This is a genomic window from Mesorhizobium sp. M0676, assembly GCF_040320535.1.
Classification (GTDB): domain Bacteria; phylum Pseudomonadota; class Alphaproteobacteria; order Rhizobiales; family Rhizobiaceae; genus Mesorhizobium.
On sequence record NZ_JAMYPU010000009.1, the window covers coordinates 1 to 111,848 of the forward strand.

Here is a 111,848-nt window from a genome sequence, read left to right on the forward strand (position 1 = left end):
TCGCCTCTCTGATCGCGACCATCTTTACTCAACCTTCCTTGGCGGCCCTGCGCCAAAATCTCCATGCCTTGCGATATCGCTGGCGTGAGCCACCACGAAAGCGCAAGTTTCAGTCCATGCCAAAGCTATCTTAGCGCCTATGCCCTTTGTGGGGAGGTCGGACCGCAGGTCCGGGTGGGGGTCGGTGCCGCACCCCACCCCGCTGCTTCGCAGCGACCCTCCCCACAAGGGGAGCATAAAACTTACGCCGCCAGCAACGACTTCAGCTTCACATCCGGCGACCCCAACGCCTCCGGCGCCGGCCTGGCCCGCTTGGCGATCAGCATCTCGGCCAGCCTGATGTCGCGCGCCACGGCATTGCCGCGACCGATGCCGCTGGCCGCGACCAACCTGCCATCCTCGGCCAGGTGGAACAGGATGAAGGCGCCGTCGTCGAGTTCGCGGCGCACGGTGCTTTTGCCCTCGTCGGAAAGTCCGGCGATCTGCAGGGAGAGGTCGTATTGATCCGACCAGAACCACGGCACCGCTGCATGCGCCTCGCCGGCGCCGAGCATGTTTTTGGCCGCAAGCGCGCCCTGTTCCTGGGCGTTGCGCCAGGCCTCCAGACGCACACGCCGACCGCCATAGACCGCGAGCGGAAACGAACAGCAATCGCCGGCGGCGAAGATGTCGGGGTCATTGGTGCGCAGCGCGGCATCGACGGCGATGCCGTTGTCGACGGTCAGGCCGGCTTCGGCGGCAAACCCGGTGACCGGCACGGCACCTATGCCGATGACGGCGAGATCGGCTGTTATCTCCTGCCCGTCGGCGAGCGTGATCCGCACCTCGGCGCCATCATCGGCGACGGTAGCAATGCCCTGGCCAGTGAGCATGGTCACGCCTTCGGCTTCATGCGCCCGATGGATGATTTCGGCGATCTCGGCTGGCACCCCGCGCATGAGGATGCGCGGCTGCGCCTCAATGACCGTGACGCTGGCCCCGAGCTTGCGCGCCGAAGCGGCGAGCTCCAGGCCGATAAAGCCACCACCAATGATGGCGATGCGGTTTGCCGGGCTGAGGTGGGCGCGAATGGCCAGCGCGTCGGCAAAGGTGCGGAGGTAGACGCAGCGCGACCCCAATCCCGGCATCGGCAGCTTGCGCGGTGTCGAGCCGGTCGCCAGCAGCAGCTTGTCGTAGGGCAGGGCCGAACCGTCCGACAGCCGCACCATATGCGCCGGGCGGTCGATCGCCACCGCTTGAACGGAATGGATATGCCGGATCGATTTCTCGGCCAGAATTTCGTCGCTGGCGATCGTCTTGATCTCGGCCGCGTCGCTCGTCATTGCGTCCTTGGACAGGGGCGGCCGCTCATACGGCAGATGGGGTTCGTCACCCACCAGCGTCACCGGCCCGTCATAGCCCAGTTCGCGCAGAGCAAGGGCTGCCCGCCCGCCGCACTCGCCGGCCCCAATGATGACCATTCCCGCCTGCATGGTCCTACCCGATCTGGATCAGCACTTTGCCGGCCTCGACCTTTACCGGATACGTGGCGAGATTGACGCAAACCGGCGCGCCGCGTGCCGCCCCCGTTTTGTAATTGAAGCGGCCATTGTGCTTGGGGCACTCGATGATGTCATCCATCACCAGCCCGTCGGCCAGATGCACCTTTTCGTGCGTGCACAGGCCATCGGTGGCGAAGTAGTCGTCATCGGGGCTGCGATAGATGGCGAAGGTGCGGCCGCCATGATCGAAGCGCATCACATCTTCTTCGTCGATGTCGCCGGCAGCACAGGCCTCGACCCAGTCGCTCATGTGTTCCTCCCAAAAGCAATTCCAGGAAAAGTGCGTTGCGGTTTTCCGTTCGGAGTTGCGTCAAAACAAAAGCTTAATCGCGCGATCATTCCGCCGCGGCGGCGACGGCGTCGTTGTGGAATTCCTCGCGATACGGCCGCGCCGTCGGCGGCAATTCGCGCTTGAGGAAATAGTCCTCGTTGCGCAGCTGGCGCAAAAAGGCCGGGATCATCTCGCGGTAGCCGGCCAGGATCGACGGCGTCGGCGCCGGCAGATCGTGCTTGATCAGCGCATGCAGTTTGGGCAGCGCATGATAGGGCACCATCGGGAACATGTGGTGTTCGACGTGATAGTTCATGTTCCAGTAGATGAAGCGGCTGACCGGGTTCATGTAGACGGTGCGGCTGTTCAGCCGGTGGTCGACGACATTTTCGGCGAGCCCGCCATGCTGCAGCAGGCCGACCATGACATGATGCCAGGCGCCGTAGAGCCGGGGCAGCCCGACCAGCATCAGCGGCAGCCATGAGCCGAAATACAGTGCGATCGCGATGGTGACGGCATAGATGGCCGTCCAGATTCGGGCGATGCGAATGGCTTTAGGCTGCTCCTGTTCGGGGATAAAAGTCTTTTCCGCCGCGCTGATATTGCCGGCGGCGTTGCGCAGCATGTCCGACATCGCCTTCCAGGCGTCGATCACGCCGACGAAAGCAAGCGCGACGCGCAACAGGTCCGGCGGGCGCATCACCGAGATTTCCGGGTCGCGGCCGACGATGATGGTGTCGGTGTGGTGGCGGGTGTGGCTCCAGCGCCAGGTCACCGGATTGCGCATGATCATGAAGCAGGCGATCTGGTAAACCGCGTCGTTCATCCACTGGGTGCGGAAGGCGGTGCCGTGGCCGCATTCGTGCCAGCGTGAATCGGTGGAGGAGCCGTAGAGCACGCCATAGACGAAGAAGAACGGCACGCACCACCAGCTGCCCCAGAACCAGGCGCCGCCGGCGGCGCTCAGGATCAGCGCGGCCAGCCAGATCGTGGTGTCGCGGATCGCCGGCCCATCGGAGCGCTGCATCAGCTCCTTCATCTGCTTGCGCGGAATATCGGTGTGATACCACTCGGCCGCCGACAGGCCGGTCTCGACGGCGAGCTTGGCGTCGCGGCCGATCAGGCTGTAGTCGCGCCGGGACGGTGGTGTGGATAGTGTCGCTTCCATAGGGGCTGGCTCCGTCGGCCACAGCATCCGTCAGGACGGATATGTCCATTACAGGGCGCTTGTGTCCGAGCGCAAAATAGCGCCATGCGGTGATAGTCTCAATATCACAAAGATAGTTTCTATCATTTTCCATCAGAACGATGTAAGCAGTTGCAGGCACTCATGCGGGACAGTCATGGCAAAACGGCCAACCATCACCGATCTGGCGCGCATCTCCGGCGTTAGCGTCGCCACTGTCGACAGGGTGCTGAACAACCGGCTGCCGGTGCGCGAGGAAACCGCGCGCCGCGTCTATGAGGCGGCGACCGGCATCGGTTACCACGCCGCCGGGCTGATCAAGCGGCGCATGCGCCAGGAATTGCCGGAATACCGCCTCGGCTTTCTGCTGCTGCGGGGCAATGATGTTTTTTACGGCGATTTCGCGAGGGAGCTAGAAATGGCGGTCTCGCAATCGCAGCGCTTCCGCGGCGTCGCCACCATCGATTTCGCCAGCTCGCTAGCCGCCGACGAGATCGCCGCCCAGATGCGCAAGCTGGCAGCGAAATCCAGAGCAATCGCCGTTGTCGGTCCGGACCATCCGACGCTGACGGCGGTCGTGGAGTCGCTGAAAGCGAGGGGGCAACCTGTCTTCTCGCTGCTGTCCGACTTTGCCGCTGGCATCCGTGAGGGATATGTCGGCCTCGACAATCGCAAGGTCGGTCGTACCGCGGCCTGGATGATCGCCAGGGCGGCAAAGAACCCCGGCAAGGTCGCCCTTTTCGTCGGCAGTCATCGCTTCCACGGCCATGAACTGCGCGAGATCGGATTTCGCTCCTTCTTCCGCGAACATGCGCCGGACTTCACGGTGATGGAAACGCTGGTCAATCTGGAAGCCAACCAGGTCACCCACGATGCGATGATCGATCTCCTGGTGCGGTATCCGGATCTTGCCGGCTGCTATGTCGCCGGCGGCGGCATGGAAGGCGCGGTCTCGGCGCTGCGCGCAGCGAAGCCCGCAAACATGCCGGTGGTCGTCTGCAACGAGATCAACGCCGAATCGCGCGCGGCACTCGCCGACAACATCCTGACAATGGTGATCTCGACGCCGCTCGCCGCCTTGTGCCGCGAGCTTGTCGACCTGATGGCGCATTCCATCGAGGCCGGCGCCGCCAACGCGCCGGGCCAGACCTTTCTGCCCTTCGACATCTATCTGCCGGAAAACATCTAACGCGTTGCCGCGCTGACCCGTTCGGCGTGGGCTCTCCGGCGATGATAGAATCTATCAATTCTGCCTTCAGACTCGGCCTGGGCCGCTGTCGGCCTTGATTCGACGTGAAATTGCGGCGCGGCGACCGAAAATCCGCTTTCCGACTTAGGAATCGCTCTTGACGTCTCGCGAAAAAATGGAATAAATATTTCATCAGATTGGTATTTTGGTTCTTTCGTTCCGGAACATCTGTTTCAAACTGGGAGCCTGGCGTTCCATCCCTTGGACAAAACGCCATACGGAACAGGAAGGCATCAGGGAGAGATTCCTCGGGCTATCGGGGATTCCGGGTAGATCGGTGCAGCCGGACACCAATGTGGAGGAGAAACACAATGAAGAAACTGATTTTGGGCGTCGCCTTTGCGGCGCTGATGAGTTCGTCCGCTTTTGCCGCCAAGGTCGGCGTGTCGATGGCCAAGTTCGACGACAACTTCCTCACCGTGCTGCGCAACGGCATGATCGAGCAGGCCAAGGGCATGAGCGGCGTGGAACTGCAGGTCGAGGACGCGCAGAACGACGTCGCCAAGCAGCTCGACCAGATCAAGAACTTCGCCGCCTCGGGCGTCGACGCCATCATCGTCAACCCGGTCGATACCTCGGCCACGCAGGCGATGTCGGACGCCGCCGCAGCCGCCAAGATCCCGTTGGTCTATGTCAACCGCCAGCCGGTCAATGTCGACACGCTGCCGGACAACCAGGCCTTCGTCGCGTCGAACGAGGCCGATTCCGGCACGCTCGAGACCAAGGAAGTCTGCCGCCTGTTCACCGAGGCCGGCAAGAAGGAAGCCAATGTCTATGTCATCATGGGCGAGCTTTCCAACCAGGCCGCCGTGCAGCGCACCAAGGACATCGAAGAGGTGATCGCCACGCCGGAGTGCAGCTTCATCAAGATCATCGACAAGCAGACTTCGAACTGGAACCGTGACGAAGCCCAGAACCTGATGACCAACTGGCTGTCGACCGGCAAGCCGTTCGACGGCGTCATCGCCAACAATGACGAAAGCGCCATCGGCGCCATCCAGGCGATGAAGGCCGCCAATATCGATATGAAGACGGTCGTCGTCGGTGGCGTCGACGCCACGCAGGACGCGCTTGCCGCCATGCAGGCGGGCGACCTCGATGCGACCGTGTTCCAGGATGCGGCCGGCCAGGGCGCCGGCGCGCTCGACGCGGCACTGAAGCTCGCCAAGGGCGAGAAGGTCGAGCACAAGGTCTACGTGCCCTTCCAGCTGGTTACGCCGGCCAACATCGACAAGTTCCTGAAGAAGAACTGAGCCGGCAACTCACGCGTAAGCAATTCCAGGAAAAAGTGTGAAGCGGTTTTCCGTCCGGAATTGCGACAAACAAACAAGAGAGCGGCGCAACCGCGCCGCTCCCGTTTCCCCCACCGCCCTGAGGGGCGGAAGGGCAAATGCGGCCTCACGGAGGACAAGGCATGTCACAGACATCTCATGGCGTCGGCGGGGTCAGCTATGACGCGAAGAGGCGGACATGGCCGGCCGAATTCAACGTCTTCCTGGCGCTGGTCATTCTGGTCGTCATCTTCGAAATGATCGGCCGCATCTTTCTTGGCGACAGCTTCCTGTTCAACACGCGCGACAACGTCGCCGGGATCTTCAATGAGGCCCGCCTGCAGATCATCATCCTGCAGGTGTCGATCGTCGGCATCATCGCCATCGGCGTCACGCAGGTGATCATTTGCGGCGGCATCGACTTGTCCTCGGGCTCGATCGTCGGCGCCACCGCCATGATCGCCATGAGTTTTGCCCAGGTGGCGACGGTCAACGGTAACCCCAACCCCAAGGCGATGTTCCTGGCGCAAGGCTGGACCGACCTGCCGGTCATCGTGCCGGTACTGGTCGCCATCGGCTGCGGTCTGCTCGCCGGTCTCGTCAACGGCTCCTTGATTGCATACACGCGCATTCCGCCGTTCATTGCCACGCTCGGCATGATGGTGACCGCGCGCGGCATTGCCAAATGGTGGTCCAAGGGTCAGCCGATCTCGTTTCCGACCGAAAGTTTCGCTGGTATCGGCAAGGGCCTGATGCCGGTCATCATCTTCCTGTCGCTGGCGGTGCTGTTCCAGCTGATCATGACCTACACACGCTACGGCAAGCACTGCTACGCCATCGGCTCCAACGAGGATGCCGCGCGCATGTCGGGCATCAAGATCGCCAACCACAAGATCCTCGTCTATGTCATTGCCGGCATCCTCGCCGCGCTGGCCGCCGTCGTGCTATCCTCCAAGAACCTGACGGCACAGTCCGGCATGGGCGTCATGTACGAGCTCGACGCCATCGCCATGGCGGTCATCGGCGGCGTCTCTTTGTCGGGCGGCCGCGGCTCGATCGTCGGCACCGTGATCGGCTCACTGATCTTCGGCGTCATCATTTCCGGCTTCACCTTCCTGCGCCTCGACGCCTACTATCAGGAGATGGTCAAGGGCGTGATCATCGTCGGCGCGGTCGTTCTCGACCAATGGCGCCAGCGCATGCGGGCATTGAGGGCTTGACCATGCCAGATATCTCCACGACAGACATCGTCCTGAAGACCGAAAACCTGACCAAACGCTATGGCGGCGTCCATGCGCTGGAAGGCGCGAATTTCGAGCTGCGCAAGGGCGAGCATGTCGCCATCATGGGCGACAATGGCGCCGGCAAATCCACCTTCGTGCGCCAGATCACCGCCGTCGAGCAGCGCACCAGCGGCCAGATCTGGTTCGACGGCAGGGAAGTGAATTTCGCCGGGCCGATCGAAGCGCGCACGGCGGGCATCGAGACCGTGTTCCAGAATCTGGCGCTGGCCGACGATCTCGACGTGCCGTCGAACCTGTTCCTCGGCCGCGAAAAGGTGCTGTTCAATCTCGGGCCGTTCTCGATCCTCGACCGCAAATACATGCGCAAGGCGACTGAGGCGGCGCTGATCCGCACGGCAGTGAAAATCCCCAACCTCTCCAACACCATCCGCCACATGTCGGGCGGCCAGCGCCAGTGCGTTGCCATCGCCAGGACGGCGACCTTCGCCTCCAAGCTGATCATCATGGACGAGCCGACGGCAGCCCTTGGCGTGCAGGAGACCGCGCAGGTCGAAAACATCATCCGCACGCTGAAGGACAATGGCGAACCGCTGATCCTGATCAGCCACAACATGCGCCAGGTGTTCGACCTGTGCGACCGTATCGTCGTCTTCCGGCGCGGCCGCATCGTCGCCAACCTGCGCAAGGAAAACACCGACGGCAACGACATCGTCTCCTACATCACCGGCGCCAAGACCGGGGAGGCGGAACTCGCGGCCTGAACAGGATGGTCATCCTGTTTTCTGGCGTGCTCGAAAATTATCTTGCCACCTTTCTCAAAAGGAAGGTGGAGACACAACTCTCTCGAACCCATCCCCCTAGAGGAAAACCCCATGACTGTTCGTTTCGCCCTCCTCGGTGCCGGCCGCATCGGCAAGGTCCATGCCCGCGCCGTCGGCTCCAACCCGCAGGCCAGACTGGTGGCCGTTGCCGACGCTTTTGAAAAGGCGGCGACCGAGTTGGCAACCGCCTATGGCGCCGAAGAGCGCACCATCGACGCGATCGAGAAGGCCAACGACATCGACGCCGTGGTCATCTGCACGCCGACCGACACCCATGCCGATCTGATCGAGCGTTTCGCCAAGGCCGGCAAGGCGATCTTCTGCGAGAAGCCGATCGACCTCGACGTCAAGCGTGTCGAGAAATGCCTGGCCGTGGTCGACAAGGCCAAGGCGACGCTGATGGTCGGTTTCAACCGCCGCTTCGATCCGCATTTCGCCGCCGTGCGCAAGGCGATCGACGACGGTGCCATCGGCACCGTCGAGATGGTCACCATCACCTCGCGCGATCCCGGTGCGCCGCCAATCGACTATATCAAGCGCTCCGGCGGCATCTTTCGCGACATGACCATCCACGACTTCGACATGGCGCGCTTCCTGCTCGGCGAAGAGGTGGTCGCGGTCAGCGCCCATGCCTCGGTTCTGGTCGACAAGAAGATCGGTGAGGCCGGCGATTTCGATTCGGTCAGCGTCATCCTCGAAACCGCGTCCGGCAAGCAGGCCGTCATCTCCAATTCGCGCCGCGCCACCTATGGCTACGACCAGCGCATCGAGGTGCATGGCTCCAAGGGCATGGTCGCCGCCGAAAACCAGCGGCCGGTGTCGATCGAGGTGGCCAATGAGAAGGGCTATACGCGCCCGCCGCTGCACGACTTCTTCATGACCCGCTATCTCGACGCCTACGCCATCGAGATTGCCGCTTTCATCACTGCTGCAACCTCGGGCAAGAAGGCATCGCCGAGCGGCGCCGACGGCCTCGTGGCGCTGAAGCTGGCCGATGCCGCGCTGAAGTCGGCGACATCAGGCAAGACCGTCCGCCTCGACAAGTAAGAACCGGAACCAGGGCACAGGAGCAGAGCGATGAGCACATCCGCCGATCGCAATTCGAACACGCGCGCCATCGTCACCGGCGGCGCGCAAGGCATCGGCTTTGCCGTCGCCGAAGCGCTGGCCGACGAGGGCTGCAAGGCGCTGGCGCTCATCGGCCGCTCGCAGGAGAAGGGCGACAAGGCGGTCGCCCACTTCAAGAAGGCCGGCGTCGATGCGATCTTCATCAGCGCCGACGTCTCGAAAGTGGCGGACTGCAAGCGCGCGGTGGCAACCGCGATCTCGCATTTCGGCACCATCAACGCGCTGGTCAACGCCGCCGCCACGTCCGCGCGTGGTTCACTTGTCGAAACTTCGGAAGAGGTGTTCGACGAGATTTTCCACACCAATGTGCGTGGTCCCTTCTTCCTGATGCAGGGCGTGGTGGCGCATCTGCTGGACAAGAAGGCGCCGGGCTCGATCGTCAACGTGCTCTCTATGTCGGCGCATTGCGGCCAGTCGTTCCTGGCGCCCTATTCATCGAGCAAGGGCGCGCTGGCGACACTGACCAAGAACGTCGCCAACGCCTATCGTTTCAACCGCGTCCGCTGCAACGCCGTGCTGCCGGGCTGGATGGACACCGAGGGCGAGGACATCGTGCAGAAGAAATGGCACGGCGCCTCCGACGACTGGCTGGCAAAGGCAGAGGCCGGCCAGCCCATGGGCCAACTGGTGAAGCCCGACCAACTGGCGCGGCTGATCAGCTACATGGCCAGCCCGCAATCCGGCGTCATGACCGGCTCGCTGGTCGACTATGACCAGAACGTCGCGGGGACCTCGCCGGAGTAGCTTCAAACCCTGTTGCAGCAACATCGCCATTCCCAGATAGTCATGATAGTCATGATAGTCACCAGGGATGCGATGCTAACGTCATCCAAAGGCACCAACTGGACGGTTGCCGGGGCAAAAGCCCGGCTCTCCGAGGTCATCGAGCGCGCGCAGTCCTCGCCGCAGACGATCACCAAGAACGGCAAACCAAGCGTGGTTGTCGTCTCGGCCGAGGAATGGCAGCGCAAGATCGCACGCAAGGGTACGCTTGCCGAGTTCCTGCTGGACTCGCCGCTGCGCGGCGCCGATCTCGAGCTTGAACGTCAGCGCGACGAACCGCGTGACCTGCCGCTGTGAGACTGCTGCTCGACACGAATGTCCTGTCCGAGGTGACGAGGCCAGCGCCTGACGCACGTGTCCTGGGCTGGCTGGACGAGCTTGATGAGGACCGCTCCTTCATCAGCGTAGTGTCGATCGCCGAGATCCGGCGCGGCGTCTCTCTGATGGATGAGGGCCGCAAACGCGAGGCGCTGGCCGAATGGCTCGCCCGGGACCTGCCCCAGCGCTTCGAACAGCGGGTTTTGCCGGTGAACGATGCGGTTGCCTTGGCCTGGGGCGACCTGATGGGTCTTGCGAAGCGCCGCGGTCGTGGTCTATCGTCGATGGACGGCCTGATCGCAGCCACTGCGATTGCGCACGAGCTCACCTTGGCAACGTGCAATACGAAAGATTTCGAAGGCTTTGGGCTTGAACTCTTCGATCCCTGGACCGCATGAGCCGCTCCGCGTTATACGTGTTGGCGATTGGCGAACCGCCGGCACTTCGTCATCCACGGGCGGAGCAAGGAGCGTGGCGACGCAGCGCAGACCCGAGGATCCACGCCGCGACTTCAGAGCGCTGCTACGGTCCAGAATTCTGCTCCGCCGCACTCCACGGCCCAGGTCACGGAATGGATCCCAGGGTCTCCGCGACGGAGCTTCGCTCCTGCTCCGCCCTGGGATGACGAAATCGCGAGGATTCGGCCCATCCCGAATTGTCTCCGCATACCCCACGTGACAAGCGCCTCGGCATCGACTATATGAGCCTCATGATCAACCTGACCGCCTCGTATTGGTACTTTAGCAGCTCGCTGGCGGCGGGAGGATTGCGCTCGATCTGAAGATTGCAGCAACAAGTCCGAACAGCCGCCAGACCTGGCGGCTTTTTTGTATCAGCCGGCAGGTCTCCTAAAAACAGGAGCAGAAAGCCGTGTTGACCACCACAGACGATCTTCGGGTCAAGGAAATCCGAGAATTGAGTACGCCGGACGAGGTGATGCGGGAGATCCCGCGCACGCTGACGGCAACGCGCACCGTGAGCGCATCACGCAACGCCACCCATGCCATCTTGAACGGCACCGACGACCGGCTGCTTGTCATCGTCGGCCCGTGTTCGATCCACGACCCGGTCGCGGCCGTTGACTATGCCAGCCGGCTAGTGGCGCTGCGCGAGACCCTGTCCGACCGGTTGGAGATCGTCATGCGGGTCTATTTCGAAAAGCCGCGCACGACTGTCGGCTGGAAGGGCCTTATCAACGATCCCGATCTCGACGGCAGCTTCAACATCGACAAGGGGCTGCGGATGGCGCGCAACGTGCTGTCGGCGGTCAACAATCTCGGCCTGCCCTCGGCCACCGAATTTCTCGACATGACGACGCCGCAATACATTGCCGACCTCGTCGCCTGGGGCGCCATCGGCGCGCGCACCACCGAGAGCCAGATCCACCGCGAACTGGCTTCCGGCCTGTCCTGCCCGGTCGGCTTCAAGAACGGCACCGACGGCAATCTCAGGATCGCCGCCGAGGCGGTGAAATCCGCCGCCCAGCCGCATCATTTCATGGCGGTGACCAAGGGCGGACGCAGCGGCATTGCGACTACTACCGGCAATGAGGACTGCCACGTCATCCTGCGCGGCGGCGTTCAGCCGAATTACGATGCGGCGAGCGTCGAGGCGGCCTCGGTCGAACTTGCCCGCATCGGCGTCGCCCCCCGTCTGATGATCGATGTCAGCCACGCCAACTCGAGCAAGAAGCCGGAGAACCAGCCGAAGGTGGCGGCCGATGTCGCCGGCCAGGTGGCAGCAGGGGACGAGCGTATCATCGGCGTCATGATCGAGAGCAATCTCGTCGCCGGCCGGCAGGACGTGGTATCAGGCAAGCCGCTCGTCTATGGCCAGAGCATCACAGATGGCTGCATCGATTGGGCGACCACAGAGACGGTGCTGCACGGCCTCGCCGGCGCCGTAGAATGGCGCCGCTCAGCCCGCCGCGCCATGATGGAGAACCGGTCGGGCGCCGCCTGATACGAGGCGATGCGCGGGAAGGACGCTGCGGCTCCCCTTGCACCTCGGCAACCGGTCTGCTAAATACTGAACCATATGGTTCAGTATACCGACTTGGATTCCTCGTTCGCCGCGCTCTCGGACGCCACCCGGCGTGGCGTTCTGGAGCAGCTCGGACGCGCAGACGCTTCGATCACCGAGCTTGCCGGAAAGTTCCACATGACCCTCACGGGCATGAAGAAGCACGTCGGCGTCCTGGAGCAGGCGGGGCTCGTCACCACGCAGAAGGTTGGCCGCGTGCGGACCTGCAAGCTCGGCCTGCGCGGACTGGAGGAAGAGGCGGCCTGGATCGAGCGGCACCGCCTGCTCTGGGACGCACGCTTCAACGAGTTGGACAAGGTTGTCGAGGAATTGAAACGGAAGGAGAAAGCCGATGCGCCAAAGAACCGAGAGTGAGCCCACGAACAGCCGCACCACGGTCGAACGGAAGTCCGAACGCGAGCTGGTCGTCACGCGAACAGTCAACGGTCCGGCGCGCATCGTCTTCGAGGCGTGGACCAAGCCCGAGCTGTTCAAGCAGTGGTGGGTGCCGAAGTCGATGGGCATGTTCCTGCGTTCATGTGAGATGGATGCTCGTACCGGAGGCACGTACCGCCTGGTGTTCGGCCACGACGCCTCCGACCTTCACGAATTCTTCGGCAGGTATATCGAAGTGACACCCCACTCACGCCTCGTCTGGACCAATGAGGAAGGTGGTGACGGTGGACCGGTCACCACGCTGACCTTCGAGGAAAAGGGTGGCAAGACGCTGCTGGTCATGCACGAACTCTATCCCTCGAAGGAGGCTCTCGACGCGGCCGGTACCGGGGCGGCGGATGCGATGGGCGAGACGTTCGAGCAATTGGACGAGCTTCTCGTCGTCTTGGGCGAGGGCGTGAGGCGGTCATGACGTCATCGGTCTCGCGGACGGGGTAGCTGCCGCCCTCGACGACGAAAAGACCGGGACAGTGATCCGCAAGCGCCGCGCCGAGGCGAAGAAACGCGGCGTCATCGCTTGATCGGGATCACGCTGCCCTCAACCCTTCCCATGCCGTAAACACCGAGACCGCAAACAGCAGCAGTCCGGCCGCCCGGCCCGCAAAAGCGGTCGCCCGCGGATTGGCCACCAGCAGATTGCGGCTGCGGCCGGCGGTGATGGCGAGCCCGCCATAGATGGCGGCCTGCGTCAGCATCGTCAGCAAGCCCATGACCGTCGCCTGCATCCAGATCGGGCCGTAATCCGGCTTCAGGAACTGCGGATAGACGGCAAATATGAAGAGATAGGCCTTCGGGTTGATCAGGCAGGTCACCAGTCCCTGGCGAAAGGCCTTCCAGGCCGTACGGCTGCCGGCGGGCCCGTCGTGGCCGACGGTGATGGAACTGCGCATCAGCGAGATGCCGATGAAGGCCATGTAGGCGGCGCCGGCTATCAGCAGCGGCTTGTACAGGATCGGTACGAAATGCATCAGCAGGCCGACGCCGATGGCGCCGTTCAGCGTGTGCACGATGCCGCCGACCATGATGCCGCCCGTGGCGGCGAGGCCCCGGTCGCGGCCGCCGGTGAGCGCATTGGCCAGCACGAACAGCATGTCCATGCCGGGCACGATGATGATGCCGGACAGCAGGATAAAGAACAGCCAGAGATTTTCCGCGTAGCTCATGTCAGTTGCTTGTCGCTTCCTGCTGGGGTGCCGTGGAGGAATTTGTTGATTTTCAACCCGATAGGCAGTCCAATAAATCATCCCAACTGACGGGGATGTGTCAGTAGCGTTCGTCAGGGAGAGGAAATGCGCAAGGCGTCGCGGCTGTTCGAGATCATCCAGATCCTGCGGCTGGCGCGGCAGCCGGTGACGGCAGCCATGATCGCCGGGCAGCTGGAAGTCACGATGCGTTCGATCTATCGCGACATCGCCGCACTGCAGGCAATGCGCGTGCCGATCGAAGGCGGGCGCGGTATCGGCTACATATTGCGTCCCGGCTTCGACCTGCCGCCGCTGATGTTTTCGATCGAGGAGATGGAAGCGATCGTCCTGTCGCTCGCCCTGCTGGAGCGCACGGGAGACAGCGAACTCAAGCAGGCGGCCAAGCGCGTCAGCGCCAAGATCGCCGGCGCCGTGCCGCCGCCGTTGCGCCAGGCGTTCGACGCCAACGCACTGCATGTCTGGGGGTTCGCAGCACCGGCAATCGGCACCATCGATCTGGCGCTTGTGCGCCGCGCCATCCGCGACGAGGAAAAGCTCGACCTGTCCTATCGCGACGAAATCGGCCGCGCCTCCGAGCGGCTGATCCGTCCGATCGCGCTGATCTACTATTCAGAAACCGCCAACATCGTCGCCTGGTGTGAACTGCGCCAGGCGATCCGCAATTTCCGCAGCGACCGCATCGCCGATTGCCGAGCGACCGGGCTGCGCTTCAAAGGCGAAGGCGATCGCCTGCGCCAGGTCTGGGTCAGTGGCTGGGAGGCGAACGCTGTCGCTGGCGGCTGAAGCGAGCGGGTTTACCGCACATCCACCCAGCGCTTTTCCTCGAACGACCTCGCCATCGCGTGCACGGTGCGCTCGATCTCCAGCCCTTCGGCAAATTCGATGACCCGTGCCGGCTTGCCGGCAAGCCGCGTCAGCAATTCGTGGCACTCGATGATCTTGAGGTCGTTGAAACCGAGCCCATGGCCCGGCGCCGGGAGGAAGGCGTCGTAAGGCTTGTGGTGCGGCGCCACCAATATGGTGCGGTAGCCCTGTTCGGTCGGGCGATCGGCGGTGACGTAGAGCTGGATTTCGTTCATCCGCTCCTGGTCGAACAGGATCGATCCTTTGGAGCCGAAAATCTGTATGGCGATGCGGCCCTTGCGGCCCCAGGCCGAGCGGTTGACCAGCAGCGTGCCGGCAATGCCGTTTTCCAGATGCATCAAAACGCTGGCGATGTCGTAGGTCTCCACCGCACGGCGGCCGCCGCCGGCCAGCTTGCGGTCGGCATAGGGCTTGGCCATGTCGCAGATGACTTTTGCGACGCGGCCGAACAGTGTCGAGACCAGCGACAGCGGATGCACGGCGAAATCGTCGAGCGCGCCATAGCCGGAAGCAGCCTCGTGCTTCCAGAAGAACAGCGCTTCCGGGTCGGCCATGAAGTCCTCGTCCATCTCGATGCGCAGATGGTTGACCTCGCCGATGATCTTTTCCTCGAGCAGCGCACCGATGTGGCGGATGGCCGGGCTCTGTATGTAGTTGTAGCCAAGGGCTGCGACCTTGCCGGATTTCCTGGCAGCGGCCGCCATCGCCGCTGCTTCGGCAAAGCTCGGCGCCATCGGCTTCTCGCACCACAGATGCTTGCCGGCTTCGAGGACGGCGATGGCCATCTCCGGATGGAACTGATTGGGCGTGGTCAGCGAGACGATATCGACCTCGGGGTCGTTGACGACGGCACGCCAGTCGCCCGACGCCTTGGCGAAGCCGAACTCGCCGGCCTTACGCTTGGCCAGCTCCTCGTTGACCTCGCCGAGATGGACCAGCTTCGGCTTGGCGACATCGGGAAAGACGGCGCCGACGGCGCTCCACGCAATGGCGTGGCATTTGCCCATGAAACCCGTGCCGATAAGACCAACGCCGACCATTTCTTTCTCCCAATACCTAAAGCGATCGATGGATGAATTAGTCCATTTCTTCTCCGAATGGAATGTCTGCCTCATTTTTTATGGCCTTCTTGCGCAGGCTCGCTATGATGGGGCAGAGAGGACGTCACTTGAGTTAAAGAGAGCATGATGTCGTCCGAAAACCGCTGCACACTTTTCGGCATCATGCTCTAGATGAGCTTGGACGGGGCGACGATGGACGAACGGGTACCTCGCGACTTCGAGACGCTGCGCGCCACGATCCTCGATCGCCGTGAAACCTTGCCCAAGCGCATCGCCCAGATCGCCGCCTATGCGCTCGACAATCCCGATGACATCGCCTTCGGCACCGCCGCCAGCATCGCCGCTTCGGCGGGCGTGCAGCCGTCCACCTTGATCCGCTTTGCCCAGCAACTAGGCTTTGACGGCTTCACCAGCCTGCAGCAGGTGTTTCGCGAGCGGCTGCGCGAGCGCAATTCCTCTTATGACGAACGCCTGCAGGCGCTGCGCGCCAAGGCCGATGCGGGTGCTGGACACCGAGCCATCTTCGACGGCTTCGTCGCCGCCGCCAGCACTTCGCTCAACGACATTTCGCGCTCGCTGGATGAGGCGCATCTGGAAGACGCGATCTCGCTGCTGGCCAAGGCCGAGACCATCTATGTCCTGGCCAAGCGCCGCTCCTACCCGGTGGCGAGCTACATTGCCTATGCCTTGGGCAAGCTGAAGATCCGCAACCAGCTGATCGAATCCGCCGCCGGCCTCAATGCCGAGATGGTCGCCTTCGCCACCCCGGCGGACGCCGTCATTGCCATCAGTTTCTCGCCCTATGCGCCGGCCACCATCGAGGAGGCCCGCACCATTTCCGAACAGGGCGTGCCGATCATCGCCATCACCGACAGTTCGTTTTCGCCACTAGCGCAGTTCGCCAAGGTCTGGTTCGAGGTTGCCGAGGCCGATTTTGCCGGCTTCCGCTCGCTGTCGGCCACCATGGCGCTGGCCATGGCGCTCACCGTCGGCGTCGGCGAGAAGCGGCGCAGCACGGGCAAGAAGCGTAAGGCCTAGGCCGGCGCCCGGCGCTCGAATTCGCGGAGGAATGCTCATTCCATATTGACTATGGATTGGAATTATTATTTCATATTCCCGGCGCCACGCTGCCGCTCGCGCGTGTCCCCCAACTACGTTGCTCAAGACAACAAGACCGACGGGAGGTTCAAATGAGCGAAGCCGTGGACGCCAAACAGGCGACGCTCGATGTCATCACCATCGGTCGCGCTTCCGTCGACCTTTACGGCCAGCAGATCGGCTCGCGGCTGGAGGACATCACCTCCTTCGCCAAATCGGTCGGCGGCTGCCCGGCCAACATCTCGGTTGGCACGGCGAGACTAGGCCTGCGCTCGGCGCTGCTCACCCGCGTCGGCGACGAGCAGATGGGCCGCTTCATCCGCGAGCAGCTCAGGCGCGAAGGCGTCAATGTCGATGGGCTCAAGGCCGACCAGGAACGGCTGACGGCCCTGGTGCTGCTTTCGGTCGAGAGCGAAGGCATCTCGCCAATGATCTTTTATCGCAGCGACTGCGCCGACATGGCGCTCGCCGAAGAAGATATCGATGAAGCCTTCATCGCCTCGGCCCGCTCGATCGTCGTCACCGGCACGCATTTTTCCCGACCCAACAGCGACGCCGCCCAGCGCAAGGCGATCCGCATCATCAAGGCCAGGGGCGGCAAGGTGGTGTTCGATATCGACTACCGCCCCAACCTCTGGGGACTCGCAGGCCATGCCGAGGGTTTTGAGCGCTATGTCAAATCCGACCGCGTCTCGGCCCAGCTGAAGACGGTGCTGCCCGATTGCGACCTCATCGTCGGCACCGAGGAAGAGATCATGATCGCCTCGGGCGCCGACGATTGCCTGAGCGCGCTGAAGACGATCCGCGCGCTGTCCAAGGCAACCATCGTACTGAAGCGCGGCGCCATGGGGTGCATCGTCTATGACGGGCCGATCAGCGACGATCTGGAAGACGGTATCGTCGGCAAGGGCTTTCCGATCGAGATCTATAATGTGCTGGGCGCCGGCGATGCCTTCATGTCCGGTTTCCTGCGCGGCTGGCTCGGTGGCGAAAACCTGGCAACGGCGGCGACCTGGGCCAATGCCTGCGGCGCCTTCGCCGTGTCGCGGCTGCTCTGCGCGCCGGAATATCCGACCTTCGAGGAATTGCAGTTCTTCCTCAAGAACGGCAGCAAGCACTTAGCGTTGCGCAAGGACGAGGCGATCAACCACATCCATTGGGCGACGACCCGCCGCCGCGATATCCCCTCGATGATGGCGCTCGCCTGCGACCACCGTGTGCAGCTTGAGGACGTCGCGGCAAAGACCGGCGCCGATCCGGCGCGCATCCGCGATTTCAAGGTGCTGGCGGTCAAGGCTGCGGCGAAAGTCGCCGCCGGCCGCGACGGCTATGGCATGCTGATCGACGAGAAGCATGGCCGCGAGGCGATGTTCGAATTCGCCCGCCACCCCTTTGCCTGGCTCGGCCGTCCCGTCGAACTGCCGGGCTCGCGGCCGCTGCGCTTCGAGTTCTCGCAGGACATCGGCTCGCAACTGGTGGAATGGCCGGTCGACCACTGCATCAAATGCCTGTGCTTCTATCACCCCGACGATCCGGCAGCGCTCAAGGAAGAGCAGCAGCAGAAGCTGCGCTCGCTGTTCGAAGCCGCGCGGAAGGTCGGCCGGGAGCTTCTGGTCGAGATCATCGCCGGCAAGCACGGCAAGCTCGACGAAACGACCATCCCGCGCGCCCTGGAAGAACTCTATGCGCTTGGCATCAAGCCGGACTGGTGGAAGCTCGAACCGCAGGCGTCGGCCGGCGCCTGGGCCAAGATCGAAGCGGTGATCCTGAAGCATGATCCCTGGTGTCGTGGCGTCGTGCTGCTGGGTCTCGAAGCGCCGCAGGACGAACTGGAAGCGGCCTTTGCCGCCACCGCCAAGGCGCCGATCGTCAAGGGCTTTGCCGTCGGCCGCACCATCTTCGTCCACGCCGCCGAACGATGGCTGGCAGGCAAGATGACGGATGACGAGGCTATCGCCGACATGGCCGCGCGCTTCGAACAGTTGACCGAAGGGTGGCTTGCCGCGCGTGGCCGTAAAGCAGCATAAAGGCGCGGCAAGAGGACTGCGGAGGAAAACACCATGAGCAAGACAATCCGCCTGACGATGGCGCAGGCGCTGACCCGCTTTCTGAGCAAGCAGATGACCGAGATCGACGGCAGAAGAGTGCCCATCTTCGGCGGTGTGTGGGCGATCTTCGGTCACGGCAATGTCGCCGGCATCGGCGAGGCGCTGTACCAGCTGCGCGACGAATTGCCGACCTTCCGCGCCCACAATGAGCAGGCGATGGCGCATGCGGCGATCGCCTATGGCAAGGCCAATTTCCGCCGCCGCTTCATGGCCGCGACCTCTTCGATCGGCCCCGGTGCGCTCAACATGGTGACGGCGGCGGCGCTCGCCCACGTAAACAGGTTGCCCGTCCTGTTTTTGCCGGGCGATGTCTTCGCCAACCGCATCCCCGATCCGGTGCTGCAGCAGGCCGAGGACTTTTCCGACGGCACCGCGACGGTCAATGACTGCTTCCGTCCGGTGTCGCGCTATTTCGACCGCATCACCCGTCCCGAGCAGATCATCCCGGCATTGGCGCGGACCATGCAGGTGCTGACCGATCCGGCGGAATGCGGCCCGGTGACGCTGTCGCTCTGCCAGGACGTGCAGGCCGAGGCCTATGACTATCCCGAGAGCTTTTTCGCCGAGCGCGTCTGGCACCAGCGCCGGCCGCGTCCGGACCGGCATGAATTGGCGGCGGCGGTCACCGCGCTGAAGGGTGCGAAAAAACCGCTGATCATCGCCGGCGGCGGCGTGCTGTATTCGCAGGGTTCGGATGAACTGGCGAAATTCGCCGAGAGCGCCGGCATTCCGGTCTGCGAAACGCAAGGCGGCAAATCCTCGCTGCCCGACACACATCCGCGCAACATGGCGGCGGTCGGCGTCACCGGCACGTCCGCGGCCAACCGGCTGGCGGAAGAAGCCGATGTCGTGCTCGCCATCGGCACCCGGCTGCAGGATTTCACCACCGGCTCATGGGCGCTGTTCAAGAATTCCGGCAAGACCATCATCGGACTCAACGTGCAGCTTTTCGATGCCGGCAAGCATCGTGCGCTGCCGCTGGTCGCCGATGCGGCCGAAGGGCTTGTCGAACTGGGTGCGGCGTTGGGGAGCTGGAAAGCACCGGCGACATGGACCGACAATGCGACCCAAGGCAAGAAGGCATGGCAGGCCGAAGCCTCCAAGGTGACGGCGTCGACCAACGCCGCCTTCCCTTCGGACGCGCAGGTGATCGGCGCCGTGCAGCGCGCGCTGGGGTCCGGCGTGACCTTGCTGAATGCGTCGGGCGGCCTGCCGGGCGAGCTGCACAAGCTCTGGCAGGCAGGCGCGCCCGGCTCGTACCATGGCGAATATGGTTTCTCGACCATGGGTTACGAGATTGCCGGCGGGCTCGGCGCCAAGATGGCCAAGCCCGATCAGGAGATAGTCGTCATGGTCGGCGACGGATCCTACCTGATGATGAATTCGGAGATCGCCACCTCGGTGATGCTCGGATTGAAGCTGATCATCGTGGTGCTCGACAACAGGGGTTATGGCTGCATCAACCGGCTGCAGATGGCCACCGGCGGCGCCAACTTCAACAACCTCCTGAAGGACGCGCGCCACGAGATCTTGCCCGACATCGACTTCGCCGCGCATGCGGCCAGCATGGGCGCTATTGCCGAGAAGGTGCCATCGATCACCGGCCTGGAGACCGCGCTGCAAAAGTCGAAAACCAACGACCGCACCACCGTGCTGGTCATCGACACCGACCCGCTGATTTCCACCGATGCCGGCGGCCATTGGTGGGATGTCGCGGTGCCGGAAGTCTCCGCACGGCCGCAGGTCAACGCAGCCCGCAAGGCCTATGACGAAAAGCGGCAGATGCAGACAATCGGCGATTGATGTACATGCACCCGCCCCCTACCTCCCCTTGTGGAGGTCGGACCGAAGGTCCGGTGGGGGTCTGGCGCCGCACCCCACCCTCCCCACAAGGGGGAGGGTGAACAAGAAACCGGAGCTAAAACTTGAAAGCCAAACTGGGCATGTCCCCCATTGCGTGGTGGAACGACGATCTTGCCGAACTCAGCGACGACGTCTCGCTGGAAGAGTGCCTGCGCCAGTCGCGCTCGGCAGGTTTCACCGGCATGGAAATGGGCCGGCGTTTTCCAAACGACCCCGAAATCATGCTGCCGATCCTGAAGCAGGCCGACGTGACGCTGTGCGGCGGCTGGTTCTCCGGCACCCTGGTTGATGAGGACATGGGCAAGAACAAGGATCGCATCCAGCCGATGATCGACCTGTTCAAGGCGGTGAATGCGCCTTGCATCGTCTATGGCGAGGTCGGCCGCTCGATCCAGGGCGATCGCTCCAGGCCTCTCGCCACCAAGCCGAAATTATCGAACGACGAGATGAGGGCCTATGCCAGGCGCCTCACCGAATTCGGCGAATGGTGCGCCGAGCAAGGCATGCCGCTGTCCTATCACCATCACATGGCGGCAGTGGTCGAGACTGAGCCGGAGCTCGATGCCTTCATGCGCCATTCCGGCGAAGGCATTCCGTTGCTGCTCGATGCAGGGCATCTCGCCTTTGCCGGCGGCGACGTGCTGCGCGCCATCGACAACCACCACAAGCGGATCAGCCATGTCCATGTGAAGGATGTGCGCATGGGCGTGATCGACGGGCTCGACCGCACGAAACAGTCCTTTCTCGACGCCGTGGCGCTCGGTGCCTTCACGGTGCCTGGCGACGGTTCGCTCGATTTCGGCGCCATCGTGCAGCGCTTCGCCGACCATGGCTATGAAGGCTGGTTCGTCGTCGAGGCCGAGCAGGACCCGAAGAAGAACCCGCCGCTCAAGATGGCGCAGGTCGGCCACAAGGAATTGATGCGGGTGATGACGGCGGCCGGCTACACGGTGGAAACGCAAGGCTTTCCTAATGCCTGAGGCGATCCGATGAAGGATTACGAGCACCCGTTCTTCCGGCCGCTGTGGCGGCGCGTTGCCGTCGTCGCCTTCTGCGTGATCTGGGCCGGAATAGAATTCGCCTCCGGCACCCCGTTCTGGGGCATCATTGCGCTCGGCTTTGCCGCCTACGCCGTCTGGCAGTTCTTCTATCTTTACAAGCCGGTGGAGGAGAGCAAGGCTGCGCCTGATCGACCGAAGACCGGCGAAGCGAAGGCGGACGCCGAACCGAAGGAATGAAGCGGCCGTGGCTCGGAAGGGCTTGCGGGTCGGACACTGGACACCTGGCGTATCGCCTACGTCGGTGATTGGCCGGAACGTCCCTCGCTTCGTCATCCTAGGGTCTTCGCGACGGAGCTTCGCTCCTGCTTCGCCCTAGGATGACGAAGTTGAGAGGCCGACCTCGAAGACTTGCGATAGGAGAGACAAAACATGTCGAAACTGCTCGTCAAAGCCGACAAGGGCCATGGCCGCGTCGCCCAAGTCACGCCCAACAGCGCCGGATGGACCTATGTCGGCTTCGACCTGCACCGCCTGAAGCCGGGCGAGACCGCATCCGGCAAGACGCAGGATCGCGAAGTCTGCCTGGTGTTCGTCACCGGCAAGGGCACGGCAAGGGCCGGCGGCCAGGAACTCGGCCTGCTCGGCGAGCGCATGTCGCCCTTCGAGGGCAAGCCGTGGTCGGTCTATATTCCGGAGGGTTCGGACTGGTCGGTCACCGCCGACACCGATCTCGAACTCGCGGTCTGCTCGGCGCCGGGCCTGGGCGGCGGCTTGCCCGTTCGCGTCATCGCACCCGACGACCTCGGCCAGGAGACTCGGGGCAAAGGCACCAACACGCGCTACGTCACCAACATATTGCCCGAGGGCAAGCCCGCCGACTCGCTGCTGGTGGTCGAGGTCATCACGCCCGGTGGCCACACATCGAGCTACCCGCCGCACAAGCACGATCAGGACAATCTGCCGGCCGAATCCTATCTTGAGGAAACCTATTACCACCGCCTCAACCCGCCGCAGGGCTTTGCCTTCCAGCGGGTCTACACCGACGCCGACAAGTCGGGCGCCCGCGAACTGGACGAGGCGATGGCGATCGAGGACGGCGATGTCGTGCTGGTGCCCAAGGGCTATCATCCGTGCGCGGCCTGTCACGGCTACGACCTCTATTACCTTAACGTCATGGCCGGGCCGAAGCGGACGTGGAAGTTCCACAACGCGCCCGAGCACGAATGGCTCATGAAGGCCTGATCGGCCTTCGCTTGCGCCGGAAGCTGTTGGTCCAGCAGCGAAAAATCGTCGGCTAACGATCCATGGGGTCGATTTGCCTTCGAAAACCCGCATAAGCTTCGTCAATCCGTCATGGAAATCACCTATGGCAGCGGGCTGACGAGGATTTTTTTCGATGCGCTACGCCATCTATTTCACCCCGAGGCAGGACGAACCGCTGGCGCGGCTCGCCGCCAACTGGCTGGGCCGCGACCCCTTTGGCGCCGCCACCAGGCCGGTCGAGGCGGTGGGCGAGCTGTCGGCGGCCGAAGTCGCCTTTCACACCGCATCGGCGCGGCGCTACGGCTTTCATGCGACGCTGAAAGCGCCCTTCCGGTTGGCCGCCAACGAAACCGAAAGCTCGCTGCGCGCGGCGCTGGACGCCTTTGCCGAAGCAACGCCGACGGTCACCATCCCGCGCCTGGTCGTCAGCCAGATCGATGGTTTCTTCGCTTTGGTGCCGGAAGGCCCGCTGCCGCCGCTCAACCGTTTCGCCGACGATGTCGTGCTTAGCTTCGACCGTTTTCGCGCGCCGCTCACCGAGGCCGAGATCGAGCGCCGCAGCCCGGATTCGCTGAAACCCGCCGAGTTCCGCAATCTCTGTCAGTGGGGCTACCCCTACGTGTTCGAGACCTTTCGCTTCCACATGACACTGTCCGGCCGGGCCGGGCCGCAGGAAAGCCAACGTCTGCGCGCGGCAATTGACAGCCTGTTCGGCGATGTGCTGCAGCAGCCGGTGCTGGTGGATGCGCTGACGCTGTTCCTCGAAACCGAACCGGGCGCTCCGTTCATGGTGCTTTCGCATCATGCGCTCGGCCGCCGCGCTGCCCGAAAAACCGCCTGACCGCAATTCGTCCGAGTAACCAGGGACTGCCTGAATGACCGCCGAAACTGTTCTCCACAACGCCCGCATCGTGCTTGCCGACGAGATCGTCGAAGGGTCGCTCGTGCTGCGCGACGGTTTTATTTCCGGCATCGACGCCGGCACCGCCCACACCGGCGGGAACATGGGCGGCGAGGACATGGGCGGCGACTACATCATTCCCGGCCTGGTCGAGCTGCACACTGACCATCTTGAAGGCCACTATGCGCCGCGCCCGAAAGTGCGCTGGAACCCGATCGCCGCCGTCCTTGCCCATGACGCGCAGGTGGCCACCGCCGGCATCACCACCGTCCTCGACGCTTTGCGTGTCGGCATGGACGAGGACGCGGATATTACCTCCGACGACATCCGCAAGCTCGCCGGCGCGATCGAGGACAGCGTCGCGAAAGACCGGTTGCGGGCCGACCATTTCCTGCACCTGCGCTGTGAGGTCTCGGCGCCGGATTGCTTGCGGGCTTTCGCCAATTTCGATGGCGACGGGCGGGTCAAACTGGCCTCGCTGATGGACCATGCGCCGGGACAGCGCCAGTTCGTCAATCTCGAGACCTACGCCCATTACTATCAGCGCAAGCTGAAATTGACCGACCGCGACTTCCAATTGTTCTGCGAAAAGCGGATGTCGGAATCGGCGAAGAATTCGGGACCGAACCGGGTGGCGATATCAGCCGCCTGCAACGAGCGGGGCATTGTGCTGGCGAGCCATGACGACGCCACATCAGGCCATGTCGACGAGGCGATCGAACAAGGCGTGCGCGTCGCGGAATTCCCGACCACGCTGGAAGCCGCCAAGGCCTCGAAAGATGCCGGGCTCGGCGTGCTGATGGGCGCGCCCAACGTCATGCGCGGCTCCTCGCATTCGGGCAATGTCTCGGCCCGCACGCTGGCCGGCGACGGCCTGCTCGACATATTGTCGTCCGACTACATTCCCTTCAGCCTGATCCAGTCGGCCTTCTTCCTCGGCGACGTCGTCGAGGGCATTTCCCTGCCGCAGGCGGTTGCGATGGTGTCGAAGAATCCGGCCGAGGCGATCGGCCTCAACGACCGCGGCGTCATCGAACAGGGCCGCCGCGCCGATCTGGTGCGTGTGCGCGTCGACGACCATGTGCCGGTCGTGCGCACTGTCTGGCGCCAAGGGCGCCGGGTCGCCTGATGGTCTCGGCGTCGATCGAGCGCGAACTCAGCAGCGAGGCCTTTCCGCTCCGCAACGGCGTGTTTGTCGCCGTCGTCGGCCCGAGCGGCGCCGGCAAGGATACGGTAATCGGCTATGCCCGCACCTTGTTTGCCGACGAGACGAGGCTGGAGTTCGTCCGCCGGGTCATCACCAGGCCGAGCGACGCCGCAAGCGAGGATCACGACACGCTGGCCGACGCCGCCTTTGCCGAGGCCCAGGCCGACGGCGCTTTCGCCATTTCCTGGGAGGCGCACGGCCTGCGCTATGGCATCCCGGCCGACGTCGACTGGTCGATAGCCAATGGCCATGTCGCCGTGGCCAATGTCTCGCGCGCAGTCATCCCGGTGCTGCGGGAGCGCTATGCCAATCTGGCTGTCGTCGAGATCACCGCTTCGCCGGAAACCCTCGCCGAGCGTCTCGCCCAGCGCGGCCGCGAATCGCGCGGCGAAGTGCTGGCTCGGCTCGCCCGCAGCGCCAATGTCGCTTTGTCCGGACCCGGTGTCACCTCCATCGACAACGGCGGCCAGCGCGAAGCCGCCGGAGAACGCTTCGCCGAGGTACTGCGCAAGGCGATGGCCTTCTCGGATATCTCCGGCGTGATGTAGCGCTACTCGGCCGCGACAGTCTTGCGGCTGGCATCGAGCATCAGCCGCCTTGCGCGGAACACGCCCCATTGCTGGTCGACCAGCACGCCGATCAGGATCACGCCGCCCATCACCGCGAAGTTGAGCGAGGACGGGATGCCGAGCAGATTGACCAGGTTCTGCAACTCCTGCAGCAGCACGGTGCCCAGGATGACGCCAACCAGCGAGCCTTCGCCGCCGCGCAGCGAGAAGCCGCCGAGCACGGCGGCGGCAATGGCGTAGAGTTCGTAGAACTGGCCGTGGCTGGCCGGCGAGATCGAGCGCGTGTACATGGCGAAATAGATCGCCGACAGCGCCGTCAGAACGCCGCAGATGACATAGGCGGCCATCACGACGCGGCCGGTGCGGATGCCCGAATATTTAGCCGCCTCTTCGTTCTTGCCGATGGCATAGAGGTAGCGTCCGAACACCGAGCGGTGCAGCACCACCCACATGACGATCGAAATGACGATCAGTGCGATGAAACTGTTGGGCACGCCATAGCTGCGGCCCGCGGTGAGGAATTCGAGCTCGGGAAAATTCTGGCCGAAGGCGAAGCCGGCGGTGCCGTCGGCGGTATAGAAACGGGCGACCCCGCGATAGATCAAAAGGCCGCACAGCGTCACCACGAAGGGCTGCAATTTCAGCCTTGTGATCAGCCAGCCATGCGCCAGCCCGATGATGCCGCCCAGCACCAGGATCAGCGGCAGCGCCACCGGCCATGGCATGTCGCGCACAGCGATGAAATCGATGAACAGCGTGCCGAGCAGCGCCACCAGCGATCCCACAGACAATTCGATGCCGCCGGTGATGATGACGAAGGCCTGGCCGATGGCGAGAATCCCGAACAGGCCGATCAGGTTCGAGGTGTTGGCGAGGTTGATCGGCAAAAGGAAGCGCGGGTTGATGGCGGTCACCACGGCGCCGACCACCAGGATCAGGATCAGCAGGCCGAGATCTTTTTTGCTCATCGTCTTCTCCCCAATGCGCCGGACCGGCAATCGCCTGAAGCCCGCTAGTTTGCCGGCTTGCCGACCGCCAGCAACAGCACGTTTTCCTGGCTGAATTGTTCCTTGTCGAGAATGCCCGAGATCTGGCCCTCATGCATGACGGCGATGCGGTCGGACACGCCGATCACCTCTTCCATGTCGCTGGAGATCATCAGCACGGCCACGCCGGCATCGGCCAAGGCTCGCATCAGCCCGTAAATCTCGGCCTTGGCGCCGATATCGATGCCGCGCGTAGGCTCATCGAGGATCATCACCTTCGGGTTCATCGCCAGCCATTTGCCCAGCACCACCTTCTGCTGGTTGCCGCCCGACAGCGTGCCGGTTCGCGTCTGCACCGACGGCGCCTTGATGCCGAGATTGCTCTTCTGCTTCTCGGCGGTGGCGGTCTCGGCGCTTGCCGACACCAGTCGACGCTTCGCATGCGCCGGCAGGTTGGGCAGCGAGATGTTCTGCGCGATCGACAGGTCAAGCAAAATGCCGGTCAGCTTGCGGTCTTCCGGAGCCAGGAAAATGCCATGCGCGACCGCATCGGCCGCCGAAGCCAGTACAAGCGGCTTGCCGTCGAGTTCGAGCCCACCGCCAAGCGTGCTGTCGATGCCGAAGAACACCCGCGCCAGTTCGGTGCGGCCGGAGCCGACAAGACCGGCAAGGCCGAGGATTTCACCGCGCCTGATGTCGAGGTCGACCGGCCGGGCAGGGTAGGCGGGGGTGCGGATGGCTTTGGCCGAGAGAGCCGTGGCGCCCGGCGCCCGCGCCGCCTCGGAGGCCTTCTCGCGCTCCTTCAGCATGCGGCCGATCATCAGCTTGACCATCTGGTCGTGGTTGATGGCGCTCTTCGGCAAGGTGCCGGCCAGCATGCCGTCGCGCAGCACCACGACGCGGTCGGCGACGCGCTCGACCTCATGCAGCCGGTGCGAAATGAAGATGACGCTGATGCCATCGGCCTTCAGCGCCTTGATGACGTCGAGCAGCTTGTCGGTTTCGGCAAGCGGCAGGCTCGATGTCGGCTCGTCGAGGATGACCAGCCGTGCCTTGATCGATAGCGCCTTGGCGATCTCGACCATCTGCTGCTGGGCAAGCGACAGCGAGGCAACCGGCGTATCGGCGGAAAAGTTGGCGCCGACACGCTTCAGCAGCGGCGCCACCATTTCGCGCAGCTTGGCGCGGTCGACCAATCTCAGCGGCCCGCCGCGCAACGGCTCGCGGCCGAAGAAGATATTGGCGGCAACATCGAGGTTTTCGAAAAGGTTGAGTTCCTGGTGCACGAAGGCGATGCCCGAACCCAGGCTGCCTTCGACGGTGAGCCCGTCATGCGCAAGGCCGTCGACGGTGATGGCGCCGCTGTCCGGCCTGGTGACGCCGCCGAGGATCTTCATCAAGGTCGATTTGCCGGCGCCGTTTTCGCCGACCAGGCCGATCACCTCGCCCGGCCTGACTTCCATGGAAAAGCCGTCCAGCGCCACCACGCCCGGATAGGTCTTGCGCACGTTCTCGAGGCCGAGGAACGGGGTGGTTGCGACGATGGATGGGTCGGAATAATTCATCACGCCATATTTGATCAGGCTTGCCAGCAGCCGGTGGGCTACAGACTGACGGGCCTTGGCCGGCCCGTCAACACGATCGCCGGCTCAAGGCGAACCCTGAGCCGGCGCAACTGCTCGTGGTCTCAGTTTCCGGACATCGCCTTCAGATTGGCGGCATAGGTGTCGACATCGTCCTTACCGATGATCTTGGTCGGGATAATGATCAGGCCGCCTTCCGGAATGCCTGATTTGTCGCCCTTGAGATAGGCGGCCATCAGCTTCATGCCCTGATAGGCCCATTCGAAGGGCTGCTGCACGACGGTCGCCGCCACGGTGCCTTCCTTGACGCCGCCAAGCGTGATCGGATCGTCATCGAAGCCGACGACGGTGATCGAGCCGAGCTTGCCGGCGTCGCGCAGCGCTTCATAGATGCGCGGCGTGTTGTAGGAGTAGAAGCCGACCATGCAGGTGATGTCGGGGCTGGCGACCAGCGCGTCCTCGACATTCTTCTTGGCGCGCGCCTGGTCGATGTCGTCGCCGCGCACGTCCACCAGTTCGATCTTGCTGCCGGCGAGGCCGTCCTTCATGCCCTGGATGCGTTCCTTGGCATTGTCGGCGCCGAGCAGGCCGACGAAGCCGAGGCACTTGCCGCCGTCCGGCATCGCTTTCTTGGCGATCTCGGCCGCCTGCTTGCCGGCGTCGACATTGGACGAGCCGATATAGGCAACGCGCTTGGTCTGCGGGGCATCGGAGTCGGTGGTGAACAGCGCCGTTTCCGACGCGATCTTGTTCAGACCGTCGGTCGAGGTCTTGGGGTCGACGGCCGAGACCATGATGCCCTTGACGCCGGCGGTCACCAGATCGTCCATCAGCCGCTGCTGGATGGCGACCGAGGACTGCTCGGGATATTTGAGTTCGAGATTGTAGTCGGGCAATTCGGCCTGCGCCTTCTTGACGCCGGCTTCGGCGGCCTTCCAGAAATCGGAAGCGCCGTTGACGACGAAGGCCAGCGTCGGCTTGTCGTCGGCGCGCGCAATGGCTGTCGCGGTCAGGCCAAGCAGCAGGGCTGCGGTGGCCACGGATGCATGTCGTATCAAGGATTTCATGTTCAACCTCCCGTTTTGGCTCAGTCGTCGGACTGAACCGATCTTGCATTCACTGACTTGCCGCTCGCGATTTGGACGCCCTCCTCCTCAGGGGTTCCCGGCGCTGAAGAATGGCGTCGTCGGTCGCGATCACGGACTTTAGAGACTCATCCCGTGCTCGTAAATAGTCTGATTTGTCTGACATATCACATGTCCGAGACCAAGCTTGCGGAGGCAAACCCCGCTCGCCATCGGGCCATTCACGTGCACTTCTCGCCGCCCGGGTCCCACCTGACCGGACACGGCGGATTGACGTTACAGCGTCGTTTTGTATTAGTAAACACTATTAGCAGAGGTCTCGCGCGGACACTCGGCGGTGGCCCTAGGTCTAGTTTGCCCGAACAGTGCAGCACGGCTTCGCGCAAGCAGATGCCTTGCAGTCCTCGAATTTCACGCAGCCCGCAGCGGCATGGCGGGGAACTTCAAAGCTGCTAATAACGATAAACGCCTTCGACTATTTCCATTGGTCGACGGCGCGACACCATCTTGTCGGTGTGGCAGGCTTGCGACTAGACAGGCTGGGGATTGGGACGCAATGCCATGAGCGAGACGAGGGATCCGGACGACACGGCGAAGCGGCGCAAGGCGCCGGCGAGAGCCGCCAAGGGCGGCCGCGTCACCATGACCGACATCGCCAGGGCAGCCGGGTGCTCGCAGGCGACCGTCTCCTTCGTGCTCAACGATTCGCCCGGCATCCGGCTGTCGCAGCAGACGCGCGAGCGGGTGATCGACGCCGCGCGTGCGCTCGGCTACGCAGCACCCGCCTTCTCGGCGCTGCGCAAACCTGTTCCCGCCTTCGATGGACTTGACGGTGTCATCGGTTTCGCTGTCGACCAGCTGGCGACAAGCCCGGAAGCCGTTGTCGCCATCGAGGGCGCGCGCCAGGCGTCGTGGAACGCCGGCAATGTGTTGCTCGTCGCGCAGACCATGGGTGACGCCGTCATGGAGCCGCGCGCCATTGCGGCGCTCACCAGGCGCGGCATCTCGGCGCTGGTCTACATGACCATCTTCACCCGCGAGATCACGGCGCCGGGCTTCCTCTACGGCCTCGACATCCCGGTCATCCTGCTCAACTGCTACACGGCCGATTATGCCTTCCCGGCCGTGGTGCCGTCCGAGATCGCCGGCGGCCAGAACTCGACCCGGCATCTGATCGGCCACGGCCACCGCCGCATCGCCACCATCACCGGCGAGCCGTGGATGCAGGCCGCGCAGGACCGGCTCAAAGGCTACCGCAGGGCGCTCGCCACGGCCGACATCCCGTTCGATCCCGAACTGGTGGTCGAGGGCGACTGGTCGGCGAGCGCCGGCTACGCGGCGACCGTGAAGCTTTTGGCGCTGAAAGAGCGTCCGACCGCTATCTTCTGCCAGAACGACCGCACGGCCATCGGCTGTTACGAAGCGCTGAAGGAGGCGGGCCTGCACATCCCGCAGGACATCTCCGTCGTCGGCTATGACGACGAGGAGATCGCCCGTCACCTGTTCCCGCCGCTGACGACATCGATCCTGCCGCACATGGCGATGGGCCAATGGGCGATCGAACAGCTCGAAGTGCCGCCGCCTGCCGGCCGCGGCCGCTATCCCATCACCAAGCTGGAATGCCCGCTGGTCGAGCGGGAGTCTGTGGCAGCTGTGGCTGGATAAAGCTGAACCAACCCATCCCGATGCAAATCGGGATGGGTCTGTTTGGTGGTTGCGCCTCAGGGCAGGGACTATCCGGGAACGTGCCGCGGTTAGAACCGCAAGACGACAAAGGAGCGCCTGCGATAGCAGCGCCGGCGCAGCCGGCCATGCCTCCAGAACGTGCGGCAGTGCCGTCTCCAGACATGCCGCCTGTGGTGGCGACGATGGTGCCATCGCCGATGCGAGATCTGCTCGACATCGCCAGCGCCTTCGTCGTCATCAAACGAATTGGCATCCTGCTTGTCGAGTTCATCGAGAATGCCGTTACCGACATTGGGAACCCCGGCCACGGCCTCGAGAGGCCGAACCGCGGTAGCAAGCGCCGCGGCCCCCGCAACGCCAAACAATGCTGTCAAGAATGATCGCCGATCCATCAAAACCTCCATCAGCAAGACAAGGCTAACATGACGAGCCTAACACAAAGCAGCTAGAGCGGGTGATACAAAAGGCCAGAGGCGAATCTTCGAGCCGGCCCAAACGGGTGACCGGACGGACGGCAGAGGTCAGATTAAGGCCGCAACCGGGCGCCATGCGGAATGCCGCCGATGAAAGCGCACAGCCTGAGCGGTTCCGCCTTTCCGCGAAACTCTGAACCGCTTGGCAAAGCTACCCCCTAAGAATGCCCGCCACCTTGCGGCAGTGGCTGGCTGAGAGACTGACGCCCCACGGCAGATGCGATGTTGCGGTACTCAGCGCCGCGCCAATATCCGGCAGAGCTCCTTCAGGTCCCGGTCGTAGGTGCCCTTGCCGCTGAGCACGCTGGCGCAGCGTTTTTTCATCTTGGCGATCTGGCCGGCCGACATGGCGCTGATGGCAACCACCGCCGGCCGCGCCGGCACCGCTGGCGTGTTGGGATCCCTAGGGCTGGTGGACGTTGTCTGTGTGCCAATGCCGACGCCGACCCCGGCCGTCACTCCACTGCCCACCCCGACCCCGGCGCCGACCCCGACACTGCTGCCGACGGTTGCGCCGACCCCGACCCCGACGCCCGTGCCGACTGATACGCCGGCGCCGGCGGTAACGCCGCTGCCAACCGAGGCGCCGACACTGGCGGTGGTGCCGCTGGTGCCTCCGACCGTCGCTCCGGCATTGACGCCCTTGCTCCCGCCGACCGAGACACCGACGCCAAGCCCGCCGCCACTGCCGCCGACCGAAACACCCACCCCACCGCTGCCGCCGATGCCCACACTGAGCCCGCCCGCGCCAGCCGGAAAGCACAAAGCCACGGTAACCGCGCCGCCGGCCAAGACCTTTGTTAAACTTTTAAAGAAATCCATAACGCCGCTCCCCGTGTTGGTTGCCTGGACGCAGGTTTAATAGCATCCGTTACCAATATGATTACGCGAGTGTAGCGTTTTTAGTTCCTGCAAGAATAGGTAGTATTGGAAATCGTTGTTATGGCTTCTTGCGGCGACCAGAATATATATTTTGGAATTGGCGGAAAAAATCGAGGATTTGCGGTTAGACTCGGAACCTTAGACAGGCAGGACGAGTGCTCGCATGCGGGAATTTACCGGGCGCATGCCTCAGGCCATCTTGCGACGCCGCTTCGCTAGGCTGCGGTGGAGAATGGACCCTCGAGAATGGGGCTCGTACTGCAGAAAAGGGGACGACCCAAGAAACCCGCGACGATCTCCACCGATGTCGGGCGGCGTCACATCGTTCCGCTGCTCGCAGTCGACAGCGTCAGCGCTACCCTTGCGGGCATACCTTCGCCCCGTTTGGCGTTTCTGCCCTTTGGATCGGATGCCGATCGTCCGCTGGCGTTTCGAATCTCTTCAACTTACGCCGAGTTTCGCAAATCCACTTTCATCCCGGCTAACGTTCGAAGGGTTCGCCAAGCGAGGCGACACCGTTCAGCCTGAGCAAGCGGCGGTCCGCCGAGATGACACCGAGCACGACGATCGTAACGAGATAGGGAAGGCTGGAAAGCAGTTGCGATGGCAAGTCCAGACCGGTCGCCTGGGCGGCGAGGCTCATCAGCGAAACCGCGCCGAAGAGGCAGGCACCCAGGAAGATGCGGCCAGCGAGCCACGTACCAAAGACAACGAGTGCGATCGCGATCCAGCCACGTCCGGCAATCATACCGTCCGCCCAAAGGGGCGTGTACACCGCCGCCGCATAGGCGCCGGCAAAACCCGCCATCATGCCACCAAAAGCTATGGCCGCGACACGGATAGCGATGACCGGATAGCCGATGGCGTGGGCTGCCTTGGGATTCTCGCCGATTGCCCTCACGACAAGGCCGACTCTCGTATAGGCAAACATCGCCCAGATCGCAAACGTCACGGCAAGGGAAAGCCATACGACGACGTCCTGGACAAACAGCCTGCCGACTACCGGGATTTCCGAGAGGCCGGGAAAGACAAGTTTCGGGAGCCCCTTCACCGTCAAGCTCTCGTAGCTTTTGCCGAACAGCGCCGAAAGGCCTTGGCCGAGAATGCCGATCGCAAGGCCTGTCGCGACCTGGTTTGCCCGGAATCCGAGTGCCAGCACTGCAAAGACGAGGGACAGGACGGCGCTACCGAGGCCGGCGGCAACGAACCCCAGCAGGTGTCCACCGCCGTGGTAGACGACGATGAACGCGAGCACCGCGCCGAGGGCCATCAGGCCCTCTACGCCGAGGTTAAGAACACCGGCGCGCTCGACCACCAACTCGCCGAGTGCGGCAAGGAGAAAGGGGGTTGCCGCTGCGAGCATGCCCGAAATAATGAACTCGACGGCGTTCATGGCTGGCTCAGGTGATGGGGGCGGCGCCACTCGATGCGGTAGCGCACGAAGGCCACAGCGCCGAGATAGGCGAGCAGCAAGCTGCCTTGGAAGACGCGGACGGCGGCGATCGGCAGGTTTGCCGACACCATCGCATTGTCGCCGCCGATATAGAGGACAGCCATAAAGAGCGCGGAAAAGATGATGCCGACGGGATGCAAGCCGCCGAGATAGGCGACAATGATGGCCGCATAACCGTAGCCGGTCGAGATCGAGCGCTGCAGCTGGCCGAGCGGACCCGCGACTTCCGCCGCGCCTGCCAGTCCCGCCGCCAAGCCACCGATCAGAAGCGATAGCCAAATCGCACGCCCTTCGCTGAAGCCGGCGTAACCGGCCGCGCGCGGGGCAAGGCCGCCGACCTTGAGCTTATACCCCATGAAGCTTCGCTGCATGAAAACCCAGGCCACCAGCGAGAGCGCAAGTGTGATGAGCAGCGAGACGTTGACGCGGGTACCGGTGATCAGGGTCGGCACCATCGCGTCGTTCTGAAACATGACGGATTGTGGGAAATTGAAGCCGGCCGGGTCCTTCCATGGGCCGAGCAGCAGGTAGTTGAGGACTTGCGCCGCAACGAGGCTCAGCATCAGGGAGACCAGGATCTCGTTCGCATTGAGCCTGACGCGCCAGAAGGCGGTGATAGATGCCCAAAGCGCACCGCCGAGGGCACCGAGAAGCAGCATCAGCGGCCAGATCCACTGCCCGGTCGCCTGCGGAAACCAGACGGGGATCGCCGAGGCGAAAATAGCGCCCAGGATAAACTGGCCCTCCGCGCCGATGTTGAACACTTTTGCGCGGAAACCGATCGCCAGCCCCTGAGCAATGAGGAGAAGAGGCCCCGCCTTCAGCAGCACCTCCGCGAACGATGCCCAGGAGAGGAACGGCTCGAGAAGCATCGCGTACAGGACGGCCGCCGGATCTCGGCCTATCAGCACATAAAGGCCCAGATTGAGGATGATCGCCATGCCAAGCGCGACAGCCGGGGCCAGCATGGCCGCGACGAGCGAGGCATGCTCCCGGCGGACGAGCGCGGGGAGGAACGTCGCGGCCCAAACGCTCATGCAGGAACCTTCTCTGGCGAGGCATGTGCTCCGATCATGTATCTGCCGATGTCTTCGGGGCGCGTGTCCCGCGTGACCAGAGGCGGACTCAGCATTCCATGATGCAGCACCTGGATGAAATCGCAGAGTTCGAAAAGTTCCTCGAGTTCCTCGGAAATTACGAGGATCGCCACGCCCAGGTTGCGCAACGCGATGAGCCGCCTTCTGATGGCGGATGCAGCGCCAATGTCTACACCCCAGGTCGGCTGCGCCACGAAAAGCAGTTTTGGCGACAGCATCATCTCGCGACCGACGATGAATTTCTGCAAGTTGCCGCCGGACAGCGAGCCCGCTTCGGCATCCGGGCCGGAGGCGCGGACGTCGTACCGACGGATGCATTCGCTGGTGAAAGCCGTCGTTGCGGCGCTGTTGATTAGGCCGCGCCTCACGAGATCGAAAGGATGGGCGGTAAGAACGGTGTTGAGCACGAGCGACATTTCAGGGACCGCGCCGCGTCCCAGCCGGTCTTCGGGCACGAAGGCGAAGCCAAATCTCCTGCGCGCGGCCGCATCGAGTGTGCCTACGTCGCGGCCCATCATGTAGATCCGGTCGCGTTGTTCCTTCAGCAGCATCGCTTCGCCCGAGATGAGTGCGGCAAGTTCGCCTTGGCCATTGCCCGATATTCCGGCTATGCCAAGGATCTCGCCTGATCGTACCGTGAGGCTGATGCCGGAGAGCGGCGTGGCAAAGGGGTCGTCCGGCGTGTAGTCCATGCCGATTATTTCCAGCCGCTTCTCCCCCTCGGGCATGGCCAACGCGGGCATCACCTCGGGCATGTCGCGGCCGATCATCATCCGGGCGAGGTCGTGCGCATCATAGTCGCGCGGGTCGACGGTGCCGATAACGCGCCCTCCACGCAAGACCGTCGCCTGGTCACAGATCGTGCGAATTTCCTCCAGTTTGTGGGAGATGAACAGGATGGACACGCCGCGGTCGCGAAGGCGCCTGAGCGTGTCGAACAGCTTCTTCACCGCCTGCGGCGGCAAGACCGAGGTCGGCTCGTCGAGAATGAGCAGCTTCGGGTCCGTCATCAGGCAGCGGATGATCTCCACCCGCTGCCGTTCGCCGACCGAGAGCGCGTGCACATCGGCGAGAGGATCTACTTCAAGGCCAAAATTCTGGCCGAGGCTGCGGATGCGCCCCGCCAGCTCCGCCTTGCCGCCGGGGACGACGAGCTGGATGTTCTCGACGACAGTCAGCGTCTCGAACAGCGAGAAATGCTGAAAGACCATGCCGATGCCCCTGCGCCGTGCCTCAGCCGGCGAGGCAAGGCGCAGAGGCTCTCCGTTCCAGACGACGGTGCCTTCGTCCGGCTGTTCAACGCCATAGATGAGCTTCATCAGCGTCGATTTGCCCGCCCCATTCTCCCCGAGAATCGCATGGATCGATTGGTGCGCCACGTCCAGATCGATGGCTTGGTTGGCCCGGATCTGGCCGTAGCTCTTCGAGATGCCGCGGAGCGACAGAAGGGGCGGGGTCATGACTTACTTCGGCAGTGGTGTGGTGACACCCTTGACGTGCCAGTCCATCGCGACGATCTCGGGATCCGCTATCGTCGCACCGGCGGCGGCGGCTTCGCTGCCGTCGGCCTTGGTGATTGGACCTGTGAAGGGCGAGAAGCTGCCGTCGGCGATCTTCGCCGCCACTTCCTTGATCTTCGTCATCGTGTCGGCTGGGATACCTGAGTTCCAGTCCACGACCTCCACCACTTTTTCGGCGACGCCGAGGAAGGTGTTGGCGCCCTTGAAGGTTCCGGCCAGATGGGCATCCACGGAAGCCTTAAAGAAGGGCGACCAGTCCGTCGCGATGCAGCCGAGATATTTCTTCGGCGCATATTTCTTCATCGACGAATTGAGGTTGAACGCATAGACGCCAGCCTCCTCGCAGGCCGAGATCACGGAGGGTGTGTCCTGCGCGTTCGAGAAGATCACGTCGCAGTTCTGTGCCATCAGCGCCTTGGCGGCTTCCTGTTCCTTGGCCGGGTCGAACCAGGAGTTCACCCAGACGACCGATACCTCGATATCGGGATTTACAGTCTGTGCGCCGAGCGTGAATGCGTTGATCGAGGTGATCAGCTCCGGAATGGCGAAGGCCGAGACGGAGCCGAGCTTGCCGGTCTTGGAAAGAGCCGCGGCGGCTATGCCGAGCAGGTAAGTGCCCTGGAAATACTTCGCCGCGAAGGGCGAGAAATTCGGCGCGGTCTGGAAGCCGGAGGCATGCAGCACGGTGACCCCAGGATCGCGGCGGGCGATCTGTAATGCACCATTCTGGTAGCCGAATGAGCCGGCGATCAGGAACTTGTTGCCGTCGGCGACGGTCTTGTTCATGATCCGGTCGGCGTCCGGCCCTTCGGCGATGTTCTCGATGACGGTGATCTTCACCTTGTCGCCGTACGCGGCCTTAACCGGCTCGAGCCCGGCGGCGAGCGCATGGCCCCAGCCGACATCGCCGACCGGCGACGGGAGCACGAGCGTGATACCGAGCGGCTCGTCGGCCGCAAAGGCGGGACGGCTGCCAAGCGCGCCGGCAAGCCCCGTCGCGGCAAGGCCCTTCATCAGAGTTCTGCGGGTCAGATAGTTCAGCATGTCAGTTCCCCTGTCTTAAGTTGTTAGAATTCCACCGCGGCAAAAGCGGCTTCCGCGTCCGCAGCAAGCCGGGTCTCGTTCAGCCCGGTAAACGCACCCTTCTCCCAGACGATGCGGCCGTTGATCATGGTCATGTCGGTGGGCATGCCGATGCCGACCTTGGCGATCAGGCTCAATGGATCGTGGCGCGTGCCGACATAATCCATGCGGCGCGTGTCGATCGCGAAGAGGTCGGCGGCCATGCCGGGCGACAGTCGGCCGATGTCATTGCGGCCCAGAAGCGCGGCCCCGCCCGTTGTCGCATAGCCGAGGAAATCGACCGGCGCAGGCACGGGATGAGCGCGCGTCGAGGCCGCCAGGCATTGCAGCATGTAGGCGGAATGGATGCAGTGCATGAGGTTGGAATTGTCGTTCGAGGCAGCACCGTCGCAGCCGAGACCGACGCGCAGGCCAAAGGCGGACATGGCGGGAATATCAGTCACCTCCGCGCCCACCAGATAGACCGGCTCCGGGCAATGCGAGACACCGGTGCCGCTCGCCGCCATCAGCCGCAGTTCGTCATGCGTCAGCTCCCAGCAATGGGCATAGAAAGTGTCTCGGCCGGCAAATCCGAGGTCCTCGAGATAGTCCACCGTACGCATGCCATGGCGGGCCTCGATGATCGGGCTTTCGCCCTCGCCGACATGGGTGTGCATCCGCACCCCGCGATCACGCGCCAGCGAAACCGATTCCACGAAGGTCTCGCGGTAGCAGTTGACCGGCTGGCAGGGAGCGACCACGACCTGACGCATGCTGAAGGGACTGGTGTCGTGATAAGTGTCGATGAGGCGTGCGCAGTCGGCAATGAATTCGTCCGTGGTCTCCAGCATCTCGTCTGGAATGGTCGAGCCTTCCGATTTTGGCAGCGTGTTGCCGCCGCGGCCGGCGTGGAAACGCATGCCGAGAAGGTCGGCCGCTTCGAACTGCCGGTCGATGAGCCGTTTTCCGGCATGGAGCGGAAAATTGTACTGGTGGTCGAAGGCCGTCGTGCAACCGTGCTTTATCAACTCTGCCATCGCCGTGATCGAGGCGTGGTAGAAACAATCCTCGTTTAGCCGGGAGAAGATCGGATAGATCCGGTCGAGCCATTCGATGACCGACAGCTTCGTCCAGTCGAGGTCGGCACGGTTGCGCACAAAGCACTGAAAGAAGTGATGGTGCGTGTTGACGAGGCCGGGATAGACGAACCAGCCGTCGGCGTCCTGCACGATAGTACCGGCCGGCAACTCGCTTCTGTGGAGGCCTTGCCCGATTGCCTCGATCTGCGGGCCATTCGTCAGCACATCGACATTGCGCCGGACGCTCGGACCCCTGCCCTCGTCGGTGATGACCGCTGCGCAATTCTTCAGGAGATAGCCGGTCACCTCACGCCTCGTCCGGTATGGGTGGCGGTTCGGGCTTCAACTCGTGCAGCCGGTGGATACCGGGCATCTCGATGAAATTGTCGAGGCTGCGGAGCGCTCGCGACCAGAGCCGGATCGTGGGATACGGATCGAGGGAAACGCCACCGTCGGGCGCGAGCGCGACATAGGGAAAGCAAGCAATGTCGGCAATCGTCGGCCGGTCGGATGCGAGAAACCGATCGCCACGCATTTTTTGTTCGAAGAGGCCGGCTTCCAGCTCACGTAGTGCCGCTATGCCATTGGCCTGAAGCGCACCGATGTCACCGGGGCGCAGCAGCATCTCATGCAGGCGCGCGCCGCCGAGATTGGCGGTCAGCCTGTGCGAGAAGGAAAGCCATTGCTGGATGCGCGCCGTCTCCTTGGGGGCGCCGCTGCCGAGCCAGGCCGGTGCTGCCTTCGCGGCGAGATAGCCAAGCATGGCGGAAGACTCGGTCAGGATCAGGTCGCCGTCTTCAAGGATCGGGATGGAGCCTCCCGGATTAAGCGCCATAAGCTCGGGGCCACGATGCTCGGCGCCGGGATGGAAGTCGACCGGGCGGATTTCGAGCTTCACACCTGACAGCGTGGCCATCAGGCGCACCTTGTAGCAACTTGGGGAGAGGATGTAGTCGTAAAGCTTCATTGTGCCACCAATTGCGCGCCGTAGGTATAATTGTGGCGCTTCAGCCAGCGGCGATAGGCGACCGAGGTCAGGTCGGCGCGCGTGGGGATTTCCATGCCGGGATCGAGCGGCAGAAGACGCGGGATCTGGTTTTCGAGGATCGAGCGGTCCTGCAGGAAAATCGTCTGCTGGAAATGGATGAGGTCGGTCTGTGGCGTCTCGTCATCGAAAAGCGCCATCCATGGCCAGACGTCGCAGAGATCTTCGGCAAGCGGCTGGACGAATAGCGTAATGACATCCCATTCGCCCGGGCGCGGCGGGCAGGTCTTGTAGAGGACTGAGCAGGTCGGAGCCGGCACGCGGTACATGTATTCCGTCGTGATACCTCCGCTCGCGGATTTCGCCGCCTGCGGCTGGTAGAACTTCACCTGGGTCGCCCAGACCTCGTCCTCCTCCTCGCGGATCTCGACCTTGTAGTTTTCGACCTCGGTATGCGGCTCCGAGCCGAGGATGTCGGTATGGACGAAGGGGAAGTGTGCGATGTCGAGGAAGTTCTCGACGGCGCGGAGCGGCGAGCAGCGCACCCGCACCACGCCGACATCGACGAAGCGGCGCCCGGGCTGGTCTGCCTCGGGAATCGGGAAGACCGGTTTCTTCGGTTCGCCGAGCGACGACCAGATATGGCCATAGCGCACCGAAACCGGCAGCACGCGCCCGTTTTCGCCTGTCACTTTCGTCGCGCCATTGGCGTCGAGCGCAACCTTGATCGGCTCGTCCATCAGGGTGGTCTCGCGCCCATAGCGGTCGAGCCGGCTGAAAAGCCCGACCGGATACCATTCGTCGCGCATCGCATCGTCGATCATGGCACAGCCCCTTTCGCCTCGATCCCTTCGGCCATGCGCCGAAGGCTCTCGGCGGCTCGCGAGGCGGCGATGCGCTCGGACGCATCGCAATCGGCTGGAACAAGGACGTGGATCAGCGTCTCGCCGGCTTCCTGCGGGATAGGCAGCAGGCGGATTGCCGGCGCGCCGGGCGCCTGCCAGACGTATCCTTCAACGGTGGCCTTCGTACCGGCAGCGACCGAGAGTGCCGAACATCCGGCGCGGGCCGTCAATGAACGGAGCGGGACGTAACCCTCAAAAAGGGGTGGCTTGCCGTCAGGCTCTCCATCAGCGACCCAGATGATCCCGCCCGCCTCTTCGACCAACCGGGTCGCAACGCGAATCGTCTCCGGCGGCGTGAGGCTGGGATGGGCAGGAATGCGCAGGCACTGACCGGCCTGCGAATAGGTCCAGCCGTGATAGATGCAGGAGAGCGCCTCGCCGCGCACGAAGCCATGGGAGAGGCGCATGCCGCGATGCGGACAGCGATCCGCCGATGCCGCCAAGCGCCCCGATTGGCTTCGCCAGAGGGCAATGGGACCGGCGGGCGTCCGCGCCGGCATTACCTGTCCTGTTGGCAGATCCTGGGTAAGGGCGACCGGCACCCAGGTGTCCGTCTTGTCGGACAGCATGACCTTACTTTCCGTACTGATACTACTGTTTCCCGACCAGAGAGATGCCGGCGCAAGGAGTTGGCGAACCGCTCGATGCGGCTGACGTATGCATAATTATTTCGCAATTGCAATATTGATTAAATTAAGTGCAAACGGAGGGTAACCACACGCAAAGCTATATGTTTTTTTGCTCGACAGGCGCGCGGTCGATCGTCTCGACCCAGACGTCAATGGGCCCAAGCGAACATCCCATCTCCATCATGTCGATCAGTTCCGCCGTACCGGCAATATCGAGTTCGATGCGATCGGTGCTTGCATGAGCGATGTGGTGCGCGAGACCGAGCTTGGCCGCATGGCGCATGATCCAGGGCAGGAAGGACGCGGGTTCGAGGTGGCCGCGAATGGTCATCCGCTCATGCAAGCGGTGTTGACTTTGCTTCATCACGAACGCGCGCCTTGGTGTCACGGTCAGCAGCATAGCGTCTGACTGAACGGGCGGAAGTGGTAATCGACGCGCCAATAACACCGAATATCGACTGATCGCCCGTGCCTAGACCCGGGCACTCATGCATGTCGCCCAGAAGTGCCGCGGTTCTGGGACAACGACATCCATTAAAACAAAGACTTCAAGCGGGTCGCATGGATCCGTTCAGCGTGACGCGCTTAAGGGTTATCTGAGCTATTGTAATACATGGGTAGATTGGCGCACCCGACAGGATTCGAACCTGTGACCTCTGCCTTCGGAGGGCAGCGCTCTATCCAGCTGAGCTACGGGTGCCTTCAAGGAACCTGAAAACGAACCAGCCGATAGGCCGGCCAGCCACGGCTTCTTAGCGGAAGCCGCGCCGGGCTTCAACGGGCAATTGGCGTGGCGATATTTTCGAAGCCACGTCGCGCGGCTTGGCAACTTCGCGTCCGCCCTGCAGCCTCAGCCCGGGACTCACCCCGCCACCTCCACCTTCGCCACCCGCCTGCGCACCCTGCGCGGCGCCCGCTTCGCCTTCTTCGCGCCGGTCAGTTCGTGCATCGCATCCAGCTGCATCTGCTGCATTTCGGCCAGCCGCGTCCATTGGCGCGAGATCAGATAGTCGAGCTTTTCGTGCAAATGGCGCACTTCCAGCTCGGCTTTCAGGTTGACCCGGTAGTCGTTGAACGAGCGCAGGCGATCCTTGGCCTCCGTCCGTCTCTGGCTCATCATGATGATCGGCGCCTGGATGGCGGCGATGCAGGAGAGCAGCAGGTTGAGCAGGATGAAGGGGTAGGGGTCGAAGGCGCTGCTCACGCCCGCGATCAAATTGATGCCGATCCACACCGCAAGCACGCTGCCGAACGAGATCAGGAACCACCAGCTGCCGCCAAAAGCCGCCATGTTGTCGGAGACGCGGTCGGCGAACGAGCGGTGCTCCTCGAACTCCTCTTCCGAGTTTTCCGAAATCGTGTCCTGCCTGGCGATCGATTCGACCACCTGGCGGTCGAGCTCGGAGAATTCGCCATGCTCCTGCTGCAGCAACTCCTCCATGTAGCGCATGCGGTAGCGGCCGAGCTCTTCGCGGCTGATGCGGGCGCCGCGCGGCAGGTCGGGATGGTCGGAGCGGATGCGGTCGGCCAGGCTTGGCCGCAGGTCGTCGATGCGCACCAGGTCGCGCTTGCGGAATTTGCGGCCCGATATCGCCGATGGTTTCCGCTTCGGCTTCAGGCGGCCATGGGGTTCGGAGTCCGGCACATCGGGCGCTTCCAGCGCCTCGTCGGCCACCAGCTCGGCGTCGTGGTCGGTCGGCGCCTCGAAATACTCGCCGCCGCTGTCGTTTTCATTGTCGGCCTGTTCGGATGGGTTTGGGCTCATGATGCCGGCTCCTGCTGTCGCGCCCACGATACGCCAAGGCGAGGCGGCATAGCCACTGTGGCGGTGAAGATTGGGGGCTTGTGCAAGCGCTTGTGATGAATGCCTGCTGCAATTGCCTGTGGCGGCGCAGCCCCCGGGGCCTCGCTCGCCTGCTGCTCGGCAACCAGACCGCCGAAGTGCTGTTGCCGACGAAGGTCGCGCCTGCTGCAGAGTTAAGATGAGGCAGCGATCCTTCACGACCCCCCTCTGTCCTGCCGGACATCTCCCCCTCAAGGGGGGAGATCAGATGTCGCCATGGCTTCGCCAAACACGAAAGAGAGGCGAGACGCCGAAGCTGCTAATCTCCCCACTTGAGGGGGAGATGGCCGGCAGGCCAGAGGGGGGTGCTGTCCCGCCGGCGTTTCAGAGTTCCTCCACCCAACGACGGGTTCTATTGCGGCGGTAAACCAGGCAACTGCGACCCCTGCGCCGGCAAACCAGGCGGCGGCAGGCTGGGCGACGCGGCCGGCTGATCTCCCGCAAACATCAGCCGCGTCTTCGTATCGGCCATGGCGGGCGACAGACTGCGCTGGATCAGCGCTTCGACATGGTCGTTGCGCTGCCTAGCGCTGTCGGCGCCCATCACCACCACGATCAGATGCCGGCCGTCGGCATTGTAGGACGTGACGATATTGTAACCGGATGCCCTGATATAGCCGGTCTTGATGCCGTCGACGCCGCGCACCCGGCCGAGCATGTCGTTGTGGCCGCGCACCAGCCGACCGCGGAACATGAAGTCGCTTTCGGAGAAATAGTGGAACTGCTGCGGGAAGCGGGCGCGCAGCGCCATCCCCAGCGTCGCCATGTCGCGCGCCGATGTGTGCTGGCCATCGTCGGGCAGGCCCGATGCGTTGCGGAAGACGGTGCTGCTCATGCCGATCTGGCGCGCCTTCGAGGTCATCATGGCGGCGAACTGGTTCTCCGAGCCGCCGAGATATTCGCCCACCGCCACCGCCACGTCATTGGCCGACTTGACCACGATCGCCCGGATCGCCGAATCGACATCGATGCTCTCGCCGCGCTTGAAGCGCAATTTGGTCGGCGGCTGCCGGGCGGCATTCTCGGAGACCGGGATCCGGGTTTCCTTCGAGACGCGGCCGGTCTCCAGCGCCTCGAACAGCAGGTAGAGCGTCATCATCTTGGTCAGCGACGCCGGATAGCGTTGCGCCCTCGAACTGACCTCGAACAGCGTCTTGCCACTGCCGGCATCGATTACGATGGCGGCATATTTCTCCTGCGGCGCCGGCACCGCCAGCACGCTGTCGGGCGGTGCGGTGGTGCTGCAGCCGGCCACGAAGACAAGCAGCAGGGCTGCGAGAAATTTTTGGACGAGGGAGGGTAGATGGAAGTTTGGCAAGGCAAGTCCGGCGTTGCTGAGAGGGCCGGAACCTAGCCTAACCCATTGTGTTCGTCCATTTGGTTAATGGCGGAGCTGCCAATCTCCCCGCTTGCGGGGGAGATTAGCTGTGACTTCGGTCTTCGCTACTCACCAACTCCGTAATCCCCGCCCCGAAATCGCCTGCTTCCTGTCCTGTTTTGCCTGCGGGGTCGCGGTGCTGCTATAGAGGCGGCAATTGCTTGGGGGATTTGACAATGACCGGTGACATCGGCGCGGCTGCGCCATCTCTTATCAGGGCTTCGCTCAGCCGCACCGGCAAATGGGCCGGCAGCGTCGCTTTCATCGGCGGCGCGGCTTCCGACATCCTCAATCCGCTGGCGCCGTTCGCCGCCTATATCGCGCTGGTCGCTTCGGTTGCCGCCGCCATCATCGCCATTGCCATCGTTCTGCGGCTGGTGCTGGCCGCCAAAGCGCTGCCGGCGCTGATCTTTGCCACCAGCGCTGCCGCCGTCGCCGGCGGCGTCTATGGCCTGCAGCAGCAGACCAATTCGCAGAACGGTGTGATCGCCGGCCTGGTGCCGGCCATCGCCCAGTTGCAGCAGCAGATGGGCATCGTCTCGGCCAGGGTGGCCAGGATCGAGCAAACGGTAACCGAGACGAAGCTGGCGGTCGACCAGGTCAAGCAATCGACCGACGCGGTGGCGAAGAAGACCGAGGAAATTGCGTCGACCCAGCAGCAGCAGGCTGAGCAGGGCGCGCAGACGCAAAAGTCGGTAGAGGCGGTCAAGCAGACGACCGAAACGCTCGCTGCCGGCCAGCAGAAACAGGCCGAGCAGGCGGATAAGCTTCAGGCGACCACCGAGCAGATCGCCGCCTCGATCGACACCATCGCCAAGGGCTTTGCCGCATTGGCCGCGCAGGGCGGGACGATCGCCGAGCCGAAGCGGCCGGACGAATTCTATCACAATGCCCGCGTCTACGAGCTTTCCGGCGACATGCTGAATGCGCGGCGCTCCTATCTCGCTTTCGCCGGTTTCGACGTCGACGCCGTCGATCCCTACACACGCTTCGCCACCCTGCTGCGCGTGCAGGACGGCAAGGCCGGCGCCCGCGAAGTGTTCGGCGCCCTGGCCGACAAGGCCAAGGCGCTGTCGATCAAGCTGGTCCATATCCTGCAGTTCGACGATGCCCAACGTCTCGATAAGCTCAACGCCTTCATCGCGGCCAATCCGGATTTCGCACCGGCCTATTACCTGCTCGCGCAGGAGTTTTCCGAGGATCGCCTCGGCGTCCAGTCGCTGTCCGACAAGCGCAGCGAGGCCGAGGCGCTGACCAGGTTCGTCTCCTATGAAAAGGAAGGCGGGCTGCTCAAATATTTCGTCGACCAGACGCAGCTCACCGACTGGCTCGACCGCAGCCGTACCCGCCTGACGGCGCTTGGCGACGTGCTCGACCCAGCACGCTTTGCCCCGACGTTGACGCCGATGCGCTCCAATGCCGGCTGGACGATCTCCATCTCGCTGCCCGAGGCCGCGACCGGCATTTCCTGGCGCATGGGTGTGTCAGGTCCGTTCACCGACACCGGGCTGATGGCGATGAACGACCAGCGCACCGGCAAGCCGATGCCCAATCCGAGCTTCGAATTGCCCGACAGCACCACGGCCACCACCATCGGGGTCAAGTATCTCGATCTCAGGGGCCGCGAGACCGGGCCGTTCAACATAAGTTTCGATCCGGACGCAGCGCTGCAACAGGGCAACAAACAGATCCTCGACCAGTTCTGGACGTCGTGGATCGCCTTCGACGCCAGCGGCAATCATGGCCTGGTCTATTTCTCCCAGATGCTGTCGTTCCGCTGCGGCATCAAGGAGGTGCGCTACAGCCTGAACGGCACGGCGCTCGACAGGGAGATCAAGCTGCCGCCTTGCGACAAGAAGGACCCGTACGCCATTCCTTATGACTACCAGCCTTACTTCAAGGTCGCCGACAACGTGACGTCGATGGCGGTGCAGGTCACCTACACCGACGGCACCAAGTCGCCGGTGCGCGAGTATAAGCGGCAGTAGGCGCCCACCCTCCCCCATGTGGGGAGGGTCGATCCGCGTAGCGGATCGGGGTGGGGGTCCTCGTAGGGCGCTACCCCCACCCGTCGATCGATCTCCGCTTCGCTCCGATCGCTCGCCGACCCTCCCCACAAGGGGGAGGGTAAAAATCGCCCTGATGCAAAATGCCGGTCGCTGTGCTTGCGCATCCCTCGCGGAGCGGGTTTGTTCGCTGCCATCAGAATCAGCAGGTGCGCGGATGGATACGGTCACGATCAAGGCAAAGGGCATTTCGGTCACGCTCGATCTCACTGTCGGCCATATCGCCGACATAACGGTCGACAGCGATGGCCGCCAGCTGAAGCCGCTGCACCGCGCGCCCTGGATAGATGCTGGCGAGACGCTGCCGCCGGACCTGCCTGAAGGCACGGTGCGGCTGTCGGGCGATTTCCTATGCGCACCGTTTTCGGCCAGCGACATCGAGGCCGCACCGCTGCATGGCTGGCCGGCCAACAGCCCCTGGGATGTCACCGTCAGCGAAGCGACATCCGACGGCTGGCGGGCCGTCTTCCGGTTGCGCCGCACGGTGATGGGCGCGACGGTCGACAAGATCTTCACGCTCCGCAACAGTCATCCCTTTCTCTATCAGGAGCATGTCTTTTCCGGCGGTTCCGGAGCGGTCTCCGCCGCCCACCATCCGATGGCGGCGATGCGCGATGGCGGCCGGCTGGCCTTTTCGCCGAAGCGCTTTGCCGGGACACTGGACGCACCGCTGGAGCCCGATCCGGCCCGCGGCCGCTTCAAGCTTTCCTATCCCGCCCGCTCGACCGATCTGACGCGCTTTCCAGCCACTGGCGGCGGCACGCTCGATCTCACCGACTACCGCATGGAGGATGAGCGCGAGGATTTCATCACCCTGGTCGAAGCCGATCATGACGGTCCGGGCTGGACGGCGCTGGCGCGCCGGGCCGAACAGGATCTGGTGCTGGTGCTGAAGAACCCGGCGGAGCTTCCGGTCACCATGCTGTGGTTCAGCAATGGCGGCCGCGACTACGCGCCGTGGAGCAGCCGCCATCGCGGCGTGCTGGGCATCGAGGACGGCCGCGCCGCCATCGGCCATGCCGCATCGATCGACGACAATTGGCTGAAGCGCGAAGGGGTCGCGACCGCTTTTACCCTCGGCGGCGAAGTCTCCTTCCGCCATGTCATCGGCACGCTGCCGCTGGCGAGCGGCGAGCCGCCGCGCGCTATCGGGACAGCCTCAGGTCACATGCATCTCACCGGAGCCGATGGTTCGACCCGCGATGTCGCATTCGACAGCGATTTCCTGCGGATCGGCCAGCCCGGCTGATTTTCGAACGCTGGCCCTGCCCCTCACCTGCCTGCCGGCATCCTCGACACACGGCACATGGAGCTTGTCCGCCGCACCGCCGCGCCAACCAATCTGCTTGGCGCTGCGGCGGACGCATAGGGGGAGAAGTGTTACCCATCTATCGGCTGCACACCGGCAGGGCGACGAGGGGCAGCGCTGACGTGGCGGATGTCGTGAGATTGCCCAAATCGCGGTTTGAAATTTCCTCAAACTGCCGACAAGATGCAAAGCATAACTGGAAGCGCCCAATGTCCGAAATCGCCCATCTCGCCGCCACCATCTTCAAGCGCGCTGGCAAGGCGAAACGCTTCATCGTCGCCATTGCCGGCCCGCCCGGCGCCGGCAAGTCGACGCTCTCGGCCGGCCTGCATGATCTGTTGCCGGAGGGCGCGGCTGAAGTCGTGCCGATGGACGGCTTCCACTATGATGACATCGTGCTCGACCAGCGCGGCCTGCGGTCAAGAAAGGGCGCGCCGGAGACTTTCGACTTCGCCGGCTTCGAGACGCTGTTGAAGCGCATCCGTTCGGGCGAGCCAGACATCGCCATTCCGGTGTTCGACCGCAGCATGGAATTGTCGCGCGCCGCCGCCTCCATCGTTGCCGCCGAGACCAAGTTCATCCTGGTCGAAGGCAATTACCTCCTGCTGGACGAGGAGCCGTGGTCGCGGCTGGCGCCGCTGTTCGACTTCACCATCTTTGTCGATGTGCCGCGTGCCGAACTCGAGCGCCGCCTTCTGGTGCGCTGGCACGAGCATGGCCGCTCCGACGAAGACGCCCGCGCTTGGATCGCTTCCAACGACATGCCCAACATCGATCGCGTGCTCGGCCGTCGCAGGTCCGCCGACCTGGTTGTTGGCGATCCCGCATAGTTCGCTGGACTTCGGAACGGGAACCTTAAGACTTTCAGGTCGTTATCTCTCATCGGCAATCGTGCCGCCGTGAGGGAACCGTCAGATGGCAACCAAGGCAAAAACACCCGCCAAGAGCAAGACCGCTCAACCCAAAGCCAGGCAGGCAAAGGCCACGCAGGCGAAGGCAGGCGCCGGCCCGGCGATCGCCGAGCGGTCCAAGGACGCAAAGCCGGCTTTCGGCAAAGCGGCGCCAAAGAAGGTAGAACCGGTGGCGACGGCAAAGGTGACGGCGAAAACCGCCAAACCCAAGAAGCCGGCAAGCAGCGGCTCGGTGGCCGGCGGCGCGATGCGCACCGTCAAGGCGACCGCCAATGTCGCCGCTGGTGCGGTGGCGGCGACAGCCAGGGGCGCTGCGTCGCTCGCTGCGTCCGTCATGGGCAAGGGCGGCTCGAAAAGCAAGGCCAAGGCGAAATAGACCCGGCTGCTTCGGCTGGCCGAGGTCAATTCCTGGCGGGAATGGTCAGGCCGCGCTGCACCGCGGGCCGCGCCAGCCCGCGCTCCAGCCATGCCGCGACGGTGGGGAAGTCGTCGAAGCCGACGAGTTCGCGCGCCTCGTAGAAGCCGATCAGATTGCGCACCCAGCCCAGCATCGAAATGTCGGCGATGGTATAGTCGTCGTCCATGATCCAGGTTCGACCCTTCAGCCGCGTCTCCAGCACCCCGATCAGCCGCCGCGATTCATTGCGGTAGCGATCCAGCGGCCGCTTGTCGGCGATCTCGCGTCCGGCGAATTTGTTGAAAAACCCGACCTGTCCGAAAATCGGCCCGATCGCCGCCATCTGGAAGAACACCCATTGGATGGTCTCGTAGCGCCGCGCCGGATCGGCAGGGATCAGCTTGCCGGTCTTGTCGGTGAGGTAGAGCAGGATGGCGCCGGATTCGAACAGGCCGAATGGCCTGCCGCCCGGCCCGTCGGGGTCGATGATCGCGGGTATCTTGCCGTTCGGGTTCAGCGACAGGAATTCCGGCGTCCAGCTCTGGTCCTTGCCGATATCCACCAGATGCGCCTCGTAGGGGAGGCCGAGTTCTTCCAGCGCGATCGAGACTTTCACCCCATTCGGCGTCGTCGCGGAATAGAGCTGCAGGCGGTCGGGGTGGCTGGCCGGCCAGCGCTTGGTGATCGGAAAGGCGGACAGGTCGGTCATCGAAAGCTCCGGTCGGGAATTTGGCGCGGTATCGCGCCGTCTGGCGAGTTGCGAAGGATTATCCTCGGCTTCTTTGCCGATCAACCGGTCGAAGGTGCACACACCGTCTTCGCAGTCATTCAGGGCCAGTCGCTCAGGCCAGTCGCTTGCCGTCAGACCGCCTTGAACGCCACCACGGCATTGGTGCCGCCGAAGGCAAAACCGTTGCTGATCGCCGCGCGCACCTTGCGCTCGCGCGCCACATTCGGCGTGATGTCGAGATCGCAGTCGGGGTCGGCCTGCCGGAAATTGGCCGTCGGCGGCACGATGCCTTCGCGGATCGCCATCACGCAGGCGATCATTTCCAGGCCGCCCGAGGCGCCGAGGCAATGGGCATGCATCGACTTGGTCGACGACACCGACAGCTTATAGGCATGGTCGCCGAAGACGCGCTTGATTGCCGCCGTCTCGATCTGGTCGTTGGCCTTGGTGCCGGTGCCGTGGGCGTTGAGATAGTCGACGTCCTCGGGATTGAGCCCGGCGTCCGCCAGGCAGGCGCGCATCGCCGCCGTCGGTCCCTCGACAGTCGGCGCGACGATATCGGAAGCGTCGGCGGAAAGGCCGGCTCCGGCAAATTCGGCCAGAATGGTCGCGCCGCGCGCCATGGCGTGTTCATACGTTTCCAGCACCGCCATTCCAGCACCTTCGCCGAGCGACAGGCCTTGGCGATCGGCCGAGAACGGCCGGCAGGTATCGGGCGCCAGCACCCGCAGGGCCTCCCAGCCCTTCAGGATGCCCCAAAGCAGCGGCGCGTCGGTGCCGCCGGCGACCATGACATCGGCGCGGCCGAGCCGGATCTGGTCGACCGCCGAGGCAAAGGCGTGATTGGACGAGGAGCAGGCCGAAGTGACGCCGAACACCGGCCCGCGCAGGCCGAGATTCATGCTGACATGGCCGGATGCCGCACTCGGCATCACTTTCGGCACGGTGAAGATGCCGGCCCGGTTCTTGCCGTCGACCAGGATGGCGCGATAGTTCTCCTCGATCGCCTCCCAGCCGCAGACGCCGACGCCGACAACCGCGCCCATCCGGTAGGTGGTTGCTTCAGTCGATGTCAGGCCGGCATGCTGCATGGCTTCGCGCGCGGCAATCGTCGCCAAAAGGCTGAAGCGGTCCATCGACACGGTCTGCTTGTGGCTGATGCCATGGTCGGGCAGCGTCTTGATTTCGCAGCCGACCTTGACCTTCAAATCATGCAAACCGGGATTGCTGATTTGACCGATGGCCGATCGGCCGGCCCGCATTTCGTTCCAGATTGCAGGCGCATTGGCGCCGAGCCCGCATATGCCGCCGATGCCGGTAATGACGACGCGCTTTTGCATTCAGCTCAGGCTTTTTTCGCAATCAGCGCGCGAACAGCCTCAACCATATCGCCGACATTCTTGAGATTGCTCCAGGCATCGACCGTGTTCATCTCGATCTCGATGCCGTACTGCTCCTCGAGATCGAAGATGATCTCGGTCAGTTCTAGGGAATGGATGCCAAGCGCGGTCAATTCCGTATTGGTGGTGATCTCTTCGCCACCGGGCTCCGCATGTGCCCTGATCTTGGCGATGATTTCCGTTGCCAGCTCGTCAGCCATTCGATTCCTTCCCCAATTTTATAACGTCGCGGTGCCGATTGGTTGGCGCCCCTGTTGCCTGGACTGAAATCGCCGTCGCCTTCAAAAACCCGCCAGGCGCAGCATGACCGTTCCAAAGAGGCTCCCTCTATAGAAACGGAAACGCTGTCAAGCAACAAGCTATATCAACAAGCACCATATCGACAAAGCGCCGGGAGTGCTTAACGTTAGCGCCGTGGATACGTTGCAGCATGTCTTGATCCCAGCTCTTCCGGCCCAGCGCGCGGCCGGGGCGGCCCGGCTTGCGTGCGGCGTCAGGGATGGACGCACCCGGCTTTTGCGCCTCTATCAGGACGGCTCGGCCAAAATCCGCATGCCGGCCGTTGCGGCCGATCCGCTCGAAGCCGTGCTCATCAACACCGCCGGCGGTCTGACCGGCGGCGATCGGCTCGGCTGGGAAATCGATGTCGGGCCAGGTGCCTCCGCCTCGATAACCACCCAGGCCTGCGAAAAGATCTATCGTGCCGCTAGCGACCGCGCCGAAGTTCGGGTGAAGCTCAGCGTCGGCGCGGGCGGGCGTATCGCCTGGCTGCCCCAGGAAACCATCGTCTTCGACCGCTCGGCCTTTGCCCGCACGCTCGAGGTCGAGCTTGCCGCAGGCGCCGAGGCATTGCTGCTTGAAGCCACCATATTCGGCCGCCTCGCCATGGGCGAAGAGGCCGCGCACGGCCATTTCCACGACCGTTGGCGTGTCCGCCAGGATGGTGCGCTCGTTCATGCCGAGGATTTCCGCATCGGGCCGGCTATCGCGGCGGCACTTGGCCGCCCGGCGGTCGCCGGCGGCGCCATTGCCGCTGCGACGCTGCTGATGGTCTCGCCGCAGGCCGAAGCCTTGCTCGATCCGGCCCGCGACATCGTCGGCGCCGACGGCGATGCCAGCGCCTGGAGCGTCAAAAAATCTGGCAAGCTTCTTGCGAGGCTGTTTGCCGAGGACGGCTATCAGCTGCGCAAGCGGCTGGTTCCGCTCGTCGAACTGCTCAACGGGCGGGCGGGTCTGCCCAAATTATGGTCACTCTGAGCCAAATACAGGCCAAATCCAGGAAAGCGCATGAACCTGACGCCGCGTGAAAAGGACAAGCTGCTCATCGCCATGGCGGCGATCGTGGCGCGCAAGCGGCTGGAACGCGGCGTCAAGCTCAATCACCCCGAAGCGATCGCGCTGATCACCGATTTCGTCGTCGAGGGCGCCCGCGACGGCCGCCCGGTCGCCGAACTGATGGAGGCCGGCGCCCATGTCATCACCCGCGCGCAGGTGATGGAAGGCATCGCCGAGATGATCCACGACGTGCAGGTCGAGGCGACCTTTCCCGACGGCACCAAGCTGGTGACCGTTCACGAACCGATCAGGTGAGGAGAAAACGATGCTGGAGCTGCGACCGAATTGCGAATGCTGCGACAAGGACCTGCCGCCGGAAGCGGCGGACGCGCTGATCTGCACCTTTGAATGCACCTTCTGCGCTGACTGCGCTGAACATGTGCTGGGCGGCGTCTGCCCGAACTGCGGCGGCAATTTTTCCGCACGCCCGATCCGCCCAGTGAAGAAACTGGTGAAATATCCGGCCTCGACCCAACGCGTGCTCAAGGCCGAGGGCTGCGGCCCGCGCAAGGCTGCGTGATTGTTCTCGTGACTTCGAAGGGAAGACCGATGATCTCTGCTTCAACCAAACGCACCACGCTTGCAGCGATCCTGCTGCTGGCGGCGGCGATGCCCGCCTATGCCCATGTCGGCATCGCCACCACCTCGTCCTTCGCGGCGGGCTTCGCGCATCCGCTGTCCGGCCTCGACCATATGACCGTCATGGTCGCCGTCGGCCTGTGGGCGGCGCTCAAGGGCGGCAAGGCGATCTGGGCCTGGCCGCTGGCCTTTGTCGGCGTCATGCTGGTCGGCGGCGCGCTCGGCATGCTCCACGTGCCGGTGCCTTTCGTCGAACCGGGCATCCTTGCCTCCGTCGTCGCGCTTGGCTTGCTGGTGGCGTTGGCGGTCGATCTGCCGGTCTCGGCCGGAGTCGCCATCATCGGCCTGTTCGCGCTGTTCCATGGCCATGCCCACGGCACCGAAGTGCCGGAAAATGCCGGTGGACTTGACTATATGGCCGGCTTTGCCGTTGCCACCGCACTTCTCCATGCCATGGGCATCGCTGCCGGCCTTGGCCTCGGCATGCGCTTTCTCGGGCTTGCCCGCGCCGCTGGCGCCGCTTGTGCTGCAGTCGGCGCCGGCCTGGTCTTCGGCGTTTTGTGAGGCTAACGATGATTCCCGGCGAAATCATCACCGCAAGCGGCGACATCGAGCTCAACAAGGGGCTGCCGACGGTGACGCTGAAGGTGGCCAACAGCGGCGACCGGCCGATCCAGGTCGGCAGCCACTACCATTTCTTCGAGACCAATGAGGGGTTGAAATTCGACCGCGACAAAGCGCGCGGCATGCGTCTGGACATTGCCGCCGGCACCGCGATGCGCTTCGAACCGGGACAAGAGCGGGACGTCACGCTGGTGCCGTTCGGAGGAAAACGCGAGGTCTACGGTTTTCAGCAGAAGATCATGGGCAGGCTGTGAGATCGACGAGGTCGAGCGCCCTGAGGTCAGTTCGGCGGCCTAGCCGCCGCGTAGATGACGATTCTTGCCGAGCCGTCGAATTCCACCGCAAGGACGTCTTCCGTAAGCACGCGCCGCGAATCGATGGCGTTGAACAGCAAGGCGTTGGCGTCGATCTCCTTGCGCAGTTCCGCAATGTCGTCCTGATGCTGTTCGACCTTGCTCTCGACGGCCGGCGGCGGGCCGCCTTCGCTGCGCGCCGCGTCGGTGAGGAAGACGATATCTACCGTATCGAGCTTGGACGTCTTGCGCACGGCGCCGATGTTCTCACGCGTCCGCTCGATCGCGGTGATGATCTTGTTGGTCTGTGGTTCCGTCCGCGCCTCCTCCTGCCGGACATCGGAGCCGACGATCCGGTTGACGGTGTCGGCCCGGTTGACGGCGTCAGCGCTTTCAAGACCTTGCGCGGCTTGCGGGCCGAAAGCTGCGAGAAATGCGCAGGCAGCAAGGCTCTGGAGCCATCTGGTGTCGGCAAAGACAGGCATCGCTCGCTCCTGGTGGACTTTTCTGTGCAACGCCGTTCGGCGCCAAAGGGACGAAACGCCTCCTGTCGAGCCAAGGTCCCCTGGGGGCTGGCGGGCCGGGGGCCGGCCCGCCAGGCGCTTTCTTCAGCTTGCCTTCTTGGTGACCAGGGTCAGCGCGCCATCGGTGGTCATGCTGGCGGCGACCACCTGTGCCGAGGTGAGCCCCTTGGCTTCGAGCGCCGACTTGATCTGCGGCGTCGCGTCGATCGACGAGCGCAGTTTCTGCAGCCCGGCATCGCCACGCTGGGCGATCACCTGATTGACCTGCGTCTGGGTGGCCTTGGGCAATTCGCTGATATCGACGATGTTGACCTTCTGGATCGCCGGCGCTGCCGGCTGAGCGCTGGGCGCCGCCGGCTTCGGTTGCGGCGTGGGCTGCTGCTGGGCGCCGGCTACGGTTGCGGAGGCCAACGTGGCGGCGGCTGCAAGAACGATCATTTTGCGCATGTATTTTCCTTTCATCGATTTGGCCAAGGGTTTGGCAAACGGGCGGTTTGGGGTGGCACGGCCACCTCAACGGCCAAATGGGATCAGAAGGTGTCGCCGAGCGGGTCATTGCATGACCATTGGATGGCGACGATGTGGAGTTCGGCTGCGGCCGGACTCTCGTTTGGGGAGCATTGACTGATGGCTAGAATTACCCGCGCCGCCTACGCGCAGATGTATGGCCCGACGGTCGGCGACAGAGTGCGCCTGGCCGACACCGAGCTGTTTATCGAGGTCGAAAAGGACCTCACCGTCCATGGCGAGGAGGTGAAATTCGGCGGCGGCAAGGTCATCCGCGACGGCATGGGCCAGAGCCAGGTGTCGCGCGCCGGCGGCTCGGTCGACACCGTCATCACCAACGCGCTGGTGGTCGATGCCACGGCCGGCATCTTCAAGGCCGATATAGGTCTCAGGGACGGCCGCATCGCGGCGATCGGCAAGGCCGGCAATCCCGACACGCAGGACGGCGTCACCATCATCATCGGCCCCGGTACAGAGATCATCGCCGGCGAGGGCAAGATCCTGACCGCCGGCGGCTTCGACGCGCACATCCACTTCATCTGCCCGCAGCAGATCGGCGAAGCGCTGATGTCGGGCATCACCACCATGCTCGGCGGCGGCACCGGCCCGGCGCATGGCACGCTGGCCACCACCTGCACGCCGGGACCCTGGCACATGGCGCGCATGATCCAGTCCTTCGACGCTTTCCCGATGAACATCGGCCTGTCCGGCAAGGGCAATGCCTCGCTGCCGGCGGCGCTCGAGGAAATGGTGCTGGGCGGCGCCTGCTCGCTGAAGCTGCACGAGGACTGGGGCACGACGCCGGCGGCCATCGACTGCTGCCTGTCGGTTGCCGACGATTACGACGTGCAGGTGATGATCCACACCGACACGCTGAACGAATCCGGCTTTGTGGAGAACACCGTCGCCGCCATCAAGGGCCGCACCATCCACGCCTTCCACACCGAAGGCGCCGGCGGCGGCCATGCGCCCGATATCATCAAGGTCTGCGGCCTGCCCAACGTCATTCCGTCTTCGACCAACCCGACGCGGCCCTACACCGTCAACACGCTGGCCGAGCATCTCGACATGCTGATGGTCTGCCACCATCTGTCGCCGTCGATCCCTGAAGACATCGCCTTTGCCGAAAGCCGTATCCGCAAGGAGACCATCGCGGCGGAAGACATTCTGCACGATATCGGCGCCTTCTCGATCATCTCGTCGGACTCGCAGGCCATGGGCCGTGTCGGCGAGGTGGCGATCCGCACCTGGCAGACCGCCGACAAGATGAAGCGCCAGCGCGGGTCATTGCCGCAGGAGACCGGCAACAACGACAATTTCCGCGTCCGCCGCTACATCGCCAAATACACCATCAACCCGGCCATCGCGCATGGGCTGTCCAGGGACATCGGGTCGATCGCGGTCGGCAAGCGCGCCGATCTGGTGCTGTGGAACCCAGCCTTCTTCGGCGTCAAACCGGACATGGTGCTGATCGGCGGCATGATAGCCGCAGCCCCGATGGGCGACCCCAACGCCTCTATCCCGACCCCCCAGCCCATGCACTACCGCCCGATGTTCGGCGCCTATGGCAAGGCCAGGACCAACTCGTCGGTGACCTTCGTTTCCAAGGCGGCGCTGGAGTCCGGCCTGCATGGCAGGCTCGGCGTCGACAAGCAGTTCGTCGCGGTCGAAAATACCCGTGGCGGCATCGGCAAGCACTCGATGATCCTCAACGACGCCACGCCGCATATCGAGGTCGATCCCGAAACCTATGAGGTTCGCGCCGATGGCGAACTCTTGACTTGCGAGCCGGCAACCGTGCTGCCGATGGCGCAGCGGTATTTCCTGTTTTGAGGCGAGGGGCGATTTGATCGACCCGGCAAATTCCATTGCGAGCCGGTCGGTGCCGCCGCAATATGCGGCTCAAAGAAACCGCGTAGCAGGTCATGGCCACCGAAATAGCCTCCGCCCACGACATCTTCCCGCATATCCGCATCGTCATGGGCATGGTGATCGGACTTGGCGTCGCTCGCCTGCTGTCGGGGGTGGCGCGCATCGTCCAGCATCCCGGCCAGTACAGGCTCTATCCCGTGCACCTCGGCTGGGTCGCCTCCATGCTGTTGCTGCTGGTGCATTTCTGGTGGTGGGAGTTCGGCCTCTACACCATAGAGGTCTGGACTTTCGGCAAGTACCTGTTCCTGATCTTCTACGCCATCACGCTGTTCCTGCTGTGCGCGCTGCTGTTTCCGGATTCGATGCTCGACTACACCAGCTACGAGGATTTCTTCTATTCGCGCCGCGGCTGGTTCTTCGGCCTGCTGGCGGCCACCTATCTGCTCGATGTCGTCGACACGCTGCTGAAAGGTCCCGAGCATTTCGCCCGCTACGGCAATGAATATCTGTTCCGAACGCCGGTTTTCGTGGTGTTGTGCATTGCCGCCATACTGGTGCGTGACCGCCGTTTCCACATCGCCTTCGTCGTCGGCACGCTGATCTATCAGGTATCGTTCATCCTGCGGCTCTTCGACACCATCGTCTGAACAGTGGCTATGGTTTAGGGTCGCAGGAAAGAGGGTTCAACCATGTACAAGGCCATCGGATCGCGTGGATCCCGCGTCAGCCGCGTTCTGTGGATGCTCGAGGAACTCGGGCAGCCCTATGAATTCGTCGAGGTCAAATTGCGTTCGCCCGAAGCCTATGCGCTCAACCCGTCGGGCAAGGTGCCGATCCTGATCGATGGCGAACTGACGGTGACTGATTCGGCGGCAATCTGCGTCTATCTCGCCGACAAGCACGCCGACAAAGGCATGGGCGCCAATCCAGGTGTGGCCGGACGCGCCGAAATGGATTCCTGGATGCATTTTGCCCAGTCCGAGTTCGAAGCGCCGCTGTGGAACAAGCTGCGCCACCGCTTCCTGTTGCCGAAGGACGTGCGGGTCGATGTCGGCCCCGCCGCCGCCTACGATTTCGCCTCGGAGGCCAAGGCGCTCGACGGCCGGCTGGGGGATCGGGAGTTTGCGCTGGGCGACCGGTTTTCCGCCGTCGACGTGCTGTTGGGCGACATGGGCGGCTGGGCCCGCGCCGGAAAATTTCCGATCGAATCCGAGCGCGTCAACGCGTATTTCGACCGCGTCCTGGCGCGGCCTGCCCGTGCGAGAGCCCAGGCTAACGGTGGAGCCATGCGATGAAACTCAACCTGAACACCGACTTCACCAAGTTCCCGCGCGCCGTCTCGGTGGTGGCTGCCGGCACTGCCGGAACCACGGCCCCATCCGGCCGTGCCGTCCTGCCCCATGACGAGCGTCATTTGCGCCGCCGCGCCATCGAGCTTGCCGACGGCAGCAAGGTGCTGGTCGACCTGCCCGAACCCGTGACCTTGAACGATGGCGACCGGCTGGTGCTGGAGGATGGCGGCCAGGTCGAGATCACCGCGGCACCCGAAGAGGTCTACGACATCCGCGCCCGCCACGCCGTGCATCTGACCGAACTCGCCTGGCATATCGGCAACCGGCATCTGGCGGCTGCGATTGAGCCCAGCCGCATCCTGATTTTGCGCGACCTTGTCATCAAGGCTATGCTGGAAGGGCTGGGCGCCACGGTGCGCGAAGTCTCCGAACCGTTCAAGCCGGTGCGCGGCGCCTATTCCGCCCAAGGTGCGCATGGTCATGATCATGGCCATGCGCATGCGCACGCCGAAGCGCATTCCCATGATGGACGTTCCCACGCACACAGCGAGTCGCATTCGCACAGCCATTCCCATGACGGGCATCATCACGATCATGACTGACCAGCCGTCCGGCATCGCTTTGCTGCGGCTCATGGCGTGGCTGTCGCCGGCCTTTCCGGTCGGCGGCTTTGCCTACAGCCATGGTCTCGAACGCGCCGGGCAAGACGGGCTGGTTGCCGATACCGCCAGCCTCGCCTTCTGGCTGGAGACGCTGGTCGAGATGGGCTCGGGCTGGAACGACGCCGTGCTCTTCGCGGAAAGCTGGCGCCGCGCCCGCGACGGCGGCGACCTCCATGAAGGCGACCTCCATGAAATTGCCGATCTCGCCGAAGCGCTGGCCGGCTCGCGTGAGCGCCACACCGAAACCATGCTGCAAGGCGCCGCCTTCCTGAAAGCGGCAGCGGCGTGGGCGAATCCGGTATTGGGCCGCCTGCCGGCCGAATGCGCCTACTGTGTCGCCGTCGGCGCCGTTGCCGGCGGCAACGGCATCGCGATTCAGGACGCGATGTCGGCCTTCCTGCAGGCCTTCTTCTCCAACCTCGTCCAGGCGGCGATCCGACTCGGAATCGTCGGCCAGACGGACGCTATGGCCTTGCTCGCCGGCTTCGAGCCGTTGGCGCTGTCGACGGCCGCGCGCGCCGCCGGCTCGACATTGGACGATCTCGGCGGCTGCGCCTTCATCTCCGACATCATGGCGATGAAGCACGAGACGCAGTATTCCAGGCTGTTCCGCTCATGATCGTCCTCGCCTTCGCCCTCTCGGCCGTCCTGCTGCTGATCACCGCGCTGCATGTCTATTGGGGCCTTGGCGGCATCTGGCCGGGCAGGGACGGCGTCTCCTGCGCCCACGCCGTCGTCGGCTTTCGCGGCGTCGACGAGATGCCGACGCCGTTTGCCTGTTTCGCCGTTGCCGCGTGCCTGTGCCTCGCAACCCTGTGGCCGCTGGCGCTGACCGGGGTCTTCGCCACCCCCTTTCCAAGGGAAGGCCTTGCCGCCACAGCGCTGCTCATAGGGCTGGTCTTCCTCGGCCGCGGCATTGCCGGCTTCACGCCGTGGTGGCGCCGTCTGGCGCCGGAACAGCCTTTTGCGCGGCTCGATGTCAGCTTCTATTCGCCGCTCTGCCTGTTGATCGGGCTCAGCTTCGCCATCCTCGCCATCACGGAGTTTTTCGGCATGACGGATTTTTCGCTATGACTCAGGCCAACGGTCCCCTGCGCATCGGCATCGGCGGTCCCGTCGGCTCCGGCAAGACGACGCTAACCGAAAAGCTCTGCAAGGCGCTGCGCGACGATTTCTCCATCGCCGTCGTCACCAACGACATCTACACCAAGGAAGACGCCATGATGCTGGCTCGCCTGCAGGCGCTGCCTGAGGACCGCATCGTCGGCGTGGAGACCGGCGGCTGCCCGCACACCGCCATCCGTGAGGACGCCTCGATCAATTTGCAGGCGATCGCCGGGCTGAACAGGAAATTCCCCGATCTCGACATCGTCTTCATCGAATCCGGCGGCGACAACCTCGCCGCCACCTTCTCGCCCGACCTCGCCGACCTGACCCTCTATGTCATCTCGGTTTGCCAAGGCGAGGAAATCCCCAGGAAGGGCGGGCCGGCGATCACCCGTTCCGATTTCCTGGTCATCAACAAGAGCGATCTGGCGCCCTATGTGAACGTCAACCTCGATGTCATGGAGAGCGACGCCGCCCGAATGCGGGGCAAGCGCCCGTTCGGCTTCACCGACCTGTCGCGCGGCAAGGGCCTGCAGGAAGTCATCGACTTCATCGTCGAACATGGCGGGCTGCAGTCGGCCCGCTCGGCGGCGTAATGCATGTCGCCCAAAAGTGCGTAGCGGTTTTGGGACAACGGACAATGCGGAGACAGCCTGACCCACCAGTTTGCGGTTGCTGGCCACGGCTGAGCGCGGCATTCTCTTGAAAACGGAGGTTTTTCGGATGAGCATCGCCCGCCTGCAAAAGGAAACGCTGACCAACCTGCCCTACTATGAGGAGCGCGTCGATCTGGCCGCCGCCTTCCGCTGGACGGCGCGGCTCAACATGCATGAGGCGGTGGCCAACCACTTCTCGCTGTCGGTCAACGAGGGCGGCAGCAAATTCCTGATGAACCCCAACCAGGTGCATTTCTCGCGCATCAAGGCGAGCGACCTTTTGTTGATCGACGCCAACGATCCCGAGACGCTGACCGGTCCCAACGCCCCTGACCCTACCGCCTGGGGCCTGCACGGCGCCATTCACCGCAACGTGCCGCATGCGCGCTGCGCCATGCATGTGCATTCCATTCATGCCACCGTGCTTGCATCGCTGGCCGACTCGACCCTGCCGCCCATCGATCAGAACTCGGCCATGTTCTTCAACCGCCACGTCGTCGACGCCCATTATGGCGGGCTGGCCTTCGAGGAAGAGGGCGAGCGCTGCTCGCAACTGCTCACCGACCCTAAGGTCAAGGTGATGGTGATGGGCAATCACGGCGTCATGGTCATCGGTGACACCGTCGCCGACGCCTTCAACCGCATGTTCTATTTCGAACGCGCCGCCGAGACCTACATCAAGGCGCTGTGGACCGGCCGGCCGCTGCGCACGCTCTCCGACGCCATTGCCGAAAAGGCCGCCAGCGAGATGGACGACTATCCCGGCCAGGCGGAGCGTCACCTTGCCGAGCTGAAGGCGATCCTCGACGAGGAGGAGCCGGTTTACCGGAGCTGAATGAGTTCACCCTTCTCCCCGTTCACGGGGAGAAGGTCCCGGCAGAGGGATGAGGGGCAGCGCAGGCCTTCGCGGGTCTTCTCAGAGTCCCAACTGAGCCCGCAACTCTTCCGCACTGTTGATCACGACAGCGCCCTTCGGTCCTGCCATCGGCGCTTCCGGCCAGAAGATCGTCCGCATCCCCGCGGCCAGGCCTGATGTGGCGCCGGTAACGCTGTCGTCGACGGCCACCGCGTCTGAAGGATCGACGCCGGCCAGCCACGCGGCGCGCAGGAACGGTTCGGGATGCGGCTTGCCTTCGCGCACGTCGTTTCGGCTGATCGTGCGCATGCCGGGATAGATCAGGCCGACGGCGCTCAGATTTGCATCGACGATCACCCGGTCGGAATTGGACACCACCGCCTGCTGCACGCCGAGCGCGCGCAACTCGTTGAACACTTCGATCGCGCCGGGGCGCGGCTTCAGCGTCTCGGCCATCGGCATGTAGTGATCGTATTTGCGCACGATCCAGTCGTCGAAGGGCAGGTCGAGGCCGAACTCGCTGCGCAGCATCTCGTAGACCGGTGCGGCGGCGACGCCCAGCACCCGCTCATGCAGGTCGGCCGGCGGCGTGATACCGACGCTGCGCAGCGCCGCCACCAAGGCCGCCTCATGCAGCGGCTCGCTGTCGACCAGCGTGCCGTCCATATCCCAGAAAACCGCTTTCGGCGTCATGCGAGGCTCCTTTTGCCGATCCCCTTAAAGCGTTTGTATCAGGAGATAAACCGCCGAGCCCGTTCGCCGGCGATTTTCGCTGGGTTGATTGCCGCGCGGCAGTCGGATCGGAAGCAGCAAGCAATTGCCCTGCCAATAGACAATTGCGCGCCGACACATTCCCTGCAAGACTATGACGCTTCGCCCGAGGGCAGGCAAATCGGGCAGGGCTGGAGGCACATTTTGAATTCGCGGCAAGACGGCGGCAGCAGCAGGCTGGACGAGGCAGCGCGCGCCGGCTGGCTTTATTATGTTGCCGGCAACACCCAGGACCAGATCGCCGCCACGCTCGGCATTTCCCGGCAGACGGCGCAGCGGCTGGTGTCGCTGGCGGTGTCGGAGGGGCTGATCAAGGTGCGGGTCGACCACCCGATCGCCAATTGCCTTGATCTCGCAGCTAGACTGAAGTCACGCTTCGCGCTCGACCTCGTCGAAGTGGTGCCGAGCGATCCAACCTCATCCTCGACCACGATCGGCATTGCCGAGGCGGCTGCGGCCGAGATCGAGCGGCGGCTGCGGTCACCGACGCCCATCGTCTTGGCCATCGGCACCGGCCGCACGCTGAAGGCGGCGATCGAGCAATTGCCGCCGATGGAATGCTCGCAGCACAAGGTTGTGTCCTTGACCGGCAACATCTCGCCCGACGGTTCGGCCGCCTTCTACAACGTCATCTTCACCATGGCCGACCGGGTCAAGGCGCGTTCGTTCCCGATGCCGCTGCCGGTCATCGCCTCGTCGCCGGAAGAGCGCGAGATGCTGCTTGCCCAGCCGATGATCCAACCGACGCTGGCGCTGGCCGCGGAAGCCGACGTCACCTTTGTCGGCATCGGCGATCTCGGCCCGAAGGCGCCGCTCTACGAGGACGGTTTTATCTCGGAAAGCGAGCTGAAGGCTTTGCAAAAGGCTGGCGGCGTCGCCGAGATCGTCGGCTGGGTGTTCGACCGGGAAGGCCGCATGATCGAGGGCATCACCAACGACCGGGTATCGTCGGCAGCCTTGCCGTCACGCGAAAAGTCGCTGGTCATTGCGCTCGCCATGGGCGAGCGTAAATTGCCGGGCATCCTGGCCGCTGTGAACCGCCGGCTGGTCAATGGCCTCATCACCGACGAGCGGACCGCCACGGCTTTGCTCGACGGTTCCTGATAGATTAAGCGGCCCATCGATAAAATCCAACACGTTTATTTGCAGCGCCCGGACGGGTCGTTGCCGTCGAGAAAACCCATGTCGCGCTGCAGATGCGGCGACAACTCCCGGACGTCGACGTAGCCGCGCCGGCGGTGCACAAGCAGGGAAAATTCATGCACCAGCAGGGAAAACCAGCTCTGCGCCGGGGTCGAGTGGAGCTTTTGCTGTACCGTGGTCATGATCTTCGGCCTCCGCTATGCTTGAACTTGATTGATCGTTGACACCAGATATCGGCCTGATTGCCTCTTGCCGCCAATCAAACGTCGATCACGACCCATAAGGAGGGCTTATGCCCGATCTCAAGGCACCACAGCTCGCCCAGTTGCCGCCGCTGCAGGCCATCAGGGTGTTCGAAGCCGTCGCGCGGCATCTCTCCTTCACCAAGGCCGCGCAGGAACTCGGCATGACGCAGGCCGCCGCCAGCTACCAGATCAAGCTTCTGGAAGAGCGCATCGGTTCGCCGCTGTTCCTGCGCCAGCCGCGCCAGATTGTGCTGACGGAACCCGGCCAGCGCCTGGCGCCCGCCGTCAGCGAGGCGTTCAGCCTGCTCTCAAGCGCCTATTCCGCCGCGCGTGGGGGCGCCGATGGTGTGCTGTGCGTCTCGACGCTGCTGACCTTTGCCTCGAACTGGCTGGCGCAGCACCTCGGCTCCTTCCAGGTCGCGCATCCGTCGCTGGCGGTGCGCGTCGATACCTCGAACAGGGTGATCGATTTTGCCCGCGAGGACATGGACATCGCTATCCGCTCCGGCAGCGGCAAGTGGCCTGGAGTGGAGACCCATCTTTTGTTCAAGGCCGATTTCACCCCGGTGCTGAGCCCGGCACTCGCTGCCACCATAGGTGGCGTCCACGAACCCGCCGACCTGTTCAAGCTGCCCATTCTCGATCCCGGCGACATCTGGTGGCGGGAATGGTTCGCCCTTGCCGGCGTCCCGGCGGACGAACTTGCCAGGCGCACCGGCACCAGCATGGGCGCGCAGGCCTATGAGGCGAACGCGGCCATCGCCGGCCATGGTGTGGCGATCCTGACCACCGCATTGTTCAAGACCGAGCTCGCCGCCGGCCGCCTGATCCAGCCCTTCGACCTGGTCGGCGACGACGGCCACGCCTATTGGCTGGTCTACCCGACGGCGCGTCGCAACGTGCCGAAGATAAAAGCCTTCCGGGACTGGATCTTGGCCGAGATCGCCTGCGCCTGAGGGCGAGCGACTCGCGGATTGATTTCCGAGATGCAAAGCGAGCCATGGATCCGCGACGAATGCTCGCTTCGCGGACAAACAGCTGCGATCGGGCCACCCGGTTAACCAAGCTTGACAAAAACGCTGTCGATATCACTCGCCCGGCATAGGCTTGTGCTTGTGGCGACCCAATTGAGCAGGATCAATCGTCTGCAGATTGAAACAGGGTCGATCAGCCGGCTGATGAAAGTCTATCGCGTCGAAGAAATCGAAAACAACACCGTGCGCACGACGCAGGTGATCGAAGCATTTACGCCGTTTCAAGCTGCCGTCAAGGCAATCGGCCGGGAAGTTAGGCTGCGCAAGGACGAGGCCGGCTGGATCCGGGTGACGGAAGTGCTGACCAGAGCCAAGCAAATCCGCGACGGCAGGGTTTTCGAATATTCCGTGGGAAGCTACCCGTCCCACGGCTGATGGACTCGGCCCTATCGCTCCCCTGGCGCGACGATTGGGTTGCGATGGGTCGGCATCAACCCGCTCTCACATTCCCTGCAAACAGCTTCCCAAATCGGTTCAATATCCTCTACGCGCGCAACGCCGCGCTCCGCCTTGCGTGCTGCGCTGCAGCATCGAATCTGGCTTGACATAATTTATGCCAAGTGAGTAATTGCCCATTACCAAGGCAAATGCTCATCTTGGTTCATGGGAGGAATTTGATGAAACTGCGCACGCTCACCCTGGGCTTGTTGTCGGCCAGCGCTTTCGCTTTTGCCGCACACGCCGAATCCATCACCATCGCCACGGTCAACAATGGCGACATGGTCCGCATGCAGAAGCTGACCGACGACTTCACCAAGGCTAACCCCGACGTCACGCTCAACTGGGTCACGCTCGAAGAGAACGTGCTGCGCGAGCGCGTCACCACCGACATCGCCACCAAGGGCGGCCAGTATGACGTTATGACCATCGGCACCTACGAGGTTCCGATCTGGGCCAAGCAGAGCTGGCTGTTGCCGCTCGACAAGCTCGGCGACGACTATGACGCCAAGGACATCATCCCGGCCATCGCCGGCGGCCTGTCGGTCGACGGCAAGCTCTATGCCGCGCCCTTCTACGGCGAAAGCTCCTTCGTCATGTACCGCAAGGACCTGATCGAGAAGGCCGGGCTGACCATGCCCGATGCCCCGACCTGGGACTTCATTAAGCAGGCCGCCGACAAGATGACCGACCGCGCCAATGGCGTGAACGGCGTATGCCTGCGCGGCAAGGCCGGCTGGGGCGAGAACACGGCGTTCCTGACGGCCATGTCCAACTCGTTTGGCGCCCGCTGGTTCGACGAGAACTGGAAGCCGCAGTTCGACCAGCCGGAATGGAAGAACACACTGCAGTTCTATGTCGACCTGATGAAGGCCGACGGTCCGGAAGGCGCTTCGTCCAACGGCTTCAACGAGAATCTGGCTCTGTTCCAGCAAGGCAAGTGCGGCATGTGGATCGACGCCACCGTGGCGGCGTCCTTCGTCTCGGATCCGAAGGCCTCGAAGGTGGCCGACAAGGTCGGTTATGCTTTGGCGCCGGACAATGGCCTCGGCAAGCGCGCCAACTGGCTCTGGGCCTGGTCGCTGGCGATCCCCGCAGGCACGCAGAAGGCGGAATCCGCCCAGAAGTTCGTCTCATGGGCAACCAGCAAGCACTATGCCGAACTGGTCGCTTCCAAGGAAGGCTGGGCCAACGTTCCTCCGGGAACGCGTTCCTCGCTCTACGCCAATCCCGAGTACCAGAAGGCGGCCCCGTTCGCCAAGATGACGCTGGACTCGATCAATGCCGCCGATCCGGCGCATCCGACGGTCAAGCCGGTGCCCTATGTCGGTGTGCAGTTCGTCGCCATTCCTGAGTTCCAGGGCCTCGGCACAACCGTTGGCCAGCTGTTCTCGGCGGCGCTCGCCGGCCAGACCAGCGTAGACGACGCGCTCAAGCAGGCGCAGGACGCCGCCACGGCGACCATGACCGAAGGCGGTTATATCAAGTAAGGCTCCTCCCGGTGCCGAACGCCGGTCGCCTCCTGACCGGCGATGGCCGCCCGAGTCCCAGTTCGGGCGGCCGCTTTTTCCCCGCTGTGAAAATTCAGTCCGACTAGTGAAGGGTGACCGTCATGGCTACTCAGCAGACCCGTTCGCTTGCCCGCTTTATGTTGGCGCCATCCGTGGTGCTGCTGTTCGTCTGGATGATCGTGCCGCTGGCACTCACGATCTGGTTCTCCTTCCAGCAGTACAATCCGCTCAATCCGATCCGCGACGGGTTTGTCTGGTTCTCGAATTACTCGCTGTTCTATTCCAACCCGGCATTCCTGCAGTCGATCCTCAACACGCTGGTCCTGGTGGGCAGCGTGCTGCTGATCACCGTCATCGGCGGCATCATGCTGGCGCTGTTGATCGATCAGCCGATGTGGGGACAGGGGATCGTCCGCATCCTCGTCATCTCTCCGTTCTTCGTCATGCCGCCGGTGGCTGCACTTGTCTGGAAGAACATGATCATGCACCCGCAATACGGCGTCTTTGCCGACATTGCGCGCTTCTTCGGGGCTCAACCGATCGACTGGTTCGGGCAGCATCCGATGCTTGCCATCATCATCATCGTCGCCTGGCAATGGCTGCCCTTCGCAACGCTGATCCTGCTGACCGCCTTGCAGTCGCTCGACGGCGAGCAGAAGGAAGCCGCCGAGATGGACGGCGCCGGCTTCGTCAGCCGCTTCATCTATCTGACGCTGCCGCACATGTCGCGCGCCATCACCGTCGTCATCCTGATCCAGACCATCTTCCTGCTGTCGGTCTATGCCGAAATCCTGGTCACCACCAATGGCGGACCCGGCTATGCCTCCACCAACCTGCCCTTCCTCGTCTACCAGAAGGCATTGCTGGAGTTCAAAATCGGCCAGGCATCGGCCGGCGGTGTCATCGCCGTCATTCTCGCCAACATCGTCGCCTTCTTCGCCATGCGCGCGGTCGGCAAGAACCTGGACAAGTAAGGGAGGATACGATGGCACGTGCAGTCACCACCCAACACAAGGTCATTGCGACAGGCGCCGCCTGGATCGTCGCGCTGCTGATCTTCTTCCCGATCCTCTACACGATCATCACCTCGTTCAAGTCGGAGCAGGAGGCCATCCAGGGCTTCGCGCTGATCCCGTCGGGGACGTTCGAGAGCTATACCGAGGTCCAGGCGCAGAGCGGCTACTTCAAATTCTTCTTCAACTCGGTGCTGCTCTCGGTCGGCTCGACCATCCTGGCCCTGATAGTCGCGGTTCCGGCCGCCTGGTCGATGGCCTTCTCGCCGGGCAAGTGGACCAAGGACATCCTGATGTGGATGCTCTCGACCAAGATGATGCCGGCGGTTGCCGTGCTGTTCCCGATCTACCTCATCTTCCGCGATGCCGGACTGCTCGACAGCCGCATCGGCCTGATGATCATGCTGATGCTGATCAACCTGCCCATCGTGATCTGGATGCTCTACACCTACTTCCGCGAAATCCCCGGCGAGATCCTGGAAGCGGCACGCATGGACGGCGCCACCCTGTGGGGCGAGATCGTCTATGTGCTGACCCCCATGGCCGTGCCGGGCATCGCATCGACCATGCTGCTCAACATCATCCTGGCGTGGAACGAAGCGTTCTGGACCATCCGCCTGACCACCACCGAGGCAGCGCCGCTGACGGCCTTCATCAGTTCGTTCTCGAGCCCGCAAGGCCTGTTCTGGGCCAAGCTTTCGGCAGCCTCGACGCTGGCCATCGCCCCCATCCTGATCATGGGCTGGTTCAGCCAGAAGCAGCTGGTGCGCGGCCTGACATTCGGCGCGGTAAAATAACGGACGTTGCCTGAAGCAATCCGGCCAAATAACCCCTCGGGGAGGAAACCATGGGAAACATCACGCTCAAGAACGTCTCCAAGCATTTCGGATCGACGGTCATCATTCCAGGCCTCGACCTCGTCATCGAGAATGGCGAGTTCGTCGTCTTCGTCGGGCCGTCGGGTTGCGGCAAGTCCACGTTGCTGCGCCTCATCGCCGGGCTCGAGGACACCAGCGGCGGCACCATCAACATCGATGGCCGTGACGTCACCGGCGAGGCGCCGGCCAAGCGCAAGCTGGCCATGGTATTCCAGTCCTATGCGCTCTATCCGCATATGACGGTGGCCAAGAACATCGGCTTCCCGCTGAAGATGGCGGGCGAGGATGTGGCGACGATCGACAAGAAGGTGAAGGACGCGGCCCGGGTCCTCAACCTCACCAACTATCTCGAACGCCGGCCCGGCCAGCTCTCCGGCGGCCAGCGGCAACGCGTCGCCATCGGCCGCGCCATCGTGCGCCAGCCCTCGGCATTCCTGTTCGACGAGCCGCTGTCCAACCTCGATGCCGCACTGCGCGGCACCATGCGGCTCGAAATCAGCGAGCTGCACCATCAGCTCAAGACGACGATGGTCTACGTCACCCACGACCAGATCGAAGCCATGACCATGGCCGACAAGATCGTCGTGCTCAACGCCGGCAACATCGAACAGGTCGGCTCGCCGATGGAACTCTACAAGTCGCCGAAGAACCTGTTCGTGGCGGGCTTCATCGGTTCGCCGAAAATGAACCTGATCGAAGGTGCGCCGGCGGCCAAATACAACGCCAAGACCATCGGCATTCGTCCTGAGCATATGGGGATATCGACCACAGCGGGTGACTGGAAAGCCCTTGTCGGCGTCGCCGAGCATCTGGGCTCCGACACCTTCCTGCATGTCCAGGCCGACGGCGTCGGTCCGCTGACGGTACGCGCCGATGGCGAACTGGCAGTACGCCACGGCGACACCATCTATTTGACGCCCGACAAGGTCCGCATGCATCGCTTCGGCCCCGACGGAAAGGCGCTGACGCAGTGAGACTGAAAGGCAAATCGGCGCTGATCACCGGATCCGCGCGCGGCATCGGCAGGGCTTTTGCCGAAGCCTACACGCGCGAGGGCGCCACGGTGGCCATTGCCGATATCAATCTGGCGGCTGCCGAAAAGACGGCCGCCGAGATTGGCGCCAACGCCTATCCGGTCAGGCTCGACGTCAGCGACCTCGCTTCGATCCAGGCGGCGGTCAATGCGGTCGAAACAAAGACCGGCGGCCTCGACATACTGATCAACAACGCTGCCTTGTTCGACCTGGCGCCGATCGACGAGATCACCAAAGCAAGCTACGACAAATTGTTCTCCGTCAACGTCGCCGGCACCTTGTTCATGCTGCAGGCAGCGGCGCGTTCGATGATCGCAAGGGGCAAGGGCGGCAAGATCATCAACATCGCCAGCCAGGCAGGACGGCGCGGCGAGCCGCTGGTCGCCGTCTATTGCGCCACCAAGGCCGCGGTGATTTCGCTGACCCAGTCCGCCGGGCTCGATCTGATCAAGCACCGCATCAACGTCAATGGCATCGCGCCCGGCGTCGTCGACAGCGACATGTGGGATGAGGTCGATGCGCTGTTCGCCAAATATGAGAACCGGGCGAAGGGCGAGAAGAAGCGGCTGGTCGGCGAGGGCGTGCCCTATGGTCGCATGGGCAAGCCGGAGGACCTGACCGGCATGGCGGTCTTCCTGGCCAGCGACGACGCCGAATACATCGTCGCCCAGACCTACAATGTCGATGGCGGCCAATGGATGAGTTGATGGGCCGGGATCACGAAGGCCGCAGCCCGGCCAAAAGGGTAAAAAAATGACCGTGAAACTCTCCTCCTCGATGCTCTCGGAACTCCCCGCCAAGGTCGCCGGTCCCAGATATGATCGCTCCAGGCTCAAACCCGGTATCGTCCATTTCGGCGTCGGCAATTTCCATCGGTCGCATCAGGCGGTCTACCTCGACGATCTCTTCAATGCAGGCATCGGCCATGACTGGGCGCTGGTCGGCGCCGGGGTCTTCGAGGGCGAAAAAATCGGTCGTTCCAAGCTGCAGGAGCAGGACTGGCTGACCACCGTGGTCGAGCAGGATTCCGACCATATGAGCGCCCGCGTCACCGGCGTCATGATCGATTTCCTGACGCCCGGCGATGCGGATGCGATCATCGACCAGCTCGCCGATCCGGCGATCAAGATCGTCTCGCTGACCATCACCGAAGGCGGGTATTTCATCGATCCGGCCTCGGGAAAGTTCAACCCGACCCATCCTGATATCGTTGCCGACGCGCAGGCAGGTACGACGCCGAAGACGGTGTTCGGCCTCATCCTGGCCGGGCTGATGCGCCGCCGGGCCGACGGCATCGTGCCGTTCACCGTCATGTCCTGCGACAACATCCCTCACAATGGCCATGTCACCTCGGATGGCGTCATCGGCCTCGCCCGGCTGATCGACGAGGATCTGGCAAACTGGGTCAGCGACAATGTCGCCTTTCCCAACGGCATGGTCGACCGCATCACCCCCGCCACCTCTGACCGCGAGCGCGGTATTCTCGCCTCGGAGTTCGGCCTCGAGGATAACTGGCCGGTGTTCTGCGAGCCGTTCAAGCAATGGGTGCTGGAGGATCATTTCACCGACGGCCGCCCGCCGCTGGAAAAGGTCGGTGTGCAATTCGTGAGGGATGTCGCGCCCTATGAGCTGATGAAGATCCGCATCCTCAATGGCGGTCATGCCACGATCGCTTATCCCGCAGGGTTGATGGACATCCATTTCGTCCATGAGGCGATGCAGGAGCCGCTGGTGCGCGGCTTCCTCGCCAAGCTCGAGCATGACGAGATCATCCCGACCGTGCCGCCGGTGCCGGACACCGTGCTGGAGGATTATTACCAGCTCATCGAGCACCGCTTTTCCAACCCGAAGATCGGCGACACCATCCGCCGGCTTTGCCTCGACGGTTCCAACCGGCAGCCGAAATTCATCATCCCGACCATCGCCGACCGGCTGAAAGCCGGGAAGAGCGTTGCGGGTCTCGCGCTGGAATCGGCGCTGTGGTGCCGCTATTGCTTCGGCACCACCGACAGCGGCGCCGACATCGAAGCCAACGATCCCAGCTGGGACCGGCTGCAGGCAACCGCCAAGGCGGCGAAGGATGCGCCCGGCGCCTGGCTTGCGATGGAGGACATCTATGGCGATGTCGGCCGCTCGGCGGCGTTCGCCGAGGCCTTTGCCCATGCGCTCAACGTCTTGTGGGCGAATGGCACGCGCGCGACGCTGACGCGCTACATCTCCGGCAAGCTCTGACGCCAGCCGCAATGACGCCCGAACTGGTCATCTTCGACTGTGACGGCGTGCTGGTCGACAGCGAGGCGCTGTCGGTTTCGGCTCTGCTCGGCATGATCTCTGCCGCCGGGGGCTCGGTCAGCGAGGATGCGGCCTACGAGCATTTCCTCGGCAAGAGCATGAAGAGCGTGCGCGAGATACTTCTTCGCGATTTCACCATCGACATCACCGACGTGCACCTGACCGATATGCGCGTCGAGCTGATGCGCAAATTCCGCGAGGAGCTGAAGCCGATTCCCGGCATCAGCGACATCCTGCCGAGGCTGGGCGTGCCCTGCTGCGTCGCTTCCTCCGGCACGCTCGACCGCATTCGCTATGCGCTCGACGTTACCGGCCTGCTCGGCCTGCTCGAGCCCCATCTGTTCAGCGCTGCCATGGTCGCGCGCGGCAAGCCGGCGCCGGATCTTTTTCTCCATGCCGCCGCTGCTATGCGCGCGCATCCCGGTAATTGCATCGTAATCGAGGACAGCCCTGCCGGCATCGCGGCGGCGCGTGCGGCCGGTATGCGCGTCTTTGCTTTCACCGGCGGTTCGCACGCCGGCAACCCGGCCTTGAAAGCGCGGCTTGCGTCGAGTGAACCGGACTTTATATTCGCGGACATGCTGCAATTGCCCGATCTGATTGCAGGCTAGAGCATGATGCCGAAAAGTGTGAAGCGGTTTTCGGACGACATCATGCTCTACTTCTTTGATTTAGAGACGGATTCAGATTTCAGGTCGAACAGACCTGAAATCATCCGGCTCTAGGGAGCGAGAGTAAAAGCATCTTGACGAAAAGCTTCGTTTGCGCGGTCGATGTCGGCACCGGGAGCGCCCGCGCGGGCATTCTCGACACGTCAGGCACCTTGCTCGGCCGCGCCGAGCATCCGATCGTCATGAACCAGCCGCAGGCCGATCACGCCGAGCACAATTCGCAGGATATCTGGTCGGCTGTGTGCATCGCGGTGCGTGCCGCGCGCGAAAAGGCCGGTGTGTCAGCCGACGATATTGTCGGCATGTCGTTCGACGCCACCTGCTCGCTGGTGGTGCTGGACAGGAATGCCGGCCAGCTCAGCGTCTCGGTGACGGGCGAACGGCGCTGGGACACCATCGTCTGGCTCGACCATCGCGCCATCGCCGAGGCAGATGAATGCACCGATAGCGGCCACGCCGTACTCGACTATATCGGTGGCGTCATGTCGCCGGAAATGGCGACGCCGAAGCTGATGTGGCTGAAGCGCAATCTGCCGGGAACTTGGCATGAAGCCGGCTACCTATTCGACCTCACCGATTTCCTGACCTGGAAGGCGACCGGGTCGCTGGCGCGCTCGCAATGCACGCTGACCGCCAAATGGACCTATCTGGCGCATGAGGAAACCGGCTGGCGCCGTGACTTCTTCGACAGGGTCGGGCTTGGCGATCTGTTCGAACACGGCAGCCTGCCGGAGAAGGCAAGTGCTGTCGGCGCAGACATCGGCACGCTCACCCCTGAAGCGGCGGCGGAGTTGGGCTTGAGCGAAAACTGTCGGGTCGGCGCCGGCGTCATCGATGCCTATGCCGGCGCGCTTGGCGTGCTCGGCGGCTTTGCTGGCGACGAGCAGAATATCGGCCGCCATCTGGCATTGATCGCCGGCACCTCGTCCTGCGTCATGGCGATGTCGCCCGACCCGCAGCCTTTCGCCGGCGTCTGGGGTCCATACTATGGCGCCGCACTGCCAAAACTCTGGCTGTCGGAAGGCGGCCAGTCGGCGACCGGTGCGCTGCTCGACCATATCATCCGCTGGCACGGCGCCGGCGGCGAGCCGGACGCGGCCATGCATGCAAAAATCGCCAGGCGCGTCGCCGAACTGCGCAGCACCGAAGGTGACAAGCTGGCGGCAAGGCTGCATGTGCTGCCGGATTTCCATGGCAACCGCTCGCCGCTTGCCGATCCGCATGCGGTCGGTGTGGTCAGCGGGCTGACGCTGGATTCCTCCTTCGACAGTCTGTGCAAGCTGTATTGGCGCACCGCCGTCGGCATCGCGCTCGGCGTGCGCCATGTGCTGGAGGCGCTGAACGAGAACGGCTATCTCATAGACACGCTGCATGTCACCGGCGGCCACACCAAGAACCCGTTGCTGATGGAGCTCTATGCCGACGCCACCGGCTGCGCGGTGATCGAGCCGCTGGCCGACGAAGCCGTTCTGCTCGGCACCGGCATGGTCGCCGCCACTGCCGCTGGCCTGTTCCCGGACCTGAATGCCGCCTGCGTCGCCATGCAGCAAGGCGGCAGGGCGCGCACCTCGAACCCGACCGCGTCAGGCCGCTTCGACCGCGACTACAGGATCTTCCTCGAAATGCACCGCCAGCGGCAGGCGCTCGACGCCATCAACTAGAGCAATTCCAGGAAAAGCGTGAAACGGTTTTCCGTCCGGAATTGCGTACCAAATCTAGGCCTCCTCTCGCCGGCGCAAGGATGCGCCGGTCGCCGCGTCGAACAGATGCACGCTCTCCTCCTCGAATGTGTAGCGCACAGGCGCGCGCAACGCCGGGCATTCGCGGGCCGATACCAACGCGCCGACCTCCTTGCCGCCGCAGGCGAACGTCACCAGCGCGTCATTGCCGTGGAACTCGATGAGGTCGGCGGTGCCTTGCAGAAGATTGATGCTCTGAGCACCGGCGGTCTTCAGGTCCGGCGGTCGGATTCCAAGCACGGCGCGATGGACGCCGCGCAGATCGAAGCCCAGGCCTTCTATGAAGAAGGTCGAGCCGCCGCCTGTCAGCGTCCAGCGTTCGTCCTTCCGCCCGACGGCCACGTCGATGAAATTCATGTTCGGCGTACCGATGAAGCCGGCGACGAACAGATTGCCCGGCTGGCGATAGATCTCGGCCGGCGAGCCGATCTGTTCGATGACGCCATCCCTGAGCAGCACTATCCGGTCGGCCAGCGTCATCGCTTCGAGCTGGTCGTGGGTGACATAGACGGTAGTGGTCTTCAGCGACTGGTGCAGGCGGGCGATTTCGACCCGCATATGGTTGCGAAGTTTGGCGTCGAGATTCGACAGCGGCTCGTCGAACAGGAACACTTTCGGCGTCTTGATCATGGCGCGCGCAATCGCCACGCGCTGCTGCTGGCCGCCGGAAAGTTCGGTCGGCTTGCGGGCGAGGTAAGGTTCGAGGCCGAGCGTCGTTGCCACCGCCTCGACCCGCTTCCGGATCTCGGCCGGGGGCACTTTCTGTCGCTTGAGCCCAAAGGCGATATTGTCGAAGATCGTCATATGCGGGTAGAGCGCATAGTTCTGGAAAACCATGGCAATGCCGCGCTCGCCGGGCTCGAGATCGTTGACCACTTTGCCGCCGATCGACACTTCCCCGCCGCTGATATCCTCCAGTCCGGCCAGCATCCTGAGCAAGGTCGACTTGCCGCAGCCGGACGGGCCGAGGAATACGACGAATTCGTGCTCCTCGATCGAGAGATTGAGGTCTCGGATGACGGTAGTGGCGCCGTAAGCCTTGTCGACATGGGAGCAAACGATCGCGGACATGGTCAGCCCTTCTCGCCGGTAAGAAGGATTTGCAGCTTGACGTCTTGCGGCTTGCCTTGCGCCGCCCGCTCGAAGGCCTCGATGCTGTCCGAGAAATCATAAGTGCCGGTGATCAGCGGCTTGAGGTCGACCTTCCCCGAGGCGATCAGCTGCAGCGCGCGGTCGAAGATGTTGGCGTAACGGAACACCGTCTCGATGCGCACTTCCTTGGAGATCGCCGCCGGAACGTTGAGGCTGACCGGTTCGACCGGCAGTCCGACCAGCACCACCGCGCCGCCCGGCCGCACGACATCGAACAGGTCGGCGAATGCCTTCGGGCTGCCGCTCGCCTCGAACACGATATCCGCGCCCCAATTGTCGGTCGCGGCGGAGACTGCGTCGACCAGCGATTGCTCACCTATATTGACCGGCACGATGCCGGGATATTGCGCGGCAATATCGAGCTTGGGTGCGGAAAAATCGGAGATCAGCACCTTCGAGCAGCCGCCGGCCAGCGCCGCCAGCGCGATCATGATGCCGATCGGGCCGCAGCCGACGACGACGGCGACGTCGCCAGGCACGATGCGGGCGCGGCTCGCCGCCTGCATGCCGATGGCAAAGGGTTCGACCATCGCGCCTTCGGCGAAGGTGACATTGTCCGGCAGTCTGTAGGTGAAGGCGGCCGGGTGCACGGCATAGGGCGCCAGCACGCCATGCACAGGCGGCGTCGCCCAGAAGGAGACGTCAGGGTCGACATTGTAGATGCCGAGCCTCGTCGCGCGCGACGACAGGTTCGGCACGCCCGGCTCCATGCAGACGCGGTCGCCGACCTTCAGCGTGCCGACATTGGCGCCGATCTCGACGATCGTTCCCGCGGCTTCGTGGCCGAGCACCATCGGGGCCCGCACGACATAGCTGCCGATGGCGCCATGGGTGTAATAGTGCACGTCGCTGCCGCAGACGCCGACCGTGTGGATGGCGATCTTGACATCGCCCGGTCCGACGTCGAGCGGCAGCGCGATCTCGCGCAGCGACAGTTCGCCTTTTTTCTCAAGCACCAGTGCCCGCATAGGTAAGTCCTCGCATCAAGTCTTTTTTTGCCGGAAAACGGAATTCAGGAAGCCGCTGAGCACGCCCAGGAACAGCAGCGGCGGTAGCGACAACAGCACGACCGAGGCGTTGAGGATTCCCCACGGCACGTTCATGCCTTGCTGTGAAAGTTCGGAAGCGACGATCGGCAATGTCTTGGCGTTGGAACTGGACAGCATCAGCGCGATCAGGAATTCGTTCCACACCAGCACGAAGCTGAAGGCGACGGCGCCGATCAGCGAGCGCGCCGCTACCGGCAGCGCAATGCGCCAGAACACCGAGTAAGCGCCGTAGCCGTCGAGGAAAGCGGCTTCCTCGATTTCCTTAGGCACGGCCTGGAAGGCGGGAATGGCGAGCCACATGATCACCGAGATGGTGAGCAGCGAATAGGTGACGATCAGCGCCGGCAAGGTGTCGTAGAGCCCGATCTGCAGCCAGATCACCATCAGCGGAATGGCGACTGCCACCGGGGGCAGGAAGCGCAGCGACAACACGAAGAACTGGATGTCGCCAGCGAAGCGATTGGGATAGCGCGCCACCGCATAGGCTGCCGGAAGGCCGAGCATGACGCCGATCAGCACGGCGACGCCGCAGGAAATGACCGAGTTATAGAGACCGGTCATTACGCTGTCGCGGCCGATGATGTAGCTGATATTGTCGAAGGTCGGGGTAAACACCAGGCGCGGCACGCGGGTGATGATGTCGACATTGTTCTTCAGCGAATTGACCGCCGTCCAGGCGAGCGGAAACACCGCCATGAAGCCGGCGAAGGCCAGGATGATCTTGCCGATGAGGCGGCCCGGTCTCATGCGATACGGCCTCATGCCTGCACCCGCTTCCACAGCATGGTGAAGGTGATGACAGTCGCGATCATCATCAGCACCGCCATGGCCGAGGCATAGGACACCTTGCCGGATTCGATGAAGCCTTGCGAGAAGGCGTACATGTCGAGCGTCTCGGTCGCCACGCCCGGCCCGCCGCGCGTCATCACATAAATCAGGTCGAAGGAGCGCAGCGATTCGATCATCTTGACGAACATCAGGCTGATCAGCGGCGCCTTCAGCATCGGCAAGGTCACATAGGCGTGGATCTGCCAGCGCTTGGCATGGTCGAGCCGCGCTGCCTCGATCGGCTGCGGCGGCAGCGTTTCCAGCAGCTTCAGCACGATGACGGCAAAGAACAGTCCCCACTGCCACACATCGACCGAGGCGACGGCAAACAGGGCCGTCGCTGGCTTCGAAAGCGGGTCGAAGATCAGCCCGCCGGTGATCAGCCGGTAGGGGTAGGTGGCGATGCCGTAGAGCGGATGATAGGCGAACTTCCACACGAAAGCCGCCGACACGCGCGGCAACAGCACCGGGATGATGAACAGCAGGCAGTAGATGTTGCGCAGCCGCGGCGACGCCACTTCGAACATCAGCACGCCGAGCCCGATGGCCACCATCATCGTTGCCACGACGGTGACGATTTCCCACTTCACCGAAACCCAGACCGCGTTGAGGAAACGCCGGTCGGCGAACAGGTCGATGAAGTTCGACAACCAGACCCAGGAATAGTCCGAGGAACTCAGCTCGCGGTTCTGCAGGGCGATGACGATGGCGTAGAGCGTCGGCACCATCGACAGCACCAGAAGAATGGCGAGCGTCGGAACCAGAAACGTCACGGGCAGGGAAGAGCGTCGGCGCATGGCCTATCCTCGGGCTGTGCCTTTTTGGAGAGAACCCGCGGCGCACAGTCCCGGCATCCGGTCGAATGCCGTGGACGGCGCGCCGCGGGCGGGAGGATTACTTCTTCTTCACCAGCTCGTCGGCGTAGGCCTCGAGTTCGTCGAGGCCGCCCTTGACGTCGGTGCGCGTGCCGGTGACCAGCTCTTCCAGGATGATGCCCCAGCGGTCGCCGAGATCAGGCCAGCGCGGATCCTGCCAGAAGTTCACTGCCGTCACCTTGCCGGTATCGGCAAGCGCCTGGCCGAGATCGGCGCCATAGATGTCGGCGAACTCCTTGCTGGACAGCACGCTGGTGCGGTTGAGCTCGCCGAATTGGTGCGCGTCGAGCCGGCGCTTCTCATTCTCCTTCGACGTCGCCCAGGCGATGAACAGGCCGGCGCATTGCTTCGCGGCGTCATCGGCATTGGCCTTGGCGGCGATGGCGAGGCCATGGCCGTAGCCGCCGCCGGTCAGTGGCGAAGGCGGCGGCAGGAAGCCGATCTTGCCGACCACTTGCGAGGTCTTCGGGTCGACCGCCATGCCCGACAGCGGCGTCGACTCGACGAGGATGGCGACCTGGCCCGACAGGAAGGCGCCGGTCGATTCATCCCAGCTGCCGGTCTGCGTGCCGGGCGCTGAATCCTTGAACAGTTTAAGATAGGTCTCGGTCGCTTTGACCGCGGCCTCGGAGTTGAAAGCCGGCTTGTCACCGTCGAACCATTTTCCGCCATAGGCCTTGAAGAACGGCATCCAGCGCCAGACATTGGCGCCCGAGCCACGCGCGCCGCGCAGCGCGATGCCGTACATGCCCTTGTCGGGATCGGTCAGCTTCGGCACGTCGGCGATCAACTCGTCCAGCGTCTTCGGCGGCTGGATGCCGGCGGCTTCCAGAATGTCCTTGCGGTAGACCATCAGGTCGCCGCCGCCGGTCAGCGGCGCGAACCACACCTTGCCGTCATAGGTGGCGACCTTCTGCCGGCCCGGGTCGAAATCGGCGTAGTCGTAGTCAGCCGGGTAATAGTCGGTGAGCGGCACGATCCATTTCGACGAGGCGAACAGCGCCACATTGGCTTCGTCGACATAGTAGACGTTGTAGTTGCCCACCGTGGACGCATCGGCGCGCGATTTTGCCCGGCGGTCGTTCTCGTTGAGATAGTCGATCTGGAAGCTGGCGCCGGCCAGTTTCTGGAACTCGTCCTTGGACGCCTCCAGCAGCGTCAGCCCGTCACGCGGTTGCGCCAGCACCTTGACCGGCGCCGAGCAGACCGGCGCCGCCAGCGCCATGGTCGAGAGGGTCGTGGTAAGCATGAAAGCTGCGCTTATGCTCGCAGCGAGCCGAATTGGTTTCATTGATTTTCTCCTCCAGGAACAGTCGCAGGAAGCGGAAGTCTTCGGTTGCGCGATCCTCGCCATCGCCCGAGCGACAAGCCACCCATCGCCAAAATGAGGAGTTGCTAAAGGCCGCGCTAGAAGCCCCGTTGCAGCAGACCTGTACTTTTATGCATTGTGCGCTGCAAAATCCGGCCCGCCTGCACGGCCTCTGTCACATGAGTACCGATGGAGTGAGGAAGGCCGGTTTTCAGGCGCGCATCGTCATCCGCTGCTTCGACAGCTTGCGGTAGGATGACGGCGTCATCCGGTGCTTGCGCAGGAAGGCGCGGTTGAAGTTGGAGATGTTCATGTAGCCGACCTGGAAGCAGATGTCGGTGATCGGAATATCGGTGTCCGCCAGCAGCTTGCAGGCTTGCCAGAGCCGGAGCTTGGCGATGTGGTCGCTGAAACTGTTGCCGGTGTTTTTCTGGAAGAAGCGCGAAAACGTGCTTTCGCTCATCCCCGCCAGCTCCGCCGCCTCCGGCAGCTTCAGGTCCTCGGCGAAGTGCTGGAAGAGATAGGTCAGCGTGCGCTGGATGATGTCCAGCGAGGTTGCGTCGAGCGCGGGTGAGAAATCCGGCGAGGACAAAAGCTCGTATTCGTCTGTCCTGGCCAGCAAATCGACCAGTTCGAGGAAGAGGCAAAACCGGGCGAGCCCGTGCACCGTGCCCATCCGTTCCATCAGCGCGGCGCCTTCGAGCGCGGCGCGGCCATGGAAGACCATGCCGCGCAGCGATCGCTCCAGGAACGGTTCCAGTTCGCGCAGCTCCGGCAGCAGTCCCGCCGAGCCGCGCAGCCGCTGCGGATCGAATTGCAGCACGATGTCGCGTCCTTCGATCAGCTCGCCGGGTTGCACCGATGTCACCCAGTCATGCGGCAGCCCGCCGCCGACGATGCTCAGATAGCCCGGCCCGAATTCGCCGATGTGATCGCCGACCAGCGCGACCCCGGAAGACTTCCTCAGGAGATGGATCTCGTATTCCGGATGAAAATTCCAGACATTGCGCTCCCAGGGATAGTCGTCGAGCCGCCACAGGAAACTGTCGCTCGCCTCGGTGACGATGTGCTCGAAAGCCGGCACCGTGCGAGGGATCGCGGCCGTGTTCTTTCTGCGCCTGAATGCCATCGTCTGCTCTCCGGGGCGTATGAGGAAGCGACTGGTTTCGGGTAATCCGTAGCAGTCTGTCGCCCGCAAGTGAACGATGTCTGCCTCAGCGATTTCAACGCCGGCTCTCGATGATCTCAATGAAGCGGGCGAACAGCCCGGCCTGGGATTTGATGCCGAGTTTGCGATGGATGTTGCGGCGATGGACCTTCACCGTTCCCGGCACGATGCGCATGGCTCTTGCGATCGACTCGGTGGAATGCCCCTGCAGCACCAGATCGACGACATGCTTTTCGCGCGGGGTCAGCGACAGGCTTTCCCAAATGTGGGCGCGGTCGAACTCGTTGACGGCGGCGATCGTCTCGCCCTGCTCCGCTTCGTCCTGCTCCTCGGCCGCAAGTGCGGGCCAGCGCAACCGGGCGAAGTTGATGACCGCCGGCGCCATGTCGCGCAGCAGCCTGGCATCGGCGGTGCCGAAGGGACCCGAGGCGTGCAATCGCATCAGCGACAGCACCAGCGCATCCTTGCCGGGCAGCGGCACGAAGAAGCCGACCTCCTCGGCCAGCCTTGTCTGGCTATAGTAGGTGCGAAAATACTCGCTGGCATAGAAGCGGTCGGGCGCCAGTTCGCGCATGCGCCAGAACCCCTCCTTGCGCTCCACCGCCGCGTGATGAAATGGGTCGAGCAGATAAGGTCCTTCCTGATAGAGCGTGACGAAGACATGGCTCTCGTCAGGCGAGAAGGTTTCGAACAGCAGCGGCGGCCGCGAGGCGCCGCGGTAACCGAAGATCACGCAGTGGTCGAAGCCGACATGCTGGCTCAACCAGCCGACCATTGCCTTGCCGAACAGGTCGCCGCTCGTCTCCCGTGTCGCCGCGACAAGGGCTGCGAGCCGGCTGTATTCGTCGCTGCGGGACGCACTCAATCTATACCCCCTTAAACGAGAAAATAGATCAGATATACCACCAGCGAGGTATATACTAGACGCCATTGGCTCTGGTAGCGTCCTAGAATAGCCCTGTTGCTGGAGCCAGCACTTTGACCGCAGTGCCCGACATCGAGTTTCGCGGCGTCACCAAGCGCTATGGCGCTGTGACCGCCGTCAGCGGCATCGATCTGGCTGTGCCGCCCTCCGCCTTTGTCGCCCTTCTCGGACCGTCCGGCTGCGGCAAGACCACATGCCTGCGCATGATCGGCGGCTTCGAGCAGCCGAGCGAAGGCCAGGTGTTCATCCGTGGCCGGGACATGGCCGGAACGCCGCCCTATCGCCGGCCGGTCAACATGGTGTTCCAGCAATACGCGCTGTTTCCGCACCTCGATGTGGAAGCCAATGTGTCCTACGGGCTGCGCCAGGCACGGCCACGCCTGTCGTCGCAGGAAATCGGCCGGCGCGCCGGCGAGGCGCTCGAAATGGTGCGGCTCGCCGGCTATGGCCGCCGCAAGATCCACGAACTCTCCGGCGGCCAGCAGCAGCGCGTCGCGCTGGCGCGCGCACTGGTCAACAAGCCGGCGGTGCTTTTGCTCGACGAGCCGCTGGCGGCGCTCGACAAGAAACTGCGCACCGATATGCAGATCGAGCTGCAGAACCTGCAGCGCGAGATCGGCATCACCTTCGTGCTGGTGACCCACGACCAGGAGGAAGCGCTGTCGATGAGCGACTTCGTCTGCGTCATGAATGGCGGCCGCATCGTACAACTCGGCCAGCCGAGCGAGATCTATGACGAGCCGGCCGACCTGTTCGTCGCCGACTTCGTCGGAAAGACCAATCTGTTGGGCGGCAAGGTTGCCGGGCATACAGGCGATCTTGTCAATGTGGCGCTTGCGGACGGAACCGTCATTGCCGCGCGCAAACGAACCGCCTTGCAGCAGGGCGAGACCGTTTCTGTCAGCCTGCGTCCTGAATCGCTAAGCCTCGGCGCCACCAAAGGCAGCCCTTTCAAGGGCATCGTGCGCAACCGGATCTTCTTGGGCTCGACGGCGGAATACGCCGTCGAGGTGCAGGGCATCGGAACGCTGCTGGCCAAGGCCGACCATGTGATCGGCCATGGCAATCTCTTCAAGCCGGGTGAACCCGTCGCCATCGGCTTTGCCTCCGGGACGCCGCTGGCGTTTCCGGAGACCAAGAACAACGGGACCAACCAGAGGGTAGCAAAAAATGTCGAAATCATATCGTGACGGACTGCCGATTAGCTCTGAGAACTTCGTCGACCAGCTGATGCGCCTGAAGCGCGGCTCGATCGGCCGCCGCGATTTCCTCGGCCTCACCGGCCTGGGCATCGCAACCGCGGTGATGGCGCGCGAGCTCGGCATCATGCCGACGCCGGCCTTCGCCGCCGAAAACCTCGGCGACCGCATGTCGATCGCCACCTGGCCGAACTATCACGACCCGCAGACCTTCGAGAATTTCAAGAAGGACACCGGCGTCGCCGTCGAGGTCAACGTCTTCGGCTCCAATGAGGAGATGCTTGCCAAGCTGCAGGCCGGCGCCTCGGGCTGGAGCCTGTTCGTACCGACCAACTACACGATCTCGACCTACAAGAAACTCGGCATCATCGATCCGCTCGACATGGCCAAGCTGCCGAATTTCGACAGCTCCCAGGAGGACCCGCGCTTCACCTCGGAAGGCACGATCGACGGCACGACCTACGCGGTGCCGAAGAACTGGGGCACCACGGGCTTTGCCGTCAACACCAAGAAGCTGGCCAAGCCGATGACCAGCTGGAAGGAATTCTGGGACGTCGCCATGGCTGAGGGCGATGGCCGCACCATGGTGCACGACTACCAGCTGACCACCATCGGCAACGCGCTGAAATATTACGGCTATTCCTTCAACTCGCTGAAGCAGGATGAACTCGCCAAGGCCGAGGAGCTGCTGCTCAAGGTCAAGCCGCATCTGTTCGCGGTCTCGTCCGACTACCAGCCGGGCATGCGGGCGGGCGACGCCTGGCTGACCATGTGCTGGACGAATGATGGCGCACAGCTGCATCGCGATATCCCGGAGATCGCCTATGTGCTGGGCAAGGAGGGCGGCGAGATCTGGACCGATTTCTACGCCATCCCGAAGGACGCGCCGAACAAGCCGGCCGGCTATGCCTTGCTCAACTATCTGATGACCCCTGAGGTCGCGGTGAAGGAGCATCTCGCCAATGGCGCGCCCTCGACCGACGCACGCGTCAACAAGCTGCTGCCCAAGGAAGTGCTCGACAATCCGATCCTCTATCCTGCGGCGGACCTGTTGACGCCGCTCGAGTTCGGCGCGGCGGCAACACTGACCGATCCCGGCCGGGCCGAGCTGATGGCGCGCTTCAAGTCGGCTTGAGGCTGGCCTGACGCAAACGGAAAACCGGCGGGCCTAGGTCCGCCGGCATCGGGGCGGTTTCCATGCACGGCAACAGATTTCGGCATAACATCCTGACAGCGCTGCTGCTCGCTCCGGCTACAGCGTGGCTGGTGGTGTTTCTGGTGTTGCCGTTCGTCGCCATTGCCGTGTTCAGCGTCGGCGAGCGGGCGCCGGAGGGCGGCTACCAGGCCGCCTTCACGCTGGCGCAATACGCCAACCTCCCGGCGCGGGCGACCGCCTTCTGGAACACGATGATGCTGGCGCCGGTGGGCGCGCTTGCCTGTCTGCTCGTCGCCTACCCGGTCGCCTACTATCTTGCCCTGAAGGCGCCGGAGCGCTGGCGGCTGATCCTACTTGCGCTCGTCGTCATTCCGTTCTGGACCAGCCTTTTGATGCGCACCTACGCCTGGATGTACATTCTGGGCGGACGCGGCATTCCCGCACTGCTGGCCTTTGTCGGCATCGAGGATGTCAGGCTGATCAACACGCCGGGCGCCGTGCTGCTCGGCATCGTCTACGGCTATTTGCCGCTGATGATCCTGCCGATCTATGTCAGTCTCGAGCGGCTCGACCGAAGGCTGCTGGAAGCCTCCGCCGATCTCGGCGCGACGCCGCTCTCGACGTTTCTGGGTGTCACCCTGAAGCTGTCGCTGCCGGGCGTCATGACCGGCTTCTCACTGGTCATGATCCTGTTGCTTGGCGAATACCTGATCCCGACCCTGCTTGGCGGCGGCAAGGTGTTCTTCATCGGCAACGCGCTGGTCGACCTGTTCCTGCAGTCGCGCAACTGGCCGTTCGGATCGGCCATCGCCATCACGCTGGTGGCGGTTTCGGTGGTGGTGCTGATCGCGGCAAACCGCATTTCGACACGGGTGTCGGGCGCCCGCAGGGTGGATCTGATCTGATGCGCGCCTTCGTCACAGCCGTCTTCGCCTTCCTCTATCTGCCGATTGCGTTGGTCGTGCTGTTTTCCTTCAACGCCGGCCGCCATGCCAGCGAGTTCACCGGCTTTTCGGTGCAGTGGTACGGCACGGCGCTGTCGAACCCGTTCCTGGTCGAGGCATTGAAGAACAGCCTGTTCATCGCCACCACCAGCGCGCTTCTGGCGGCGGTGTGCGGCACGGCAGCCGCACTCGGCCTGGCGCGGGTCGGGCTCAGAACCCGCGCCGTCTTCGACGCGCTGATGGGTGCCGCGATCGTCGTTCCCGGCGTCGTCATCGGCATCTCGACGCTCGTTGCGCTGGTCCAGCTGTTTGGCGTGCTCAACCCGTTCCTCGCCTCGATCTGGCCCGACGATCAACCGCCGCGCCTGTCACTCGGCTATGGATCGATCATCGCCGCGCACGGCCTGTTTTCGATGGCGTTGGTGACGATAATCGTCGGCACGCGTCTCGCCAGCCTCGACCGCAACCTGGTTGAGGCCTCGAGCGATCTCTACGCCACGCCGCTGACGACGTTCCGCTCGATCGTGCTGCCGCAGATCATGCCGGCTGTGGTCGCCGGTTTCCTGCTCGCCTTCACCTTCTCCTTCGACGATTTCATCGTCGCCTTCTTCGTCGCCGGCGCGCAGACGACGCTGCCGATCTATGTCTTCGCCTCGATCCGGCGCGGCGTGACGCCGGAAATCAACGCCATCGCCAGCATCGTGCTCGTCGCCTCGGTTCTTCTGGTGGTGCTTGCCCAATGGCAGCTGCGCCAGCGCCAGCCGTCAAACTGAACAAGCCATCCAGCTGAAAGACAAATTCATGATCCTTAGAGACCGCATCGCCGTGGTGACGGGCGCCGGTTCCGGCATCGGCCGCGCCGGCGCCATGATCATGGCCAGGGAAGGCGCTGTGGTGGTCATCGCCGACCGGGATAAGACCAGCGGCGAGACGACAGCGGCGGACATCCGGGCAGTGGGCGGGCAGGCCGGGGCGATTGTCACCGACGTCTCTGACGACGCCGCGGTCGAGAAGCTCATCGCAGGCACTCTCGGCAAGTATGGCCGCATCGACATTCTGCACAATCACGCCGGCATCCAGGTCGGCGGCACGCTGACCGAGGTCGAGGTCGATGGTATGGATGCGTCATGGCGCATCAATGTACGGGCGCAGTTTCTGGCCGCGCGGCTGGTCATGCCGGCAATGGTCGCGCAAGGCGGCGGCGTCATCCTCAACACGGCCTCGAATTCCGGCGTGTTCTACGATCGCGAAATGATCGCCTATGCCACCTCCAAACATGCGGTTGTGGCGATGACCAGGCAGATGTCGCTCGACTATGCCCGGCACAATGTGCGCGTCAACGCGCTCTGCCCCGGTTGGGTCGACACGCCCTTCAACGAGCCGTTCATCGCCCAGATGGGCGGACGCGAGGCGATCGAGACCTATGTCCGCACCAAGATTCCGATGGGCCGCTGGGCGAGCGCCGAAGAGATCGCCGAAGCGATCCTGTTCCTCGTCTCCGACCGCTCATCCTTCATGACCGGCCAGGCACTGGTGATCGACGGCGGCGAAAGCATCGGTTGATGCAAGGGCAGCCGGATAGGAGGGTTCCCGCCTCTGGCTCAATCGCCGGCTGCCCGTCCTCCCTTGCCTTCATGCCGCATTTCGTCCAATAGAACGACGCAAACGCTGCGAAACCGAAGGTTTTGCCGTTTGGAAGTGCGGCTTCCGGCCTCGTTGCCGACGCGCCGCAATCGGAAAGAGCAGGACAATGTCTGCGATCGAAGCCGGCGCTCGTGCGCCGGAAAATCTTTGGCGTCAGGAAATCAGGGCGACGCTGGCGCTGGCTTGGCCGATGGTGCTCACCAATCTCGGCCAGACCGCGATGACCGCCACCGACGTCATGATGATGGGGCGTCTGGGCGCGGACACGCTGGCCAGCGGCGCGCTTGGCGCCAATCTCTATTTCATGCCGCTGATCTTCGGCCTCGGCCTGATGCTGGCGACCTCGCCGATGATCGCCACCGAGCTTGGCCGCCAGCGCTATTCGGTGCGCGATTTGCGCCGTACCGTGCGCCAGGGCCTGTGGCTGGCGATCCTGATCTCGATCCCGATCTGGATCGTGCTGTGGCATGGCGAGGCCATTCTGCTGGCCATGGGCCAGGAGCCGGCATTGGCGCATCAGGCTGGCATCTATCTGCGCTGGCTGGAATGGGCGGTGCTGCCTTTCTACGGCTATATCGTGCTGCGCTCGTTCATCTCGGCGCTGGAGCGGCCGGGCTGGGCGCTGATCATCGTCTTCGTCGCCGTCGCCTGCAACGCCTTCTTCAACTGGGTGTTCATGTTTGGCAATCTCGGCGTCACCTCGATGGGCATTGCCGGTTCGGGGCTGGCGACCACGCTGTCGAGCACGCTGATGTTCTGCGGCCTGGCAGCCGTGGTGATGCTGGAGAAGAAGTTCCGCCGCTACCGCCTGTTTGGTCGCTTCTGGCGCTCCGACTGGCCGCGTTTCAAGGGTCTGCTGCGGCTCGGCATGCCGATCGCCGGCATCCTCGCCTTCGAGGTGACGATCTTCAATGCAGCAGCCTTGCTGATGGGCCTGATCGATGCGGATTCGCTCGCCGCGCACGCTATCGCAATCCAGATCGCCTCGATCTCCTTCATGGTGCCGCTCGGTCTCAACCAGGCCGTCACCGTGCGCGTCGGGCTGGCCCACGGCGCCGGCGATCCGGCAGGCGTTTCGCGCGCCGGCTGGACCGCCTTCGTCATCGGCGTCTCGTCCATGGCGCTGATGGCGCTGGTGATGGTGCTGTGGCCGCATCTGTTGATCAGCGCCTTCATCGACATGACCGATCCGGCGAACGCCAGGGTGATCGCGCTGGCCGTGTCGTTCCTGGCCTTTGCCGCGCTGTTTCAGATCTTCGACGGCGCGCAGGCCGTTGCCGCCGGCATGCTGCGCGGCCTGCACGACACCAAGCTGCCGATGATCTATGCCGCCATCGGCTATTGGGGCATCGGCCTGCCGCTCGGCGTGCTGCTCGCCTTCCATTTCGGCCTGCACGGCGTCGGCATTTGGATCGGCCTGGCGTCGGGTCTGGCCGTGGTGGCGGTGCTGCTGCTCGCGCGCTGGCTGCGGCGGGACCGCATCGCACCGCCGCTCGTCTTCAGCCATTGAAGACGCACCAAGCGGTCCGCCAACTGCCCGAAGCAGTCACTGCAGAGCAGATGTCTGGTTGTCGCCTTTTGGACCGGAAGCGGCCGAACGCTTCGGGCGTGGGATCTTCAAAAGCGGACTCTCAGTTCGACGCGAGCATCGTTGCGAGTGAACGATCCCAGACTCTCGCTGCTTTTCAGAACCGGGTAGAACGCTCTGCCGGTTGGGGCGACTTCAAGCCGTGGCAAGAGCATTCCGGATTGGCCGGAAGTCGCGCCGCGGTCTCCAGCGCAACCCGCGAGGCTGTCATAGAGAGGCTCGGCAGCACGTGCTCCTGCAGCAATTTCTGGCGCTCGCGGTCCATATAGTCGTTGAAGCCGGCCGTGACGAACGCCAGGGGCACGAAACAGGCGCCGATCTCGCGCGATAAGGTGGCCTCAGGGGCGATCGAGTGGTTGAGCACGTCCGCTCCCATGTTTCGATACGCCAGAGCTTCGGCGGGAGTTGTCAGTCGCGGCCCGTAGCAGTGGGCAGCCACCAGCTGCTGCTCGATGCCATGGACGCGGCATCCGGCTGGCCAATGGCGCCGGGCGGTCTCGGCCAACAATGCCGCACATCTTGGACATACGATCTGCTTGCCCGAGCAGTCGAAGCTCTGGCGGCCAGGCAGAAGTGAAAACGGGGTCTGCGACAGTTCGATGATATCGGCGTTTACGACTATGTCGCCGGGCTGGATCGCCTTGTTGACGGCGCCAACGGTCGAGCAGGCCAGCACTTGCCTTACACCCGCTTTCATCAAGACCCAGAACGCGCGGCGATGACAGGAATGGTCGATATGGTCTCGGGGATTGCCGTGCGAATACATGCACAGGGCACGTTTCGTTTTGCCCTCGACGGTAATAGATGCATCGAATTCGAGCAGTTTCCAATTGTCGCTGGGACCGAAAGGGGTTTCGAAACTCATGTCTCGTTGCAAGGTGCGGACGCCATCGACTTCGACATCTTCCGGAAAGGCGAGACCCCAATTCGCCGAGCCGGTGATGATCGCCAACCCCACCTGGGGTATGTCCGTTGAATGATCCGCCAGATCGTCGGCTGCATGATGATTGTTGGGCATGTTTCCAATCTCGGTCAGGATTTTTGGCGAAGGGTCACGACGAGGACAACGACCACGACGATGACGGTCCACAAGGTCGAAATCGCCGCAATGGTCGGGTCGATCTGATCGCGCAGCGACAGGAACATGAGCTTCGGCAGCGTGCTGTTTTGACCACTCGCGACGAAGATCGAAATGACGGATTCATCGAGCGAGGTCAGGAAGGCCATCAGCGTGGCCGACAACAGACTTATCCGAAGTTGGGGGACAATTATTCCGCCAATGGCTCTTGCCCAGTTTGCGCCCAGGCTGCGCGCCGCCTGAACCTGGTTCCAGTCAAAGCGGGCCAAGGCGGGCACCAACACAATGCAGGCGACCGGAATGGCCAGCACCACATGTCCGACCAGGACACCGAACAGCGTTCCGACCAGACGTTGGGCCGCCAGAACAAAGAAGAGACCAATCGCGAGCAGGATTCCCGGCACGATAGAAGGGGTTAGCAGAATACCCTGAATGGCAATGGCGGCCTTTCCGCCGAGCCGATTTATCGAAATGCAGGCCAGCAGCCCCAGGGGCACTGCGATCATCGCCGTCAATGTGCCAAGGATCAGGCTCGTCCTGAGTGCGGCCATCCATGCCGCCGAACCGAAGAAAGCCTCGTACCAGCGCAACGAGTATGCGCGCGGCGGGAACTCCAAAAGATTGGACGCCGAAAAAGAGAGCGGCACGACGACGAGCGTCGGCAGCATCAGGAACGCCATAACGAGCGCGCAAAAGCTCCACAGGAGGATGCGGGCCAGCCTGCTATCTGGATAGGCTTCAAGCATGGGCTGTGCCGATGCTGCGTCCGGCAATCAGCCGCCGCGCAGCCAGGAACATCACCCCCACCAACGCCATTAGTACGAGGAGCAGGATGCCCAGGACGCTCGCCGAGCCCCAATCCTGGAAGGTCGATAGCGTGCGCTCGATCCGGGTGGAAAGAGGGTTTACCTTGCCGCCGCCAAGCACCGCGGGCGTGATGAAGAACCCTATGGTGTAAATGAAGACGATGATCGAACCCGAGAAGATGCCGCCGGCCGAAAGCGGCAGAATGACCGTGCGGATCGTTTGTCCGAGCGTGGCGCCCATGCTCGCCGACGCGCGAACGAGGTTTGCATCGATATCGCGCATCGCCGCATAAACGGGCAGCAGGAAGAGCGGCAGCATGTAGTGAACCATGCCGATGAGCGTTCCCGTTAAGTTGTAGACCAGCGGCAAGGGCTCAGCTGTCAGGCCTGAACCGGTCAAAGCCGCGTTGATCAGGCCATCGCGTCGCAACAGAACGAGCCAGCCATAGGTGCGCACCAGAATGGAGGTCCACAACGGCAGCATGACGAAGGCCATCAGCAAATTGGCCACCCTTGGTCTGGTGCTGGCCAGGGCGAGTGCCAAGGGGGTACCGAGTAGAATGCAGATCGCCAGCGTGCCCACGGACAGCTCAAGGGTGGTGACGAGTGCCGACCATGTCAGTCCGCTCGAAAGCACTTTCTCGTAGTTGCCGACGGTGTATTCACCCGCTGTGGTGAGGAAGGATTGCCGGATAATCCAGACGATGGGCAGGATTGCCGCCAGCCCAACGATCAAAAGCGCGGGCACTGAAAGCGACAGGAAGAACCGCCGCTCGCGTCGTGCGTCTGCCGCCAGCGCAGGATCGGCGATGACGGTCACGCTCCTGCTCCCGGTATCGCGTGAACTTTCGCTGCCGGTGCATATGCGGTCACTCGCTGACCGGTCGCAAGCTCGCCGCAGCCGCTGGCCATCGCCGCCGGAACGCAGACAAGAATCTCTTGCCCGCCGTCAAGCGCCAGCGTCAAAAGCCAGTTCTCGCCGCGAAACGCCTTGGCGCGCAGCGTTCCCTCGAGCGCCACCCCGTCTCGCCCGACGAGCTTCGCATCAAGATGGAAACTTTCGGCGCGGATCATCAGAGCTTCGCTTGATGCATCGGCGCCGTCTATTCTGCGCACCGCGCCCGGGGCCACAATGTTGGCCTCACCCATGAACTCAGCGACAAAGCGGGTCGATGGACGATCATAAATCCGCTGTGGCGTGTCGATCTGCTGAATACGGCCGGAATTCATCACCGCGACCCGGTCTGACATGATCAGTGCTTCGCGCTGGTCATGCGTCACATAAATCGTGGTGATCCCCAGATCATCGTGCAGACGCCGGATCTCGTACTGCATGGTTTCGCGCAAATTCTTGTCGAGCGCCGACAACGGCTCGTCCATCAGCATCACGCGCGGCTCGAAGACGATCGCCCGCGCTAACGCAACCCGCTGGCGCTGGCCGCCGGACAATGCGGCAATGTTGCGCTCCGCCAAACCTTCGAGCTTCACGCGGTCCAAAGTGTCGAGCGCCCGCTGGCGGGCGTCGGCTTTCGGTACCTTGCGCAGCACCAGCGGATACTCAACATTTGCCAGAACGTTCATGTGGGGAAACAGGGCGTAGTTCTGGAAGACTATGCCGATGTTGCGCCTGTTCGGGGCCAGGCGGGTAATGTCGCGATCGCCCAACAGAAGTCTACCGGAATCCGGCCGGACAAAGCCGGCCAGAGCCATGAGCAGCGTGGTCTTGCCCGATCCCGATGGCCCCAGCAGCGTGAGGAATTCGCCAGCCCGAATGTCGAGCGAGACATCGTCCAGCGCGACGTAAGATCCATAGGTCTTGCGCACGCTGTCGATGGTGATCGGGAGCGACTTCATCATGTGCTCAAGCCTTAGAGCTGAGACTCAGCGGGCCATCATCTCATCGAAGGCTTTTTGGGCAGCCTCGCCATTCCTGACCCACCATTCTGAATTCGAAAACACCGAAGTGCCGGCATTTTCAGGCGCGGTCGCCAGCGTCTTGAGACGGTCCTCGGGGATAAGGCCACCCTCATAGCCAGCAGGATTGACCGGGCCATAGGCTATGAAGTCGGTCAGCTTCGCCACGCGCGCGGGCTGTGTCATCGCTGCGATGAGCTTCATAGCTGCTTCCTTGTTCGGCGCCCCTTTCGGCACCGCAAGACAGTCGGTGCCAATGACGGAACCCTTGAACGTGTAGTCGGCCGCGCCGCCATCTGCTTTTACGGTTTGGGCCCGCCCGTTCCAGGTAACGACCAAATCCGCCTCACCATCTTTCAGCAACTGCGCCGACTGCGCTCCCGAGGTCCACCAAACGGCGACATTCGGCTTGAGTGCTTCGAGCCGCTTGATAGCGCGATCCAGACCCTCTGGCGTGCTGAGAACGGGATAGACGTCCGCCGGTGCTACGCCATCGGAGAGCAGCGCGATCTCGATCGAGTCCTGGGCATTGGCACGCAGCGCACGACGGCCGGGGAATTTGGCAAGGTCCCAGAACTCCGCCCATGTCTTCGGCGGGTTTTCGCCATAGGTCTTGGTGTTCCACGACAAGACGGTGCCATAGGAGTCGAATGGATAGCAGTAGTCGGACTTTGCGCCGTCCGGCACGGCCTTTGGGTCGATGATCGTGTAGTCGAGCGGCTCCAGCAGCGACTGTGCGGCGGCCTGCGCGCCCTCCGGTGAGCCCAGGTGAATGACGTCGGTTGTGACCGCGCCCGAGGTAACCTGCATCTTCAGGGCGGCCAAGCCGTCGCTGAGGGTCTCCTCGCCGACATCATAGCCAAGCTCTTTTGCAGCGGGGCCCCACATGGCTTCCTTCATGGCGTTGCCATAATCGCCGCCCGCGGTCGTGATGGTGACTGATTGGGCATAGACCGGCACGGCGGCCGAGAATGCGAATGCCGCCAAGGAAATGCGTAACCAAGACATAGGTTCTCCTCCCTAGAATTTGTTGAGACGCGCTAAAAATGGCCAATTCTTGCCAATCGTAACGTTACGATTGCATCCAATTGCAGGAGAGTCAAGCTGCTTTAGCGAGAGCTTGGATTGACCGTGAGGTGGAATTCGGTCACGTAGTGGAAGTCAGCAAATCAGCCGGCGCTTTCGCAAATGAGGTCGGGCGACATGACCAACCTGAAACAGATCGCGGCGGAACTTTCCCTTTCGGTGACCACGGTATCCCGCGCGCTGAAGGATGGGCCGGAGGTTCATCCCGCCACCATCGCTCGCGTCAAGGAAGTGGCGCAGCGGGTCGGCTATGTGCCAAATCATCATGGCTTCGCGCTCAAAACTGGCCGCACGCTGACGATGACAGCAATCTACCCGATGGAAACACAAGATCATCTGTCCGATCTGTTGAAGCTTCCGTTAATCGAAGGCATGACGCTGGCGGCGCGGCAAGCGGGTTATAGTCTATCCATCTACTCCACCACGCCCGATGATGACCCCATCGAGAGTGTGCAGCGACAGCTTCAGGCGGGCAGCACAGACGGACTGATTATCACGCGCATGGTCTCGGGTGATCCACGCGTTAAGCTATTGCTGGATAGAGGCATGCCATTCGTCGCGTTTGGAAGAACTGACCTGGATACAGCATATCCTTATGTCGACATCGACAATGAACAGATTGCCTACGAGGCGACCCGGCGGCTCGTGGACAAGGGCTGCCGACGCATTGCGCTGCAACTTCTCGTTCCGGGCGACCAGGCGAGTGCCATGCGTCTTTCCGGGTATGGAAGGGCAATGGCCGAGGCTGGTATTCCGATCGACCAGTCGCTGATCGGTCATGGAATGTTCACCATGGAATCGAGCGCAGCCTGGTTCGATCGCATGCTGGCCTGGTCAGATCCGCCGACGGGCTTGGCTTGCGCCAACGAACTGGGCCTTTTGGGGGCACTACACGCTCTTGGCAGAAGAGGTCTCGCGCCAGGGAGTGACATCCACATTGTCACTCGGGACAGCACGCGGCTGTCACGTTTCTTGCCTGCGAAGATCGGCGTTCATTTCGTGGACATAGCGGGTGTCGGACGCAAACTTGTCGAAGTCCTGGAGAGCCGGATCGTCAATCCCCTCGGGCCGGTGGAGACGGTCTTGTTCAAAGGTGAGTTCGACCCTGGCGAATAGTCGGGCGAAGAAGTCAGTTGTCCGCTTTCGAGGAGCACTTAGGTTCACCCCTGAGTCCGAGATGAGGCGCGAAGCTGCCGCCTGCGCGAGTGCATAGGGTGCACTCAGCACCTTCATGGCATTGGTGGTCTGAGCAGCGATCGAGGGGTGCTGTACTGGTGCTGTTACTTAGAATGATTGCGCTCAGCTCCCGTCGGACGACATCGCGCCGAGCAATCTGCGAATATCGCCGAACCTGGCGATCGAGCCGAACACCAGTGTCGCCACCGCGACGAAGAACACCGACACCGAAGCCATGGTCGGTGTGTAGCCGTAGCGCAGCGCGTTGAAGATCTTGATCGGCAGCGTCTCGGTGGTGAAGCCGATCGTCATGTAGGCGACGATGTATTCGTTGAGCGACAAGACGAAGGCGAAGGCGTAGCCCGAGACGAGGTAGGGCAGGATCAGCGGCAGCACCACGGTCTTCAGCACCGTGCGGTCGTCGGCGCCCATGGTGGCGGCGGCCTCTACCAGCGAGCGGTCGATCGAGGCAAAGCCCAGCGACAGCGTCACCAGCGGCAGCGTCACGAAGAAGATAGCGTGGCTGATGATGGCGGTGAAGAACTGGCCGAACAGCCCGACCGTCGCCCAGAAGGAGAGGAAGCCGAGCGCGGTGATGACCGGCGGCAGGATGAAGGGCGCGAGGCCCAGCACCTGAAAAATGTTTGCCCATGGCGCGATGCGCCGCCACAGGAACCAAGCCAGCGGCAGCGCCACCGCCACGGCAATCGCGGCCGAGCAGACGGCCAGCGTCACCGAATGGATCAGCGCCAGCCGCCATTCCGGATCGGTGAAGATCTGGGCGTACCAGGCGAGCGAGAAACCGACCGGCGGGAAGGAGAGCTCCTGGCGCGAATTGACCGACACGCCGGCGACGACGATCAGCGGCGCCGCCAGAAACAAAGCGACGATGGTGAAATAGACACGGCGCAGCAAGGTCGCGGTCATAGGGCGTTCTCCCTTCGTCCGACGAGCAGCGTCAGTCCGACCAGCGCCAGCGAGATCAGCACCAGGAACACCGCCATTGCGGCCGCGAACGGCATGTTGGACTGGTAGATCGCCTGGTCGGTGATCAGCACCGACAGCGTCCAGTGCTGCGGCCGTCCCAGAATCTGCGGCAAAAGATACGAGCCGAGGGCGAACACGAAGACCATGATCAGTGTCGCCACAATGGTGTTGCGCAATGCCGGCGCGACGACGTTGAAGAAGGCGCGGATCGGCGAGGCGCCGAGCGTGCGCGCTGCCTCGAGCAATGTCGGGTCGAGGCGCACGAGGGCGGGGTACAGCACCAGGATCGTATAGGGCAGCGCCTGGTAGACCATGCCGGTCAGCACCGCGCCAAAGGTCGGCAGCAGCGCCACCGGCTTGTCCATCAGCCCGATCGACACGAACAAATTGGTGATGCCGGCGGTGCGCGAAAACAGCGTCGACCAGGCAAAGCCGATAATGACTTCCGACAGCGACAGCACCGACAGGAGGCCGACCAGCCACAGCGTCTGCACGCGGCGCGGCCGGCGGGTCAAAAGGTAGGTGAAGGGAAAGGCGATGGCCACGCAGCAGACGGCGACCAGCACCGCCAGCAGCAGCGAAAAGCCGAGCACGCCGCCGAAGAACACCGACAGGAAGCGGGCGTAATTGTCGAACACGAAATCCGGCGTGTAGAAACCGGACGGGTTGCGCTTGAAGAAGCTCACCGCGATCATCGTCGAGAAGGGCACGACGAAGAAGACTATCAGCATCAGCGCCGGAAAGAACAGTGGCGTATAGTCGGCTATGGACTTCGGGGCTTCGCGTCTCATGCGCCGAGCACCACGCAGCTTGCCGGTGGCAGCGTGACCCCGACCTTGGCGCCGACCGGCACGTCATGCCGCTCGCGCGGCGTCGTCACCGCAATGATGCTGGTGCCGCCGACGTCGACGAAGGTCTCGATGGTGCCGCCGAGATCGCGAACGAAGCTCACCTCTCCGGTAATGGCCGAGCCGCCGGGGCTGCCCAGATGCACGTCCTCCGGGCGGACCGAAACAGACGCTTTGGTCTGACCCGCCGGCATGGCAAGACCTGGAATGGCTGTGCCCAGAATGGTGGTACGCCCGGTGCTGTCGATCTCGGCCGGCAGCAGATTGGTGATGCCGATGAAGTCGGCGACGAAGGCGTCGGCCGGCTTGCGGTAGATCTCGATCGGCGGCGCCGCCTGCAGGATTCTGCCGTGGCCCATGACGACGACCAGGTCGGCCATGGTCATGGCTTCGCGCTGGTCGTGGGTGACGACGATGGTGGTGATGCCCAACCGCTGCTGCAACTGGCGCAGTTCCACCTGCATGGCCTCGCGCAATTTGGCGTCGAGCGCCGACAGCGGCTCGTCGAGCAGGAACAGTTTCGGCGACAGCGCCAAGGCCCGCGCAATTGCCACGCGCTGGCGCTGACCGCCCGACAGTTTGGCCACCGGACGGTCGGCAAAGCCGGTCAGATGGATGAGGCCCAGCAACTCGTCGACGCGTTTCTTCTGCTCCTCCTTCGAGGCGCCGCGAATGCGCAGCGCATAGGCGATGTTGTCGCCGACGGAGAGATGCGGAAACAGCGCCAGCGACTGGAACACCATGCCGAGATTGCGCTTGTGCGTCGGCAAAGGCGTGATGTCCTCGCCGTCGAGCACGATGGCGCCGCTGGTCGGCTCCTCAAGTCCGGCAATCATGCGCAGCAGCGTGGTCTTGCCGCAGCCCGACGGGCCGAGCAGACACACGAACGTGCCATGCGGCACGTTGAGCTGGACATTGTCGACGGCGGCGAAGTTGCCGAATTTTTTGGTGACGGCGTTGATGTCTAGTCCGGACATGCTCATCCCTTGGAGGGTTTGCTAAGGGGCCGCCGGACTATGCCGGCGGCCGCTGTGGTTCAGACGGATCGAACGGCTCAGCCGACGATCAGCTCGGTCCACTTCTGGTTGATCCAGTCGGCCTTCGACGTATAGAGGTCGTAGCGCGGGATGATCGGGTCGATATCCGACGACACCGCGGCGAACTCTTCCGGCTTGAGGTCGAGCACCTCTTTCTTCAGCGTCGGCGTGGTGCCGACCTTGCGCGACATCAGGCCCTGCATCGACGGCTGGCTCATATAGTCGATGAAGGCATGCGCCTCGTCGACCTTGGTCGAGGCGCGCGACAGCACCCAATTGCCGGAATCCTGGATGCCGCCTTCCTTCGGGAAGGTCGAGCGGACATGGAAGCCGTCGGCGACCGCGAGGCCGGTGACGTCGTGATAATACTGGCCCATCGGGATCTCGCCCGACTTCAGCGCCTGCTCGAACTGCGCCTCGTCGCGATACCACAGCCGGACATTCGGCTTGAGCTCGGCGAGCTTTTCGAACGCCTTGTTCAGTCCGTCCTCGGTGTCGAGCGCATTGGTGCCGCCCATGAAGGTCTTGGCTGTCACTTCGAGCAGGAACGAGTTCGAGGCAAGCGCCAGGAGGCCAAGCTTGTCCTCATTGGCCTTGTCCCACAGCGTCTCCCATGAGGTCGGCGCATCCTTGTAGACATCGGTGTTGGAGACCAGCGTGATCCACCAGGCGACGGCGCCGATGCCGGCGACCCGGCCATCCGGATATTTGTTGACGAAGCGCGGCAAGAGGTCGTTGTAGTGCTTGAACTTCGACGTATCGAGCGGCGTCCATAATTCGGTCGACTGGCCCTTCAGCGTCGAGGTCTGCGACATCATCGAAAGGTCGGCCGGCGCCTGGCCTGCCTTGGACGCCTGTTCGAGCTGCACCAGCCAGGCTTCGCCGGTCGGCTCGGCGACCGATTCCACTGCAATGCCGGTGGCCTTGGTGAAATCTGGGAAGACGTGCTCGTCAAAGGATTTCTTGAAATAGCCGCCATAGACGCCGACCTTCAGCGACTTGTCCTGCGCGCGCAGGATCGACGGCATGGCGAGCACGCCGGCTGTAGCGAGGCCCGCACCAAGCACGCCGCGCCGTGTCAGGGATTTTCCGATCAGTCTGTTCATCTGGTTTCTCCTCAGTTGATGCCGTTCTATTCCGGCAGGTTCCCTTCACGCACTGTCGCCGCCTGGCGTCAGTGGGCCGCCGCTCGTTGTTCGAGCGTACGGGCGTATTGCGTCAGTGGAAAGCACATGACGAAGAAGATCAGCGCCACCAGCCCGTAGACCTTGAACGGTTCGAAGGTGGCGTTGTTGATGGCGTTGGAGGTTCTGACCAGCTCCTCGAAGCCGATGATCGAGGTCAGCGCCGTCGATTTGATCAACTGCACCAGGAAGCCGACGATCGGCGCCCTTGTGATCGAGAACGCCTGCGGCAGGATGATCAGCCTGAGCTCCTGCAGACGGTGCAGCCCAAGGCTGGCGCCAGCGTCCCACTGCCCGCGCGGCAGCGCATCGACGCCGCTGCGCCAGATCTCGGCCAGATAGGCGCTGGCGAAGAAGGTCAGGCCGAGCACCGCTGCCGTCCATGGCTCGATGCGCAGGCCGAGCATCGGCAGGCCGAAGAACATCAGGAACAGCTGCATCAACAGCGGCGTTCCCTGGAACAGGGCGATGTAGCCGGAAGCGATGCGCCGGCTCCATTTATTTTCGGCGATGCGGAATAACAGCACGATCAGCCCTACCACCGCCCCGCCGACAAAGGCCGCCAGCGACAACAGCACCGTCCAGCGGGCGGCGAGCAGCAGATTGCGAACGATGTCCCAGAAGGTGAATTCGATCATGTGACACCTGCCCCCAATACGCGGCGCCCGCCTGTGACCAGCAGCCGGCGCAAGGCCATGGACAGGACGAGGTAGACCAGGGTCACGACGAAATAGGTTTCGAAGGAGCGGAAGGTGCGGGCTTGCAGCATGTCGGCCTCATAGGTCAGCTCACGCACGGCGATCTGCGACACCACGGCCGATTCCAGCATCATGATGACGATCTGGCTGGTCAGCGCCGGATAGATCACCTTGAGCGCCTGCGGCAGCACGATCTTGACAAACACCTGGCGTGGCCGAAGCCCGAGTGCCAAGGCGGCTTCCGTCTGTCCGCCGGGCACGGCATCGAGACCGGCGCCGACGATTTCAATGGTGTAGGCCGCCATGTTGAGCGTCATTGCCAACATGGCTGCCAGGATCGGATCGAGCCTTATGCCGAGGCTGGGCAGTCCGAAGAAGATGAAGAACAGCTGCACCAGGAACGGCGTGTTGCGCATCACCTCGACATACACCGCGATGGCGCGCTTCACGAATACCGGGCCGTTGCGCCGGCCGGCAGCGCCCAGGATGCTAAGCAGCGTGCCCACGAGCGTGGTCACGACGATCAACAGGATCGTCGTGGCCGCGCCGCGCGCGATGTCGCCCACAGCACCTGGGAGCCAGGCAAAAGCCACGAGAACTCAATCCTTGAGGTTGTCGGGATTGAGCGGCGTCTTCAGCCAGGCCTTCGAGCTCTCGTCGAGCTTGCCGTTGGCCAGCATCTTGGCAACCGCATCATTGACCGCCGTCTTCAGCCGGTCCTCTTTTTTGTTGAGGCCGATATGCGAGGGCGAGGTCAAGAGCTGGAACTTCTGCTCCGGCTTCAGCGCGTCCTGCTTGGCCAGCACCTGGGCGCCGACATCATTGCCGACCACCATCAGCTGGGTCTGGCCGGAGATGAAGGCCTGGATGACGGAGTTGTAGTTGTCGAAGCGCTTGATGTCGGCCGATGCCGGCGCCGCTTCGGTCAGCGACGTATCCTCCAGCGTGCCGCGATTGACGGCGATCGACTTTTCGGCGAGATCTTCCTTGCCTTTGATCGAAAGCGCTGCCGGACCGATGACGGCGATGTAGTAGGGCGCATAGGCGGCGGCGAAATCGATCACCTCCTCGCGCTCCTTGGAATAGCCGACGCTCATCAGGATATCGACGCGCTTGTCGGTGAGATACGGGATGCGGTTCTGGCCGGTGACGCTGACTAGATTGAGCTTCACCTTGAGTGAATCGGCGATCGCCTGCGCGACGTCGACGTCGTAACCCTTGATGCTCATATCGGCGCTGGCCGAGGAGAAGGGCGGAAAGTCGGAGAAGATGCCGACATTGATGGCGCCGGCCTTGGTGATGTCGTCGACGGCGTCGGCATTGGCCTGGGAGGCGAAGCCGAGGCCGGCGAGCATCAGCGCAGCGGCGATGGTTGATTTCATATGGATTGTCATTGGTATTCCCCTTCTGGAAGCTTGTTTGTTTTGGAAACGGCCGCCGGCTCCAGCGCGGCGGCCGCCTTTGCATGTGAAATCCGTCAGGCCCCCTTGCCGGTGATCGCCGGGCTGAACACCATCAGGCTCAGGATCTCGAACAGGACCTGGGCGCCGACATGGGCGGTGTTGGTGGTCGCGTCATATTGCGGCGCCACCTCGACGACATCGCCGCCGACAATGTTGAGACCTTTCAAGCCGCGCAGCAGTTCGAGCACCTCGCGCGTCGTCAGGCCGCCTATTTCCGGCGTGCCGGTACCCGGCGCGAAGGCCGGATCGACACTGTCGACGTCGAAGGAAATGTAGGTCGGGCCGTCGCCGACTATTCTGCGCGCCTTCTCGATGATGGCCGGAATGCCGAGACCCGTCACCTCTTCGGCATGCACGACCGTCATGCCGGATTCATAGGTGAACTCCCACAGATACTCCGCCGAGCCGCGGATGCCGATCTGGATGGTGCGGGTGGGGTCGAGCACGCCGTCCAGCACCGCGTTACGGAACGGTCCGCCATGATGGAACTTGGTCATGTCGAACAGCCCGCTTGTGTCGCAATGAGCGTCGATGTGGATCATGCCGACCGGCGCCTTTTTGCCGACCGCCTTCAGGATCGGATGGCTGATCGAGTGGTCGCCGCCGACCGAAAGCGGCAGCACGCCGGCATCGACGATCTGGTTGGTGCGGCGCTCGATGTCTTCGTGGCTGACCTCCAGCCGGTAGCGGCTGCGGAACGGCGTATCGCCGATGTCGGCGACGCGCAGCTCATGCGTCGGCGCGCATTCCAGCACATGATTGTAAGGGCCGATGCGCTCGATGGCGCGCAGCGCCCTTGGCCCGAAGCGCGAGCCGGGCCGGTTGGTGACGCCGAGATCCATCGGCACGCCGATGATCGCCACCTGCAAATCGCCGAAATCCGGATTGTCGGCAGCGATTTCACGGTAGGGCGCGGCGAGGAAGGTCGGGATGCCGGCATAGGGCGCGAGTCGGGTGCCGCTCTTGGAGAAGATCTTGTCGGCGACCTTGCGGAACTTCGGGTCGAACATCTCGCCGCCATGGCTCTCGCCATATTTGCGGCGCAGCGCGTCGAGCTTGCCTCTGTCATAACCCATGTCGGTCTCCTCCTGCCGGGCTGGTGCATGCGGCAGCGTCTGCAAACTGACCATCATCCGGCCGGGTCGCTGTCCCGCTGGCTGCCTGTAGATTTCACGTCATTAATGCTGTTGACCTGCCAAAGTGTCCGGCAGCCGCATTGAAAAATCAATTGATATTGTTACGGTGCTGATTGTGAGAAAATCTCACAGAGTATCCGGTTGCTCATGGCCAAGCGTCTGCCCCCCTTGAATCCCTTGCGCGCCTTCGAGGCGACGGCGCGGCATGCCTCGCTGACCAAGGCGGCGAGTGAGCTCAACGTCACCCACGGCGCAATCAGCCACCAGATCAAGGCGCTCGAGCAATCACTCGGCGTAAAACTGTTCGAACGCACCGGACAGCGGGTAAAGCTCACCCCGCACGGCGCCGAATTGCTGCCGGCGGTCTCGACCGCCTTCGACGGCATCGCCGCCGCCACCCAGCGCATGACCAGACCAGCCAGCGCCGGTACGCTGTCGGTCTCCTGCGTGCCGGCGCTGCTGCTTCTGTGGATGACGCCGCGGCTCGGCAGCTTCATGGCGCAATATCCTGATATCAGGTTGACGCTGATCCCGTCCAACGACCCCAAGGACATCCGCGCCCCACAGGTCGATGTCTGCGTGCTCTATGGCGACGGCAGCTGGACCGATTGCTGGATGCGCAAATGGTCGGGCCTCGAACTGTTCCCGGTGGTCAGCCCGACGCTGATCAACAACCGGCCGCTCCGCATCTGCCGGGATCTTGCTGGCCATGTCATCCTGCATGGCGATGATGGCCGCGAATGGCACACCTGGCTGGCCGCCGCCGATGGGCTCGACCTCGAACGTGGCCGCCGCCACCATCTCGGCGACGCCCGTACGGCGATCGAAGCCGCGGTGCACGGACATGGCGTGGCGCTCGGCGATTCCGTCACCGCCAGCATGCTGCTCGCCAGGGGCCTGCTGGTGGCGCCGTTCAGCCTGTCGGTGCCGGCGGTCGATGATTTCTACGTCGTCTGCCGCAACGAGATGCGTTCGGCGCCTATCGTGCAATTGTTCGTCGACTGGCTGTTTGCCGAAAAGGAACAGGCCGACAGCCGGGCCGACGCGCCGGTGGCCGGCCGCATCGGCAGCCGCAGGAAGCGTCCGGCGCTGCGGGTGGTGGGCGCCAAGAGTTGAGGCTGGACCTGAGCGGCTGCTTTTTGTCGGGCCAGCCCGGAAAGCGGGAGGCGCTTTCAAAAATTCAATGCTAATAAGCTCTTGCCCGGCAATTCCAGGAAAACTGTGCGGCGGTTTCCCGTCCGGAATTGCGTAAGAAAGACGTGAGCAGCGAAGGCGACGGCAGGACATGGCAAGAACCGATATAGCGCGGCGCGTCTACAACCACACCTGGAAGCTGGACCCGATCGTCCGCAGCCTGCTCGACACCGATTTCTACAAGCTTCTGATGCTGCAGATGATCTGGGGCATGTACCCCAAGGTCGACGCCACCTTTTCGCTGATCAACCGCACCACCTCGGTGCGCCTGGCCGACGACATCGACGAAGGCGAATTGCGCGACCAGCTCGACCATGCCCGCACGCTGCGCTTCTCCAAAAAGGAGATGATCTGGCTTGGCGGTAACAATTTCTATGGCCGCAAGCAGATCTTCGAGCCGGAATTCCTCGCCTGGCTGGAAGGTTTTCGGCTGCCCGACTACGAGCTCTCCAAGCGCGACGGGCAGTACGAGCTCTCCTTCAGTGGCCCCTGGATGTACACTACGCTGTGGGAAATCCCGGCGCTGGCGATCATCAATGAGCTTCGCTCCCGCGCCGCCATGCGCGCCTTCGGTCCCTTCGCGCTTGACGTGCTCTATGCACGCGCCAAGGGGAAGATGTGGGCCAAGACCGAACGCTTGAAGGCGCTGCCCGGCATCCGCATCTCCGATTTCGGCACCCGCCGCCGCCATTCCTTCCTGTGGCAGCGCTGGTGCGTCGAGGCGCTCAAGGAAGGCATTGGCGAAGCCTTCACCGGCACCTCGAACGTGCTGCTGGCCATGGACAACGACCTCGAAGCGCTCGGCACCAACGCGCATGAATTGCCGATGGTTTTTGCCGCCCTTGCCAAGTCGGAAAAGGAATTGAAGGAATCGCCCTACAAGGTGCTGCAGGACTGGCAGCGCTATTATGGCGGCAACCTGCTGATCGTGCTGCCCGACGCTTTCGGCACCGCATCCTTCCTGCGCGACGCGCCGGACTGGGTCGCCGACTGGACCGGCTTCCGCCCCGACAGCGCGCCGCCGATCGAAGGCGGCGAAAAAATCATCGACTGGTGGCGCGAGAAGGGCAAGGACCCCAGGCAGAAGCTGCTGATCTTCTCCGACGGTCTCGAGGTCGAAACCATCGAGGAGACCTACAGGCACTTCAAGGGCAAGGTGCGCATGTCCTTCGGCTGGGGCACCAACCTCACCAACGATTTCGAAGGCTGCGCGCCGACCGAAACCAACAGCCTGGATGCGATATCGCTGGTCTGCAAGGTGACGGAGGCCAATGGCCGGCCGGCGGTGAAGCTGTCGGACAATCCGGCGAAAGCGACGGGCGACAAGAAGGAGATCGAGCGCTATCTCCGGATTTTTGGGGCGAAGGACCGCGTGGAGCAGCTGGTCAAGGTTTGAGGGTCGGCGGGTGCCTTGCTGGACGAAATGGAAATCGCGATAGCGTGAGTTCCCGCCCACCCCCCTCTGTCCTGCCGGACATCTCCCCCGCAAGGGGGGAGATTACCCCGTCATCTCCGCCTTCGCTAATCTCCGACGTTGCAAAGGAAGCGCCGGCAGGGCAACTGCCAATCTCCCCCCTTGAGGGGGAGATGTCCGGCAGGACAGAGGGGGGCGTCGTAGAGCGCGGCTGTCACCGGCCAACCCTTATCACCACCACCCTCACACTCCTCCCCACCCCTGCCTTCGCCCACGCCTCCGACCGCGGCCACGTCCTCCTGCTTCCCACCGGCTACTACATCGCCGGCGGCGCGCTTGCCGTCGCGGTCAGCTTCCTCGTCCTCGCCCTGCTGCCACCCGCAACCCTCGACCGCTTCTGGCGCCGCCGCTTACAACTTTTCACCTTCAGCGACACCGCCCGCACAATCATCAGCCTCATCTCCTTTGCCGGCTTCGCAACGCTCATCGCCGCCGGCCTGTTCGGCAGCCGCGACCCGCTCTCCAATCCGCTGTCGCTAACCATCTGGACGCTGCTCTGGGTCGGCCTTGCCATCGCGCAAGGCCTGTTCGGCGATCTCTGGTCGTGGCTGAATCCATGGTATGGCCCGCGGCGGATCGAAAGCCGCCTGTTCAAGTTTCGTGGCCGTGAGGGACAGGAATCGCGTTTGCCTTCATGGCTCGGCTGCTGGCCGGCCGTTATCCTGTTCTTCGCCTTCGCCTGGTTCGAGCTGATCTACCCGGCGCCCGACGACCCGGCGCGGCTTGCCTATGTCGCCGGCCTCTACTGGTTGCTTACCTTCATCGCCATGCTCGCCTTTGGCTACCGCGATTGGAGCCGGCGCGGCGAATTCCTGACGGTGTTCTTCGCCATGGTCGCTCGTTTCGCCATCGTCGAGCGCGATGAACACGGGCGGCTCGCTCTCTGCTGGCCGGGCTCAAAACTGCTCGGCGCAGCGCCCCTGCCGGCAAGCGGCATCGCTTTCCTGCTGCTCAGCCTGTCATCGGTGTCCTTCGACGGCCTGTCGAAAACCTTCTTCTGGCTCGGCCTGTTCGGCATCAACCCGCTGGAATATCCCGGCCGCACCGCGCTCATCGGCATAAGCAGCTTCGGCCTCGTGCTGACCTTCGTCCTGCTCGCGGCGGCATTCCTGCTGGCCGTCATACTCGGCCAGCGCCTTGCCGGCAGCCGACATTCCCACGGCGAGGCCGCCGGGCTGCTGGTCTGGTCGATCGTACCGATCGCGCTCGCCTATCATGTCGCGCACTATCTGACGGCGCTGCTGGTCGACGGCCAGTATGGGATTGCCGCTTTGTCCGACCCGTTCGCGCTGGGATGGAACCTGTTCGGCGCCGCCGACATGCAGATCGAGGCCGGCATCGTCGCCGGGGCCCACTCCGCCTGGTGGCTGTGGAACCTGCAGGCCGGCATCATCATCGCCGGGCACATGCTGGCGGTGCTCGTTGCCCATGGACTGGCCTGGCGACTGCACCAGGTGCCATCGCGCGCCGCCCTCAGCCAGTTGCCGCTCACCATGCTGATGATTGCCTACACGATCTTCGGCCTGTGGTTGCTTGCCACGCCGACGGCCGGATGAGACAAGCTGATCCACATGCCTTTGCGGAAAGCCCGCTTGCAAGCTCTGTGCTTTGGTGATTTAGTTTGTACACATGCAATTTCTGCCCCTCCTGCAAGGGAGTGGCCTTGCCTCGTTACAGACAGTCAAAACTCAAAAACAGGGGAACTGCCGTGACTGACAAGAATGGGTTTTTCGATCTCTCCAAATCATCCACCCTTAGCCGCCGCACCGCGCTGAAAGGTCTCGCCGCCGGCGCCGGGCTGACGCTCGCGCCCGGCTTCGTCCGCTACAGCCAGGCGCAGAGTTCGGCGCCAATCAAGATCGGCTTCCAGTCGCACCGCACCGGCATCGGCGCCGCCTATGGCCGCTGGTATGAAAAGACCAGTGCCGCCGCGGTCAAGGCGATCAACGACGCCGGCGGCATCAATGGCCGACCTGTCGAACTGGTGATCGAGGATGACGGCACCGATCCCGGCCGTGGCGCCGAGGTGGTCGGCAAGTTCGCCACCCAGCACAAGACCGACATCGTCTTCGGCACGCTGTTCTCGCATGTGGTGATCGGCTCGGCGCCGGCCGCCGGCGAAAACAAGATCCCGTATTTCGTCGTCAGCGAAGGCCACCACGTCGCTTCGACCAAGCTCAACCGCTACGTCTTCCAGCCTGGCATCACCGATGTGAAGAGCCAGATCCAGTCGATGGCGCCGTGGATCGCGGCCAATGCCGGCAAGAAGGTGACGCAGATCTTCCCGGATTTCGCCTTCGGCTACGACCATCGCGACTACCTGCCGCCGGCGCTGAAGGCGCAAGGCGCCGAGGTCATCGCCCAGATCGCCATCCCGCCGACAGAGTCGTCTTTCACGAAATACTTCCCGCAGATACCCGCCGAGACCGAAGTCATCTACCACGTGATGGTCGGCCCGGCCGTGCTCACCTTCGTCAAGGAACTCGGCGAGTTCTACGGCTCCAACCGGCCGCAACTGTTCGGCTTCATCGATTCGCTCGAAGCCACCGACATCAACAGCCCCGGCCTCGAATTTTTGGACGGCAGCCATTTCTGGGAAGGTTCGCCGCGCTATGCGCAGGCCAATGACTCGGCCGCCCAGAAAGCCTACCGCGCCGCTGTCGGCATCGACGACAATGGGGCTGCCGTCGGCGACCCCAAGGACGTCTCCACCGCCGCCCACATGTTCGGCTGCTGGGAGACGCTCTATGTCGTCAAGAAGGCGATGGAAGATGCCGGCTACAAGGGCCCGGAAGACCGCGCCAAGCTGGTCGAGGCGACCGAGGCTCTGACCGAATTCGCCGAAGGCCCGGAGCATCCGCAAGGCCCGAAGACCTTCAACGGCAAAATCCACCAGTGTTTTGGCATCCAGAACATCTCCAAGGTCGAAGGCGGCAAGATGAAGGTCGTCCACAAGACCAAGATCGAGGACGGGCTTTACGAGGCCGAAGGGGATTATACGACGCAGGCGCTGTGAGGCGCCTTACCCTCCCCCTTGTGGGGAGGGTCGGCACGCAAGCTTCGCACTTTTGGGCAGCTTGCGAGACGGGGTGGGGGTCGCGACGGCCCGTGCCCAACCCCCACCCGACCGCTGCGCGGTCACCCTCCCCACAAGGGGAGGGTAAGGGCGCCCTGAATGCATTTCGGACCCCATCTCCTCCTCGCCGCCCTCGAAGGCCTTGTCACCTCAGCCGTGTTGGCGCTGACGGCGCTTGGGCTGTCGCTGGTGTTCGGCGTCATGCGCGTCGTCAACGTCGCCCATGGCGAGTTCTTCATGCTGGGCGCGGTGCTGGCCTGGGCGATCTCGACGGCGATACCCGGCCATCCCACGCTCGGCTTCCTGGCGGCGCTGGTGATTGCGCCGCTGATTGTCGGCGCCATTGCGCTGGTAGCCGAGCGGCTTGTGCTGCGCCGGCTCAATTACAATCCGGAAGCCACCATCGTCGCCACGATCGGCATGCTCTACATCATCCAGCAGCTGGCGTTGAGCTTCTATGGCCCGGAAGCGCGCCCGGTGGAGCCGCCCTTCAGCTACCGCATCCTGCTGCCCTGGTTCGGCTATTCCGGCTACAAGCTGTCGATCATCGCCGCCTCCGCGCTTCTGCTCATCGCCACATGGCTGGTGCTAACGCGCACCAAGATCGGCCTCATCATGCGCGCCACCCAATATGACAGCGAAACGGCGCAGGCCTTCGGCATTCCGGTCGACCGCGTCTATGCCGGCGTCTTCGCGCTCGGCGCCATGCTGGCGGCCATCGCCGCCGTGCTGATCGTGCCGATCAGTCAGGCGCACTACCTGATGGGGCAGGACCCGCTGCTGTTGTCCTTCATCGTCGTCATCATCGGCGGCCTCGGCTCGCTGCGCGGCACCGTCGTCGCCGCCGTGCTGATCGGCCTGTCCGACGGCATCATCTCGGTGTTCTTTTCGCCGACTTTGGCCAAGATCATCGCCACGCTGCTGGTGGCCATGGTGCTGGTATTCCGGCCGCAGGGCCTGTTCGGGCAGGCGTCGCGATGAGCGAAGCTTCGCCGGCAAAAGCCTATGCATTGCATCTCGGCGTCATCGCGCTACTGTTTGCGCTGAGCTTCGTCCTGCCCGACTACCATCATGGCCTGCTGGCCCGAATCATGGTGCTGGCGGTGTTCGCCATGGGCTACAACATGCTGTTCGGCTATGTCGGCCTGCTCAGCCTCGGCCACGCCATGTTCTTCGCCGCCGGGCTCTATGGCGCTGGTCTCGCGGTCATCCATCTCGGCTGGAGCGTGCCTTTGGCTTTCCTCGCCGGCATCGCCTGCGGCGCGCTGCTGGCACTGGCGATCGGCCTGCTGGCGCTGCGCACCACCGGCGTCGCCTTCATGATCGTCACCATGATGTTCGCGCAGGTGTTTTACCTCGTCATCCTCTATTTCGCCGCCTGGACCGGCGGCGACCAGGGTCTGGTCGTGCCGCAGCCGGCGCGGGTTCTGGCCTTCGGCGCGACATCGCTCGACCTAACCAACCCGACCGTGCGCTACATGAGCGCGCTGGCGCTGTTCTCGGTCGTGCTGCTGATCACCCTCGCCATCGTCCGCTCCCGCTATGGCCGCGTGCTGGTCGCGGTGCGCGAGAACGAGGAGCGCACGAAAATGCTGGGCTACGACACCTTCTCCAACAAGCTGATCGCCGTCGTCGTCTCCGGCACCATCTGCGCCGCCTCGGGTGCGGCCTATGCGCTGCTGTTCGGCTATGTCGGCTCGAGCTTTGCCTCGGTGCAGTATTCCATCCTGCCGCTGCTCTGGGTGCTGCTCGGCGGCGCCGCCACGACGCTGGGCGCGCTGCTCGGCACGGTGTTCATGTACTATGTCATCGACACCGCCAGCGGCTACACCTCCGCCTATCTCCTGATCGTCGGTATTGCGCTCATCCTGCTGGTGCTGTTTTTCCCCAAAGGCATTCTGGGCACCATCCGCCAGCGCTGGCTCGGGTGGCTCCCATGATGCCGTTGCTGACCACCAAAGGCCTGGCGCGCAGTTTCGGCGGCCTGCGCGCCGTCGATGGTGTCGATTTTCAGCTGATGCCGGGCGAGATCCGCGCCGTCATCGGCCCCAATGGCGCCGGCAAAACCACCTTCGTCAGCCTGGTCAGCGGCCGCATTCAGCCATCGTCCGGCATGATCGTCTTCGACGGCGCCGACATCACCAGCCAGCCGGCCTATCTCAGGGTGCGCCGGGGCATCGCCTACACCTTCCAGATCACCAGCGTCTTCGCCAACCTCTCTGCCTACGATAATGTCGCGTTGCCGGTGCAGCGCACGCTGACCGATGGCCGCTCGAAAGGTGCGGTGCGCACCGGCGTCATGGCCGCGCTGGAACGCACCGGACTTGCCGGCCGCGCCCATATGCCGGCCGGCCAGCTTTCCTACGGCCACCAGCGCCTGCTGGAAGTCGCGATGGGCCTGGCGCTTAAGCCGCGGCTTTTGATCCTCGACGAGCCGACGCAGGGGCTGGCCGACAGCGAGATCGACAATTTCATCGGACTGGTGCGCGAGATTGCCAAGAGCGCCACCGTGCTCCTGATCGAGCACAACATGCCGGTCGTCATGCAGCTGGCCGACCGCATCACGGTCTTCAACGCCGGCAGGATCCTGGCCGAAGGCACGCCCGAACAGGTTCGCGCCAACACACAGGTGCAGGAAGCCTATCTGGGGACGGCGCCATGAGCGAAGCCCCCAAGACTGAGGCCCCCAAGACTGAGGCCCCCAAGACTGAAGCCCACAAGACTGAAGCGCTGACCATCTCCAGGCTCGATTGCTTCTATGGCGAGGTTCAGGTGCTCTACGAGCTTGATCTCGTGCTCAACAAGGGCGAGGTGCTGTGCCTGTTCGGTCGCAACGGCGCCGGCAAGACGACGGCGCTGAAAGCAATCATGGGGCTGGTTCCGTCGAGCGCCGGCTCGATCCGGCTCGCCGGCAAGGAATTGACCGGCCTGCCGGCGCATGAGGTGCCCAAGGCCGGCGTCGCCTATGTACCGCAAGGCAGGCGGCTGTTCGCCGAGATGACGGTGGCGGAAAACATCGAGATCGGTCTGATGGCGCGCGGCAAGGGCAGAGCGACGCGCGAGAGCGTGCTCGATCTCTTCCCGCTGCTGCGCCAGCGGCTGCGCCAGCGCTCCGGCACTTTGTCCGGCGGCGAGCAGCAGATGCTGGCCATGGCCCGTGCGCTTTGCCTTGAGCCGCAGGTGCTGTTGCTAGACGAGCCGACGGAGGGGCTGATGCCGTCGATGATCGCCAAGATCCGCGAGACGGTGGTGAAGCTGCGTGAGCTAGGTGTCTCCACCATTCTGGTCGAACAGCGCGTCGACGCCGTGCTGTCCGTCGCCGACCGCGTCTGCTTCATCGAGAACGGCCGCAACCGCGAGACCGTCGATGTCGAGCAATTGCGCGCCGACCCATCGGCAGTCAGGCGCTATGTCGGCGTCGGCTGATCAGCCGAAAAACAGGAACCCGGCGATCAAAAAGATCGGGATCAGCACCAGCCCTGACCATGCCATGTAGCCGAAGAAGCCCGGCATCTTCACACCGCGGTGTCGGGCAATGGCGTAGACCATGAAGTTGGGTGCATTGCCGATATAGGTGTTGGCGCCCATGAACACCGCGCCGGCCGAGATCGCGGCCAGCGTCGAGGCCGCCTCCGTCATCAGGTGCCGCGCGTCGCCGCCTGCGAGTTCGAAAAACACCAGATAGGTCGGCGCATTGTCGAGGAAGGACGACAGCCCGCCGGTCAGCCAGAAATAGGCGAGATCATTGGGCTGGCCGGTGGGTGACGTCACCAGCGCCACCAGCGGCGCCAGCGCGCCGTCATGGCCGGCGCGAAGGATGGCAATGACCGGCACGATGCAGATGAAGATGCCGGCAAACAGTTTCGCCACCTCCGCGATCGGGCCCCAGGTGAAGCCGTTGGCCTCGCGATGGCTCTTGAGTGACACGACAAGCGACAGCCCGGCGAGCGCCAGGATGATGGCATCGCGCACCAGGTTCTGCAGTTCGAGGCCGACGCCGAGGATGGAGAAAGTCACGCCCGGCTTCCAGGCAGCTGAAAGCAGGATCGCGGCAATGACGCCGGCCAGCAACGGCAGATTGGCCAGGCCGCGAAGGCGCACCTTCGTATCCGGAGTCGGATCCTTGATCTTCGGCGCGCCGCCTTCACGGCGATGCAGCATGATGTCGATGGCCAGGAAGACAAGCAGCACCAGGCCGCCGGTAAACAGCGTCTCGAGCCAGAGGTTCGCCGACGTCCAGAAGAAGTCGACGCCGCGCAGGAAGCCGACGAACAATGGCGGGTCGCCCAAGGGCGTCAACGAGCCGCCGATGTTAGACACCAGGAAGATGAAGAAGATGACGACATGGGCGTTGAACTGCCGGTTGTCGTTGGCGCGCAGCATCGGCCGGATCAGGATCATCGAGGCGCCGGTGGTGCCGATCACCGAGGCCAGCATTGCCCCGACGAGCAGCAGCCCGGCATTGACCAGCGGCGTGCCATGGATGTTGCCGGCCACAAGGATGCCGCCCGAAATGGTGTAGAGCGCGAACAGCAGGATAATGAACGACATGTATTCGGTGAGCAGCGTGTGCAGCACGGCTTCGCCGGCTACCGGAACGCCGAATGCAACCATCAGGGGGATGATCGCCAGCGCTGCCCAGCCGGCGGCGATCTTGCCGTAATGATGCTCCCAGACATGGTGGAACAGCAGCGGTCCGGTGGCGATCGACAGCAGCAGGCCGGCGAAAGGCAGCGCCCACGACAGCGACATGGCAGCATCGGGCAGACCGCGGGCCTCGGCCGCGAAGGCCATTTGCGGAGACGCAGCGGAAGCGAGTACACCTGCCGCGAAAGCCTTCCCCAACTGTGTGCAGCCCCCTCGATGCGTCACGATCCAGTCACTCCGAG

At 63.4% G+C, this 111,848-nt stretch carries 115 protein-coding genes and 1 tRNA gene (1 of these 116 running past the window's edge); 66 read left to right on the top strand and 50 right to left on the bottom strand.

The genetic code is table 11. The annotated features are described in order from the left end of the window. Positions 1-242 precede the first annotated feature (242 nt). The 3 genes from NKI35_RS11800 to NKI35_RS11810 all read right to left on the bottom strand — a co-directional run bounded on the left by NKI35_RS11800 (position 243) and on the right by NKI35_RS11810 (position 2,980). Complete coding sequence (locus NKI35_RS11800) at positions 243-1,460, bottom strand: NAD(P)/FAD-dependent oxidoreductase (RefSeq protein WP_352740123.1); 1,218 nt, start codon at positions 1,458-1,460, stop codon at positions 243-245. A gap of 16 nt (positions 1,461-1,476) precedes the next feature. After that, positions 1,477-1,791, bottom strand: a complete 315-nt coding sequence (locus NKI35_RS11805) for a MocE family 2Fe-2S type ferredoxin (protein WP_023744927.1) — start codon at positions 1,789-1,791, stop codon at positions 1,477-1,479. A gap of 85 nt (positions 1,792-1,876) precedes the next feature. Then, positions 1,877-2,980, bottom strand: coding sequence for a fatty acid desaturase family protein (locus tag NKI35_RS11810; RefSeq protein WP_023732723.1), 1,104 nt, complete (start codon positions 2,978-2,980; stop codon positions 1,877-1,879). A 175-nt stretch (positions 2,981-3,155) separates the two neighbouring features. Between NKI35_RS11810 and NKI35_RS11815 the strand changes: the two genes are divergently transcribed. From NKI35_RS11815 to NKI35_RS11865, 11 genes are all read left to right on the top strand, one after another. Next, positions 3,156-4,187 (top strand): LacI family DNA-binding transcriptional regulator, encoded by a 1,032-nt coding sequence (locus tag NKI35_RS11815; RefSeq protein WP_023684066.1) that lies wholly within the window; start codon positions 3,156-3,158, stop codon positions 4,185-4,187. Positions 4,188-4,558: 371 nt separating this feature from the next. Continuing rightward, positions 4,559-5,500 carry a sugar ABC transporter substrate-binding protein gene (locus NKI35_RS11820; RefSeq protein ID WP_023684065.1) on the top strand — a complete coding sequence of 314 codons (942 nt, stop codon included), beginning with the start codon at positions 4,559-4,561 and terminating at the stop codon, positions 5,498-5,500. A gap of 161 nt (positions 5,501-5,661) precedes the next feature. Continuing rightward, positions 5,662-6,738 carry an ABC transporter permease gene (locus NKI35_RS11825; protein WP_023687413.1) on the top strand — a complete coding sequence of 359 codons (1,077 nt, stop codon included), beginning with the start codon at positions 5,662-5,664 and terminating at the stop codon, positions 6,736-6,738. 2 nt (positions 6,739-6,740) lie between these two features. Further along, positions 6,741-7,523, top strand: coding sequence for an ATP-binding cassette domain-containing protein (locus tag NKI35_RS11830; RefSeq protein ID WP_027049093.1), 783 nt, complete (start codon positions 6,741-6,743; stop codon positions 7,521-7,523). Between the two features lie 111 nt (positions 7,524-7,634). After that, the gene (gene iolG, locus NKI35_RS11835; protein ID WP_352740127.1) at positions 7,635-8,630 is read left to right on the top strand and encodes an inositol 2-dehydrogenase; all 996 of its coding nucleotides are present in this window, start codon (positions 7,635-7,637) and stop codon (positions 8,628-8,630) included. Between the two features lie 30 nt (positions 8,631-8,660). Continuing rightward, the gene (locus NKI35_RS11840) at positions 8,661-9,455 is read left to right on the top strand and encodes an SDR family oxidoreductase (RefSeq protein WP_352740129.1); all 795 of its coding nucleotides are present in this window, start codon (positions 8,661-8,663) and stop codon (positions 9,453-9,455) included. 72 nt (positions 9,456-9,527) lie between these two features. Further along, complete coding sequence (locus NKI35_RS11845; protein WP_023687410.1) at positions 9,528-9,791, top strand: type II toxin-antitoxin system Phd/YefM family antitoxin; 264 nt, start codon at positions 9,528-9,530, stop codon at positions 9,789-9,791. Beyond that, positions 9,788-10,210: a type II toxin-antitoxin system VapC family toxin gene (locus tag NKI35_RS11850; protein WP_352740131.1), complete on the top strand. Its 423-nt coding sequence runs from the start codon at positions 9,788-9,790 to the stop codon at positions 10,208-10,210. Before NKI35_RS11845 ends, NKI35_RS11850 begins: the two co-directional genes overlap by 4 nt. A gap of 472 nt (positions 10,211-10,682) precedes the next feature. Next, positions 10,683-11,774 (top strand): 3-deoxy-7-phosphoheptulonate synthase, encoded by a 1,092-nt coding sequence (locus NKI35_RS11855; protein ID WP_023728858.1) that lies wholly within the window; start codon positions 10,683-10,685, stop codon positions 11,772-11,774. 75 nt (positions 11,775-11,849) lie between these two features. Further along, positions 11,850-12,209 carry an ArsR/SmtB family transcription factor gene (locus NKI35_RS11860; protein ID WP_023672338.1) on the top strand — a complete coding sequence of 120 codons (360 nt, stop codon included), beginning with the start codon at positions 11,850-11,852 and terminating at the stop codon, positions 12,207-12,209. Further along, positions 12,187-12,702 (top strand): SRPBCC domain-containing protein, encoded by a 516-nt coding sequence (locus NKI35_RS11865; protein ID WP_023672339.1) that lies wholly within the window; start codon positions 12,187-12,189, stop codon positions 12,700-12,702. Before NKI35_RS11860 ends, NKI35_RS11865 begins: the two co-directional genes overlap by 23 nt. 115 nt (positions 12,703-12,817) lie before the next feature. Here the strand turns inward: NKI35_RS11865 and NKI35_RS11870 are convergent, their stop codons facing one another. After that, positions 12,818-13,453 carry a LysE family translocator gene (locus NKI35_RS11870; RefSeq protein ID WP_023672340.1) on the bottom strand — a complete coding sequence of 212 codons (636 nt, stop codon included), beginning with the start codon at positions 13,451-13,453 and terminating at the stop codon, positions 12,818-12,820. Between the two features lie 126 nt (positions 13,454-13,579). On the opposite strand from NKI35_RS11870, the gene NKI35_RS11875 reads away from it, so the two are divergent. After that, positions 13,580-14,278: a helix-turn-helix transcriptional regulator gene (locus tag NKI35_RS11875; RefSeq protein ID WP_023687404.1), complete on the top strand. Its 699-nt coding sequence runs from the start codon at positions 13,580-13,582 to the stop codon at positions 14,276-14,278. Between the two features lie 11 nt (positions 14,279-14,289). Here the strand turns inward: NKI35_RS11875 and NKI35_RS11880 are convergent, their stop codons facing one another. Continuing rightward, positions 14,290-15,399, bottom strand: a complete 1,110-nt coding sequence (locus NKI35_RS11880) for a Gfo/Idh/MocA family protein (RefSeq protein ID WP_352653231.1) — start codon at positions 15,397-15,399, stop codon at positions 14,290-14,292. 213 nt (positions 15,400-15,612) lie between these two features. On the opposite strand from NKI35_RS11880, the gene NKI35_RS11885 reads away from it, so the two are divergent. The 9 genes from NKI35_RS11885 (at position 15,613) to phnN (ending at position 25,409) form a co-directional block, all read left to right on the top strand. Beyond that, positions 15,613-16,458 carry a MurR/RpiR family transcriptional regulator gene (locus NKI35_RS11885; RefSeq protein ID WP_023703746.1) on the top strand — a complete coding sequence of 282 codons (846 nt, stop codon included), beginning with the start codon at positions 15,613-15,615 and terminating at the stop codon, positions 16,456-16,458. Between the two features lie 152 nt (positions 16,459-16,610). Next, positions 16,611-18,545 (top strand): bifunctional 5-dehydro-2-deoxygluconokinase/5-dehydro-2-deoxyphosphogluconate aldolase, encoded by a 1,935-nt coding sequence (locus NKI35_RS11890; RefSeq protein WP_352740134.1) that lies wholly within the window; start codon positions 16,611-16,613, stop codon positions 18,543-18,545. Positions 18,546-18,578: 33 nt separating this feature from the next. Next, positions 18,579-20,429, top strand: a complete 1,851-nt coding sequence (iolD, locus tag NKI35_RS11895) for a 3D-(3,5/4)-trihydroxycyclohexane-1,2-dione acylhydrolase (decyclizing) (protein ID WP_352510638.1) — start codon at positions 18,579-18,581, stop codon at positions 20,427-20,429. Positions 20,430-20,551: 122 nt separating this feature from the next. Continuing rightward, on the top strand, positions 20,552-21,469 hold the full coding sequence (iolE, locus tag NKI35_RS11900; RefSeq protein ID WP_352510637.1) for a myo-inosose-2 dehydratase: 918 nt from the start codon (positions 20,552-20,554) through the stop codon (positions 21,467-21,469). A gap of 9 nt (positions 21,470-21,478) precedes the next feature. Continuing rightward, positions 21,479-21,727, top strand: coding sequence for a DUF3329 domain-containing protein (locus NKI35_RS11905; protein ID WP_352673504.1), 249 nt, complete (start codon positions 21,479-21,481; stop codon positions 21,725-21,727). 192 nt (positions 21,728-21,919) lie between these two features. Next, complete coding sequence (iolB, locus tag NKI35_RS11910) at positions 21,920-22,732, top strand: 5-deoxy-glucuronate isomerase (protein ID WP_352673506.1); 813 nt, start codon at positions 21,920-21,922, stop codon at positions 22,730-22,732. 154 nt (positions 22,733-22,886) lie between these two features. Further along, positions 22,887-23,594, top strand: a complete 708-nt coding sequence (locus NKI35_RS11915; RefSeq protein ID WP_352740136.1) for a DUF1045 domain-containing protein — start codon at positions 22,887-22,889, stop codon at positions 23,592-23,594. A 34-nt stretch (positions 23,595-23,628) separates the two neighbouring features. Then, positions 23,629-24,783, top strand: coding sequence for an alpha-D-ribose 1-methylphosphonate 5-triphosphate diphosphatase (locus NKI35_RS11920; protein ID WP_352535271.1), 1,155 nt, complete (start codon positions 23,629-23,631; stop codon positions 24,781-24,783). Further along, positions 24,780-25,409, top strand: coding sequence for a phosphonate metabolism protein/1,5-bisphosphokinase (PRPP-forming) PhnN (gene phnN, locus NKI35_RS11925; protein WP_352740273.1), 630 nt, complete (start codon positions 24,780-24,782; stop codon positions 25,407-25,409). The genes NKI35_RS11920 and phnN overlap by 4 nt, the downstream gene beginning before the upstream one ends. Positions 25,410-25,411: 2 nt before the next feature. Here the strand turns inward: phnN and NKI35_RS11930 are convergent, their stop codons facing one another. The 3 genes from NKI35_RS11930 to NKI35_RS11940 form a co-directional block, all read right to left on the bottom strand. Then, positions 25,412-26,398, bottom strand: a complete 987-nt coding sequence (locus tag NKI35_RS11930) for an ABC transporter permease (RefSeq protein WP_023684050.1) — start codon at positions 26,396-26,398, stop codon at positions 25,412-25,414. Between the two features lie 44 nt (positions 26,399-26,442). Beyond that, positions 26,443-27,981, bottom strand: a complete 1,539-nt coding sequence (locus NKI35_RS11935) for a sugar ABC transporter ATP-binding protein (protein ID WP_352740275.1) — start codon at positions 27,979-27,981, stop codon at positions 26,443-26,445. Positions 27,982-28,103: 122 nt separating this feature from the next. Further along, on the bottom strand, positions 28,104-29,066 hold the full coding sequence (locus tag NKI35_RS11940) for a sugar-binding protein (RefSeq protein ID WP_023672352.1): 963 nt from the start codon (positions 29,064-29,066) through the stop codon (positions 28,104-28,106). Between the two features lie 579 nt (positions 29,067-29,645). On the opposite strand from NKI35_RS11940, the gene NKI35_RS11945 reads away from it, so the two are divergent. Together NKI35_RS11945 and NKI35_RS11950 are read left to right on the top strand one after the other, a co-directional pair. Then, positions 29,646-30,749, top strand: coding sequence for a LacI family DNA-binding transcriptional regulator (locus tag NKI35_RS11945; RefSeq protein WP_352740139.1), 1,104 nt, complete (start codon positions 29,646-29,648; stop codon positions 30,747-30,749). A gap of 218 nt (positions 30,750-30,967) precedes the next feature. Next, entirely contained in the window at positions 30,968-31,150 is a 183-nt protein-coding gene (locus NKI35_RS11950; protein ID WP_196815106.1) for a hypothetical protein, read from the top strand. A gap of 327 nt (positions 31,151-31,477) precedes the next feature. Here the strand turns inward: NKI35_RS11950 and NKI35_RS11955 are convergent, their stop codons facing one another. From NKI35_RS11955 to NKI35_RS12015, 13 genes are all read right to left on the bottom strand, one after another. After that, positions 31,478-32,065: a hypothetical protein gene (locus tag NKI35_RS11955; RefSeq protein ID WP_023749330.1), complete on the bottom strand. Its 588-nt coding sequence runs from the start codon at positions 32,063-32,065 to the stop codon at positions 31,478-31,480. Between the two features lie 541 nt (positions 32,066-32,606). Continuing rightward, positions 32,607-33,518, bottom strand: coding sequence for an ABC transporter permease (locus tag NKI35_RS11960; protein ID WP_023734807.1), 912 nt, complete (start codon positions 33,516-33,518; stop codon positions 32,607-32,609). Then, the gene (locus NKI35_RS11965; protein ID WP_023744943.1) at positions 33,515-34,615 is read right to left on the bottom strand and encodes an ABC transporter permease; all 1,101 of its coding nucleotides are present in this window, start codon (positions 34,613-34,615) and stop codon (positions 33,515-33,517) included. The genes NKI35_RS11960 and NKI35_RS11965 overlap by 4 nt, the downstream gene beginning before the upstream one ends. Further along, positions 34,612-36,135 (bottom strand): ABC transporter ATP-binding protein, encoded by a 1,524-nt coding sequence (locus tag NKI35_RS11970; protein ID WP_352740142.1) that lies wholly within the window; start codon positions 36,133-36,135, stop codon positions 34,612-34,614. The genes NKI35_RS11965 and NKI35_RS11970 overlap by 4 nt, the downstream gene beginning before the upstream one ends. 3 nt (positions 36,136-36,138) lie before the next feature. After that, positions 36,139-37,236: a BMP family ABC transporter substrate-binding protein gene (locus NKI35_RS11975; RefSeq protein ID WP_352740277.1), complete on the bottom strand. Its 1,098-nt coding sequence runs from the start codon at positions 37,234-37,236 to the stop codon at positions 36,139-36,141. Positions 37,237-37,262: 26 nt separating this feature from the next. Next, positions 37,263-38,642, bottom strand: a complete 1,380-nt coding sequence (locus NKI35_RS11980; protein WP_023744946.1) for an amidohydrolase — start codon at positions 38,640-38,642, stop codon at positions 37,263-37,265. A 1-nt stretch (position 38,643) separates the two neighbouring features. Then, the gene (locus tag NKI35_RS11985) at positions 38,644-39,303 is read right to left on the bottom strand and encodes a glutathione S-transferase family protein (RefSeq protein WP_023695005.1); all 660 of its coding nucleotides are present in this window, start codon (positions 39,301-39,303) and stop codon (positions 38,644-38,646) included. After that, complete coding sequence (locus tag NKI35_RS11990; RefSeq protein WP_352740145.1) at positions 39,300-40,145, bottom strand: aromatic ring-hydroxylating dioxygenase subunit alpha; 846 nt, start codon at positions 40,143-40,145, stop codon at positions 39,300-39,302. Before NKI35_RS11990 ends, NKI35_RS11985 begins: the two co-directional genes overlap by 4 nt. Further along, positions 40,142-40,795 carry a Rieske 2Fe-2S domain-containing protein gene (locus tag NKI35_RS11995; protein ID WP_023671215.1) on the bottom strand — a complete coding sequence of 218 codons (654 nt, stop codon included), beginning with the start codon at positions 40,793-40,795 and terminating at the stop codon, positions 40,142-40,144. The genes NKI35_RS11990 and NKI35_RS11995 overlap by 4 nt, the downstream gene beginning before the upstream one ends. Positions 40,796-40,952: 157 nt before the next feature. Further along, a complete protein-coding gene (locus NKI35_RS12000; protein WP_352740279.1) occupies positions 40,953-41,219 on the bottom strand; it encodes an acylphosphatase in 267 nt (88 codons plus the stop codon). A gap of 259 nt (positions 41,220-41,478) precedes the next feature. Further along, positions 41,479-41,555: transfer RNA gene (locus NKI35_RS12005), tRNA-Arg, on the bottom strand. Positions 41,556-41,717: 162 nt separating this feature from the next. Then, complete coding sequence (locus tag NKI35_RS12010) at positions 41,718-42,620, bottom strand: DUF1003 domain-containing protein (protein WP_023752512.1); 903 nt, start codon at positions 42,618-42,620, stop codon at positions 41,718-41,720. Between the two features lie 430 nt (positions 42,621-43,050). Further along, entirely contained in the window at positions 43,051-44,016 is a 966-nt protein-coding gene (locus tag NKI35_RS12015; RefSeq protein ID WP_352740147.1) for a D-alanyl-D-alanine carboxypeptidase family protein, read from the bottom strand. Positions 44,017-44,252: 236 nt separating this feature from the next. Here NKI35_RS12015 and NKI35_RS12020 point away from each other — a divergent pair, with 236 nt between their 5' ends. From NKI35_RS12020 to NKI35_RS12035, 4 genes are all read left to right on the top strand, one after another. Beyond that, the gene (locus tag NKI35_RS12020) at positions 44,253-46,064 is read left to right on the top strand and encodes a methyl-accepting chemotaxis protein (RefSeq protein WP_352740149.1); all 1,812 of its coding nucleotides are present in this window, start codon (positions 44,253-44,255) and stop codon (positions 46,062-46,064) included. A gap of 235 nt (positions 46,065-46,299) precedes the next feature. Further along, positions 46,300-47,391, top strand: a complete 1,092-nt coding sequence (locus tag NKI35_RS12025; RefSeq protein WP_023755467.1) for a hypothetical protein — start codon at positions 46,300-46,302, stop codon at positions 47,389-47,391. A 269-nt stretch (positions 47,392-47,660) separates the two neighbouring features. After that, positions 47,661-48,281: a nucleoside triphosphate hydrolase gene (locus tag NKI35_RS12030; RefSeq protein ID WP_023671222.1), complete on the top strand. Its 621-nt coding sequence runs from the start codon at positions 47,661-47,663 to the stop codon at positions 48,279-48,281. 85 nt (positions 48,282-48,366) lie between these two features. Then, entirely contained in the window at positions 48,367-48,738 is a 372-nt protein-coding gene (locus NKI35_RS12035; protein ID WP_352740151.1) for a hypothetical protein, read from the top strand. A gap of 25 nt (positions 48,739-48,763) precedes the next feature. On the opposite strand, the gene NKI35_RS12040 is transcribed toward NKI35_RS12035, so the two are convergent. The 3 genes from NKI35_RS12040 to NKI35_RS12050 all read right to left on the bottom strand — a co-directional run bounded on the left by NKI35_RS12040 (position 48,764) and on the right by NKI35_RS12050 (position 51,089). Continuing rightward, positions 48,764-49,468 (bottom strand): glutathione S-transferase family protein, encoded by a 705-nt coding sequence (locus tag NKI35_RS12040; protein WP_023671224.1) that lies wholly within the window; start codon positions 49,466-49,468, stop codon positions 48,764-48,766. A gap of 152 nt (positions 49,469-49,620) precedes the next feature. After that, entirely contained in the window at positions 49,621-50,829 is a 1,209-nt protein-coding gene (locus NKI35_RS12045) for a beta-ketoacyl-[acyl-carrier-protein] synthase family protein (RefSeq protein ID WP_023671225.1), read from the bottom strand. A gap of 5 nt (positions 50,830-50,834) precedes the next feature. After that, positions 50,835-51,089 carry an acyl carrier protein gene (locus tag NKI35_RS12050; protein ID WP_023671226.1) on the bottom strand — a complete coding sequence of 85 codons (255 nt, stop codon included), beginning with the start codon at positions 51,087-51,089 and terminating at the stop codon, positions 50,835-50,837. A 235-nt stretch (positions 51,090-51,324) separates the two neighbouring features. Between NKI35_RS12050 and NKI35_RS12055 the strand changes: the two genes are divergently transcribed. Genes NKI35_RS12055 through NKI35_RS12075 form a run of 5 tightly spaced genes read left to right on the top strand, consistent with a single transcriptional unit; the run spans position 51,325 to position 53,681 of the window. Then, complete coding sequence (locus NKI35_RS12055) at positions 51,325-52,146, top strand: urease accessory protein UreD (protein ID WP_081726189.1); 822 nt, start codon at positions 51,325-51,327, stop codon at positions 52,144-52,146. Positions 52,147-52,176: 30 nt separating this feature from the next. Continuing rightward, entirely contained in the window at positions 52,177-52,479 is a 303-nt protein-coding gene (locus NKI35_RS12060; RefSeq protein ID WP_023671228.1) for an urease subunit gamma, read from the top strand. Positions 52,480-52,489: 10 nt separating this feature from the next. Next, complete coding sequence (locus tag NKI35_RS12065) at positions 52,490-52,744, top strand: DUF1272 domain-containing protein (RefSeq protein WP_352740153.1); 255 nt, start codon at positions 52,490-52,492, stop codon at positions 52,742-52,744. A gap of 29 nt (positions 52,745-52,773) precedes the next feature. Further along, the gene (locus tag NKI35_RS12070) at positions 52,774-53,367 is read left to right on the top strand and encodes a HupE/UreJ family protein (protein ID WP_352740155.1); all 594 of its coding nucleotides are present in this window, start codon (positions 52,774-52,776) and stop codon (positions 53,365-53,367) included. Positions 53,368-53,375: 8 nt separating this feature from the next. Beyond that, the gene (locus NKI35_RS12075; protein WP_023671231.1) at positions 53,376-53,681 is read left to right on the top strand and encodes an urease subunit beta; all 306 of its coding nucleotides are present in this window, start codon (positions 53,376-53,378) and stop codon (positions 53,679-53,681) included. 26 nt (positions 53,682-53,707) lie between these two features. Here the strand turns inward: NKI35_RS12075 and NKI35_RS12080 are convergent, their stop codons facing one another. Then, positions 53,708-54,205: a hypothetical protein gene (locus NKI35_RS12080; protein WP_352740157.1), complete on the bottom strand. Its 498-nt coding sequence runs from the start codon at positions 54,203-54,205 to the stop codon at positions 53,708-53,710. Positions 54,206-54,328: 123 nt separating this feature from the next. After that, positions 54,329-54,691, bottom strand: a complete 363-nt coding sequence (locus NKI35_RS12085; protein WP_352740159.1) for a hypothetical protein — start codon at positions 54,689-54,691, stop codon at positions 54,329-54,331. A gap of 180 nt (positions 54,692-54,871) precedes the next feature. Between NKI35_RS12085 and ureC the strand changes: the two genes are divergently transcribed. The 8 genes from ureC (at position 54,872) to NKI35_RS12125 (ending at position 61,175) form a co-directional block, all read left to right on the top strand. Continuing rightward, the gene (gene ureC / locus NKI35_RS12090) at positions 54,872-56,584 is read left to right on the top strand and encodes an urease subunit alpha (protein WP_502897138.1); all 1,713 of its coding nucleotides are present in this window, start codon (positions 54,872-54,874) and stop codon (positions 56,582-56,584) included. A gap of 92 nt (positions 56,585-56,676) precedes the next feature. Then, a complete protein-coding gene (locus NKI35_RS12095) occupies positions 56,677-57,270 on the top strand; it encodes a hypothetical protein (protein WP_352740161.1) in 594 nt (197 codons plus the stop codon). A 42-nt stretch (positions 57,271-57,312) separates the two neighbouring features. Beyond that, positions 57,313-57,918 (top strand): glutathione S-transferase family protein, encoded by a 606-nt coding sequence (locus NKI35_RS12100; RefSeq protein ID WP_023683600.1) that lies wholly within the window; start codon positions 57,313-57,315, stop codon positions 57,916-57,918. Next, complete coding sequence (locus NKI35_RS12105; RefSeq protein ID WP_352740163.1) at positions 57,915-58,517, top strand: urease accessory protein UreE; 603 nt, start codon at positions 57,915-57,917, stop codon at positions 58,515-58,517. The genes NKI35_RS12100 and NKI35_RS12105 overlap by 4 nt, the downstream gene beginning before the upstream one ends. Continuing rightward, positions 58,510-59,196, top strand: coding sequence for an urease accessory protein UreF (locus NKI35_RS12110; protein WP_352740283.1), 687 nt, complete (start codon positions 58,510-58,512; stop codon positions 59,194-59,196). The genes NKI35_RS12105 and NKI35_RS12110 overlap by 8 nt, the downstream gene beginning before the upstream one ends. Beyond that, complete coding sequence (locus NKI35_RS12115) at positions 59,193-59,651, top strand: DUF3995 domain-containing protein (protein WP_023745871.1); 459 nt, start codon at positions 59,193-59,195, stop codon at positions 59,649-59,651. Before NKI35_RS12110 ends, NKI35_RS12115 begins: the two co-directional genes overlap by 4 nt. Next, complete coding sequence (ureG, locus tag NKI35_RS12120) at positions 59,648-60,280, top strand: urease accessory protein UreG (RefSeq protein ID WP_023671240.1); 633 nt, start codon at positions 59,648-59,650, stop codon at positions 60,278-60,280. Before NKI35_RS12115 ends, ureG begins: the two co-directional genes overlap by 4 nt. 127 nt (positions 60,281-60,407) lie before the next feature. After that, complete coding sequence (locus NKI35_RS12125; protein WP_352740165.1) at positions 60,408-61,175, top strand: class II aldolase and adducin N-terminal domain-containing protein; 768 nt, start codon at positions 60,408-60,410, stop codon at positions 61,173-61,175. Between the two features lie 81 nt (positions 61,176-61,256). Here NKI35_RS12125 and NKI35_RS12130 read toward each other — a convergent pair whose 3' ends face one another. After that, the gene (locus tag NKI35_RS12130; RefSeq protein WP_023671242.1) at positions 61,257-61,889 is read right to left on the bottom strand and encodes an HAD family hydrolase; all 633 of its coding nucleotides are present in this window, start codon (positions 61,887-61,889) and stop codon (positions 61,257-61,259) included. 222 nt (positions 61,890-62,111) lie between these two features. Here NKI35_RS12130 and NKI35_RS12135 point away from each other — a divergent pair, with 222 nt between their 5' ends. Then, complete coding sequence (locus NKI35_RS12135; RefSeq protein ID WP_023671243.1) at positions 62,112-63,071, top strand: sugar-binding transcriptional regulator; 960 nt, start codon at positions 62,112-62,114, stop codon at positions 63,069-63,071. 35 nt (positions 63,072-63,106) lie between these two features. Here the strand turns inward: NKI35_RS12135 and NKI35_RS12140 are convergent, their stop codons facing one another. Continuing rightward, entirely contained in the window at positions 63,107-63,292 is a 186-nt protein-coding gene (locus NKI35_RS12140; RefSeq protein WP_023671244.1) for a hypothetical protein, read from the bottom strand. Positions 63,293-63,402: 110 nt separating this feature from the next. Here NKI35_RS12140 and NKI35_RS12145 point away from each other — a divergent pair, with 110 nt between their 5' ends. The 10 genes from NKI35_RS12145 to NKI35_RS12190 all read left to right on the top strand — a co-directional run bounded on the left by NKI35_RS12145 (position 63,403) and on the right by NKI35_RS12190 (position 73,887). Continuing rightward, complete coding sequence (locus NKI35_RS12145; RefSeq protein ID WP_023671245.1) at positions 63,403-64,311, top strand: LysR substrate-binding domain-containing protein; 909 nt, start codon at positions 63,403-63,405, stop codon at positions 64,309-64,311. Between the two features lie 111 nt (positions 64,312-64,422). Beyond that, positions 64,423-64,764: a hypothetical protein gene (locus tag NKI35_RS12150; RefSeq protein WP_352740168.1), complete on the top strand. Its 342-nt coding sequence runs from the start codon at positions 64,423-64,425 to the stop codon at positions 64,762-64,764. 242 nt (positions 64,765-65,006) lie between these two features. Further along, on the top strand, positions 65,007-66,317 hold the full coding sequence (locus NKI35_RS12155) for an ABC transporter substrate-binding protein (RefSeq protein WP_023806257.1): 1,311 nt from the start codon (positions 65,007-65,009) through the stop codon (positions 66,315-66,317). A 122-nt stretch (positions 66,318-66,439) separates the two neighbouring features. Beyond that, positions 66,440-67,312: a carbohydrate ABC transporter permease gene (locus NKI35_RS12160; RefSeq protein WP_023671249.1), complete on the top strand. Its 873-nt coding sequence runs from the start codon at positions 66,440-66,442 to the stop codon at positions 67,310-67,312. 11 nt (positions 67,313-67,323) lie between these two features. Further along, entirely contained in the window at positions 67,324-68,148 is an 825-nt protein-coding gene (locus NKI35_RS12165; protein ID WP_023671250.1) for a carbohydrate ABC transporter permease, read from the top strand. Positions 68,149-68,198: 50 nt separating this feature from the next. Continuing rightward, the gene (locus tag NKI35_RS12170) at positions 68,199-69,203 is read left to right on the top strand and encodes an ABC transporter ATP-binding protein (RefSeq protein WP_023689168.1); all 1,005 of its coding nucleotides are present in this window, start codon (positions 68,199-68,201) and stop codon (positions 69,201-69,203) included. Next, positions 69,200-69,970 carry an L-iditol 2-dehydrogenase gene (locus tag NKI35_RS12175; protein ID WP_352740170.1) on the top strand — a complete coding sequence of 257 codons (771 nt, stop codon included), beginning with the start codon at positions 69,200-69,202 and terminating at the stop codon, positions 69,968-69,970. Before NKI35_RS12170 ends, NKI35_RS12175 begins: the two co-directional genes overlap by 4 nt. A gap of 46 nt (positions 69,971-70,016) precedes the next feature. After that, positions 70,017-71,495 (top strand): mannitol dehydrogenase family protein, encoded by a 1,479-nt coding sequence (locus tag NKI35_RS12180; RefSeq protein WP_352740172.1) that lies wholly within the window; start codon positions 70,017-70,019, stop codon positions 71,493-71,495. A gap of 11 nt (positions 71,496-71,506) precedes the next feature. Further along, entirely contained in the window at positions 71,507-72,166 is a 660-nt protein-coding gene (locus tag NKI35_RS12185) for an HAD family hydrolase (RefSeq protein WP_023683588.1), read from the top strand. A gap of 134 nt (positions 72,167-72,300) precedes the next feature. Beyond that, positions 72,301-73,887, top strand: coding sequence for an FGGY-family carbohydrate kinase (locus tag NKI35_RS12190; RefSeq protein WP_023700458.1), 1,587 nt, complete (start codon positions 72,301-72,303; stop codon positions 73,885-73,887). A gap of 54 nt (positions 73,888-73,941) precedes the next feature. Here the strand turns inward: NKI35_RS12190 and NKI35_RS12195 are convergent, their stop codons facing one another. The 7 genes from NKI35_RS12195 to NKI35_RS12225 all read right to left on the bottom strand — a co-directional run bounded on the left by NKI35_RS12195 (position 73,942) and on the right by NKI35_RS12225 (position 81,211). Then, on the bottom strand, positions 73,942-75,036 hold the full coding sequence (locus NKI35_RS12195; protein ID WP_023700457.1) for an ABC transporter ATP-binding protein: 1,095 nt from the start codon (positions 75,034-75,036) through the stop codon (positions 73,942-73,944). Positions 75,037-75,038: 2 nt separating this feature from the next. Then, positions 75,039-76,085 carry an NAD(P)-dependent alcohol dehydrogenase gene (locus tag NKI35_RS12200; protein ID WP_023689173.1) on the bottom strand — a complete coding sequence of 349 codons (1,047 nt, stop codon included), beginning with the start codon at positions 76,083-76,085 and terminating at the stop codon, positions 75,039-75,041. Positions 76,086-76,100: 15 nt separating this feature from the next. Continuing rightward, positions 76,101-76,913, bottom strand: a complete 813-nt coding sequence (locus NKI35_RS12205) for a carbohydrate ABC transporter permease (protein WP_023689174.1) — start codon at positions 76,911-76,913, stop codon at positions 76,101-76,103. An 11-nt stretch (positions 76,914-76,924) separates the two neighbouring features. Then, the gene (locus NKI35_RS12210; RefSeq protein WP_023707770.1) at positions 76,925-77,791 is read right to left on the bottom strand and encodes a carbohydrate ABC transporter permease; all 867 of its coding nucleotides are present in this window, start codon (positions 77,789-77,791) and stop codon (positions 76,925-76,927) included. A gap of 97 nt (positions 77,792-77,888) precedes the next feature. Next, a complete protein-coding gene (locus tag NKI35_RS12215; RefSeq protein ID WP_023703709.1) occupies positions 77,889-79,160 on the bottom strand; it encodes an ABC transporter substrate-binding protein in 1,272 nt (423 codons plus the stop codon). Positions 79,161-79,389: 229 nt separating this feature from the next. Beyond that, on the bottom strand, positions 79,390-80,307 hold the full coding sequence (locus NKI35_RS12220; protein ID WP_023736914.1) for an AraC family transcriptional regulator: 918 nt from the start codon (positions 80,305-80,307) through the stop codon (positions 79,390-79,392). 94 nt (positions 80,308-80,401) lie between these two features. Then, positions 80,402-81,211: a helix-turn-helix transcriptional regulator gene (locus NKI35_RS12225; protein ID WP_352626438.1), complete on the bottom strand. Its 810-nt coding sequence runs from the start codon at positions 81,209-81,211 to the stop codon at positions 80,402-80,404. A gap of 113 nt (positions 81,212-81,324) precedes the next feature. Here NKI35_RS12225 and NKI35_RS12230 point away from each other — a divergent pair, with 113 nt between their 5' ends. The 6 genes from NKI35_RS12230 to NKI35_RS12255 all read left to right on the top strand — a co-directional run bounded on the left by NKI35_RS12230 (position 81,325) and on the right by NKI35_RS12255 (position 87,724). Beyond that, positions 81,325-82,461, top strand: a complete 1,137-nt coding sequence (locus NKI35_RS12230; RefSeq protein ID WP_352740175.1) for an ABC transporter ATP-binding protein — start codon at positions 81,325-81,327, stop codon at positions 82,459-82,461. Then, the gene (locus tag NKI35_RS12235) at positions 82,442-83,605 is read left to right on the top strand and encodes an ABC transporter substrate-binding protein (protein WP_352740177.1); all 1,164 of its coding nucleotides are present in this window, start codon (positions 82,442-82,444) and stop codon (positions 83,603-83,605) included. Before NKI35_RS12230 ends, NKI35_RS12235 begins: the two co-directional genes overlap by 20 nt. A gap of 62 nt (positions 83,606-83,667) precedes the next feature. Beyond that, a complete protein-coding gene (locus NKI35_RS12240; RefSeq protein ID WP_023819732.1) occupies positions 83,668-84,531 on the top strand; it encodes an ABC transporter permease in 864 nt (287 codons plus the stop codon). Continuing rightward, a complete protein-coding gene (locus NKI35_RS12245) occupies positions 84,531-85,343 on the top strand; it encodes an ABC transporter permease (RefSeq protein ID WP_352520603.1) in 813 nt (270 codons plus the stop codon). Before NKI35_RS12240 ends, NKI35_RS12245 begins: the two co-directional genes overlap by 1 nt. 28 nt (positions 85,344-85,371) lie before the next feature. Continuing rightward, positions 85,372-86,133, top strand: a complete 762-nt coding sequence (locus tag NKI35_RS12250; protein WP_352520602.1) for an SDR family NAD(P)-dependent oxidoreductase — start codon at positions 85,372-85,374, stop codon at positions 86,131-86,133. A 187-nt stretch (positions 86,134-86,320) separates the two neighbouring features. Next, positions 86,321-87,724: an MATE family efflux transporter gene (locus NKI35_RS12255; RefSeq protein ID WP_352740180.1), complete on the top strand. Its 1,404-nt coding sequence runs from the start codon at positions 86,321-86,323 to the stop codon at positions 87,722-87,724. Between the two features lie 175 nt (positions 87,725-87,899). On the opposite strand, the gene NKI35_RS12260 is transcribed toward NKI35_RS12255, so the two are convergent. The 5 genes from NKI35_RS12260 to NKI35_RS12280 are packed head-to-tail and all read right to left on the bottom strand — an operon-like array spanning position 87,900 to position 92,608. After that, positions 87,900-88,820, bottom strand: a complete 921-nt coding sequence (locus NKI35_RS12260; RefSeq protein ID WP_352463626.1) for a phosphorylase family protein — start codon at positions 88,818-88,820, stop codon at positions 87,900-87,902. 14 nt (positions 88,821-88,834) lie between these two features. Continuing rightward, positions 88,835-89,626 carry an ABC transporter permease gene (locus tag NKI35_RS12265; protein WP_023703703.1) on the bottom strand — a complete coding sequence of 264 codons (792 nt, stop codon included), beginning with the start codon at positions 89,624-89,626 and terminating at the stop codon, positions 88,835-88,837. Then, a complete protein-coding gene (locus NKI35_RS12270; RefSeq protein WP_023703702.1) occupies positions 89,619-90,506 on the bottom strand; it encodes an ABC transporter permease in 888 nt (295 codons plus the stop codon). Before NKI35_RS12270 ends, NKI35_RS12265 begins: the two co-directional genes overlap by 8 nt. Continuing rightward, on the bottom strand, positions 90,503-91,540 hold the full coding sequence (locus tag NKI35_RS12275) for an ABC transporter ATP-binding protein (protein WP_023700444.1): 1,038 nt from the start codon (positions 91,538-91,540) through the stop codon (positions 90,503-90,505). Before NKI35_RS12275 ends, NKI35_RS12270 begins: the two co-directional genes overlap by 4 nt. A 27-nt stretch (positions 91,541-91,567) precedes the next feature. Further along, positions 91,568-92,608, bottom strand: coding sequence for an ABC transporter substrate-binding protein (locus NKI35_RS12280; protein WP_352740183.1), 1,041 nt, complete (start codon positions 92,606-92,608; stop codon positions 91,568-91,570). A gap of 195 nt (positions 92,609-92,803) precedes the next feature. On the opposite strand from NKI35_RS12280, the gene NKI35_RS12285 reads away from it, so the two are divergent. Then, on the top strand, positions 92,804-93,802 hold the full coding sequence (locus NKI35_RS12285) for a LacI family DNA-binding transcriptional regulator (protein ID WP_023739701.1): 999 nt from the start codon (positions 92,804-92,806) through the stop codon (positions 93,800-93,802). A gap of 183 nt (positions 93,803-93,985) precedes the next feature. On the opposite strand, the gene NKI35_RS12290 is transcribed toward NKI35_RS12285, so the two are convergent. The 8 genes from NKI35_RS12290 to speB all read right to left on the bottom strand — a co-directional run bounded on the left by NKI35_RS12290 (position 93,986) and on the right by speB (position 101,155). Beyond that, on the bottom strand, positions 93,986-94,789 hold the full coding sequence (locus NKI35_RS12290) for an ABC transporter permease (RefSeq protein WP_352740185.1): 804 nt from the start codon (positions 94,787-94,789) through the stop codon (positions 93,986-93,988). Continuing rightward, positions 94,786-95,640 carry an ABC transporter permease gene (locus NKI35_RS12295; RefSeq protein WP_023739700.1) on the bottom strand — a complete coding sequence of 285 codons (855 nt, stop codon included), beginning with the start codon at positions 95,638-95,640 and terminating at the stop codon, positions 94,786-94,788. The genes NKI35_RS12290 and NKI35_RS12295 overlap by 4 nt, the downstream gene beginning before the upstream one ends. Next, a complete protein-coding gene (locus NKI35_RS12300; RefSeq protein WP_023671274.1) occupies positions 95,637-96,674 on the bottom strand; it encodes an ABC transporter ATP-binding protein in 1,038 nt (345 codons plus the stop codon). Before NKI35_RS12300 ends, NKI35_RS12295 begins: the two co-directional genes overlap by 4 nt. A gap of 77 nt (positions 96,675-96,751) precedes the next feature. Beyond that, positions 96,752-97,840, bottom strand: coding sequence for an ABC transporter substrate-binding protein (locus tag NKI35_RS12305; protein WP_023671275.1), 1,089 nt, complete (start codon positions 97,838-97,840; stop codon positions 96,752-96,754). Between the two features lie 68 nt (positions 97,841-97,908). Beyond that, positions 97,909-98,556 carry an amino acid ABC transporter permease gene (locus NKI35_RS12310; RefSeq protein ID WP_352740188.1) on the bottom strand — a complete coding sequence of 216 codons (648 nt, stop codon included), beginning with the start codon at positions 98,554-98,556 and terminating at the stop codon, positions 97,909-97,911. Further along, positions 98,553-99,209, bottom strand: a complete 657-nt coding sequence (locus NKI35_RS12315) for an amino acid ABC transporter permease (protein ID WP_023683571.1) — start codon at positions 99,207-99,209, stop codon at positions 98,553-98,555. The genes NKI35_RS12310 and NKI35_RS12315 overlap by 4 nt, the downstream gene beginning before the upstream one ends. Before the next feature lie 6 nt (positions 99,210-99,215). After that, positions 99,216-100,010: a transporter substrate-binding domain-containing protein gene (locus NKI35_RS12320; protein ID WP_352740190.1), complete on the bottom strand. Its 795-nt coding sequence runs from the start codon at positions 100,008-100,010 to the stop codon at positions 99,216-99,218. A gap of 83 nt (positions 100,011-100,093) precedes the next feature. Continuing rightward, complete coding sequence (gene speB / locus NKI35_RS12325) at positions 100,094-101,155, bottom strand: agmatinase (RefSeq protein WP_023695895.1); 1,062 nt, start codon at positions 101,153-101,155, stop codon at positions 100,094-100,096. Positions 101,156-101,362: 207 nt separating this feature from the next. Here speB and gcvA point away from each other — a divergent pair, with 207 nt between their 5' ends. From gcvA to NKI35_RS12365, 8 genes are all read left to right on the top strand, one after another. After that, entirely contained in the window at positions 101,363-102,331 is a 969-nt protein-coding gene (gene gcvA / locus NKI35_RS12330; RefSeq protein WP_023671280.1) for a transcriptional regulator GcvA, read from the top strand. Between the two features lie 169 nt (positions 102,332-102,500). Beyond that, positions 102,501-103,805 carry a nicotinate phosphoribosyltransferase gene (pncB, locus tag NKI35_RS12335; RefSeq protein WP_023683568.1) on the top strand — a complete coding sequence of 435 codons (1,305 nt, stop codon included), beginning with the start codon at positions 102,501-102,503 and terminating at the stop codon, positions 103,803-103,805. A gap of 191 nt (positions 103,806-103,996) precedes the next feature. Beyond that, positions 103,997-105,439 (top strand): hypothetical protein, encoded by a 1,443-nt coding sequence (locus NKI35_RS12340; RefSeq protein WP_352740192.1) that lies wholly within the window; start codon positions 103,997-103,999, stop codon positions 105,437-105,439. A 152-nt stretch (positions 105,440-105,591) separates the two neighbouring features. Beyond that, a complete protein-coding gene (locus NKI35_RS12345) occupies positions 105,592-106,899 on the top strand; it encodes an ABC transporter substrate-binding protein (RefSeq protein WP_352740194.1) in 1,308 nt (435 codons plus the stop codon). Between the two features lie 159 nt (positions 106,900-107,058). Beyond that, positions 107,059-107,940: a branched-chain amino acid ABC transporter permease gene (locus NKI35_RS12350; protein ID WP_023806239.1), complete on the top strand. Its 882-nt coding sequence runs from the start codon at positions 107,059-107,061 to the stop codon at positions 107,938-107,940. After that, positions 107,937-108,899 (top strand): branched-chain amino acid ABC transporter permease, encoded by a 963-nt coding sequence (locus NKI35_RS12355; protein ID WP_352740197.1) that lies wholly within the window; start codon positions 107,937-107,939, stop codon positions 108,897-108,899. The genes NKI35_RS12350 and NKI35_RS12355 overlap by 4 nt, the downstream gene beginning before the upstream one ends. Continuing rightward, complete coding sequence (locus NKI35_RS12360) at positions 108,896-109,621, top strand: ABC transporter ATP-binding protein (RefSeq protein ID WP_023693111.1); 726 nt, start codon at positions 108,896-108,898, stop codon at positions 109,619-109,621. The genes NKI35_RS12355 and NKI35_RS12360 overlap by 4 nt, the downstream gene beginning before the upstream one ends. After that, positions 109,618-110,385, top strand: a complete 768-nt coding sequence (locus NKI35_RS12365; RefSeq protein WP_352652460.1) for an ABC transporter ATP-binding protein — start codon at positions 109,618-109,620, stop codon at positions 110,383-110,385. Before NKI35_RS12360 ends, NKI35_RS12365 begins: the two co-directional genes overlap by 4 nt. On the opposite strand, the gene NKI35_RS12370 is transcribed toward NKI35_RS12365, so the two are convergent. Together NKI35_RS12370 and pncA are read right to left on the bottom strand one after the other, a co-directional pair. After that, the gene (locus NKI35_RS12370) at positions 110,386-111,753 is read right to left on the bottom strand and encodes a sodium:proton antiporter (RefSeq protein WP_352740199.1); all 1,368 of its coding nucleotides are present in this window, start codon (positions 111,751-111,753) and stop codon (positions 110,386-110,388) included. 85 nt (positions 111,754-111,838) lie between these two features. Continuing rightward, positions 111,839-111,848, bottom strand: the 3' end of a protein-coding gene (pncA, locus tag NKI35_RS12375) for a bifunctional nicotinamidase/pyrazinamidase (RefSeq protein WP_352519721.1). The gene runs 605 nt beyond the window's last position; 10 of the gene's 615 nt are visible here — the last part of the coding sequence; its start codon lies beyond the right edge, outside the window; it ends in the stop codon at positions 111,839-111,841.

What these genes read in the sequence shown, in the direction of transcription:
- NKI35_RS12160 (WP_023671249.1), top strand. Translation starts at nt 66,440, where the DNA reads ATGGCTACTCAGCAGACCCGTTCGCTTGCCCGCTTTATGTTGGCGCCA.
- NKI35_RS12350 (WP_023806239.1), top strand. Translation starts at nt 107,059, where the DNA reads ATGCATTTCGGACCCCATCTCCTCCTCGCCGCCCTCGAAGGCCTTGTC.
- NKI35_RS11810 (WP_023732723.1), bottom strand. Translation starts at nt 2,980, where the DNA reads ATGGAAGCGACACTATCCACACCACCGTCCCGGCGCGACTACAGCCTG.
- NKI35_RS11820 (WP_023684065.1), top strand. Translation starts at nt 4,559, where the DNA reads ATGAAGAAACTGATTTTGGGCGTCGCCTTTGCGGCGCTGATGAGTTCG.
- NKI35_RS12215 (WP_023703709.1), bottom strand. Translation starts at nt 79,160, where the DNA reads ATGAAACCAATTCGGCTCGCTGCGAGCATAAGCGCAGCTTTCATGCTT.
- NKI35_RS12130 (WP_023671242.1), bottom strand. Translation starts at nt 61,889, where the DNA reads ATGACGCCGAAAGCGGTTTTCTGGGATATGGACGGCACGCTGGTCGAC.
- NKI35_RS11935 (WP_352740275.1), bottom strand. Translation starts at nt 27,981, where the DNA reads ATGAATTATTCCGACCCATCCATCGTCGCAACCACCCCGTTCCTCGGC.
- NKI35_RS12155 (WP_023806257.1), top strand. Translation starts at nt 65,007, where the DNA reads ATGAAACTGCGCACGCTCACCCTGGGCTTGTTGTCGGCCAGCGCTTTC.
- NKI35_RS12045 (WP_023671225.1), bottom strand. Translation starts at nt 50,829, where the DNA reads ATGCAAAAGCGCGTCGTCATTACCGGCATCGGCGGCATATGCGGGCTC.
- NKI35_RS11920 (WP_352535271.1), top strand. Translation starts at nt 23,629, where the DNA reads ATGACCGCCGAAACTGTTCTCCACAACGCCCGCATCGTGCTTGCCGAC.
- NKI35_RS12235 (WP_352740177.1), top strand. Translation starts at nt 82,442, where the DNA reads ATGTCGAAATCATATCGTGACGGACTGCCGATTAGCTCTGAGAACTTC.
- NKI35_RS12355 (WP_352740197.1), top strand. Translation starts at nt 107,937, where the DNA reads ATGAGCGAAGCTTCGCCGGCAAAAGCCTATGCATTGCATCTCGGCGTC.
- NKI35_RS12040 (WP_023671224.1), bottom strand. Translation starts at nt 49,468, where the DNA reads ATGACCGACCTGTCCGCCTTTCCGATCACCAAGCGCTGGCCGGCCAGC.
- NKI35_RS12140 (WP_023671244.1), bottom strand. Translation starts at nt 63,292, where the DNA reads ATGACCACGGTACAGCAAAAGCTCCACTCGACCCCGGCGCAGAGCTGG.
- NKI35_RS12340 (WP_352740192.1), top strand. Translation starts at nt 103,997, where the DNA reads ATGTCCGGCAGGACAGAGGGGGGCGTCGTAGAGCGCGGCTGTCACCGG.
- NKI35_RS12205 (WP_023689174.1), bottom strand. Translation starts at nt 76,913, where the DNA reads ATGAGACCGGGCCGCCTCATCGGCAAGATCATCCTGGCCTTCGCCGGC.
- NKI35_RS12070 (WP_352740155.1), top strand. Translation starts at nt 52,774, where the DNA reads ATGATCTCTGCTTCAACCAAACGCACCACGCTTGCAGCGATCCTGCTG.
- NKI35_RS11955 (WP_023749330.1), bottom strand. Translation starts at nt 32,065, where the DNA reads ATGGATTTCTTTAAAAGTTTAACAAAGGTCTTGGCCGGCGGCGCGGTT.
- NKI35_RS11875 (WP_023687404.1), top strand. Translation starts at nt 13,580, where the DNA reads ATGCGCAAGGCGTCGCGGCTGTTCGAGATCATCCAGATCCTGCGGCTG.
- NKI35_RS12000 (WP_352740279.1), bottom strand. Translation starts at nt 41,219, where the DNA reads ATGAAGCAAAGTCAACACCGCTTGCATGAGCGGATGACCATTCGCGGC.
- NKI35_RS12265 (WP_023703703.1), bottom strand. Translation starts at nt 89,626, where the DNA reads ATGCTTGAAGCCTATCCAGATAGCAGGCTGGCCCGCATCCTCCTGTGG.
- NKI35_RS11800 (WP_352740123.1), bottom strand. Translation starts at nt 1,460, where the DNA reads ATGGTCATCATTGGGGCCGGCGAGTGCGGCGGGCGGGCAGCCCTTGCT.
- NKI35_RS12320 (WP_352740190.1), bottom strand. Translation starts at nt 100,010, where the DNA reads ATGACAATCCATATGAAATCAACCATCGCCGCTGCGCTGATGCTCGCC.
- gcvA (WP_023671280.1), top strand. Translation starts at nt 101,363, where the DNA reads ATGGCCAAGCGTCTGCCCCCCTTGAATCCCTTGCGCGCCTTCGAGGCG.
- NKI35_RS11930 (WP_023684050.1), bottom strand. Translation starts at nt 26,398, where the DNA reads ATGAGCAAAAAAGATCTCGGCCTGCTGATCCTGATCCTGGTGGTCGGC.
- NKI35_RS11845 (WP_023687410.1), top strand. Translation starts at nt 9,528, where the DNA reads ATGCTAACGTCATCCAAAGGCACCAACTGGACGGTTGCCGGGGCAAAA.
- NKI35_RS12110 (WP_352740283.1), top strand. Translation starts at nt 58,510, where the DNA reads ATGACTGACCAGCCGTCCGGCATCGCTTTGCTGCGGCTCATGGCGTGG.
- NKI35_RS12305 (WP_023671275.1), bottom strand. Translation starts at nt 97,840, where the DNA reads ATGAACAGACTGATCGGAAAATCCCTGACACGGCGCGGCGTGCTTGGT.
- NKI35_RS12275 (WP_023700444.1), bottom strand. Translation starts at nt 91,540, where the DNA reads ATGAAGTCGCTCCCGATCACCATCGACAGCGTGCGCAAGACCTATGGA.
- NKI35_RS12290 (WP_352740185.1), bottom strand. Translation starts at nt 94,789, where the DNA reads ATGACCGCGACCTTGCTGCGCCGTGTCTATTTCACCATCGTCGCTTTG.
- NKI35_RS11945 (WP_352740139.1), top strand. Translation starts at nt 29,646, where the DNA reads ATGAGCGAGACGAGGGATCCGGACGACACGGCGAAGCGGCGCAAGGCG.
- NKI35_RS12115 (WP_023745871.1), top strand. Translation starts at nt 59,193, where the DNA reads ATGATCGTCCTCGCCTTCGCCCTCTCGGCCGTCCTGCTGCTGATCACC.
- NKI35_RS12260 (WP_352463626.1), bottom strand. Translation starts at nt 88,820, where the DNA reads ATGCCCAACAATCATCATGCAGCCGACGATCTGGCGGATCATTCAACG.
- NKI35_RS12105 (WP_352740163.1), top strand. Translation starts at nt 57,915, where the DNA reads ATGAAACTCAACCTGAACACCGACTTCACCAAGTTCCCGCGCGCCGTC.
- NKI35_RS12360 (WP_023693111.1), top strand. Translation starts at nt 108,896, where the DNA reads ATGATGCCGTTGCTGACCACCAAAGGCCTGGCGCGCAGTTTCGGCGGC.
- ureC (WP_502897138.1), top strand. Translation starts at nt 54,872, where the DNA reads ATGGCTAGAATTACCCGCGCCGCCTACGCGCAGATGTATGGCCCGACG.
- NKI35_RS11995 (WP_023671215.1), bottom strand. Translation starts at nt 40,795, where the DNA reads ATGCTGTCCGACAAGACGGACACCTGGGTGCCGGTCGCCCTTACCCAG.
- NKI35_RS12285 (WP_023739701.1), top strand. Translation starts at nt 92,804, where the DNA reads ATGACCAACCTGAAACAGATCGCGGCGGAACTTTCCCTTTCGGTGACC.
- NKI35_RS12295 (WP_023739700.1), bottom strand. Translation starts at nt 95,640, where the DNA reads ATGAGACGCGAAGCCCCGAAGTCCATAGCCGACTATACGCCACTGTTC.
- NKI35_RS11870 (WP_023672340.1), bottom strand. Translation starts at nt 13,453, where the DNA reads ATGAGCTACGCGGAAAATCTCTGGCTGTTCTTTATCCTGCTGTCCGGC.
- NKI35_RS12065 (WP_352740153.1), top strand. Translation starts at nt 52,490, where the DNA reads ATGCTGGAGCTGCGACCGAATTGCGAATGCTGCGACAAGGACCTGCCG.
- NKI35_RS12210 (WP_023707770.1), bottom strand. Translation starts at nt 77,791, where the DNA reads ATGCGCCGACGCTCTTCCCTGCCCGTGACGTTTCTGGTTCCGACGCTC.
- NKI35_RS12020 (WP_352740149.1), top strand. Translation starts at nt 44,253, where the DNA reads ATGACCGGTGACATCGGCGCGGCTGCGCCATCTCTTATCAGGGCTTCG.
- NKI35_RS11860 (WP_023672338.1), top strand. Translation starts at nt 11,850, where the DNA reads ATGGTTCAGTATACCGACTTGGATTCCTCGTTCGCCGCGCTCTCGGAC.
- NKI35_RS12085 (WP_352740159.1), bottom strand. Translation starts at nt 54,691, where the DNA reads ATGCGCAAAATGATCGTTCTTGCAGCCGCCGCCACGTTGGCCTCCGCA.
- NKI35_RS11905 (WP_352673504.1), top strand. Translation starts at nt 21,479, where the DNA reads ATGAAGGATTACGAGCACCCGTTCTTCCGGCCGCTGTGGCGGCGCGTT.
- NKI35_RS12250 (WP_352520602.1), top strand. Translation starts at nt 85,372, where the DNA reads ATGATCCTTAGAGACCGCATCGCCGTGGTGACGGGCGCCGGTTCCGGC.
- NKI35_RS11950 (WP_196815106.1), top strand. Translation starts at nt 30,968, where the DNA reads ATGCGAGATCTGCTCGACATCGCCAGCGCCTTCGTCGTCATCAAACGA.
- NKI35_RS12255 (WP_352740180.1), top strand. Translation starts at nt 86,321, where the DNA reads ATGTCTGCGATCGAAGCCGGCGCTCGTGCGCCGGAAAATCTTTGGCGT.
- NKI35_RS11840 (WP_352740129.1), top strand. Translation starts at nt 8,661, where the DNA reads ATGAGCACATCCGCCGATCGCAATTCGAACACGCGCGCCATCGTCACC.
- NKI35_RS12180 (WP_352740172.1), top strand. Translation starts at nt 70,017, where the DNA reads ATGACCGTGAAACTCTCCTCCTCGATGCTCTCGGAACTCCCCGCCAAG.
- NKI35_RS12050 (WP_023671226.1), bottom strand. Translation starts at nt 51,089, where the DNA reads ATGGCTGACGAGCTGGCAACGGAAATCATCGCCAAGATCAGGGCACAT.
- NKI35_RS12025 (WP_023755467.1), top strand. Translation starts at nt 46,300, where the DNA reads ATGGATACGGTCACGATCAAGGCAAAGGGCATTTCGGTCACGCTCGAT.
- NKI35_RS12310 (WP_352740188.1), bottom strand. Translation starts at nt 98,556, where the DNA reads ATGATCGAATTCACCTTCTGGGACATCGTTCGCAATCTGCTGCTCGCC.
- iolB (WP_352673506.1), top strand. Translation starts at nt 21,920, where the DNA reads ATGTCGAAACTGCTCGTCAAAGCCGACAAGGGCCATGGCCGCGTCGCC.
- NKI35_RS12010 (WP_023752512.1), bottom strand. Translation starts at nt 42,620, where the DNA reads ATGAGCCCAAACCCATCCGAACAGGCCGACAATGAAAACGACAGCGGC.
- NKI35_RS12240 (WP_023819732.1), top strand. Translation starts at nt 83,668, where the DNA reads ATGCACGGCAACAGATTTCGGCATAACATCCTGACAGCGCTGCTGCTC.
- pncB (WP_023683568.1), top strand. Translation starts at nt 102,501, where the DNA reads ATGGCAAGAACCGATATAGCGCGGCGCGTCTACAACCACACCTGGAAG.
- NKI35_RS11970 (WP_352740142.1), bottom strand. Translation starts at nt 36,135, where the DNA reads ATGACCCCGCCCCTTCTGTCGCTCCGCGGCATCTCGAAGAGCTACGGC.
- NKI35_RS12195 (WP_023700457.1), bottom strand. Translation starts at nt 75,036, where the DNA reads ATGTCCGCGATCGTTTGCTCCCATGTCGACAAGGCTTACGGCGCCACT.
- NKI35_RS12300 (WP_023671274.1), bottom strand. Translation starts at nt 96,674, where the DNA reads ATGTCCGGACTAGACATCAACGCCGTCACCAAAAAATTCGGCAACTTC.
- NKI35_RS11880 (WP_352653231.1), bottom strand. Translation starts at nt 15,399, where the DNA reads ATGGTCGGCGTTGGTCTTATCGGCACGGGTTTCATGGGCAAATGCCAC.
- NKI35_RS12280 (WP_352740183.1), bottom strand. Translation starts at nt 92,608, where the DNA reads ATGTCTTGGTTACGCATTTCCTTGGCGGCATTCGCATTCTCGGCCGCC.
- NKI35_RS12185 (WP_023683588.1), top strand. Translation starts at nt 71,507, where the DNA reads ATGACGCCCGAACTGGTCATCTTCGACTGTGACGGCGTGCTGGTCGAC.
- NKI35_RS12165 (WP_023671250.1), top strand. Translation starts at nt 67,324, where the DNA reads ATGGCACGTGCAGTCACCACCCAACACAAGGTCATTGCGACAGGCGCC.
- NKI35_RS12060 (WP_023671228.1), top strand. Translation starts at nt 52,177, where the DNA reads ATGAACCTGACGCCGCGTGAAAAGGACAAGCTGCTCATCGCCATGGCG.
- NKI35_RS12080 (WP_352740157.1), bottom strand. Translation starts at nt 54,205, where the DNA reads ATGCCTGTCTTTGCCGACACCAGATGGCTCCAGAGCCTTGCTGCCTGC.
- NKI35_RS12370 (WP_352740199.1), bottom strand. Translation starts at nt 111,753, where the DNA reads ATGGCCTTCGCGGCCGAGGCCCGCGGTCTGCCCGATGCTGCCATGTCG.
- NKI35_RS12035 (WP_352740151.1), top strand. Translation starts at nt 48,367, where the DNA reads ATGGCAACCAAGGCAAAAACACCCGCCAAGAGCAAGACCGCTCAACCC.
- NKI35_RS11890 (WP_352740134.1), top strand. Translation starts at nt 16,611, where the DNA reads ATGAGCGAAGCCGTGGACGCCAAACAGGCGACGCTCGATGTCATCACC.
- NKI35_RS11805 (WP_023744927.1), bottom strand. Translation starts at nt 1,791, where the DNA reads ATGAGCGACTGGGTCGAGGCCTGTGCTGCCGGCGACATCGACGAAGAA.
- NKI35_RS12145 (WP_023671245.1), top strand. Translation starts at nt 63,403, where the DNA reads ATGCCCGATCTCAAGGCACCACAGCTCGCCCAGTTGCCGCCGCTGCAG.
- NKI35_RS12075 (WP_023671231.1), top strand. Translation starts at nt 53,376, where the DNA reads ATGATTCCCGGCGAAATCATCACCGCAAGCGGCGACATCGAGCTCAAC.
- NKI35_RS12245 (WP_352520603.1), top strand. Translation starts at nt 84,531, where the DNA reads ATGCGCGCCTTCGTCACAGCCGTCTTCGCCTTCCTCTATCTGCCGATT.
- NKI35_RS11985 (WP_023695005.1), bottom strand. Translation starts at nt 39,303, where the DNA reads ATGAAGCTTTACGACTACATCCTCTCCCCAAGTTGCTACAAGGTGCGC.
- NKI35_RS11940 (WP_023672352.1), bottom strand. Translation starts at nt 29,066, where the DNA reads ATGAAATCCTTGATACGACATGCATCCGTGGCCACCGCAGCCCTGCTG.
- NKI35_RS11865 (WP_023672339.1), top strand. Translation starts at nt 12,187, where the DNA reads ATGCGCCAAAGAACCGAGAGTGAGCCCACGAACAGCCGCACCACGGTC.
- NKI35_RS12200 (WP_023689173.1), bottom strand. Translation starts at nt 76,085, where the DNA reads ATGCGGGCACTGGTGCTTGAGAAAAAAGGCGAACTGTCGCTGCGCGAG.
- speB (WP_023695895.1), bottom strand. Translation starts at nt 101,155, where the DNA reads ATGGGTTATGACAGAGGCAAGCTCGACGCGCTGCGCCGCAAATATGGC.
- NKI35_RS11990 (WP_352740145.1), bottom strand. Translation starts at nt 40,145, where the DNA reads ATGATCGACGATGCGATGCGCGACGAATGGTATCCGGTCGGGCTTTTC.
- NKI35_RS11915 (WP_352740136.1), top strand. Translation starts at nt 22,887, where the DNA reads ATGCGCTACGCCATCTATTTCACCCCGAGGCAGGACGAACCGCTGGCG.
- NKI35_RS12030 (WP_023671222.1), top strand. Translation starts at nt 47,661, where the DNA reads ATGTCCGAAATCGCCCATCTCGCCGCCACCATCTTCAAGCGCGCTGGC.
- NKI35_RS12125 (WP_352740165.1), top strand. Translation starts at nt 60,408, where the DNA reads ATGAGCATCGCCCGCCTGCAAAAGGAAACGCTGACCAACCTGCCCTAC.
- NKI35_RS12100 (WP_023683600.1), top strand. Translation starts at nt 57,313, where the DNA reads ATGTACAAGGCCATCGGATCGCGTGGATCCCGCGTCAGCCGCGTTCTG.
- NKI35_RS11885 (WP_023703746.1), top strand. Translation starts at nt 15,613, where the DNA reads ATGGACGAACGGGTACCTCGCGACTTCGAGACGCTGCGCGCCACGATC.
- NKI35_RS12170 (WP_023689168.1), top strand. Translation starts at nt 68,199, where the DNA reads ATGGGAAACATCACGCTCAAGAACGTCTCCAAGCATTTCGGATCGACG.
- NKI35_RS11960 (WP_023734807.1), bottom strand. Translation starts at nt 33,518, where the DNA reads ATGAACGCCGTCGAGTTCATTATTTCGGGCATGCTCGCAGCGGCAACC.
- NKI35_RS11965 (WP_023744943.1), bottom strand. Translation starts at nt 34,615, where the DNA reads ATGAGCGTTTGGGCCGCGACGTTCCTCCCCGCGCTCGTCCGCCGGGAG.
- NKI35_RS11815 (WP_023684066.1), top strand. Translation starts at nt 3,156, where the DNA reads ATGGCAAAACGGCCAACCATCACCGATCTGGCGCGCATCTCCGGCGTT.
- NKI35_RS12095 (WP_352740161.1), top strand. Translation starts at nt 56,677, where the DNA reads ATGGCCACCGAAATAGCCTCCGCCCACGACATCTTCCCGCATATCCGC.
- iolD (WP_352510638.1), top strand. Translation starts at nt 18,579, where the DNA reads ATGAGCAAGACAATCCGCCTGACGATGGCGCAGGCGCTGACCCGCTTT.
- NKI35_RS11830 (WP_027049093.1), top strand. Translation starts at nt 6,741, where the DNA reads ATGCCAGATATCTCCACGACAGACATCGTCCTGAAGACCGAAAACCTG.
- ureG (WP_023671240.1), top strand. Translation starts at nt 59,648, where the DNA reads ATGACTCAGGCCAACGGTCCCCTGCGCATCGGCATCGGCGGTCCCGTC.
- NKI35_RS12365 (WP_352652460.1), top strand. Translation starts at nt 109,618, where the DNA reads ATGAGCGAAGCCCCCAAGACTGAGGCCCCCAAGACTGAGGCCCCCAAG.
- NKI35_RS12220 (WP_023736914.1), bottom strand. Translation starts at nt 80,307, where the DNA reads ATGGCATTCAGGCGCAGAAAGAACACGGCCGCGATCCCTCGCACGGTG.
- NKI35_RS11825 (WP_023687413.1), top strand. Translation starts at nt 5,662, where the DNA reads ATGTCACAGACATCTCATGGCGTCGGCGGGGTCAGCTATGACGCGAAG.
- iolG (WP_352740127.1), top strand. Translation starts at nt 7,635, where the DNA reads ATGACTGTTCGTTTCGCCCTCCTCGGTGCCGGCCGCATCGGCAAGGTC.